At 70.1% G+C, this 112,499-nt stretch carries 107 protein-coding genes and 5 pseudogenes (1 of these 112 running past the window's edge); 52 read left to right on the top strand and 60 right to left on the bottom strand.

Annotated features, from left to right (window positions below):
• Positions 1-98: the 3' portion of a hypothetical protein gene (locus AB0D53_RS32900; protein WP_362452845.1), read on the top strand. 856 nt of this gene lie to the left of the window's left edge; 98 of the gene's 954 nt are visible here — the last part of the coding sequence; its start codon lies beyond the left edge, outside the window; its stop codon occupies positions 96-98.
• A 308-nt stretch (positions 99-406) separates the two neighbouring features.
• On the opposite strand, the gene AB0D53_RS32895 is transcribed toward AB0D53_RS32900, so the two are convergent.
• Positions 407-712, bottom strand: coding sequence for a hypothetical protein (locus tag AB0D53_RS32895; RefSeq protein WP_362452844.1), 306 nt, complete (start codon positions 710-712; stop codon positions 407-409).
• Positions 713-801: 89 nt separating this feature from the next.
• On the opposite strand from AB0D53_RS32895, the gene AB0D53_RS32890 reads away from it, so the two are divergent.
• Positions 802-1,368 (top strand): hypothetical protein, encoded by a 567-nt coding sequence (locus AB0D53_RS32890; RefSeq protein ID WP_362452843.1) that lies wholly within the window; start codon positions 802-804, stop codon positions 1,366-1,368.
• Between the two features lie 100 nt (positions 1,369-1,468).
• On the opposite strand, the gene AB0D53_RS32885 is transcribed toward AB0D53_RS32890, so the two are convergent.
• Together AB0D53_RS32885 and AB0D53_RS32880 are read right to left on the bottom strand one after the other, a co-directional pair.
• Positions 1,469-3,013: an FMN-binding glutamate synthase family protein gene (locus tag AB0D53_RS32885; RefSeq protein WP_362452841.1), complete on the bottom strand. Its 1,545-nt coding sequence runs from the start codon at positions 3,011-3,013 to the stop codon at positions 1,469-1,471.
• A 542-nt stretch (positions 3,014-3,555) separates the two neighbouring features.
• The gene (locus AB0D53_RS32880) at positions 3,556-4,089 is read right to left on the bottom strand and encodes a GNAT family N-acetyltransferase (RefSeq protein ID WP_362452840.1); all 534 of its coding nucleotides are present in this window, start codon (positions 4,087-4,089) and stop codon (positions 3,556-3,558) included.
• Between the two features lie 476 nt (positions 4,090-4,565).
• Between AB0D53_RS32880 and AB0D53_RS32875 the strand changes: the two genes are divergently transcribed.
• Positions 4,566-5,033, top strand: a complete 468-nt coding sequence (locus AB0D53_RS32875; protein ID WP_362452838.1) for a DUF5959 family protein — start codon at positions 4,566-4,568, stop codon at positions 5,031-5,033.
• A gap of 97 nt (positions 5,034-5,130) precedes the next feature.
• Here the strand turns inward: AB0D53_RS32875 and lpdA are convergent, their stop codons facing one another.
• Positions 5,131-6,543 (bottom strand): dihydrolipoyl dehydrogenase, encoded by a 1,413-nt coding sequence (gene lpdA / locus AB0D53_RS32870; protein WP_362452837.1) that lies wholly within the window; start codon positions 6,541-6,543, stop codon positions 5,131-5,133.
• Between the two features lie 384 nt (positions 6,544-6,927).
• Here lpdA and AB0D53_RS32865 point away from each other — a divergent pair, with 384 nt between their 5' ends.
• Together AB0D53_RS32865 and AB0D53_RS32860 are read left to right on the top strand one after the other, a co-directional pair.
• Positions 6,928-8,217 (top strand): lipase, encoded by a 1,290-nt coding sequence (locus AB0D53_RS32865; RefSeq protein ID WP_362452836.1) that lies wholly within the window; start codon positions 6,928-6,930, stop codon positions 8,215-8,217.
• Positions 8,218-8,227: 10 nt separating this feature from the next.
• Positions 8,228-9,253, top strand: coding sequence for an alpha/beta hydrolase (locus tag AB0D53_RS32860; RefSeq protein WP_362452835.1), 1,026 nt, complete (start codon positions 8,228-8,230; stop codon positions 9,251-9,253).
• A 612-nt stretch (positions 9,254-9,865) separates the two neighbouring features.
• On the opposite strand, the gene AB0D53_RS32855 is transcribed toward AB0D53_RS32860, so the two are convergent.
• A complete protein-coding gene (locus tag AB0D53_RS32855; RefSeq protein WP_362452833.1) occupies positions 9,866-10,363 on the bottom strand; it encodes a hypothetical protein in 498 nt (165 codons plus the stop codon).
• A 118-nt stretch (positions 10,364-10,481) separates the two neighbouring features.
• Here AB0D53_RS32855 and AB0D53_RS32850 point away from each other — a divergent pair, with 118 nt between their 5' ends.
• Both AB0D53_RS32850 and gap read left to right on the top strand, forming a co-directional pair.
• A complete protein-coding gene (locus AB0D53_RS32850; protein WP_362452832.1) occupies positions 10,482-11,438 on the top strand; it encodes a helix-turn-helix domain-containing protein in 957 nt (318 codons plus the stop codon).
• A 132-nt stretch (positions 11,439-11,570) separates the two neighbouring features.
• Positions 11,571-12,569 (top strand): type I glyceraldehyde-3-phosphate dehydrogenase, encoded by a 999-nt coding sequence (gene gap / locus AB0D53_RS32845; protein ID WP_362452831.1) that lies wholly within the window; start codon positions 11,571-11,573, stop codon positions 12,567-12,569.
• A gap of 225 nt (positions 12,570-12,794) precedes the next feature.
• Here the strand turns inward: gap and AB0D53_RS32840 are convergent, their stop codons facing one another.
• Together AB0D53_RS32840 and AB0D53_RS32835 are read right to left on the bottom strand one after the other, a co-directional pair.
• On the bottom strand, positions 12,795-13,310 hold the full coding sequence (locus AB0D53_RS32840; protein WP_362452829.1) for a hypothetical protein: 516 nt from the start codon (positions 13,308-13,310) through the stop codon (positions 12,795-12,797).
• Between the two features lie 49 nt (positions 13,311-13,359).
• Complete coding sequence (locus AB0D53_RS32835) at positions 13,360-13,770, bottom strand: RidA family protein (protein WP_362452827.1); 411 nt, start codon at positions 13,768-13,770, stop codon at positions 13,360-13,362.
• Between the two features lie 485 nt (positions 13,771-14,255).
• Here AB0D53_RS32835 and AB0D53_RS32830 point away from each other — a divergent pair, with 485 nt between their 5' ends.
• Positions 14,256-22,583, top strand: coding sequence for a type I polyketide synthase (locus AB0D53_RS32830; protein WP_362452826.1), 8,328 nt, complete (start codon positions 14,256-14,258; stop codon positions 22,581-22,583).
• A gap of 44 nt (positions 22,584-22,627) precedes the next feature.
• Here AB0D53_RS32830 and AB0D53_RS32825 read toward each other — a convergent pair whose 3' ends face one another.
• Together AB0D53_RS32825 and AB0D53_RS32820 are read right to left on the bottom strand one after the other, a co-directional pair.
• Positions 22,628-23,434, bottom strand: coding sequence for a hypothetical protein (locus AB0D53_RS32825; RefSeq protein ID WP_362452824.1), 807 nt, complete (start codon positions 23,432-23,434; stop codon positions 22,628-22,630).
• A gap of 16 nt (positions 23,435-23,450) precedes the next feature.
• Positions 23,451-23,906: a hypothetical protein gene (locus tag AB0D53_RS32820; RefSeq protein ID WP_362452823.1), complete on the bottom strand. Its 456-nt coding sequence runs from the start codon at positions 23,904-23,906 to the stop codon at positions 23,451-23,453.
• 259 nt (positions 23,907-24,165) lie between these two features.
• Here AB0D53_RS32820 and AB0D53_RS32815 point away from each other — a divergent pair.
• The 3 genes and pseudogenes from AB0D53_RS32815 to AB0D53_RS32805 form a co-directional block, all read left to right on the top strand.
• Positions 24,166-24,880, top strand: a pseudogene (locus AB0D53_RS32815) (VWA-like domain-containing protein); the annotation flags it as partial.
• A 241-nt stretch (positions 24,881-25,121) separates the two neighbouring features.
• The gene (locus AB0D53_RS32810; RefSeq protein ID WP_362452822.1) at positions 25,122-25,475 is read left to right on the top strand and encodes a beta/gamma crystallin domain-containing protein; all 354 of its coding nucleotides are present in this window, start codon (positions 25,122-25,124) and stop codon (positions 25,473-25,475) included.
• A 296-nt stretch (positions 25,476-25,771) separates the two neighbouring features.
• Positions 25,772-25,981 (top strand): hypothetical protein, encoded by a 210-nt coding sequence (locus AB0D53_RS32805; protein WP_362452821.1) that lies wholly within the window; start codon positions 25,772-25,774, stop codon positions 25,979-25,981.
• A 118-nt stretch (positions 25,982-26,099) separates the two neighbouring features.
• On the opposite strand, the gene AB0D53_RS32800 is transcribed toward AB0D53_RS32805, so the two are convergent.
• From AB0D53_RS32800 to AB0D53_RS32785, 4 genes are all read right to left on the bottom strand, one after another.
• Positions 26,100-27,212 (bottom strand): ABC transporter substrate-binding protein, encoded by a 1,113-nt coding sequence (locus AB0D53_RS32800; RefSeq protein ID WP_362452820.1) that lies wholly within the window; start codon positions 27,210-27,212, stop codon positions 26,100-26,102.
• A 192-nt stretch (positions 27,213-27,404) separates the two neighbouring features.
• Complete coding sequence (locus AB0D53_RS32795) at positions 27,405-27,755, bottom strand: hypothetical protein (protein ID WP_362452819.1); 351 nt, start codon at positions 27,753-27,755, stop codon at positions 27,405-27,407.
• A 97-nt stretch (positions 27,756-27,852) separates the two neighbouring features.
• Entirely contained in the window at positions 27,853-29,019 is a 1,167-nt protein-coding gene (locus AB0D53_RS32790; RefSeq protein ID WP_362452817.1) for a cytochrome P450, read from the bottom strand.
• A 135-nt stretch (positions 29,020-29,154) separates the two neighbouring features.
• On the bottom strand, positions 29,155-30,138 hold the full coding sequence (locus AB0D53_RS32785; RefSeq protein ID WP_362452816.1) for a LuxR family transcriptional regulator: 984 nt from the start codon (positions 30,136-30,138) through the stop codon (positions 29,155-29,157).
• 217 nt (positions 30,139-30,355) lie between these two features.
• On the opposite strand from AB0D53_RS32785, the gene AB0D53_RS32780 reads away from it, so the two are divergent.
• The 3 genes from AB0D53_RS32780 to AB0D53_RS32770 all read left to right on the top strand — a co-directional run bounded on the left by AB0D53_RS32780 (position 30,356) and on the right by AB0D53_RS32770 (position 33,828).
• Positions 30,356-31,768: an aminopeptidase P family protein gene (locus tag AB0D53_RS32780; protein WP_362452814.1), complete on the top strand. Its 1,413-nt coding sequence runs from the start codon at positions 30,356-30,358 to the stop codon at positions 31,766-31,768.
• 167 nt (positions 31,769-31,935) lie between these two features.
• Complete coding sequence (locus tag AB0D53_RS32775) at positions 31,936-32,895, top strand: SDR family oxidoreductase (RefSeq protein ID WP_362452812.1); 960 nt, start codon at positions 31,936-31,938, stop codon at positions 32,893-32,895.
• Positions 32,896-33,156: 261 nt separating this feature from the next.
• Positions 33,157-33,828, top strand: a complete 672-nt coding sequence (locus tag AB0D53_RS32770; protein ID WP_362452810.1) for a lysophospholipid acyltransferase family protein — start codon at positions 33,157-33,159, stop codon at positions 33,826-33,828.
• On the opposite strand, the gene AB0D53_RS32765 is transcribed toward AB0D53_RS32770, so the two are convergent.
• The gene (locus tag AB0D53_RS32765; RefSeq protein WP_362452809.1) at positions 33,809-34,168 is read right to left on the bottom strand and encodes a hypothetical protein; all 360 of its coding nucleotides are present in this window, start codon (positions 34,166-34,168) and stop codon (positions 33,809-33,811) included. The two genes, AB0D53_RS32770 and AB0D53_RS32765, sit on opposite strands and share 20 nt — an antisense overlap.
• A gap of 164 nt (positions 34,169-34,332) precedes the next feature.
• On the bottom strand, positions 34,333-34,824 hold the full coding sequence (locus AB0D53_RS32760) for an FBP domain-containing protein (protein WP_362452807.1): 492 nt from the start codon (positions 34,822-34,824) through the stop codon (positions 34,333-34,335).
• A 71-nt stretch (positions 34,825-34,895) separates the two neighbouring features.
• On the opposite strand from AB0D53_RS32760, the gene AB0D53_RS32755 reads away from it, so the two are divergent.
• The 4 genes from AB0D53_RS32755 to AB0D53_RS32740 all read left to right on the top strand — a co-directional run bounded on the left by AB0D53_RS32755 (position 34,896) and on the right by AB0D53_RS32740 (position 39,030).
• On the top strand, positions 34,896-35,549 hold the full coding sequence (locus tag AB0D53_RS32755; protein WP_362452806.1) for a WHG domain-containing protein: 654 nt from the start codon (positions 34,896-34,898) through the stop codon (positions 35,547-35,549).
• 16 nt (positions 35,550-35,565) lie between these two features.
• The gene (locus AB0D53_RS32750) at positions 35,566-36,744 is read left to right on the top strand and encodes a GDSL-type esterase/lipase family protein (RefSeq protein ID WP_362452805.1); all 1,179 of its coding nucleotides are present in this window, start codon (positions 35,566-35,568) and stop codon (positions 36,742-36,744) included.
• Positions 36,745-37,278: 534 nt separating this feature from the next.
• Complete coding sequence (locus AB0D53_RS32745) at positions 37,279-37,827, top strand: DUF1062 domain-containing protein (RefSeq protein ID WP_362452804.1); 549 nt, start codon at positions 37,279-37,281, stop codon at positions 37,825-37,827.
• Positions 37,828-38,112: 285 nt separating this feature from the next.
• On the top strand, positions 38,113-39,030 hold the full coding sequence (locus tag AB0D53_RS32740) for a hypothetical protein (protein ID WP_362452803.1): 918 nt from the start codon (positions 38,113-38,115) through the stop codon (positions 39,028-39,030).
• A gap of 61 nt (positions 39,031-39,091) precedes the next feature.
• On the opposite strand, the gene AB0D53_RS32735 is transcribed toward AB0D53_RS32740, so the two are convergent.
• Complete coding sequence (locus tag AB0D53_RS32735; RefSeq protein WP_362452802.1) at positions 39,092-39,439, bottom strand: helix-turn-helix domain-containing protein; 348 nt, start codon at positions 39,437-39,439, stop codon at positions 39,092-39,094.
• Positions 39,440-39,515: 76 nt separating this feature from the next.
• Between AB0D53_RS32735 and AB0D53_RS32730 the strand changes: the two genes are divergently transcribed.
• Entirely contained in the window at positions 39,516-40,406 is an 891-nt protein-coding gene (locus AB0D53_RS32730) for an NAD(P)-binding domain-containing protein (protein ID WP_362452801.1), read from the top strand.
• Positions 40,407-40,482: 76 nt separating this feature from the next.
• Here the strand turns inward: AB0D53_RS32730 and AB0D53_RS32725 are convergent, their stop codons facing one another.
• Positions 40,483-40,920, bottom strand: a complete 438-nt coding sequence (locus AB0D53_RS32725) for a pyridoxamine 5'-phosphate oxidase family protein (protein WP_362452799.1) — start codon at positions 40,918-40,920, stop codon at positions 40,483-40,485.
• A 147-nt stretch (positions 40,921-41,067) separates the two neighbouring features.
• Here AB0D53_RS32725 and AB0D53_RS32720 point away from each other — a divergent pair.
• Positions 41,068-41,678: pseudogene (locus AB0D53_RS32720) on the top strand (dihydrofolate reductase family protein); the annotation flags it as partial.
• 82 nt (positions 41,679-41,760) lie between these two features.
• On the opposite strand, the gene AB0D53_RS32715 reads toward AB0D53_RS32720, so the two are convergent.
• From AB0D53_RS32715 to AB0D53_RS32680, 8 genes and pseudogenes are all read right to left on the bottom strand, one after another.
• A complete protein-coding gene (locus AB0D53_RS32715) occupies positions 41,761-42,771 on the bottom strand; it encodes a MerR family transcriptional regulator (protein WP_362452797.1) in 1,011 nt (336 codons plus the stop codon).
• A gap of 3 nt (positions 42,772-42,774) precedes the next feature.
• Complete coding sequence (locus tag AB0D53_RS32710) at positions 42,775-43,446, bottom strand: HEAT repeat domain-containing protein (RefSeq protein WP_362452876.1); 672 nt, start codon at positions 43,444-43,446, stop codon at positions 42,775-42,777.
• An 80-nt stretch (positions 43,447-43,526) separates the two neighbouring features.
• On the bottom strand, positions 43,527-44,036 hold the full coding sequence (locus AB0D53_RS32705) for a DUF3592 domain-containing protein (RefSeq protein ID WP_362452796.1): 510 nt from the start codon (positions 44,034-44,036) through the stop codon (positions 43,527-43,529).
• A 186-nt stretch (positions 44,037-44,222) separates the two neighbouring features.
• Positions 44,223-44,675, bottom strand: coding sequence for a class I SAM-dependent methyltransferase (locus tag AB0D53_RS32700; protein ID WP_362452795.1), 453 nt, complete (start codon positions 44,673-44,675; stop codon positions 44,223-44,225).
• A gap of 201 nt (positions 44,676-44,876) precedes the next feature.
• Complete coding sequence (locus AB0D53_RS32695) at positions 44,877-45,488, bottom strand: L,D-transpeptidase family protein (RefSeq protein ID WP_362452794.1); 612 nt, start codon at positions 45,486-45,488, stop codon at positions 44,877-44,879.
• A 357-nt stretch (positions 45,489-45,845) separates the two neighbouring features.
• On the bottom strand, positions 45,846-46,007 hold the full coding sequence (locus tag AB0D53_RS32690; RefSeq protein WP_362452793.1) for a hypothetical protein: 162 nt from the start codon (positions 46,005-46,007) through the stop codon (positions 45,846-45,848).
• Positions 46,008-46,119: 112 nt separating this feature from the next.
• Positions 46,120-46,392, bottom strand: coding sequence for a hypothetical protein (locus AB0D53_RS32685; protein ID WP_362452791.1), 273 nt, complete (start codon positions 46,390-46,392; stop codon positions 46,120-46,122).
• 103 nt (positions 46,393-46,495) lie between these two features.
• Positions 46,496-46,612: pseudogene (locus AB0D53_RS32680) on the bottom strand (IS5/IS1182 family transposase); the annotation flags it as partial.
• Positions 46,613-46,666: 54 nt separating this feature from the next.
• Here AB0D53_RS32680 and AB0D53_RS32675 point away from each other — a divergent pair.
• Positions 46,667-47,332, top strand: a complete 666-nt coding sequence (locus tag AB0D53_RS32675) for a hypothetical protein (protein WP_362452790.1) — start codon at positions 46,667-46,669, stop codon at positions 47,330-47,332.
• A 67-nt stretch (positions 47,333-47,399) separates the two neighbouring features.
• Here AB0D53_RS32675 and AB0D53_RS32670 read toward each other — a convergent pair whose 3' ends face one another.
• Complete coding sequence (locus tag AB0D53_RS32670) at positions 47,400-49,376, bottom strand: hypothetical protein (protein ID WP_362452789.1); 1,977 nt, start codon at positions 49,374-49,376, stop codon at positions 47,400-47,402.
• 278 nt (positions 49,377-49,654) lie between these two features.
• Here AB0D53_RS32670 and AB0D53_RS32665 point away from each other — a divergent pair, with 278 nt between their 5' ends.
• The 3 genes from AB0D53_RS32665 (at position 49,655) to AB0D53_RS32655 (ending at position 51,120) form a co-directional block, all read left to right on the top strand.
• On the top strand, positions 49,655-49,942 hold the full coding sequence (locus tag AB0D53_RS32665; protein WP_362452788.1) for a hypothetical protein: 288 nt from the start codon (positions 49,655-49,657) through the stop codon (positions 49,940-49,942).
• 50 nt (positions 49,943-49,992) lie between these two features.
• Positions 49,993-50,448: a hypothetical protein gene (locus AB0D53_RS32660; protein ID WP_362452787.1), complete on the top strand. Its 456-nt coding sequence runs from the start codon at positions 49,993-49,995 to the stop codon at positions 50,446-50,448.
• A gap of 234 nt (positions 50,449-50,682) precedes the next feature.
• On the top strand, positions 50,683-51,120 hold the full coding sequence (locus AB0D53_RS32655; RefSeq protein ID WP_362452786.1) for a transposase family protein: 438 nt from the start codon (positions 50,683-50,685) through the stop codon (positions 51,118-51,120).
• A gap of 487 nt (positions 51,121-51,607) precedes the next feature.
• Here AB0D53_RS32655 and AB0D53_RS32650 read toward each other — a convergent pair whose 3' ends face one another.
• Complete coding sequence (locus AB0D53_RS32650) at positions 51,608-52,492, bottom strand: aldo/keto reductase (protein ID WP_362452785.1); 885 nt, start codon at positions 52,490-52,492, stop codon at positions 51,608-51,610.
• Positions 52,493-52,699: 207 nt separating this feature from the next.
• Between AB0D53_RS32650 and AB0D53_RS32645 the strand changes: the two genes are divergently transcribed.
• Positions 52,700-53,653: a LysR substrate-binding domain-containing protein gene (locus AB0D53_RS32645; RefSeq protein WP_362452783.1), complete on the top strand. Its 954-nt coding sequence runs from the start codon at positions 52,700-52,702 to the stop codon at positions 53,651-53,653.
• An 81-nt stretch (positions 53,654-53,734) separates the two neighbouring features.
• On the opposite strand, the gene sigJ is transcribed toward AB0D53_RS32645, so the two are convergent.
• A complete protein-coding gene (gene sigJ, locus AB0D53_RS32640) occupies positions 53,735-54,652 on the bottom strand; it encodes an RNA polymerase sigma factor SigJ (protein WP_362452782.1) in 918 nt (305 codons plus the stop codon).
• A 101-nt stretch (positions 54,653-54,753) separates the two neighbouring features.
• On the opposite strand from sigJ, the gene AB0D53_RS32635 reads away from it, so the two are divergent.
• Positions 54,754-55,128: a hypothetical protein gene (locus AB0D53_RS32635; protein WP_362452781.1), complete on the top strand. Its 375-nt coding sequence runs from the start codon at positions 54,754-54,756 to the stop codon at positions 55,126-55,128.
• A gap of 35 nt (positions 55,129-55,163) precedes the next feature.
• Here AB0D53_RS32635 and lgt read toward each other — a convergent pair whose 3' ends face one another.
• The 8 genes from lgt to AB0D53_RS32595 form a co-directional block, all read right to left on the bottom strand.
• Complete coding sequence (lgt, locus tag AB0D53_RS32630; protein ID WP_362452780.1) at positions 55,164-56,075, bottom strand: prolipoprotein diacylglyceryl transferase; 912 nt, start codon at positions 56,073-56,075, stop codon at positions 55,164-55,166.
• Positions 56,076-56,104: 29 nt separating this feature from the next.
• The gene (locus tag AB0D53_RS32625; protein ID WP_362452779.1) at positions 56,105-56,758 is read right to left on the bottom strand and encodes a hypothetical protein; all 654 of its coding nucleotides are present in this window, start codon (positions 56,756-56,758) and stop codon (positions 56,105-56,107) included.
• Positions 56,755-57,279, bottom strand: a complete 525-nt coding sequence (locus AB0D53_RS32620) for a TetR/AcrR family transcriptional regulator (RefSeq protein ID WP_362452875.1) — start codon at positions 57,277-57,279, stop codon at positions 56,755-56,757. The genes AB0D53_RS32625 and AB0D53_RS32620 overlap by 4 nt, the downstream gene beginning before the upstream one ends.
• 216 nt (positions 57,280-57,495) lie before the next feature.
• Complete coding sequence (locus AB0D53_RS32615) at positions 57,496-58,032, bottom strand: gluconokinase (protein WP_362452778.1); 537 nt, start codon at positions 58,030-58,032, stop codon at positions 57,496-57,498.
• Positions 58,029-59,450, bottom strand: a complete 1,422-nt coding sequence (locus AB0D53_RS32610) for a glucose-6-phosphate dehydrogenase (RefSeq protein ID WP_362452777.1) — start codon at positions 59,448-59,450, stop codon at positions 58,029-58,031. The genes AB0D53_RS32615 and AB0D53_RS32610 overlap by 4 nt, the downstream gene beginning before the upstream one ends.
• Positions 59,447-61,276 carry a glycoside hydrolase family 15 protein gene (locus AB0D53_RS32605; protein WP_362452776.1) on the bottom strand — a complete coding sequence of 610 codons (1,830 nt, stop codon included), beginning with the start codon at positions 61,274-61,276 and terminating at the stop codon, positions 59,447-59,449. The genes AB0D53_RS32610 and AB0D53_RS32605 overlap by 4 nt, the downstream gene beginning before the upstream one ends.
• 46 nt (positions 61,277-61,322) lie before the next feature.
• On the bottom strand, positions 61,323-62,372 hold the full coding sequence (locus AB0D53_RS32600; RefSeq protein WP_362452775.1) for an NAD(P)-dependent alcohol dehydrogenase: 1,050 nt from the start codon (positions 62,370-62,372) through the stop codon (positions 61,323-61,325).
• Between the two features lie 243 nt (positions 62,373-62,615).
• Entirely contained in the window at positions 62,616-63,074 is a 459-nt protein-coding gene (locus AB0D53_RS32595; RefSeq protein WP_362452774.1) for a universal stress protein, read from the bottom strand.
• Between the two features lie 176 nt (positions 63,075-63,250).
• Here AB0D53_RS32595 and AB0D53_RS32590 point away from each other — a divergent pair, with 176 nt between their 5' ends.
• The 7 genes from AB0D53_RS32590 (at position 63,251) to AB0D53_RS32560 (ending at position 69,437) form a co-directional block, all read left to right on the top strand.
• Positions 63,251-63,763 (top strand): hypothetical protein, encoded by a 513-nt coding sequence (locus AB0D53_RS32590; RefSeq protein WP_362452773.1) that lies wholly within the window; start codon positions 63,251-63,253, stop codon positions 63,761-63,763.
• Between the two features lie 373 nt (positions 63,764-64,136).
• Complete coding sequence (locus AB0D53_RS32585; protein WP_329816544.1) at positions 64,137-64,610, top strand: carboxymuconolactone decarboxylase family protein; 474 nt, start codon at positions 64,137-64,139, stop codon at positions 64,608-64,610.
• 325 nt (positions 64,611-64,935) lie between these two features.
• Positions 64,936-65,682, top strand: a complete 747-nt coding sequence (locus tag AB0D53_RS32580; RefSeq protein WP_362452772.1) for an SDR family oxidoreductase — start codon at positions 64,936-64,938, stop codon at positions 65,680-65,682.
• 313 nt (positions 65,683-65,995) lie between these two features.
• The gene (locus AB0D53_RS32575) at positions 65,996-66,430 is read left to right on the top strand and encodes a cupin domain-containing protein (protein WP_362452771.1); all 435 of its coding nucleotides are present in this window, start codon (positions 65,996-65,998) and stop codon (positions 66,428-66,430) included.
• Positions 66,431-66,724: 294 nt separating this feature from the next.
• On the top strand, positions 66,725-67,711 hold the full coding sequence (locus AB0D53_RS32570; protein ID WP_362452769.1) for an alpha/beta hydrolase: 987 nt from the start codon (positions 66,725-66,727) through the stop codon (positions 67,709-67,711).
• Positions 67,708-68,157 carry a hypothetical protein gene (locus tag AB0D53_RS32565; protein WP_362452768.1) on the top strand — a complete coding sequence of 150 codons (450 nt, stop codon included), beginning with the start codon at positions 67,708-67,710 and terminating at the stop codon, positions 68,155-68,157. The genes AB0D53_RS32570 and AB0D53_RS32565 overlap by 4 nt, the downstream gene beginning before the upstream one ends.
• A gap of 149 nt (positions 68,158-68,306) precedes the next feature.
• Positions 68,307-69,437 carry an NAD(P)/FAD-dependent oxidoreductase gene (locus AB0D53_RS32560; RefSeq protein ID WP_362452767.1) on the top strand — a complete coding sequence of 377 codons (1,131 nt, stop codon included), beginning with the start codon at positions 68,307-68,309 and terminating at the stop codon, positions 69,435-69,437.
• Positions 69,438-69,475: 38 nt separating this feature from the next.
• Here AB0D53_RS32560 and AB0D53_RS32555 read toward each other — a convergent pair whose 3' ends face one another.
• Positions 69,476-70,075, bottom strand: a complete 600-nt coding sequence (locus tag AB0D53_RS32555; protein ID WP_362452766.1) for a DinB family protein — start codon at positions 70,073-70,075, stop codon at positions 69,476-69,478.
• 575 nt (positions 70,076-70,650) lie between these two features.
• Between AB0D53_RS32555 and AB0D53_RS32550 the strand changes: the two genes are divergently transcribed.
• Positions 70,651-71,355 carry a 2-phosphosulfolactate phosphatase gene (locus tag AB0D53_RS32550; RefSeq protein ID WP_362452873.1) on the top strand — a complete coding sequence of 235 codons (705 nt, stop codon included), beginning with the start codon at positions 70,651-70,653 and terminating at the stop codon, positions 71,353-71,355.
• A 163-nt stretch (positions 71,356-71,518) separates the two neighbouring features.
• Positions 71,519-72,025, top strand: coding sequence for a GNAT family N-acetyltransferase (locus tag AB0D53_RS32545; RefSeq protein ID WP_362452765.1), 507 nt, complete (start codon positions 71,519-71,521; stop codon positions 72,023-72,025).
• A 69-nt stretch (positions 72,026-72,094) separates the two neighbouring features.
• On the opposite strand, the gene AB0D53_RS32540 is transcribed toward AB0D53_RS32545, so the two are convergent.
• From AB0D53_RS32540 to AB0D53_RS32505, 8 genes are all read right to left on the bottom strand, one after another.
• The gene (locus AB0D53_RS32540) at positions 72,095-72,874 is read right to left on the bottom strand and encodes an aminoglycoside adenylyltransferase domain-containing protein (RefSeq protein ID WP_362452764.1); all 780 of its coding nucleotides are present in this window, start codon (positions 72,872-72,874) and stop codon (positions 72,095-72,097) included.
• A gap of 185 nt (positions 72,875-73,059) precedes the next feature.
• A complete protein-coding gene (locus AB0D53_RS32535; RefSeq protein ID WP_362452763.1) occupies positions 73,060-73,851 on the bottom strand; it encodes an ABC transporter permease in 792 nt (263 codons plus the stop codon).
• Positions 73,848-74,849, bottom strand: coding sequence for an ATP-binding cassette domain-containing protein (locus AB0D53_RS32530; protein WP_362452761.1), 1,002 nt, complete (start codon positions 74,847-74,849; stop codon positions 73,848-73,850). Before AB0D53_RS32530 ends, AB0D53_RS32535 begins: the two co-directional genes overlap by 4 nt.
• A gap of 102 nt (positions 74,850-74,951) precedes the next feature.
• Complete coding sequence (locus AB0D53_RS32525; RefSeq protein WP_362452760.1) at positions 74,952-75,797, bottom strand: DUF4097 family beta strand repeat-containing protein; 846 nt, start codon at positions 75,795-75,797, stop codon at positions 74,952-74,954.
• An 82-nt stretch (positions 75,798-75,879) separates the two neighbouring features.
• Positions 75,880-76,350 carry a toxin-antitoxin system HicB family antitoxin gene (locus AB0D53_RS32520; protein WP_362452871.1) on the bottom strand — a complete coding sequence of 157 codons (471 nt, stop codon included), beginning with the start codon at positions 76,348-76,350 and terminating at the stop codon, positions 75,880-75,882.
• Complete coding sequence (locus tag AB0D53_RS32515) at positions 76,269-77,117, bottom strand: isochorismatase family protein (protein WP_362452758.1); 849 nt, start codon at positions 77,115-77,117, stop codon at positions 76,269-76,271. Before AB0D53_RS32515 ends, AB0D53_RS32520 begins: the two co-directional genes overlap by 82 nt.
• Before the next feature lie 75 nt (positions 77,118-77,192).
• Positions 77,193-78,143, bottom strand: coding sequence for a MerR family transcriptional regulator (locus tag AB0D53_RS32510; protein ID WP_362452756.1), 951 nt, complete (start codon positions 78,141-78,143; stop codon positions 77,193-77,195).
• 253 nt (positions 78,144-78,396) lie between these two features.
• Complete coding sequence (locus AB0D53_RS32505) at positions 78,397-79,017, bottom strand: SRPBCC family protein (protein ID WP_362452755.1); 621 nt, start codon at positions 79,015-79,017, stop codon at positions 78,397-78,399.
• Positions 79,018-79,250: 233 nt separating this feature from the next.
• Between AB0D53_RS32505 and AB0D53_RS32500 the strand changes: the two genes are divergently transcribed.
• Positions 79,251-79,904 carry a TetR/AcrR family transcriptional regulator gene (locus tag AB0D53_RS32500; protein WP_362452754.1) on the top strand — a complete coding sequence of 218 codons (654 nt, stop codon included), beginning with the start codon at positions 79,251-79,253 and terminating at the stop codon, positions 79,902-79,904.
• Positions 79,905-80,159: 255 nt separating this feature from the next.
• Here the strand turns inward: AB0D53_RS32500 and AB0D53_RS32495 are convergent, their stop codons facing one another.
• The gene (locus AB0D53_RS32495; protein WP_362452753.1) at positions 80,160-81,536 is read right to left on the bottom strand and encodes an ATP-binding protein; all 1,377 of its coding nucleotides are present in this window, start codon (positions 81,534-81,536) and stop codon (positions 80,160-80,162) included.
• Between the two features lie 3 nt (positions 81,537-81,539).
• A complete protein-coding gene (locus AB0D53_RS32490) occupies positions 81,540-82,217 on the bottom strand; it encodes a response regulator transcription factor (RefSeq protein ID WP_362452869.1) in 678 nt (225 codons plus the stop codon).
• Between the two features lie 154 nt (positions 82,218-82,371).
• Here AB0D53_RS32490 and AB0D53_RS32485 point away from each other — a divergent pair, with 154 nt between their 5' ends.
• A complete protein-coding gene (locus AB0D53_RS32485) occupies positions 82,372-82,572 on the top strand; it encodes a hypothetical protein (RefSeq protein ID WP_362452751.1) in 201 nt (66 codons plus the stop codon).
• A 149-nt stretch (positions 82,573-82,721) separates the two neighbouring features.
• Here AB0D53_RS32485 and AB0D53_RS32480 read toward each other — a convergent pair whose 3' ends face one another.
• The 3 genes from AB0D53_RS32480 to AB0D53_RS32470 all read right to left on the bottom strand — a co-directional run bounded on the left by AB0D53_RS32480 (position 82,722) and on the right by AB0D53_RS32470 (position 88,335).
• The gene (locus AB0D53_RS32480) at positions 82,722-83,453 is read right to left on the bottom strand and encodes a BPL-N domain-containing protein (RefSeq protein ID WP_362452749.1); all 732 of its coding nucleotides are present in this window, start codon (positions 83,451-83,453) and stop codon (positions 82,722-82,724) included.
• A gap of 11 nt (positions 83,454-83,464) precedes the next feature.
• The gene (locus AB0D53_RS32475) at positions 83,465-87,559 is read right to left on the bottom strand and encodes a Pls/PosA family non-ribosomal peptide synthetase (RefSeq protein ID WP_362452748.1); all 4,095 of its coding nucleotides are present in this window, start codon (positions 87,557-87,559) and stop codon (positions 83,465-83,467) included.
• 155 nt (positions 87,560-87,714) lie between these two features.
• A complete protein-coding gene (locus AB0D53_RS32470) occupies positions 87,715-88,335 on the bottom strand; it encodes a TetR/AcrR family transcriptional regulator (RefSeq protein WP_362452747.1) in 621 nt (206 codons plus the stop codon).
• Positions 88,336-88,457: 122 nt separating this feature from the next.
• Between AB0D53_RS32470 and AB0D53_RS32465 the strand changes: the two genes are divergently transcribed.
• Together AB0D53_RS32465 and AB0D53_RS32460 are read left to right on the top strand one after the other, a co-directional pair.
• Positions 88,458-89,135: a DUF998 domain-containing protein gene (locus AB0D53_RS32465; protein WP_362452746.1), complete on the top strand. Its 678-nt coding sequence runs from the start codon at positions 88,458-88,460 to the stop codon at positions 89,133-89,135.
• Between the two features lie 83 nt (positions 89,136-89,218).
• On the top strand, positions 89,219-89,431 hold the full coding sequence (locus AB0D53_RS32460) for a DUF4287 domain-containing protein (RefSeq protein ID WP_329816565.1): 213 nt from the start codon (positions 89,219-89,221) through the stop codon (positions 89,429-89,431).
• A gap of 749 nt (positions 89,432-90,180) precedes the next feature.
• On the opposite strand, the gene AB0D53_RS32455 is transcribed toward AB0D53_RS32460, so the two are convergent.
• Positions 90,181-90,666, bottom strand: a complete 486-nt coding sequence (locus AB0D53_RS32455; protein ID WP_362452745.1) for a MarR family transcriptional regulator — start codon at positions 90,664-90,666, stop codon at positions 90,181-90,183.
• 109 nt (positions 90,667-90,775) lie between these two features.
• Here AB0D53_RS32455 and AB0D53_RS32450 point away from each other — a divergent pair, with 109 nt between their 5' ends.
• Entirely contained in the window at positions 90,776-91,510 is a 735-nt protein-coding gene (locus tag AB0D53_RS32450; protein ID WP_362452744.1) for a dienelactone hydrolase family protein, read from the top strand.
• 120 nt (positions 91,511-91,630) lie between these two features.
• Here the strand turns inward: AB0D53_RS32450 and AB0D53_RS32445 are convergent, their stop codons facing one another.
• Complete coding sequence (locus tag AB0D53_RS32445; RefSeq protein WP_362452743.1) at positions 91,631-92,893, bottom strand: alpha/beta fold hydrolase; 1,263 nt, start codon at positions 92,891-92,893, stop codon at positions 91,631-91,633.
• A 36-nt stretch (positions 92,894-92,929) separates the two neighbouring features.
• Here AB0D53_RS32445 and AB0D53_RS32440 point away from each other — a divergent pair, with 36 nt between their 5' ends.
• On the top strand, positions 92,930-93,511 hold the full coding sequence (locus AB0D53_RS32440; protein ID WP_362452741.1) for a helix-turn-helix domain-containing protein: 582 nt from the start codon (positions 92,930-92,932) through the stop codon (positions 93,509-93,511).
• Positions 93,512-93,739: 228 nt separating this feature from the next.
• Positions 93,740-94,123 carry a hypothetical protein gene (locus AB0D53_RS32435; protein WP_362452740.1) on the top strand — a complete coding sequence of 128 codons (384 nt, stop codon included), beginning with the start codon at positions 93,740-93,742 and terminating at the stop codon, positions 94,121-94,123.
• Between the two features lie 128 nt (positions 94,124-94,251).
• On the opposite strand, the gene AB0D53_RS32430 is transcribed toward AB0D53_RS32435, so the two are convergent.
• Both AB0D53_RS32430 and AB0D53_RS32425 read right to left on the bottom strand, forming a co-directional pair.
• Positions 94,252-95,118, bottom strand: coding sequence for a peptidoglycan-binding protein (locus AB0D53_RS32430; protein WP_362452868.1), 867 nt, complete (start codon positions 95,116-95,118; stop codon positions 94,252-94,254).
• A 619-nt stretch (positions 95,119-95,737) separates the two neighbouring features.
• On the bottom strand, positions 95,738-96,766 hold the full coding sequence (locus AB0D53_RS32425) for an FAD-binding oxidoreductase (protein WP_362452738.1): 1,029 nt from the start codon (positions 96,764-96,766) through the stop codon (positions 95,738-95,740).
• Positions 96,767-96,853: 87 nt separating this feature from the next.
• Here AB0D53_RS32425 and AB0D53_RS32420 point away from each other — a divergent pair, with 87 nt between their 5' ends.
• Entirely contained in the window at positions 96,854-96,988 is a 135-nt protein-coding gene (locus tag AB0D53_RS32420) for a hypothetical protein (RefSeq protein ID WP_362452737.1), read from the top strand.
• 4 nt (positions 96,989-96,992) lie between these two features.
• On the opposite strand, the gene AB0D53_RS32415 is transcribed toward AB0D53_RS32420, so the two are convergent.
• The 3 genes and pseudogenes from AB0D53_RS32415 to AB0D53_RS32405 all read right to left on the bottom strand — a co-directional run.
• On the bottom strand, positions 96,993-97,754 hold the full coding sequence (locus AB0D53_RS32415; RefSeq protein ID WP_362452736.1) for a maleylpyruvate isomerase family mycothiol-dependent enzyme: 762 nt from the start codon (positions 97,752-97,754) through the stop codon (positions 96,993-96,995).
• Between the two features lie 12 nt (positions 97,755-97,766).
• Positions 97,767-98,216, bottom strand: coding sequence for a hypothetical protein (locus AB0D53_RS32410; protein WP_362452735.1), 450 nt, complete (start codon positions 98,214-98,216; stop codon positions 97,767-97,769).
• A 130-nt stretch (positions 98,217-98,346) separates the two neighbouring features.
• Positions 98,347-98,742: pseudogene (locus AB0D53_RS32405) on the bottom strand (ISAzo13 family transposase); the annotation flags it as partial.
• A 591-nt stretch (positions 98,743-99,333) separates the two neighbouring features.
• On the opposite strand from AB0D53_RS32405, the gene AB0D53_RS32400 reads away from it, so the two are divergent.
• Positions 99,334-100,737 (top strand): hypothetical protein, encoded by a 1,404-nt coding sequence (locus tag AB0D53_RS32400; protein WP_362452734.1) that lies wholly within the window; start codon positions 99,334-99,336, stop codon positions 100,735-100,737.
• Between the two features lie 820 nt (positions 100,738-101,557).
• The gene (locus tag AB0D53_RS32395) at positions 101,558-102,220 is read left to right on the top strand and encodes a DUF4232 domain-containing protein (RefSeq protein WP_362452733.1); all 663 of its coding nucleotides are present in this window, start codon (positions 101,558-101,560) and stop codon (positions 102,218-102,220) included.
• Between the two features lie 442 nt (positions 102,221-102,662).
• Here AB0D53_RS32395 and AB0D53_RS32390 read toward each other — a convergent pair whose 3' ends face one another.
• Entirely contained in the window at positions 102,663-103,229 is a 567-nt protein-coding gene (locus AB0D53_RS32390) for a histidine phosphatase family protein (protein WP_362452732.1), read from the bottom strand.
• A gap of 216 nt (positions 103,230-103,445) precedes the next feature.
• Between AB0D53_RS32390 and AB0D53_RS32385 the strand changes: the two genes are divergently transcribed.
• On the top strand, positions 103,446-103,580 hold the full coding sequence (locus AB0D53_RS32385; protein ID WP_362452730.1) for a hypothetical protein: 135 nt from the start codon (positions 103,446-103,448) through the stop codon (positions 103,578-103,580).
• 193 nt (positions 103,581-103,773) lie between these two features.
• Positions 103,774-104,283 (top strand): GNAT family protein, encoded by a 510-nt coding sequence (locus AB0D53_RS32380; RefSeq protein ID WP_362452729.1) that lies wholly within the window; start codon positions 103,774-103,776, stop codon positions 104,281-104,283.
• 423 nt (positions 104,284-104,706) lie between these two features.
• On the opposite strand, the gene AB0D53_RS32375 is transcribed toward AB0D53_RS32380, so the two are convergent.
• On the bottom strand, positions 104,707-104,958 hold the full coding sequence (locus AB0D53_RS32375; protein WP_362452728.1) for a hypothetical protein: 252 nt from the start codon (positions 104,956-104,958) through the stop codon (positions 104,707-104,709).
• 608 nt (positions 104,959-105,566) lie between these two features.
• Here AB0D53_RS32375 and AB0D53_RS32370 point away from each other — a divergent pair.
• From AB0D53_RS32370 to AB0D53_RS32355, 4 genes are all read left to right on the top strand, one after another.
• Positions 105,567-106,367 carry an SAVMC3_10250 family protein gene (locus AB0D53_RS32370; RefSeq protein WP_362452727.1) on the top strand — a complete coding sequence of 267 codons (801 nt, stop codon included), beginning with the start codon at positions 105,567-105,569 and terminating at the stop codon, positions 106,365-106,367.
• A 56-nt stretch (positions 106,368-106,423) separates the two neighbouring features.
• The gene (locus AB0D53_RS32365) at positions 106,424-108,562 is read left to right on the top strand and encodes an AIPR family protein (protein ID WP_362452726.1); all 2,139 of its coding nucleotides are present in this window, start codon (positions 106,424-106,426) and stop codon (positions 108,560-108,562) included.
• The gene (locus tag AB0D53_RS32360) at positions 108,525-109,904 is read left to right on the top strand and encodes a serine/threonine-protein kinase (protein WP_362452725.1); all 1,380 of its coding nucleotides are present in this window, start codon (positions 108,525-108,527) and stop codon (positions 109,902-109,904) included. Before AB0D53_RS32365 ends, AB0D53_RS32360 begins: the two co-directional genes overlap by 38 nt.
• Positions 109,905-110,490: 586 nt before the next feature.
• Positions 110,491-111,312 carry a DUF1963 domain-containing protein gene (locus tag AB0D53_RS32355; protein WP_362452723.1) on the top strand — a complete coding sequence of 274 codons (822 nt, stop codon included), beginning with the start codon at positions 110,491-110,493 and terminating at the stop codon, positions 111,310-111,312.
• Between the two features lie 214 nt (positions 111,313-111,526).
• Here the strand turns inward: AB0D53_RS32355 and AB0D53_RS32350 are convergent.
• Positions 111,527-111,892: pseudogene (locus AB0D53_RS32350) on the bottom strand (Tn3 family transposase); the annotation flags it as partial.
• A 162-nt stretch (positions 111,893-112,054) separates the two neighbouring features.
• On the opposite strand from AB0D53_RS32350, the gene AB0D53_RS32345 reads away from it, so the two are divergent.
• A complete protein-coding gene (locus tag AB0D53_RS32345) occupies positions 112,055-112,309 on the top strand; it encodes a DUF6332 family protein (RefSeq protein WP_362452722.1) in 255 nt (84 codons plus the stop codon).
• Positions 112,310-112,499 lie beyond the last annotated feature (190 nt).

Raw genomic sequence — 112,499 nt, 5'->3', positions numbered from 1 at the left:
GGCAGGCCCCGCAGTCCCTCTACACAGTGGCGGCGGTAGGGGTCCTCGTGGTCAGCGCCCGCGAGGTGGTGAAGCGGTTCCGCGAGGCGCGGAACTGAGCGCGCGGCAGTTGCTGGAGTTCTACGCACAGAGCAGCGAGCAGTCCGCCGTCGACAGCCCGTCGGGTGCGCCGACCGAAGTGGTCGGCGACTCTCCGCAGGCTGGAGCGCGTCCACTCGCGCCCGGGCGATGCCGAGCGGCTCCTTTCGCAGCTGTTCTCCTGTACCCACTGGTGAATCTGCATACGGCCGACGCCACCACGGCGGTCCACCGGTCTCGAAGACACGGGACGAGCTACCGACGGTGGCGACGGCCGCCCCGCGCAACTCCAGCGCCGCGGCCCCGGCCGCGAAACAGCCGCCCGGGCTCAGGCCGACGAGCCCGCTGCGTGTGACGACGAGGGCGTCGGTCCCCGGCCCACGAGTCGCTCGTAGTCCGGCACGAAGGCCGTGGTGGCCGCGAACACGCCCTGTCCGGGGCCGCCCATCGCGAGGACCGCCGGTCCCCTGGCCGGCAGCGCGGACGAGACATCGAGGAATTCCTCCTTGGCCGATTCCGGGCCGGGGACGACGACCGCGGTCCCCGGCGCGCCGGAACGGTGACACAGCCAGCCGGTGAATACCTCGCCACGCACCCGCCGGGCACCGGGCACCAGGCACCAGGCACCAGGCACGCGAACAGCGTGTGGCCGCTGGGAATCTGTGGCACAAGGGCGCTGGAAGCGTGGCGGAACGGTGACATCAAGGCTCCAGGGTTGAGCCCGTGGACACGACGAAACGGTTCCGGACCGTGCACCTGGGCTTCCTGTGGCGCTTCTCGGGCGTAGGCCCCGGATGCCTTCTGGCCCTGCTGTCAGCGGTCGCGCTCAGCGCGGGCGGCGCAGTGAATCGGCTGGGCGTCGGCCCCAGCCTGCTGATCGCCGCCGCGGTCGTCCCCGTCGTGGCCCTGCCCGCGCCCCTCAGCTTCTGGGTGCGCGCCGACAGCGAGGGCCTCATCCTCTCCAGGGCGCTGCTGCGCCGTCGTTACCGCTGGCACGACATCACGGGCCTGGACATGGACTTCGGCGAGGACCCCGATTCGGACGCAGCCCGCCTCACGCTGCGGCTGCGCCTGACCACGACCCCCACCACCGGCCGCGGACCACTCGTCGGCGTCCTCGGCCTCGCCTCCGGCCACCAGCTGCGGGGCACCGAACCACGTCGGCTCGCAGACCTGCTCACCCTCCTCGCCGCCCGTGGAGTGCCCCTCTCCGAACCGGAATTCGCCGACCGCGTCCTCGCCGCCCACGGCCTCCCCCCGCTCGCTCCCGGTCCGGACTCGATCGACTGACCCGCCCTGCGACTCTTCCGGGGACCGTGCGTAGTGGTGGAGTCGGGGCAGCCGGTCCGCACCGGCGGGCCGGCCCCACAAGTCCGGCACCGGCAACTCGTCAGTCGACGGGCTTCTGGGAAGAGGCCGGTTCGGCGGTGAGCAGCGCGGTGATCTCCTGGGCCAGTTCCGGGCCGAGTTCGCCCCAGCCTTCCTTGTAGCCGTAGACGCTCGCCAGGGTACGGGCGTCGTAGTCGCCGTTCATGATCTCGATGTCGGTGGTGGTGATGAGTGCCGGGTGGGCGACGCCGACCGCTCCCGAAACCTTCAGCAGCTCCTTGCGCAGGGTGCGCAGGTAGACAGCGGCGCGGGTGGCCTTCGAGGGGGCGTCGACGCCACGGACCAGCCACGGGTTCTGGGTGGCGATGCCGGTGGGGCACTTGTCGGTGTGGCATTTCTGTGCCTGGATGCAGCCGATGGACAGCATTGCCTCGCGGGCGACGTTGATCATGTCGACGCCCAGGGCGAAGGCGACGGCGGCGTTCTCGGGCAGGCCGAGCTTGCCGGAGCCGATGAAGGTGAGGTCGTCGGTCAGACCCCGCTCGGCGAACGTGCTGTAGACACGGGAGAAGCCCATCCGGAACGGCAGTGACACCGAGTCGGTGAAGATCAGAGGAGCCGCTCCGGTGCCGCCCTCGCCTCCGTCGATGGTCACGAAGTCGACCCCGCGATCACCACGAGCCATGAACATGGCGAGCTCCTGCCAGAAGCTCATCTCCCCCACAGCGCTCTTGATCCCGACCGGCAGACCGGTCTCGGTCGCGAGCAGCTCCACGAAGTCGAGCATCGAGTCGACGTCGTGGAACGCGGTGTGCCGAGAGGGGGAAGCACAGTCCTTGCCGGCCGGGATGCCGCGGATCCTGGCGATCTCGGGGGTCACCTTCGCGCCCGGCAGCATCCCGCCGAGCCCCGGCTTGGCGCCCTGGGAGAGCTTGATCTCTATCGCCTTGACCGGGGCACCCGCGACCACCTCCTTGAGCTTGTCGAGGTTGAAGGTGCCGTCCTCGTTGCGGCAGCCGAAGTACGAGGTCCCGATCTGGAGGACGAGGTCGCCGCCGTTGCGGTGGTACTGCGAGAGGCCGCCCTCGCCCGTGTTCTGCATCGCGCCGGCCAGCGCCGCGCCCTTGTTGAGCGCCGTGACGGCCGCGCCGGACAGCGATCCGAAGCTCATCGCCGAGATGTTCACGACGCTCGCCGGCCGGAACGCCTTGGCGCGCCCGCGCGGGCCGCCCAGCACCTTGGCCGAGGGCAGCGGGGCCTGCGGGTCGTGCAGATCGGGCAGCGTGCCCGCGAACGTCCGCTGCTTCACGTACGCGTGCCCTTGCACGTGCTCGACGTCCACGTCGGTCCCGAACCCGAAGTAGTTGTTCTCTTCCTTCGCCGACGCGTAGATCCAGGTGCGCTGGTCACGGCTGAACGGGCGCTCTTCCTCGTTGGACGTCACGACGTACTGGCGCAGTTCCGGCCCGATCGTCTCCAGCAGGTACCGGGCGTGCCCGATCACGGGGAAGTTCCTGAGCAGTGCGTGCTTCTTCTGGACGAGGTCGCGTGCAGCCACCAGTGCCAATGCTGTTGCGGCGGCCGTGCCGATGCTCCGAGCGCGCATGAACGTTCCTCTCCTCGGTTTTTCGATACCCGACTCCGTCGCCGTGCGGCGGACGTCGTGGGCGTTGGGCGGCGGACGCGGCCAGGCGGGCATCGGCGTCCGACGACGAAACGCCACATGATGGTAGAGGTCTCGCGGACAGGCTGACGGGGCAGGGTGCGTGAGGCCGGCCGCACCGCTGGCATCCCCGGGGAACGTCTTGTCGATCACGTCCGGAGCCGGCCCGGTGAGGGCTGCGGCTGTGGCGGCCCCGAGGCGGACGCGACCGCATCTGCCGTACCGCCTGGCCACGGCTCGATTCTGCTTCAGCCGGCTGATCACCCGTTCAACGGTGCTGCGGACCCCCATCGGACCGCTTTGCCCTGATATACCCACCTTCTGCCCCCATTGAGGCGGGGGCCGATGGTGGGCCGGTGCGGGCATCGGCGGCGTGCCGGTGGGCGCGTCCGATGGTGGAGTCGAGCGAGATCTCCCGGTCGTGGAGTCGTGTCCCGGTCGATCGCGCCCCGCCGCATCTGCTGTGTCCTGGACATGTGGAGCAATCACGTGATCGGTGGCTCGACCTCGTCAGGCAGGCTGAGGAGGTACCAGTCGGTTCGGTTGCCATCCGCCTCCAAAAGCTGCTTGGCGTGGGTGAATCCTGACCGTCGCGCGACCGCCGCCGACGGGGAGTTCTCCGGATCGACCCGGATCACTCCCTGAGTCGCCCCTTCGGCTGCGGCGTACTGGCAGATCAGGCGGACAGCACGAGTCACCAGCCCCTGGCCTCGCCAGGCCGGGTAGAGCGCATAGGAGATGTTGACCTGCCCGGGTGCCAAGCCCGCCACGTCGGATCTCAGGTCGATGTAACCCGCCAAGGTCGACCGGGTACGGATCCCGAACGCACGCAACGGTCCGCATGTGGCCCATTGCTCGATGCAGTGGCGGAAGTACGCCTCGGTGCCGGCCCGGGTTGCGGGTTCCCCGCTGAGCCACCGGACCAGGAGCTCATCGTCGCCCGCCAGGTGCGCATCGACGTCGTCCAGGCGCAGAGGGGACAGAGCTACGACCCCGTCCGAGAGCTTCACGTCATGCATGCAGCCACCATCGGCGCTGTGGCATCCAACCTTCAAGCAGGTATTCACGAAGTCGTGCACCGGCGGCAACCGAGGCGGGCGACAGAAGCAGGCAGGCTAGGCATCTCCTGGGCCGACCACGGCAAACGGGGCTGGACCGACCGGGTATGACAGCCGGTCACGGCATTACGCTCGGCCTGCCCCGACCAGGGCCGACCTCCACGAATCCCCTCCGCTCGCCCCGGCCCCGGAGTGTCTGGACGGCCTCGGAGCGCGGTCGGACAACATCACCGTCCCCCTGGACGCCGGCTACGGCTTCGATGAGGGCCTGCGGCAAACCGGAGCGTGCGGCACTTCTGGTTCCAGCACGTCCGTGCCGGCCTGGGGGGATCGGGTGGTTTGACCGGGCTCGCGGACGGAGCCGGACGGAACGCCGATCGGGGCGGTCCGCGACTCGTGCAGGATGATCGGATGTCTTACGGGTTCCGGGAGGGTGCGTGGATGAGGACGACGGGGTGGAGCTGATCCGCCTGATCGACCCGGACAGCAGTGTCCGACTGCGCGTGCTGGGACGGAACAGGCCCGGGGACACGCCGTACAACGACTACCTTGATGCCGAGCTCGTCATCGTCAGCGCCTTTGCCGACGGGCGTCTCGGGCTGTGCTTGTCACCCGAAGCCATGGATGACTGGGCAACGGCATTGGACGAACTGTGCGACGGGCGGGACATCCGCTGGACCGCCCGGGGCGACACCGAGATCCGGATCGAGATCGACAGGCACTTCTCGGTACCCCGTCCCATCGTCACCGTGGACGACAGTGGCGAATCAGGGGTTTCGGTGAGCGTCACACTGGATCCGGGCAACGGCTGGGACAACGAGCTTCGTGAGCAGCTCGACCGGGTCCGTCGGACGTGGCCCAACGAGGTGGTGGCAACGCCGAGGTCAAGGAGCTACTGGCAGTGAGTTCAGGCGGCGGCGGTCGGCGCCGCGCCCGCGCGCGAGTAGCGGCGGAGTTCACCGCTGCGGGCTGTCTCCGGAGATCTCCGCCCGTTCCGGCAGCTCACATGTTGATCATGTGGCCGGCCAGGCCATGGACGGCTTCCTTGACCGCCTCGCCCAGGGTCGGGTGGGCGTGCACGTTGCGGGCGACTTCGTGCACGGTGAGATCCCATTGTTGAGCCAGGGTCAGTTCCGGCAGCAGTTCGGTGACGTCCGGGCCGATCAGGTGACCGCCGATGAGCTCGCCGTACCTGGCATCGCTGATGAGTTTGACGAAGCCGGTGGTGTCGCCGAGGCCATGGGACTTGCCGTTCGCGGTGAACGGGAATTTGGCGACCTTGACGTCGTGGCCGAGGTCGCGGGCCTGGGCCTCGGTGTAGCCGAAGCTGGCGATCTGGGGCCGGCAGTAGGTGGCCCGGGGGATCATCGCGTAGTCGAGTTCCATGGTCTCGGCGTCAGCGATCGTCTCGGCGGCGATGACGCCCATGGCCTCGGCAGCGTGCGCGAGCATCAGTTTGGCGGTGACGTCGCCGATGGCGTAGAGGTGCGGGACGGAAGTGCGGCAGCGGTTGTCGATGTCGATCGCGCCGCGCCCGGTGAGCGCCACGCCCGTGTTCTCCAGGCCGTAGCCGGTGATGTTGGGGGCGAAGCCGATGGCCTGGAGGACCTTGTCGGTTTCTAGGATCTGTTGTGCACCGTCCTTGCCCGTGACGGTGACCCGGACCCGGGGGCCCGACTCGTCGATGGCGTCGACCCGGGTGGAGGTGAGGACTTCGATGCCCAGCTTGCGGTACTGGCGGGCCAGTTCGGCCGAGACCTCGGCGTCCTCAAGGGGTGCCATGCGATCGAGGAACTCGACGACTGTGACCTCCACGCCGTAGTTGTGCAGCACATAGGCGAACTCGATGCCGATGGCTCCGGCGCCCGCGATGATGATCGACTGCGGAAGGTCGTCCGCGAGGATCTGTTCCTCGTACGTCACCACGCGCGCACTGCGTTTGGTGCCGGGCAGCAGCTTGGGGGTGGCGCCGGTGGCGATGACGCAGTTCTCGAAGCCGATGGTCCGGGTATCGCCGTCGTAGCCGGCGACCTGGAGGGTATGCGGGTCGAGGAACGTGCCGCGGCCGTCCAGTTCGGTGATCTCGTTCTTCTTCATCAGGTAGTGGACGCCCTTCACCCGGCCGTCGGCGACCTTGCGGCTACGGCGGAATGCCTCGCCGTAGTCGAAGGAGACCTCGCCGTCGACCTTGATACCGAAAGCCGTCGCCTCCCGGGTGAAGATGTGGGCGAGTTCCGCATTGCGCAGCAGGGCTTTGGTGGGGATGCAGCCCACGTTCAGGCATACGCCGCCCCAGTACTTCTCCTCCACGACGGCGACGCTCCGGCCCAGCTGGGCGGCGCGAATGGCTGCGACGTAGCCGCCGGGACCGGCGCCGAGTACGACGACATCGAATCGATCGTCCTGCTCGGCCATGAATGGTTCCTCTTCCATCTCGTCCGCCGTTCCATGAGGCCCGTGGGGTCAGGTGATGCATTTGGTGATGAAGTCGGTAATGGTGTCATGCATCCGCATCAGTCCCGGGCCTTCGAGTGGGTGGTGTCCGGCGTTGTTCAGCCTGACGGTCTCGACCGGATCTTCGGGATCCGCCCGCCCCGGCAGATTTCGAGCATCGGCTGATCACGCCATGTGCGCTGTCACCCCGTTCATGAACCCTGGTGTCCATTTCCGGGATCGCCGCGTCCGGCGCCTGCCCCCATACGGACCGCTCCCCTTGTGTGGCCCCCGCACATCCCCTCCGCCGTCTTCCCTTCCCTAGCGTGTGCGTCGCATCGGCATCGTGGCCAAGGAGGCAGGAACATGCGGTACAGACGGAGTGCTGGGCGTCGGTGGCGGCTGCTGCCCGCCCTGCTCCTGGCAGTGGTGGCCGGGCTGCCGGCCACCGGCGCAAGCGCCGCGGCCACCGGGCAACCCGCGTATCTGACCCTTGAGGCGAGCTACGGATCCGGCACCGTCACCAACGGCTGGGAGCGTGTCGACCGCTATCTCGACACCACGAGCGGCTTCCGCACCGAGGGCTATCCCTCGGACGGCCGCGGCGACCAGGACGGCAAGCGGGTCACCTACTTCGGTGGCGTCTCCCGTCCGTCCTCGGACCGCTTCCTCCTCTACTCCGCCCCCGGCTGGGACACCGGATCCCGCACCACACCCGTCCTCCTCGTCCACGGCGCGAACGACACCGCGGACCGTGCCTGGGCCAACCCCGGCGAGTCGGGCGGCTACGGCTGCGGAGCCCTGTCCTGCCCGTCCACCGGGCTGATGCAGTCCCTGTCCGCGAGCGGCCACCGCGTCTTCGCCGTCGGCTTCGCGCACAAGCAGGGCGACAACCTGATGCAGGCGCAGATCGTCGGCGACGCCATCGCCGTCATCAAGGCGAAACTGGGCGTGAGCAAGGTCGACCTGGTCGGCTGGAGCAAGGGCGAGATGTCGACCCGCGCTTATGTGTCGTCCGTGAAGCCGAGCTGGGGACGGGCGTACGCCGGCGACGTACGGAAGCTGATCACGCTCGGCGGTCCGAACGGCGGCTACGACTACCCGTACGCCCACGGCTGGGCCCACGACTTCTCCGTCTGGCCCGAGTGCGGAGGAAAGATCAACGCCCCCTCCCCGCACTCCCACATGACCTGCTACGGCCAGTACACCGCACACCCCGAGTTCTCGATGACGCCCTCCGGCGGATACGACAACTATCCCGGCCAGCGCCAGATGCTGGCACGCTGGGACGGCACGTACGGAGTCGACGGCGCCGCACAGGACTGGTACACGACCTACTACGGCGGCCAGGGCTTCTACACCGCGGGCAGCGGCATCCAGGCCGCCATCGACGCCGGATCGCTGATCGCACCGCTGCACAGCGCCGGAGTACCCTCCTCCGTCACCACCTATCTGCTGGCCGGCGGCTCCCCCGACGTGGTCGGCATCTTCAACGAGAACCGCGGACCCAGCGACGGCGTCGTCTTCGTCTCCAGTGCGCTCGACACCACCGGCATCCCCACGGTCGGCGGCAAAGCCACCATCGCGACCGCCAACCACCTCGAACTGGGCTGGCACAGCGCGGCCACCTCCCAGGTCGCCACCTGGCTCTCCTGAAGGACCCGACATGGCCTCACTCCGCACCCGCCGCGTCTCCACCGGCCGGCTGACCGTCCAGATCCTCGACGTCCGGGACGAGGGCGAACCGGTCGTCTTCGTCCACGGCAACGTCTCCTCCTCAGCCTTCTGGCGCACCGCCCTGCTCGCCCTGCCGCAGCGCTACCGCCCCATCGCCGTGGACCTGCGCGGCTTCGGCGGCACGGACCCGCTGCCGATCGACGCAACGCGCGGACTGCTCGACCACACCGACGATCTCGCCGCGCTGCTCACCGCCCTCGAAGTCGACCGGGCACACCTGGTGGGCTGGTCCATGGGCGGAGGGGTGGTCATGCAGTACCTGCGGGACCACCCGGCCGCGGTGCGCTCACTGACCCTGGTCAGCCCCGTCTCCCCGTACGGCTTCGGCGGTACGCACGGGCCGGAGGGCACCCTCAACTCCCCCGACGGGGCCGGTTCGGGCGGCGGCACCGCCAACCCCGAGTTCGTCCAGCTGCTCGCCAAGGGCGACCGGGGCGAGGACTCGTCGCTCTCCCCCCGCTCCGTCCTGGCGACCTGCTACGTAAAGCCGCCGATGCGACCGGAGCACGAGGACGAGTACGTCGAGTCCATGCTCACCACGCGGACCGGCGACGACCACTACCCGGGCGACAGTGCGCCGTCCTCCGCCTGGCCGGGAATCGCACCAGGCACCCGCGGAGTGCTCAACTGCCTTGCACCGACGTACTTCCGCATCGGCGACCTGCACCTGATCGACCCCAAGCCACCGGTGTTGTGGATACGCGGCGAAGACGACGTCATCGTCTCCGACGCCTCGATGTTCGACCTGGCCCACCTGGGCACGATCGGCGCGGTGCCGGGCTGGGACGGGACCCCCGCCCAGCCGATGGTGGCACAGACCCGTCATGTCCTGGGCCAGTACGCGGCGGCCGGTGGCTCGGTACGCGAGGTCGCCGTGCCCGGAGCGGGGCATTCGGTACACCTGGAACGTCCCGAGGAGTTCGGCGCGGCCCTGTTGGAGAACCTGTCCGTATAACAGTCCGCACCACGTGTCCGGGCGCCGTCCGGAGCCGAGCCGGCCGTGGACGGAGCAGCGGGACACGGCCGCGCACGACGGAAGTACCGTCGCTCGCGATCACGGACCCTGGCCGGTCCGTCGGCACACTCGCGCAGCGGTCCGCGAGTCGGCGTGGGTGGATGACCAGTTCCTCGGGCTCGGGTGACCTCGAACTCGACGTCGAGGTCGAAGTCGAGGTCGAAGTCGAGCATGCACGGATGGGCCGCGAGGGTCCGCACCATATCGGCGCCGGCGACCAGGACGGAGGCGTCGGCGTCGAATGCCTCGGCCGTTCCGGCCGCGGGGGTGATCCGCTCGATCACCCCCGCGGCCGGGGCGTGGGCGGTCACCCACGCGTGGTGGCGGCGGAAAATCCCTCGCACCGGCAGAGCCGGAGGCGTTCGTCACCGACGCCCGCACCGTCTTCGGCACACTCGGCACACTCGGCGCACTCGGCGCACTCGGCACCTGAAAGCCGGTAACCCTGGAACGTCCGGCCCTGCCACCGCCCTCCCCCGCCCCCTCCGGGCTGTACCCGTGCGGGAGGCCGGTTCGCGCGGACACGGGTGGTCATCCCTGCGACAGGAACTTTCAGTCGTCGGCGATCTGCAGGGCCAGCGCGAAGTGTTCACCGTTGGTCCCTGCCAGCAGGCTGTCGAACAGCGGGGTGAGCCCGTTCACGGCGCCGCAGCCGATGTCGTGGTTGGTCCACCAACTGGCCTCCGGTCCCAGCAGGGACACCACCCGGCCCGCCGCCCGCCCGGCGGCCTCGGCGGGCAGGTGCCGGTGGCTCGGCCAGACCAGGTCGACAGCCGCGACCCGGGCCAGGAACGGGGCGGCATCATGCGCCTCCACCGGCTCCAGCGCCGCACAGATCTCCGGGACGGACGGCGGGGTGTATCCGGGCAGGAAGCGCCGCCAGGCCTCGTCCGCAGCGACCGCGGCCAGCAACGCACGGATCCGGGCCGCCAGCTCCGGCAAGTCGGGTTCCGGCACGGTGAACCGCCCGGCCGCCACGTACACCCGCATCGGCGTGGCCAGCTCTGCCATGCCCGCTTCCAGCTCCGCCGAGTCCCCCGAAGACGCCACAGCAGGATTCTGCCGTACGCCGCCCACTCCTCGACCAGCGCACCCGGGCCGGCGCCCTCCGACCGCCCGGTCCACGCGGTGGGCGTGTCGAAGGCACACCCCACGTAGCCTCTTCCCCGTGCCAGCCTCACGCCTGTATCGCGTCGCCGTCCTTGTCCTCGAAGGCGCGAAGCCGCTCGATGTCGGAATTCCCGCGCAGGTCTTCGCGACCCGCGCGAGCATGCCGTACGAGGTACGGGTGTGCGGGGCGGCACCCGGTCTCGTGACCGGCGGCGACGGTCTGTCGTACGGCGTCGCCCACGGCCTCGACGCGCTTGAGTGGGCGGACATCGTCTTCGTCCCGGGCTACCGGTTCCCGGACCGCGACGATCCCCCGCAGGCCGTCCTCGACGCGCTGATCGCCGCCCATGCCCGGGGCGCCCGGCTCGCCGCCATCTCTACGGGCGCCTTCGCGCTCGCCGCCACGGGACTGCTCGACGGCAGGCGCGCCACGACGCACTGGCACTACACGCGGGCGCTGATGGCACGGCATCCGCTCGTCCAGGTCGACGAGAACGTCCTGTTCGTCGACGAGGGCAACGTGCTGACGTCGGCGGGCGCCGCCTCGGGCATCGACCTGTGCCTGCACATCCTGCGCGGCGACCTCGGAGTGGCCGCGTCGAACCATGCGGCCCGGCGCCTCGTCGCGGCCCCCTACCGCAGCGGCGGTCAGGCGCAGTACGTGCCGCGCAGCGTGCCCGAGCCACTCGGCGAGCGGTTCGCCGCCACCCGCGAGTGGGCGCTCCACCGGCTCGGCGAGCCCCTCACCCTCGAAGCGCTCGCCCGGCACGCCGCTGTGTCGCCGCGCACGTTCTCCCGGCGTTTCGCCGAGGACACGGGATACACGCCGATGCAGTGGGTCATGCGGGCCCGCGTCGACCTGGCCCGCGAACTGCTCGAACGGTCGGAGCGGAGCATCGAGCAGATCGCCGCCGATGCCGGTCTCGGCACCGGTGCCAATCTGCGCCTGCACTTCCAGCAGATCCTCGGCACGACGCCGAGCGAGTACCGGCGCACCTTCACCCGGGGCGAGTAGCCCTCCGCCATGTTCACCCGGGGCGGGGAGTCCTCTGCCACGTGGCGAGATCCTTTTGAACCGTGGCGATCATGCCGCTTTCGCGGGTGGGCGCGCCACGCGAGATTGATGGGGAACGAAGGGACACCATTCATGACTCGCATCGCCATCAACGGATTCGGCCGCATCGGACGCAACGTGTTCCGGGCACTGCTCGAGCGCGACACCGACCTCGATGTCGTCGCCGTCAACGACCTCACGGAGCCCGCCACCCTCGCACGGCTGCTCTCCTACGACACGACGGCCGGTCGGCTCGGTCGCCCGGTGACCGTCGACGGGGACACCCTCGTCGTGGACGGCCGTCGCATCACGGTGCTCGCCGGGCGCGAACCGGCGCAGCTGCCGTGGGCCGAACTCGGCGTGGACATCGTGCTCGAGGCGACCGGCCGCTTCACGTCGGCCGAGGCCGCCCGCGGCCACCTCGACGCGGGTGCGAAGAAGGTGCTCGTCAGTGCTCCGTCGGACGGCGCCGACGTCACGCTCGCGTTCGGGGTCAACACGGACGCGTACGACCCGGACGTGCACACCATCGTCTCGAACGCTTCGTGCACGACCAACGCGCTGGCGCCGCTCGCCGCGGTGCTCGACGACCTCGCCGGCATCGAGCACGGTTTCATGACGACGGTGCACGCCTACACGCAGGAGCAGAACCTGCAGGACGGTCCGCACCGTGATGCCCGCCGGGCCCGTGCCGCCGCTGTCAACATAGTGCCGACCACGACGGGCGCCGCCAAGGCGATCGGCCTCGTGCTGCCGAACCTCGACGGCAAGCTGTCGGGGGACTCGATCCGTGTGCCGGTTCCGGTGGGCTCGATCGTCGAACTCAACACGACGGTCGCCCGCGACGTGACGCGCGACGAGGTCCTGGCCGCATACCGCGTCGCAGCGGAGGGGCCGCTCGCCGGCGTACTCGAGTACTCGGACGATCCGCTCGTGTCGTCGGACATCACCGGCAATCCGGCCTCGTCGATCTTCGACTCGGCCCTGACCCGCGTCGACGGGCGCCACGTCAAGGTGGTCGCCTGGTACGACAACGAGTGGGGCTTCTCGAACCGCGTGATCGATACGCTCACGCTCCTCGCCACCCGCTGACCTGACGTCAGGGCGGCACCCCACCCCACCTCCTGTGAGCGCTCCAGCCGGCGCTCAGGACGTGTTCGGGTGCCGCCGGCCCAGTAGCTGCCGCCCGCCGTGGTGTCGGACCTGGCGCCCCGGCTGTGACTGCTCCGCCCGTCGGCCGGGTCGCCCGGTCACAGCCGGGTGCCGCCGTGTCCGCTTCCCGGGCACGCCCGGGTTCGCGATGGTGCGGCGAGCGGTTCATTGCTCGTCGTCGAGGCCCTGGACGTCGACAGGCTGTGTCCCGTCGAAGGTCACGAGAATTCCGTAGGGATCCGCCAGTCGGAACCTGCTCTCGGCGAAGTGGACCGCCCAGGTCCGGTCCGCCCACACCGTTGCTCCGGGAACTGCCAGTGGCAACTCCGGAAGGTCCAGCCAGCTCAGCTCCTCGACGGTGAGTGCGAAGTGCGGTTCCCGGAGTCGGATGCGGCAGTACTCCAGGGCTTGCTCGACGAAGGCGTCGAAACGGCTCACGACGTCGTGAGCGAGTCGGAGGGTGGACTCTTCCGGCGGGGCGGCCGGCTCGATCACCAGACTTACCCCGGCCGGGTCCGTGCCGGCCGGCCTCGGGAAGCAGCCGGACCAGCAGGCCAGCGACGGAGGACTCTCCGTCCGCCTCAACGCAAGCCCGGCGACATGCAAGGTTGCGGGCAATCCCGCTTCATCGCCGGGCTCTTCAACACCCGAGCCGCTCGATGGCGCGCCGTTTTCGGACATTGGCGCAGCCTAGACCAGACCCGGCCACGAAGTTGACCGGCGGAGCGGCTCAGTGAGGCAGTGCGACGATGAGGTCCACCTCCACCAACTGCCCGGTGAAGCCGAGTTGTGCGACACCCAGGAGCGTGCTGGCGGATGCGAAGGCCGGTCCGAGGGCCGAGCTGTTGAACCGACGCCATACGATGGTCAGGACATCTGCGTCGTCGCTCCGTACGTAGATCACCGAACGCACCACGTGCTGCGGTTGGGCCTGCACCGCTCCCAGGACCGCGAGCGCGTTCACGACCACCTGATCGACCTGGCGTTCGACGGAGTCCGGGCCGACGAGCGACCCGTTCCGGTCGAGCGGGCACTGACCCGCCAGATACGCCGTCCGGCCGGACTCCACCACGGTGACGTGGTGGTAGCCGGGCGTCTTGTGCAACTGCTCGGGGCTGATGCGGGTGATCCTCGCTGTCATGCCCGCAAGTCTGGTCGGCACGACGTCGACGCGCATCGCGATTCGACTCTCCTAGGCCGTGTGGACGCGGTCGACGCGCTCGCGGAAACTCAAGCTGCTCGAACCGGCAACGGTGGCGGGCGACCGGGGCGTACGATCCCGGCGCCGACGACAAGGAACTGGGAGCCGACTACCGCCCCTGCCCCGTATGCGGCCGGAGCGGCGGCTTCAGCTTCATCGCGCCGGCGGACGTCCCTGGCGGAGCCTCGGTCGTGCGGTCGTGCGGGTCCGCCTCGACGACGGTGCCACGAAGGTCCTGGCCTGCAAGCCTTACGGGCGCCCTGATCCCGCCCGCTCCTGGTGAGAAGGGAGCGTGCCCGGGCCCACTCGTAACACTCGCCCGGCGTGACGCGTCGCACCCCGTCGGTGCCGACCCGTGGCCGGGAGGCAACCTGGTGCGACCCGCCGTCGTCCTCAACGGCGGGTCGTCTCTGGGAGGTCATACGGTGGGTAGGCACGCCGGCATCGTCACAGCACTGCCGGAACTGCTCGGGCACCACGCCCGGCACCGCGGGGACAAGGTCTGTTTCGAGGACCGGCTCAGGCGGGTGACCTACCAGGAGCTGGAGCGCAGGACCGGACGGCTGGCCGGTCACCTGGCCGGCCTCGGCGTGGCGCGCGGTGACCGGGTGGCCATCCTGCTCGGCAACCGGGTCGAGGCGGTCGAGAGCCTGCTCGCCATCACCCGGGCGAGCGGCGTGGGCGTGCCCCTTGACCCCGGGAACTCGGGGGAGGAGCTGACCCGCCTGCTCGACGACAGCGGGGCACGGGTACTCGTCACCGACGCGGCCTGCCTGACGCGGCGGCGAACACTGCCGCTGCGCCCCGGGCTGACCGTGGTGGTGGCCGAGGGCGGCGCCGAGGAGGAGGCCGGGGGCGCGGGCGAGACTCCGGGCGGGGTGCTGCGGTTCGAGGAGTTGGCGGGTACGGAGCCGCGGACGCCGGCCCGGGACGATCTCGCGCTGGACGAAGTGGCCTGGCTGCTCTACACCTCGGGCTCCTCCGGCGTGCCCAAGGGCGTCCTGTCCACCCAGCGCAACCGGCTCTCGCCGGTCGCGACGGGCCTGGCCGGTGTGCTGGGCCTGTCCGAACGGGACCGTGTGCTGTGGCCGTTGCCCCTCCATCACGCGATGAGCCAGATCGTGTGTTTCCTGGGGGTGACCGCGGTGGGGGCGAGCGCGGTGCTGCTGCCCCGGTTCTCGGTGGCGGGTGTGCTCGGCGAACTGCGCCGCGAGGACGCCTCGTTCACCTTGCTCGGTGGGGTGCCGACCACGTATTCGGCGCTGCTCGACGCGGTCCGGGGCGAGGAGAGCGGTGCGGGCGGCGGCGGTCTCGGCGGCCCCGCGCTGCGGGGTTGTGTCAGTGGTGGCGCGGCGGCCGGGCCCGGGTTCCACGAGTCCTTCGAGGCGATCTGCAAGGTGCCCTATCTGGAGCACTACGGGAGCACGGAGGCGGGCCCGGTCACCATGCCGGCTCCGGGCGAGGCGACGGCGTCCGGGGCGTGCGGCCGGGTGGTGCCCGGCGTCCGGGTCCGGGTCGGCGGAGGGCCCGACGGCCGCGACACGGGCGAGGGCGAGCTGTGGGTCAGCGGGCCCGGGGTGATGGCCGGATACCACGGCAAACCCGAGGCCACCGCGGAGGTCCTGCGCGACGGCTGGTTCCGCACGGGTGACCTGGCCAGGATCGATGCCTCCGGCGGACTGGCGATCACCGGCCGGGCGAGTGATCTGATCATCCGGGGCGGGGTGAACATCCATCCTTCGGAAGTGGAGGCTGTACTGCGGCGGTTGCCGGGGGTCGCGGACGCCGCCGTGGCCGGACGCCCGCACCCCGTCTTCGGCGAGGTACCGGCCGGCTACCTAGTCGCCGAGCCGGGCGGTGTGCTGGACAGGGGGCGCATTCTCGCCGCCTGCCGTGCGGAACTGTCCGGCTTCAAGGTGCCCGCCGAACTGTTCGAGGTGGACGGCTTTCCCCGTACCGCCTCCGGGAAGATCCTGCGGCGGGAGCTCGCCGGCCTGCCGGCCCGGGTGCTGCGCACGAAGGCCGCCGGGGGGCCTTCGGAGGATCTGCTGGCCCTGGTGCGGGGCGAGGTGGCGGCCGTGCTCGGCTGTACGTCCGAGGCGGTGGAGCCGAGCACGGCGCTGCGGGACCTGGGCATGGACTCCCTGACGGCGACGCTGCTGCGGGAACGCTTGTCGGCGGTGACCGGTCTGCCGCTCTCCGAGGCCGTCGCCTTCGACTTCCCCACGGCCGCGGCACTCGCCGCCCACCTCGGGGAACGGAACGCCGCCGCGCCGGCCGACGCCGGGCCCGTGGACCGGAGTGCGGTCCGGTCGAACGACGATCCCGTGGTGATCGTGGGGATGGCCTGTCGCTATCCCGGAGAGGTGACCTCTCCCGAGGAGCTGTGGCGGCTGGTGGCCGACGGGAGGGACGCCATCGGTCCCTTCCCCACCGACCGGGGCTGGGACGTCCAGGCGCTGTACGACCCGGACCCCGGGCGGTCCGGACGGACGTATATGCGGGAGGGAGGATTCCTCTCCGGTGCGGACCGTTTCGATCCCGCCTTCTTCGGCATCTCGCCCCGCGAGGCGCTGGCCATGGATCCGCAGCACCGACTGCTGCTCGAAGTGGCGTGGGAGGCCTGCGAGTACGCCGGTCTCGTCCCCGGCACTCTGCACGGCTCGGCGACCGGGGTGTACGTCGGGCTGATGTACAGCGACTACGCGCGCGGCCTGGCAAGGACGCCGGAGCATGTCGAGGGGTACCTCGGGCTCGGCAACGCCGGAAGCGTCGCCTCGGGCCGCATCGCGTACGCCTTCGGCCTCGAAGGCCCGGCCCTCACCGTGGACACAGCGTGTTCCTCGTCCTTGGTGGCCCTGCATCTGGCGGCCCAGGCGCTGCGCCGGGGCGAGTGTGCCTTCGCGTTGGCCGGTGGCGCCACGGTGATGTCGGGGCCCACGTCGTTCGTGGAGTTCAGCCGCCAGCGGGCGCTGGCGCCGGACGGGCGCTGCAAGGCGTTCGGTGCGTCCGCCGACGGCACGGGGTGGGCCGAGGGTGCCGGCATGCTGCTGCTGAGCCGGTTGTCCGAGGCGCGTCGCGCCGGGCTTCCGGTACTGGCCGTGGTGCGGGGCTCGGCGGTGAACCAGGACGGGGCGAGCAACGGGCTGACCGCACCGCACGGGCCGGCGCAGCAGCGGGTGATCCGGCAGGCGCTCACGGACGCGGGGCTGACTCCCGGGGACATCGACGCCGTGGAGGCGCACGGCACCGGTACCCGGCTCGGCGATGTCATCGAGGCGGAGGCCTTCTTCGCGACGTACGGGCGGCAGGAGCGCCGGCGTCCCCTCCGGTTGGGCTCGGTGAAGTCGAACATCGGGCACACGCAGGCCGCTGCCGGAGTGGCCGGTGTGATCAAGATGGTGCAGGCGATGCGGCACGGTGTGCTGCCGCGTACCTTGCACGCCGACGAGCCGACCCCCCGGGTCGACTGGTCGTCGGGGCGGATCGCGCTGCTGACCCGGCCGGAGGGGTGGCCCGCGACGGATCGCCCGCGCCGGGCGGGAGTGTCGTCGTTCGGGATCAGTGGCACCAACGCCCATGTGGTGCTCGAAGAGGCTCCGGGTGGCGGAGCGGCCGTATCTGCAAGCTCCCCCACGGTGCAGGGCGCCGTCGGGCCCGGGGTGGAGCCGGAGTGCGCGGCGCGTCGCGGACGTACCCCGGTGGCTTTTCCGGTGTCGGCGAGGAGCGTGCCGGGGCTGCGGGCCCAGGCGCAACGGCTGTACGACCATGTCGCCGCTGCTCCTGACACGCCCCTGGTGGACATCGGGTACTCGCTCGCCATCACGCGTGCGGCCCTGGAGCACCGGGCCGTGGTGGTGGCCCGGGACCGTGCCGAACTGCTCGGCTCCCTGCGGGCCGTGGCGCAGGGCGGCGGCCGGTCCGGAGTGCACACGGGCACCTCCCGCCACCACGGCTCGTCGGCCTTTCTCTTCACCGGTCAGGGCAGTCAGCGTGCCGGCATGGGCCGTGAGTTGTACGAGTCCCGGGACCTGCATCCGGCCTTCGCCGATGCGCTGGACGAATGCTGTGCCCTGCTCGACCCGCTGCTGACGGTGCCGCTGCGGGACGTCATGTTCGCCGGGCCCGGTACGGAGACGGGCGCGTTGCTGGACACGACCCGGTTCGCGCAGCCGGCGCTCTTCGCCCTGGAGACGGCGTTGTTCCGGCAGTTCGAGGCGTGGGGGGTACGTCCCGCCCTGGTGGCCGGGCACTCGGTGGGCGAGGTGGCGGCGGCGCATGTCGCCGGGGTGCTGTCCCTCGCGGACGCGTGTGCGTTGGTGGCGGCCCGGGGCCGGCTGATGGACGCGCTGCCTTCGGGCGGCGCCATGGCGGCCGTGGCCGCCGGTGCGGACGAGGTGGCTGCCCGCCTCTCCGGGACCGGGGGTGCGGTGGAGATCGCCGCGGTCAACGGGCCCGCCTCGGTGGTTGTCTCCGGCGACGAGCCGGCGGTGCGGGAGGTGGTCGCGTACTTCCGGGAGCGGGGCCGTTCGGTGACGCCGCTGCGGGTCGGCCATGCCTTCCATTCCGCTCGGATGGAGCCCGCGCTGGCCGAGTTCGCGGACGTGGTCCGGCAGCTTCCCTTCGCCGCGCCGCGGCTGCCCCTGATCACCGCGGTGGCGGGCCGGGCGGCCACCGCCGAGGAGGTGTGCACGCCGGAGTTCTGGGTGGACCATGTCCGCCGCCCGGTCCGCTTCGCCGACTCGGTGGCGTACCTGGGTGAGCAGGGCGCGGCGCAGTACGTAGAACTGGGGCCGGACGGGGTGCTCACCGGTCTGGTACGCGATTGCCTCGCCGTGTCCGGGCCGGAGTCGCACGGCCCGGACACGGGTGAAGCGGGTGGTGGCGAGCGGGGCCCGGTTCCGCTGGTTCTGCCGACACTGCGCGGGAAGCGGCCGGAGGCGGACGCCCTGCTCGACACGCTGGCCGCGTTGCACGCCCGTGGCGTCCCCGTCGACTGGCGGGCTGTTTTCACCGGATGCGGCGGGCGGCGCGTCGCCCTGCCCACGTACGCCTTCCAGCGCCGCCGGTACTGGCTGGAGGCAGACCCGGAGCAGCCGCCCGTGTCACCGACGGCCGGGTCCGCCCATCCCTTCCTGCGGTCGGGCACCCGCACGGCCGACGACGACGGGCTGCTGCTGAGCGGGTTGCTTTCGGTGCGGGAACAGCCCTGGCTCGCCGACCATGTGGTAGCTGGGGAGATCCTGCTGCCGGCCACCGCTTTCGTCGAAATGGCACTCCACGCGGGCGAGTTGGCGGGTGCGGCCGTCCTGGACGAGCTCGTGCTGACCGCGCCGCTGCCGCTGCCCTCCGCCGGTTCCGTAGCCGTGCAGGTGAGGGTGGCGGGGGCGGACGAGGCGGGGCGGCGCACTGTGCTCTTCCACTCCCGGCCGCACTCTCCCGGGGGTGACGGGCCCTGGCTCCGGAACGCCACCGGCACTCTTTCGCCGGCGCAGCCGCCCGCGGACCGGGAAGCGACCGCGGGCGAGGCCGGCGGCGCGCCCGGGCCGGGCGCGCCCTGGCCACCGGAGGCGGCGATGCCCCTGCATGCCGACGGCCCGGGTTCCGGACCGTATGAGCGACTGGCCACCGACGGGCTGCGTTACGGCCCCGCCTTCCGGGGCATGCGCGCCGTCTGGAGGCACGGGGAGGAGCTGTACGCGGACGTCACGCTGCCCGAAGCGGCCCGGACCCCGCGCCGGGAGGCGGACGGCCCGGAGTTCGTCCTGCATCCCGCACTGCTCGACGCGGCACTGCACGCCCTCGCCCTGGACGGCCTTGTCGCGAACGATTCCGGGGCAGCCGGTCCGGCGGACGGCGGCCTGTCCCTGCCGTTCGCCTTCAGCGGGGTGCGTGTGCACACCGCTGGTGTGCGGCGCCTACGGGTACGGGTGGCTCCCGGGCCGGACGGTCAGGCCGGGGTGGAGCTGGCCGACGAGACGGGCTCACCGGTCGCGACGGTCCGTTCGCTGGCGCTCCGGCCTCTTCCGCGGACCGGATCGACGGTGTCGGACGCCTTCACCGGTGCTCTCCACCGGACGGACTGGGTGGTGTCGGCCGGGCCGTCGGCACCCGAGGTGATGCCGCACTGGGGAGTTCTGGGCGAGGCGGGCACACGACTGGTGGATGCTCTGGCGCCGCCGGGTTCCGGTGTGCCGGTGTACCCCGGTCCGGCGGCGTGCGACGCATCGTCGGCCGTCGTCGTGGCACCGTGCCCGCCGCCGGACACGACCGAGGGCGAGCAGGATGACCAGGCTGCCGGTCTGCTGCGGGCAGCGGACCGGGCGCTGAGGCTCGTACAGGAGTGGCTCGCCGAACCTCGGCTGTCCCGCACGCGGCTCGTCCTCGTGACGTCCGGTGCCGTCTCTCCGGCCGATGACGGACTTCCCGGGGATGGTGCCGATCGCGGGAGTGACGGCCGGTCCGCCGGGACGGCGTCCGTACCGTCGCACACGCCGGTGTGGGGACTGGTCCGCTCGGCCCTGCGGGAGAATCCGGGCCGCTTCGCCCTGATCGACGTGGACGAGCACCCCGACTCCTGGAGTGCCCTGCCCGCGCTGCTGGCCGCCCCGGTGCCGGAGGCCGCCGTACGCCGGGGGACGGTGTACGTGCCGAAGCTGGTGCCACTGGCCGAGTCGGCGCCGAAGCCACAGCAGAAGCGGACGCTCGACCCGGAGGGGACCGTTCTGGTCACCGGCGGCACCGGCTCCCTGGGGATGCTGGTGGCGCGGCACCTGGTCACCGCGCACGGCGTCCGGCACCTGCTGCTCGTCGGCCGGCGTGGGCCGGACGCTCCGGGGGCGCGGGAACTCGTCGCGGAGCTGCGCGAGACGGGCGCCCGGGCGACCGTTCACGCCTGTGACGTCGCCGACCGGACCGCGCTCGCGGCCCTGCTCGACACGGTCCCGGCGGCCCACCCGCTGACCGGCGTCGTGCACGCCGCGGGGGTGCTGGACGACGGGGTCGTCGCCGCGCTCACCACCGACCGGATGAGGCGGGTGATGCGCCCCAAGGTGGACGCCGCCCTCGCCCTGCACGATCTGACCCGCGGTCACGACCTCGCCGTGTTCGCGCTGTTCTCCTCGGTGGCGGGTACGTTCGGTTCCGCGGGCCAGGCCAATTACGCCGCGGCGAACTGTGTGCTGGATGCACTGGCGCGGCACCGCAGGCGGCTCGGACTGGCCGGCACGTCGATCGTCTGGGGACCCTGGCAGCAGAGCGACGGAATGATGGCGCACCTCGGCGACGCGGATCTGCGGCGGATGGCCCGTTCCGGCTTCGGCCCGCTCGGGCCGGAAGAGGGCCTGGCTCTCTTCGACGCGGCCGTGGCCGGTGACGAACCCGTGGTGGTGGCGGCCCGCTTGACCCCGGCCGCTCTCGACGCGGGTGAGACGGTGGCGAACCGGCCCCGTACTCCTGCTGCCGGCGGCGCCGATGGCGACGACACGGGCAACAGGGGCGGAGACCGGCTCGGCCGGCCCCTGGCCGCTGCTTCCCCCGCCGAGGTGCGCGGGATGCTCCTCGCCGAGGTCCGGACCCTGGCGGCCCGCGTCCTGGGGCATCGGGAAGGAGCGGACGAGATCGACGAGGACGCCCTGCTGGCGGACCTGGGGCTGGATTCCCTGGCCGCGGTCGATCTGCGCAACGAGCTCGCGGCATGGACGGGGTTCGCGCTGCCGTCCACGCTGCTGTTCGACTTCCCGACTCCGCGTGCGCTCGCCGCCGAGCTGACGCGGCGACATGCCGTCGAGGTGCCTTCCGCGGGTGCCGGGTCCGACAGCCGGGCGCGGTCCGGGGCCGCCGGCTCTCCCGGCTCCCCCGACCGGCCGACGGACGACGGTCCGGGGGCGGACGGTTCGCCGGACGCCCGGGGGCAGGTCGCCGAGGCACCGGATGCCGGGGAAGCCCCGGACTCCCTGGGCGCGCTCTTCCGTACCGCATGCGCCAGGGGCCGGAGCTGGGACGGCATGGTGCTCCTCACCGTCGCGGCGCGTCTCCGCCCGGTCTTCGACCGGACCGGGGCGCCCGGCGCGACGCACGAACCCGTCGTGCTCGCGGCGGGCGGTACGGGGCCCCGACTGGTCTGCTTCCCCGCGCTCAGCGCACTGTCCGGACCGCAGGAGTACGCACGCCTCGGTGCCGGGCTGAGAGGGCTGCGACCGGTATCGGCGGTGCGGCACCCGGGGTTCGAACCCCAGGAGGCCCTGCCCGCCACGCTGGACGCGCTCGTCACCGCCGAGGCCGCTGCCGTCCGGACTGCCGCGGCCGAAGGCCCTCTGGTGCTGCTGGGGCGGTCGGCCGGCGGCTGGGTGGCCCATGCCGTGGCCGAACGGCTGGAGTCCGAGGGTGCCGCCCCGGTGGCCGTCGTCCTGGTGGACACCTATCCCCCCGGTCACGGTGACCAGGAGCAGGCGCTCTCCGCGATGACGTCGGACATGCTGCGCCGGGCGGCGAAGTTCGCCTCCGCCAGTCCCGCCCGGCTCACCGCCATGGCCGGGTACTTCGAGCTCTTCCGTGACTGGGAACCCGCACCGCTCGCCTGTCCCACCCTCTATGTACGGGCCCGGGACCCGCTGCCCGACGCCGCCCCCGCCCCGGACTGGAACCGGCCGCACGCCGGGGTCACCGTCCCGGGGGACCACTTCACCATGCTGGAGGAACACGCCCGTACCACCGCACTCGCCGTCCACCAGTGGCTCGGCAGCCGGTTCTGAGGACGCCCCCGGGAGAGGTGCGGGTGCGAGGGTCCGCGGCCCGCTCACCCGTTCTGTGGGAGGTCACCGTCGTTCCGCGAGACGGTCAGAAGCACCGGCTCCGTCACGCCGGCGTCGCGTACGGCGGTGGCGGTGACCTCGGCTGCCCAGACGGCGGTGTCGAGCGACCAGGCCGGCACGGCACAACGGATCGACACCGCGTTCCGCATTCCCTCGGTCTGCACCTCGCCTACGAGCGAAGGAGCCAACCCTCCTGCGGGCGCGGAGGGCTCGCCGGGACGAATGGTCAGGCGGCCGAAGGAGCGTTCGAGAACCAGCACGTTCACGTCTTGCGCCCGGTTCGACAGACCGGCGGATTCCCGGGCCGCGACGGTGATGGCGCAGCCGGCCTCCGGTCCCGGCCCCGCAGCGGCCACCCAGTCCGCGGCCTGCGACAAGTGGACAATGCTGTCGCCCCTGGACAGTTGCAGGGGCACGACCGTGTGCAGGCCGGTGAGCGTGTACGTGCCCATGTGGTGCAGTACGTCACTGAGAACGGTGGCCACGGGCAGCAGGGGCAGTCGTTGGCCGTGCTGCCGTTCCTCCACTGCGACCTGAAGCCAGGCCAGTTGGCGGACACGGTTGTCCTCGGTCCAGTCCTCACCGGCGTCGTTGTGTCCCCATCGGCAGCCGTCCAGCGGACCGCGGCCCAGGTGTGTGCTGCTCCAGCCGTAGGCTTCCGCCCTGGCCACGGCGAGGCTGAAGACGTCCTCGTCCTCCAGGTCGTTCTGGGCAAGGAGGCGGTCGATCCACGGGTGCCGGTGGAAGACTCCGTGCAGGCCCATGATGAGGGTCGGATCGCTGACGTCCATGCCACTGCGCTCCTTCCTACGCTCCGCACGCCAGGGTGACGGTCCTGGTGACCGCCTTCTCGGGGGAATCCGCGATTCCGATCAGGTCGACATCGATGACGCTGCGCCACTGGGTCTTGTCCCGGTTCTCGCATGTCTTGCGGGCATTGGCGCGGCGGGAGCTCGCGCCCTTACCACCCGCCTTCACCTTCTTGGACCCCTCGGCAACGGTTCTCCAGGTGTTTCCATGCTTGGTCTGAAGCCAGACGGTGACCTTCGCCTTCACATTCTTGTGCTTGCCGAGCGGGTCCATCCACCATCCATGTGCCGATGCCGTCGCGGGCGGTGTGCTGGACACATGGACGTGGTCTCCGTCGGTGACGAACCCGCCGACGTCCGAAGCCGTCGTCCCTGAGGCCGCGTGGGCCGACGGTGCGGCGAGGCCGACAGACATCGCCGCCACGAGGACCGCGGACAGAAGGGGTGTACGCACAGGACTCCCTGGAGTCGGAGAGGTGACGGACAGCTGGAACCCTGCTGATCATTTACGGCTGTACGGGAGGCAACCCCTCCTACTCGGGCAGATCACCCGATCGATATGAGGAGCCCGGCCGGCTGACGCCCTGGCGGACCGCTGACCAGACTGGGCAATGCTCCGCGACCGCTACCAGGGGCTGTGCCGGAGCCGGGAAATGGCAGCGGCCACGGGGCGGCCGACCCCACGGCGGCAGGATGGCCGATTATGTGACCCCGGCCGGCTCGTCGAGATAGGCGTCAGCGCCATGCCCGAAGGACTGCTGTACGAACCGGCGTTGAAGGGACTGTCGGCGGAGGAGGTGTACGACCGGCACGTCACCGACACCCGTCGTGTCCGTCGGCCGGCCACTCCGCGCGGCAAGGGCACCGGCGACATCCTCGGCGAACCGCTCGACGGCCGCGCCCCGGGCTGGGTCGACCTCGACGGGCTCGTGCCCGGACGGAGCCCGTGCGCAGCTGTGCGAGGCCCGCCCGCCGCCAGGCGTCCGCTCCCGGCATTCCTCGTGCCGGGCGGTACTTCCCCCCGAGCAGGTCGCCCGCTGCACCTTCGGCGTCGTCCTGGACACCTCCGGCTCCATGAGCACGCACCTGCTCGGCAAGGCGCTCGGCGCCCTCGCCTCGTACGCCGAGGCCCGCGACGTCCCGGCCGCGCGGGTGGTCTTCTGCGACGCCGCCGCGCACGACGCGGGCTACCTGCCGCCGGCGGAGATCGCCGACCGGGTCCGGGTGCACGGTCGCGGCGGCACGGCCATCCAGCCGGGCGTCGACCTCCTCCGGCGCGCGGACGACTTCCCGCCGCCGGCACCCGTACTCATCATCACGGACGGCTATTGCGACGTGCTCCGCGTCCGTACCGAACGCGCGCACCTCGCCCCCGAGCACGAGCCACTCCCCTTCACCCCTCGGGGTCCGGTGTTCCGGCTGCGTTGACCGTACGTCACGGCATTGCCTCCAGTTGCCACCCATCTGATGCGTTTTCCTTGGATGTGACCGCTATGGGGTCCTTGCCGTTTGTAACGTGAGGACCGCTTCGTTCGAGCTGCCCGATGGGGTCCCAGGGCTTCTTGACGGGTCGTATCCGGTTAACGGCTCGACGAAGCAGCGTTCCGTCATGACGCAACATCGCCGAGAGGGCCGGCCCACGCGCGGGCCTTCGCGTGAAAGGGAATCCGTGATTTCGAAGAGCAAGAGGGTCATGCGTTCCATGGCCGTGGCGTTCGCCACGGCCGCCGCGCTGACCATCAGCATGCCGAGCGGTAACGCCTTCGCCATCGACCACGTCCAATGTGTCGGCGGGGAGGACTTCCTGAAGATCTGGTCGCACTTCGACGGCCGTGACAGCGTCGACTGCTACGCGAACGCCGGGAAGACCGACTTCGGCGGGTGGTGGGTCGACCGGATCTCCACCGGCAACAACGACCTCATCTACTACGACGCCAACGGTGACTCGGTGAAGATCGAGCGCTGGCACGACATCACCTTCCCGAACCACCCGCCGAAGGTCGTCGCCATCCAGATCCTGTGACGAGTTGACATCCGGTTGCGGGGAATGACTGTCCCGGCCGCGCTCTTGCGGGCGTGGCCGGGACACGGGGGCCGGCCGGCATCCACCGCCTCACCACCCCCCGGGACAGGCAGATCGTCTGTAGCCACCGCGCTGCGGCCCGCCCCGTGACACCTGCTCGGCCGCCCGGCATCATGGACGCCGTGGACACGCCGATCGACGACTGGATCACCATCGCGGCCTACGAGAATCTGCCGGGCCGCCTCCGCCCGATGGCGGCTGCCCGCGCTTGACTGCGCGACCGCGGCATCGACTGGATGCCCTTCGGACCGGACGAGATCCAATGGGGTCTGGCCTGTGGCATCGGCCCCGACGGACACTGGCACGGCTGGTTCGACGTCCGCATCCGCGCCGGAGCGTTGCGGCGGCTCGGGCTCCATCCCGACCAGCCGACCGCCGGAGCCACCGGCACATCTCCACCTGGCTGGTGGCATGCCGCCGCAGAACGCAACGCCCGTGATCGGTAGGCCTGGTCCGAGATGCGGTAGCGGCCCTCACCGTGCAGCCGGGAGCCCGTACGGGGACGCGGACAGGTGGACAGCGTGCAGTCCGGAGAGCTCCGGGCAGTCGGACGTGCGTGCCCTCTCAGCCGGTATGGAGGATACGGAAGCGATCGAGGTCCGCCGGGTCCCGGTCGACGACCTGGATGGGCGGCCAGACCCATTGGCGTACGCCGATGCCCGGCGCACGCGAGAACCGGATCGGTCCGCGGGTGCCCTCGATCGCCACGCGCGGCCACGAATCGGCGATCACCGCACGGTCCGTGCCGTGGGAACGCAGTATCGCGGCGAGGACGGCGACGGTGTCCCAGCCCTCGAACGCGACGAAGGAGGGTGCCTCGCCCAGCAGTTCGCGAAGTTCCCTGCCGACGCGTTCGCCGAGCGGACCGAGGCGTTCGGGCAGGTAGCGCAGGAACGGGATCCCCGCGCCGTCCTCGCCCAGCGCCGCGGCCCATTCGGCGAATTCCGGCTGTCCGGCCGGAGCGCCGATGAGGATCTTTGCGAGTCGCCCGTCTCCCCGGACGGCCCTGACGATGGGCACCGCCGGCTCCGGATGGCCGACCAGCAGGAGGAGCGCCGTCACGTCGTGCTCGACGAGCGCGTCGCACAGGGCCTCGGGGCTGAGCGCGTCGGTGTCCAGTTCGACGACGGTGCCGCCGTGGGAAGCGAGGTGATCGCGCAGGACGCGGGTCCCGGACGCCCAGTAGACACTCGGCTGGGTCGCCACGGCGACGCGGCGCCGGCCCACGCCGAGGAGGAAGTCCGCGTAGATCCGCCAGCCACGGGACTGGGCCGGGGCCAGGCGCGCGACCCACTCCGTCGGCTCCTCGGTGAGCGCGTCGAGCACAGCGGACGAGCAGAGGAACGGCACACCGAGGGCGTCGGCCCGGGCGGCAGCGGCGCGGGCGACGACACTGTGGTACTCGCCCGCCACTGCGGCCACGCCCAGGCCGGCCAGTTCGTCCACAGCCGCCGCGGCGCGCTCCGGATCGGCCGCGGTGTCCCGGACCACCAGCTCCAGCGGCCTGCCGCCGATCCCCCCGTTGTCGTTGACCTCGCTGACTGCCAGGTCGAGTCCTGCGAGCAGGTGTCGGCCCGCTCCGGCCCAGCCGGGCCTCGTCAGCGGGACAAGAGCGCCCAGGCGGACGGGCGACCCGGCCGCGTGCTCCGCTCCGGACGGCGACGAGAGCGTGTTCATCGGGTGGCGTCTCCCCTGGCATGGTGCGGTCGTGTTCCGCCCGGATCGCGCTCCGGCCGGGGCCGGCGGTTCGCGTCGCGCGCGTCTCGCCGCGGCGGGCACGCCCGGGTGATCATGCCGGTCATTGGACCCACCACCATCGCCCCCTGGCAACCGATTATCCGCTCGCCGGGCTGCCGGGCAGCACGAGGTTCACAGCCACCGCCCGGCTGCCTCGACGCTGTCACCGCCGCTGGTGTTGAAAGCGATCGCGGCTCCTGGAGCGTGCTTGCGGACGAGGTTCACGACCTGTTCGAAGAACGTCACGAGCGGCTCGGGCTTGCGTATCCCGCCCCCGATGACCACGACGTCCCAGTCCCGTTCGGACAACGCCGCGACCACCGTGGACTCGGCTGATTCGTCCGGCGCGATCAGAGTCACGGAGGCATCGACGGCATGTTCGCCGAAACGGGCAAGCTCCTTGTCCAGGACCGCGCGCATGGCATCCCCGTCCATGCCGGGCACCGCGTGCGGGTCGAAACCGAGAACGAGAGCGGAAGGCATGTTCTGCATGACGACCGTACGGGTTCCCGCCGCACGAAGCCGTCCGAGTGACGGCGCCGTCCGGGATCGACGCGGCCCGCCGGGACGGTCGAGGCGACTACCAGGTCACCGGCAGGTGCCGGGGGCTCCGGGTGAGAGCGCTCCTGCGCCATTCGACAGCCTTGACCGGCACGGTCAGCCGCAGACCGGGGAGCCGGGCGGCCAGCCGGTGCAGGGCGAGGCGGAGTTCCGTACGGGCCAGAGAGACACCCAGGCAGTAGTGCTGTCCTCCGCCGAAAGCGAGGGTGGGATGTTCCAACGGGGCGAACAGGTCGGCGAAGGGGTCACCGGGGAAGGTCGCGGTGTCACGGTTGGCCGCGCCGCGGTCGAGGGTGACGAGGTCGCCGGCCCGGATGGCCACCCCTCCGATCTCCAGGTCTTCGGTGGCGCGCAGCGGGTTGAAGTGCTTCGCGGGGTCGTTGAGCGGGATCAGGTGGGTCAGCCGGTCGGCCAGTGCTCCGGCGGCCGCTTCGTCGCCGCCCAGACGGGCCCAGTCCTGCGGGCGTTCGTCCAGGAGGTAGAGGAGGGCGTTGCCCAGCATGGTCATGGTCGTGTCGTAGCCGGCCGCCACGAGCGTGCTGACGAAGTTGATGAGTCGGGATTCGGGGATGCCGCCTTCGCGGTCGGCGGTCCGTACGAGGGTGCTGATCAGGTCCGGGCCCGGGGTGCTTCGGCGTTCGGCCATGAGGCGGGTGGCGAGTTCGGTGAACTCCCGTGCGGCGTCGGCGGTTTCGTCCTCGGGAACGGAAGGGTCGGGGAAGGCGAGCTCGGTCCATCGCAGCAGCCGGGTGTCGTCGACCTCGTGGACTCCGAGCAGCTTGTTCATGACTGCGATGGGCAGGGGTCGGGTGTAGTGGTCGACGAGGTCTGCGGGCGGGCCGTGTTCGGCGAGGTCGGCGACGAGCCGGTCGGTGACTTCGGCGACCATGGGCGTCAATCGGCCGACCCCCCGAGGGGTGAGGACCCCTTTGGCGGTGTGGCGCAGTCGCAGGTGCCCGTCGCCGTCCTGCTTGGTCATGGCGTCGGGGCTTTCGATGAGGGGCGAGGTGGCCGTCGCCGGCAGCAGGGCTCGGGTGAACCGGTCGTCGGCCAGCACCTGGCGGACGTCGTCGTAGCGGGTGAAGTGCCAGGCCGGGCTGCCGCCGGGCAGCGTTGTGCGCCGGGGCGGGCCGGGGTCGGCGAACGTCAGCCGGTGCAGGGGAAGGGACTTCTCGTCGGCTGTCATGGTCCTCCTGACCCCGGGGTACGCGGACGCGTCATCATCCTGACACCGATCGAACACACAGTACGCAGGTGACTACTTTCAGTGTGTCGCCGGTGCGCCACACTGCGTCCGCGCGGTGCGGCTCCGGTCCGCTTCTCACAACCATCCGGAGCGCTGTGCCTGCAAGGCCATCTGGAAGCGGTTCGCGGCGCCCAGCCGGGCCATCAGGATCTGCAGGCGGCGGAAGAGCGTGCGGCGGCTGATTCCCAGTTCGCGGGCGATGACTTCGTCGCTGGCGCCGCCCGCGAGGAGCCACAGCAGTCGGCGGTCGGCGGGTGGCAGACCGCCGGGGTGCGTGGTGCGGCCGTGGAACGGCAGGGCGTTCTGCCAGGACTGCTCGAACAGCGCCACGAGGGCGGAGAGCAGTCCGCACGGCTGCACGACCAGCATGGCGTTGTGTACGTCGGCCTCTTGGATCGACAACGACACGAGCGCGTACGCCTCGTCGATGATCACGAGTTTGACCGGGACCGATGGCAGTACCCTGGCCTGTTCACCGGCCTTGACGCACGGTTCGATGACGTCCTTCAGGTGGCCCGGGTGCTCCAGCGACTCCCGCGAGTACACAACACGCTGCCTCACACCGCGGGCGAGCGTGGCCAGCGCGTCGTCCGTGGCTCCGGGCAGGGGGAAGTACGGCGGTGACTCGAACTGCCGGATCTGCTCCCGGGCGCTCGCCCAGGCGTGACGCATCCTGGGGCCGATGGCCTCGCCCGTGACGACCTCGACGAGATGGTCGTTGTACGCGGCGAGCCGCTGCCGCCGGAACGACTCGAACGCGCCCCCGACGGTGATGCGGGACTCCTCGATCTCGGCCGCCCGGTGCCGCGCGAGGATCTCCAGGCCCGCGGTGGGCGGAACCGGGGCCACCACGTCCCGGCCTTCCTCGGCCGCACTGGCGAGGCCGGCGTCGACCAGCGCACCGTACGCCTCGGCCAGTTCCGCACCGCTCAGACCGGACGCGGCCTCGATCTCGCTCAGCGGAGCGGGCGCCAGTTCGAGCAGCGCCAGATAGACCCGGCTCGCCGTGTGATCGATTCCCAGAAGCCGGAGAGCCTCGCCGAGTTTCCCGTTCGCCATATGTCTCATTGTCGGTGACTCCGGTCCGGGCCGTGGCGGATCCGTGCCAGTGGCATTTCTGGGCACCGGGCGCGGGCGATGCGGGATACCGTCCGGGGGCCGCCGACGAACGGCGGCAGCGAGGGGCTCCGAGCCGCCGCACCGGGATCAAGGCCGTCCGGACGGCTCGCGCCGCCCCTCGCCGCTGAGGAAACCCACCCGGAAGAAGGTGTACGCCGTGGCGAAAGGCCGCAAGAACGGTCTCTACTCAGGGATCTCCGAGGAACTGTCCGCTCTGATGCGGACGGGGTGGGCGGACACCGAGCGGCACGACCTGCGGCCCGACGAGCAGGCCCCCTACGCGGACCGTCGCCGCGCCGCGCTCTCCGCGCGTTTTCCCGGCGAGCGCCTCGTCGTTCCCTCGGGGAATCTCAAGGTCCGTTCCAACGACGACACCTACCCGTTCCGGCCGTACTCGGGCTACGTGCACATGACCGGGGACCAGGCCCGGGACGGCGCTCTCGTTCTCGAACCCCGTGCGGACGGCGGCCATGACGCCTACTGCTACCAGCTGCCGCGGGACGGCCGGGACAACGACGAGTTCTGGACCGGTTCCACGGCGGAGCTGTGGATGGGCCGGCGCCGCTCCCTCGCCGAGTCGGAGCTCGTGCTCGGTCTGCCCTGCCGGGACGTCCGTACGGCGGCCGACGACCTGGCCGCCGCCTCCGGTGTGCCGACCCGGATCGTCCGCGGTGTCGACCCGTCCCTGGAGGCCGCCGTCACCACCGAGGAGGAGCGTGACGCCGAACTCGAAGAGGCGCTCAGCGATCTCCGCCTCGTCAAGGACGACTGGGAGATCGCCGAGCTTCGCAAGGCCGTGGACTCCACGGTGCGCGGGTTCACCGATGTGATCGGTGACCTCTCCACGGCGATCGCTTCGTCCGAGCGGTGGATCGAGGGCACGTTCTTCCGCCGCGCACGCCTGGAGGGCAATGCCGTCGGCTACGGCTCGATCTGTGCCGCGGGCGAGCACGCCACGATCATGCACTGGACGGACAACGACGGTCCGGTGCGCCCCGGGGAACTGCTCCTGCTCGACGCGGGCGTGGAGACGCACACCCTCTACACCGCCGATGTCACGCGCACGCTTCCCATCAGCGGCACCTTCACACCTCTGCAGCGCAAGGTCTACGACGCGGTGTACGAGGCGCAGGAGGCCGGTATGGCAGCGGTCAAACCGGGCGCCGCGTACCGGGACTTCCACGAGGCGTCCCAGCGTCACCTGGCGGCGCGGCTGGTCGAGTGGGGCTTCATCGAGGGCCCGGCCGACCGTGCGTACGAGCTCGGTCTCCAGCGCCGCTTCACCATGGCGGGCACCGGCCACATGCTCGGACTGGACGTCCACGACTGCGCGCGGGCCAGGAACGAGGAGTACGTCGACGGCGTGCTGGAACCGGGCATGGTCCTCACCGTGGAGCCCGGGCTGTACTTCCAGCCGGACGACCTCACCGTGCCCGAGGAGTGGCGCGGCATCGGTGTCCGCATCGAGGACGACCTGGTCGTCACCGACGACGGTCACGAGAACCTGTCGGCGGGCCTGCCGAGGGCGGCGGACGAGATCGAGGCGTGGATGGACAGGCTCGCGGGCTGACGGAGTCACAACAGGAACCGGACGTACCGACCACGGGCACGGTCGACGCGGACTCGTCACCATCGCTTCGGCGTCGGCCCCGTGGGACTCCCCCGTCCGCAGGACACATGGAAACCTCTCCGGAAAAGGCGACATGATCTGTCGCCTTTAACGTGCACGGTGGCGCCATGGACAAGAACAGGAACACCCAGCAAAGCGGCGGGGGCACCCCGCTCGCCGGCCGGATCGCGCTCGTCGCCGGGGCCACCCGCGGCGCGGGACGTGCTCTCGCCGTCGAGCTCGGCCGCGCCGGCGCCACCGTGTACGTCACCGGGCGCACCACTCGCGAGCACGCCAGTGAGGTCGGCCGGACCACGGAGACCATCGAGGAGACCGCGGAACTGGTCACCGCGGCCGGCGGCACCGGCATCGCCGTCCCCACCGATCACCTGGACGAGGACCGGGTACGCGCCCTCGTCGAGCGGATCGACCGCGAGCAGGGGCGGCTCGACATCCTGGTCAACGATCTCTGGGGCGGTGAGCACCTGCTCATCGGCTCCGTCTTCGGCAAGAAGAGCTGGGAGACGCCGCTCGCCGACGGCCTGCGCATCCTGGAACTCGGGGTGCGCTCGCACGTGATCACCGCGGCGCTCGCCCTCCCGCTCCTGGTCCGCTCCGAGGCGCCCCTGCACGTGGAGGTCACCGACGGCACAGCGGTCTCCAACCGCCGTTACCGCGAGAACCTCTACTACGACCTCGCGAAGAACGCCCCGATCCGGATCGCCTTCGGGCTGGGCGAGGAACTGGCGGAGTACGGGGGGACGGCGGTCGCTGTCACGCCGGGCTTCCTTCGTTCGGAACAGATGCTCGCCCACTTCGGCGTGAGCGAGGAGAACTGGCGCGACGCCGTCGCCCAGGAACCGGGCTTCGCGATCGCCGAATCGCCGCACTACCTCGCCCGCGCGGTCGCCGCGCTCGCCGCCGACCCGGACCGGGCCGCCCGCTGGAACGGGAAGTCCGCTTCCAGCGCAGAGCTCGCCAGGGCCTACGGCGTACGGGACATCGACGGCAGCCGGCCGGACGCCTGGGCGTACTTCGAGGACGTCACGTACGGCGGCAAGGACGGTTCCCCGGACGACTACCGCTGAGCGAGCCTCCGGCCCCGCGCCGCACAGGACGGCAGCGGCCCGCGCAGGCCCGCAGAGGCGGGCGTGCGCGGGCCCATCGGGACCAGCCGCATGTGTGTCTTCACGAAAGGCGCTTGCGCCGCACCTGTCGGCGGTCCCGCTGTACCCGGCGCAATGGCTGATACGGCGGGACCGGGAAAGATGAGTACGGCGGCTCAGGCCCGGGCGGCAGCCGGCCACCGACGATGAGGTTCGACCCCGTCGAGATCTGGAGGCCGCTCCGTGCTCAGCCGCATGGCCGACATCCTGGTGCCGGCTTTCGGCCGCCTGTCGGTGACCACCGACCCCGGCTGCGAAATCGCACCGGGCAGCATCATCTGTGCGAACCACACGTCCCTCGCCGACCCCGCCGTCGTGATCGCCGCGCTGCGCCGCCTCGGTGCCGAACCGGTCGTCATGGCGGCCGCAGGCCTGTGGCGCGTCCCCGTACTCGGCCGCTTCCTCGCCCGTGAAGGGCACATTCCCGTACACCGCGGCGACCGGCGGGCTGCGGCCGCGCTCGACCTCGCCGCCCGCGCCCTCGATCAGGGCAGGTGCCTGCTCATCTACGCCGAAGGCGGTCTGCCCCGCCGCAAGGACGCCGCGGAGGCGGCCCCCGGCAGCTTCCGCAGCGGCCTGGCCAGGCTCGTCGGGCGCACCGGCGCGCCCGTCGTACCGGTAGGCCAGGCCGGCGCGCGGCGGATCACCTCCGGTGGCGTGGTGAAACAGCTCGCCGGCCTGGCGACAGCGCCCGCGCGCCGGCCGGATCTGCACGTCCACGTGGCCGCGCCGCTGGCCCTGGCCGGTGACATCACGGCACGTACCGCGCGGGCCCGTACCGCGGTGACCACGGCATGGCGCACAGCGGCCGCGCACCTCGGCGAGCCCGCCGCGCTCACCGCACGGTTCGCATAGCCGTCGACTCGACGGGGGCCGCCGGCGTACATCGGCCTGTACAGGACTTCTCAGCGCCCCGTCCCGTTCCCCGCCCACACCGTGGGGTGCGGCCCGACCACAGGGCGGCCTGTTCGAGTTGTCCGGCGAGGCGGAGGAGTCGGTCGTCGCGCCCGTATCCGGCGGCGGACTGCATACCGATCGGGAGCCCCGTACCGGTGTCGGCGGTCACAGGCACGGACTCGGCGGGCGTGCCCGCGACGTCGAACAGCATGGTGAAGGGCGAGCGGTCGTGGATGTGGTCGATCCAGTCGAGGCCGTCCAGCGTCTCCGTGCTCTCGGCGCAGGTGCCCAGGGGCACGGGAAGCTCCGGCGGGACCGGACGTTCCCCACGGACACCTCTCGTCTTGCTCAGGCTTCCCGGGTCTCCCGCACCGGCCGGCACCGCCCCGCAAGCAGCCCGTCGGCCTTGCCGAACGGTGCCCCTGGCCGCACCGCGCTTTGCAAGTACCACCGGCCGTTGGCTCATGCGGTGACCCGGGCGATGAACGCCGTGAGGTTCACGACGGTCCGCTGGATCCTCTCCTCCAGGGTGAGTGACTCCGGCAGCCGCGCACCGACGCCCGCGTCCTTCTTGCCCCGTACGTACAGCGGGCAGGCGAGGTCGCCGCACATGTACGCGCCCACGGAGTTGCCCTGCTGTCCGGCCCTGCCCGCTTTCGCGGCGACCATGAGCGAGACGCCGCCGGTGTGAACGGTCATGCACATCGAGCACATGCTGCGCCGCGTCTGCCAGGAGGCGGCGCCGGTGCAGCGCAGGGCGAGTGCTGTCGGGCGGCCGTCCAACTCGGCGACGAGGTAGGCCCGGTCGGGGGCCTGGGGGTCCCTCCAGCCGAGGAAGTCCAGGTCACCCCAGGGCCGTTCGGCCAGGTCGTGGGGGATGGACAGACGCTTGGCCTCTCCCTTGGTGCAGTTCACGAAGGCGGTGCGGATCTCCCCCGCTGTCAGAGGTTTCATGAACGACACGCTAGTTTGCCTAAAACCTTTAGGCAAATGCATAATGGGTATCGCTGAACAGGAGGCAGGTTATGGTCAGAGTGGGACTGACACCGGAGCGTCTGACTCTGGCGGGGGCGGAACTGGCCGACGAGGTCGGCTTCGATCAGGTGACCGTCTCGGCGCTCGCCCGGCGGTTCGACGTCAAGGTCGCGAGTCTGTACTCGCATCTGAAGAACTCCCACGAACTGAAGACCCGGATCGCGCTGTTCGCGCTGGAGGAACTCGCCGACCGGGTCGCCGATGCCGTGGCCGGGCGTGCCGGCAAGGACGCCCTGGCAGCCTTCGCGGACGCCTATCGCGACTATGCGCGGGAGCACCCGGGTCGCTACGCCGCTGCCCGCCTCAGGCTCGATCCCGAGACGGCGGCCGCCAGCGCCGGGGTGCGGCACGCACAGATGACGCGGGCGATCCTGCGCGGCTACGACCTGACGGAGCCGGACCAGACGCACGCGGTGCGGATGCTGGGCAGCGTCTTCCACGGCTACGTCAGCCTGGAACTGGCCGGAGGCTTCGAGCACAGCGCCCCCGACTCCCAGGAGTCCTGGGCCTGGGTCGTGGACTCCCTCGACGTTCTGCTGCGGAACCGGGCCACAACCCCCCGACCGGCCGCCCGCACCGCCGGAGGCGCCGGCTCGTGCCAGGCACCGGCGCATCCGAACACCGGCACATTCCGGAAATCTTGATCACCAGGCTGAGGAAATGAACACCGAGCGCGACACGATCACCACACCTGTCACCACGGACATCCTGCGCGGCCACCTCGACGTGGAAGCCACCGCGCACGGTCTGCTGCCCCATCGTCTGCCCGCCCGGGCGCGCAGGCAGATCCCGGACGACCAACTGGCCGTGGCCGAGGCCCAGCCCTCCGGCGTGCGGCTGGCCTTCCGTACCCGGGCCACCACGATCGAACTGGACACGCTGCCCACCAAGCGCGTCTACCGGGGATTCCCGGCCCCGGCGGACGGCGTGTACGACCTGCTGGTCGATGGCCGTCTCGCCGCCCAGGCCACAGTGGCCGGCGGCAACGTACGCACGATCACCGACATGGTCGCCCAGACCTCCGAGTTGTCACCGGGGCCTGCCGGCACCGCCCGGTTCACCGATCTACCGACGGGCGACAAGGACATCGAGATCTGGCTCCCGCACACGGAGATCACCGAACTGATCGCCCTGCGCACCGACGCCCCCGTCGAGAAGGCTCCGGACAGCGGGCGCAGGGTGTGGCTGCACCACGGCAGTTCCATCAGCCACGGCTCGAACGCGACTCATCCGACCGCCATCTGGCCGGCCCTGGCAGCCGCCCGGGGCCGGGTGGACCTCGTCAACCTGGGGTTCGGCGGCAGCGCGCTGCTCGACCCGTTCACCGCCCGTGCGATGAGGGACGCGCCCGCGGACCTGATCAGCGTCAAGGTCGGCATCAACATCGTCAACGGCGACGTCATGCGCCTTCGCGCCTTCTCCCCCGCGGTCCACGGCTTCCTCGACACCATCCGCGAGGGACATCCGACCACGCCCCTGCTCGTCGTGTCCCCCGTCCTGTGCCCGGTCCAGGAGGACACCCCCGGTCCTCTCGCGCCCGACTTCGACGGCGGCGTCCTGCGGTTCAAGGCGACGGGCGATCCGGCCGAACGCGCCGCCGGGCGCCTGACGCTCACCATCATCCGCGACGAACTCGCCCGGATCGTCGGGCAGCGGTCGGCCGACGACCCGAACCTGTACTACCTCGACGGCCGTGACCTCTACGGCGAGAAGGACTACGCAGAATTCCCACTGCCCGACGAGGTCCATCCTGATCCGGCGGGACACCGCCGCATCGGTGAGAACTTCGGGCGGCTCGCGTTCGGCGAAGGCGGCCCTTTCGCGACCAGAACCGAATGACCAGAACCGAGTGACCAGGACCGGCCGACCAGGACCGGCTGCCCGGGACGGGCGATCTGCCCGGGCAGATCGCCCGGCGTTGCGGCTTCGCCGGACCCGGCCCCTTTTCGGCAGCGGTCCTGCGCCACGTCGGTGTCCGGCCGTCGGTCCACCGCACGGTCTGATCGCCAAGTGGGCCATCCGACGCATGCCCTCGCGCCGCGCCTTCGCCCTGCGTTCGAGGGATGACCTTCGCCTGTCTCCCTGATGGCACACTCCCGGGCGACCCCATGATGGACGGGCTCGCCGGGCCGAAGGATCTGCCGGCCACGACCGTCTGCGCATCCTCGCTTCGTGGACCGCGCAATCCACGCTCAAAAACCAGTGGAACAGCGCCGCTGTGCGCCATTACCTTGCTGCCGACCAAGTTGTCCAGGCAAGGACGTTCCGTTGTACACCGTGTGAGACCCCCCGAGTGCTGATCTGTCGCGCGTCGCGCCTGTGCGCCGCGCTCCTTTCTGCTGCGGACTTTCTCACTGAAACCGGTGTACTTCTGTGCTCGAAAACTGGGTGGTCGTTCCCACCTGCCTGCCGCTCGTTCTCCGTCGCTGCCATTCGTGCGCGTCCGAACGCTTCCGCACCAGCGGCAAATTCCGCGTCAACGCGAACCACAAGCTCATCGACGCCTGGCTCCTCGCGCTCTGTACCACTTGCGGGGAAACCACAAAGCTCACGGTCCTGGAGCGGGTGAACGTGCGCTCCGTACGACCTGAGTTGCTGGACCGGCTGCATGACAACGACCCAGGCCTGGCAGCCGAGTTGCTCCAGGATCCGGTCGTGCGGCGACGTAATCGCATCGCCCTCGACTGGGACAACGCCTGGCGCCTCGACACCGGCGGATCGGATCACCTCGACCGCGAGGTGATCGACGTCTCGGTCCGCTTCGAGGCACGCATCCCCGTCCGCCCGGTGCGGCTGATCGCTGAAGGCTGTGGTCTTTCGCGGGCCGAGGTCGAGAGACTGCTCACGGAAGGGAAAATCGTCTCGACAGTCCGGCTGAACGGCAAGCTCTCCGGCGACTTCGCCTTCATGCTCAAGCGCTGATCCCTCCTCAGGACCCGGGGCCTGTCCGGCAAGACCCGTCGGACAGGCCCCGGTACGGCTCGCGGAGCCGCAGGCGTTCTGGCATCGGTCGCCTGGCTCATCGGGGACATCCTGCTCCTCGGCAAGCCCGTGGCATCGCCCGACGAACATCCCCCATCACCCTGTGGAACACCCGTCCCAACACCGTGGAGCACAAGCCGATGCCATCGCCGTCGCCGTCGCCTGGCAGCCGATCCGGACCGTGGGAAGTCGGGCGACGGATTCCGAGGGCTCGTCAGATTGCGGGTGGACTCCGAGCCCGGACTGCGGGCCCTGGTGGACTGCTTCGCCCGCGGCAGCATCGTCCCGTACAAGGCGTCCGACTATGCCCGCCTGCTGCACGAGTCCTTCCGGCCGCGGCTGCGCTCCCTGCGCCGCGACCCGGCCGTGTCCCCGAGGGTCCGGCGGGGCGCGATGGCGGCGCTGGTGGAGGGTGGCGGTGGCGACGCGCTCGACGACCGTGACCGGGCGGCGGTCGAGCGGCTGATACAGGTGAAGACCCCGGACGAGGTCCCGACGCTTCCGTCGCCGGTCCTCAGCGGCTGGTGGATGGCCGTGCCCGGGGCATCGTACGAGGGTGTCTTCAAGGCTCTGGGCCTGCACGACCGGCGGCCCGTCACGGTCTCCGCCGGTGTTGAGGCGGCAGAGAGCCAGGCAATCCGGGTGGCTGGGCCGGACGGCGCCGACCGCTCCGTGGGGCGGGCCTTCGTCACCCCGGAGCTGGACGGCTGGCGCCTGGTCTTCGGCCCCTTCGACCAGCTCGTCGACGAGCCCTGGGACGGCATGATCGAGACGGTCAAGCGGGTCAGCGTCCACTGCGGCCAGGGCCAGTACTTCTTCCTGGACGACGCGGGCGGCTCCGATGTGTGGATCGTCGCCGAGAACGGCCGGGTGATCCGTCAGTACGCCGCCGAGAGCAGCCCCGAATGGGAGGGCGACCCGCTGCCGTGGGAGACCCTGGCGGTGGACGACCCGGACTTCGACCCCGAGTACGACGAGGCCGCGCCCAACGCGGGGACCGCGGGCGCCCGGTCCGCCTGCGAGTACCTCTCGGTCGACCCCGACGAGGTCGGCCCGGACACCGAGGTGCGCGGCCACGGGTGGCTGGCTGTCACCGCACCGGGCGTCGGCCACGGCGCGTTCCCCGGGACACTCCGTATCTGAGGCACCGCCGCAGTCTCCGGCCCCACCTGCCGGCGTCCCTCCGACCGCTCGACGCGAGCGGTCAGAGTACGTCGTGGTGTGCGCCGCGCCCATCGAGGAGATGCTCCCTGCCCCAGGCGCCCAGCGGGCCCAGTGCCTCATTCAGTGCGACGCCACGCGGGGTGAGGGCGTAGGTGACGCGGCGCACCGCCCCCTCCATCGCCTCCTCCCGGAAGACGATGCCATCGGCCTCCAACTCCCGCAGATGAGAGGCCAGGACCTTCTCGGTCACGCCCGGGACGCCCCGCCTCAGCTCACCGAACCGGCAGGAACCCTCCTTCAGCGCCCACAGGATGAGCACCTTCCACTTACCACCGACCACGTCGATGGCCGCGTCGATGCCGCACACGTACGCGTCTCGCCTGGTCATCCGCTTACTTTAAGGCAACCACCCACAAAAGAGTGCGTACTTGATCACGGCCAGGACGTGAACGAGCCTGATCGGCATGGACAACCACAACACATCCAGGACCCCCGTCACGCTCCTCGGCCTCGGCGACATGGGCACCGCGCTGGCCCGCGCCTGGCTGGCCTCGGGACACCCTCTGACCATCTGGAACCGCACCCCGGAGAAGGCCGGACCACTGGTGGCAGATGGCGCCCGGGCGGTGGCCTCCCCCGCCGAGGCGGTGGTTTCGGCAACCGGTCCCGTCGTCCTCTGCCTGCTGGACGACGCCTCCGTGGGCGAGGCCTTGGACGGCATCGACCTGAACGGCAAGGACGTCATCAACCTGACCACGAACACCCCCGCCCAGGCCCGGCAGCGCGCACGTTGGGCCGAGGAGCGCGGAGCTCGTTTCCTGGACGGCGGGATCATGGCCGTGCCCCCGATGATCGGCCGGCCGGAGACCGGCGGCTACATCTTCTACAGCGGCGACCACACCGTGTTCGAACGCCACCGCCAGGCACTGGAGGCTCCCGCCGGCGCGAAGTTCGTCGGTGAGGACCCCGGCCACGCGGCACTGCACGACATCGCCCTGCTCAGCGCGATGACCGGCATGTTCGCAGGCATCACCCACGCCTTCGCCTTGATGGGGCCGGAGAAGGACCTTGACCGGGCCCGATTCGCCACCCTGCTCGCGGAATGGCTCGGCGCCATGTCCGGAGCCGCCCACGGTATGGCCGCCCAGCTGGAGAGCGGCGACTACACCGAGGGGGTCACCTCCAACCTCGCCATGATGACGGCGGCCAACGACACACTTGTGGCCACGGCGCGGGACCAGTCCGTCGATCCTCGGCTTCTCACCCCCTACATGGAGCTGATGGGCCGGAGAGTGGCCCAGGGCCACGGCGACGAGGGCCTGGCGGGCACCGTCGGCCTGCTCGGCAGCGAATGACGGTTCACTGTGCGTGCGCGGTTCCGAAGCCGGTGAGCAGAACCCCGCCGCGAGGCTGTCGACGCGATCCGCCGAGTCAGGGAGTGACCGTGTAGCTCAGATCGTGGGCTGTCAGCGACGAGGGAGCCAGCCGCAGCCACACCGTGCCGCGCTGATCAGGATCATCATGCAGGTAGCGTACGAAGCGCGAGTCCCAGCGGGATTCGTCCGCGCCCAGATAGCGGACCAACTTGCGGCGCCCACGCGGGACGTCGAAGGGAACGAGTTCGGCACGGCCGCGGGCAATGACCTGGCGGACAAGTCCGGTGGCGACGTCGCACACGTCCACCACGAGCGCGATCCGCGCATCCGCGCCCACTCGGTGGAACAGCTTGGTCCACGGCCCGGTCAGAACCCAGAAGGCGCCTTCCTCCCACAGGAACCACACCGGCCGCACGCTCGGTCCGTCGGTGGCGATGCGTGCGGTGAGCGGCTGCCCGAGGAAGTCGTCGATGTCAAAGGGAGGAGGCGTCATGCCCCCATACTCGTGCTCCCGGCCGCCGCCGAATAGCCTGCGGCGGCCGGGGCCGCGCGGCTCGTCACCAGATCCGGCGTCGTCGTCCCAACCGCCTCCCCGCTTGCTCGATGAGTTCGGGCGACGGATCGGGTCTTCTGCCCCGGTATGACTCGCACCGTCGCCGACATCTCGGTTTCCGTCGACGGCTTCGTCAGCGGCCCCTGCCCCGGCCAACAGTCGGGGCACCGGTGGCGAGGCCCTGCATACCTGGGCATTCTTCGACGACCTCGACGACCGCCGGGTGCTGCGCGAGGCGGCAGCCCGCCCGGGCGCCGTCGTCCCCGGCTGCCGGCTCCTCGACATGGCCGACGGGCCGAACGGCTGGAACAACGAAACCGGCTGCGGCGGTGCCGGGCGAGGTCTGCGGGCCGGCGTTCGTCGTCGTGACGAGCACGTCACCGCAGCCGGTGCGGCTCACCGGCCTGTACCGGACGTTCGTCACCACCGGACTGCCCGACTCCGTCGCCACCGCGCGCAGTCGCGCCGAGGCGGCATCGTCGCACAGCGGCAACGGCCTCGGCGTCGGCGTCATGGGCGGCGGCGCCACCATCGGCTCGGCACTCGAAGCCGGGCTGGTCGACACGCTGACGCTGCGTCCGGCGGCCGTCGTGCCGGGCTCCGAGACTCCCCTGTTCGCCGGCGGAACGCCACGCACGCTGGTGCGACGGAACACGATCTCGACATCGAACGCGGCGTATCCGACCTACGACGTCCTCTGGCCACGCCGTACGGTGTGGGTCCGGCTGCGTGGTGGGCTGTCGTGGCCGGACACACCGTGCCGGGGAAGCCGGATGCCCCCTATCGCGTGTTGCGCAGCTTGAGAATGTACGTGGCGGTGAGCGCGACGACACGGTCCTCGTCATGTGCCAGATCCGCGAGGGCACGTGACGCCAGGATCCCCGGAATGTCCGCGAGCGCCTGCGTCAGCCGTCGCCGTGCGGGCGGTGCCATGGTGTCGCGGGCCAGGCGGTCGACGAGCCCGGTGGTGATCCGGTCCTCCGACGCGGGATCACTCGCCAGCGTGCTCAGTACATCGGCCGCGTCGACGTCATTGCTCTCCTCGACGATCATGTCGATGAGCGTCGGGACCGCCTCGGCCGCTCCACGTGCCCCGAGCGCCAGAGCCGCGTACCGGCGGACCACGATGTCGGTGCCGGGGTTCGTGAGAGCGTCGTGCAGCAGGGCGGTCGCCTCAGCGTTCGGAATCTCGGCGAGGCACTGGACGGCACGCTTCCGCACCTCCGCCACGGGCGAGCCGAGGCCCTTCGCCAGCAGTGTCGGCCCGTCCTCGCCCGATTGCGCAAGAGCCCAGCGAAGCGCTCCGGCGACGTTCGGGTCCCCCTCGCTCAGCACGGCCTCGACCAGTGCTTCCACCGGGACGGGCACTGCCTCGACCGCGGACAGGGCCGCTCGCTGTCGCGCCGCCGCGTTCTTCGACCCCAACGCCTGGAGAAGCGTGACGACCTGGAGGACGTCCTCCCAGCCGGCGGGTTCCGCGGCATCGATCCGACGGAGTCGCGTGAGCAGCTCCGTCTCCGCTGCGATGCGGTCTCGCGTCTGGCGGATGAGGTCGTCGACGAGCTCCGCGGGCGCGAAGCCGGGGTCGTCGAGCGCGCGCCCCACATCGCGCAGCGACAGCCCCAGGGACCTCAGGCTCTCGATGTGGAAGATTCGCCGGATGTCCTCGCCGGAGTACTCCCGGTAGCCGGAGCCGGTACGGCCCGTCGGCCGCACCAGGCCGAGCGATTCGTAGTGCCTGAGCATGCGGGCACTGACCCCGGACCGCCGCGCGACGTCACCGATCAGCACTGCCTACCGCCCCTCCTCGCCGGCCGCGCCGAGGGCCACGACGCGCTTCGCCTCCTCGATCGCGAACCCGAACCCGGCATCCGGGTCGCGCCACAGCCTTTCCGTGGCGATCGCGTGCGCCCGCACGCGAGGGTCAGGATCGGTCGTCGCGGCGCCCAGTGCCGGCAGCATCACCTCCCCGAGCGCGATCAGCGCCCGGCTGAGGCTCAGCTGCGTCTCGTGTTCGCCGCGTCCGAGCTGCGTCGCCAACACTATGGCCAACGCGTACTCCTCACCTTCGGGCACCATCACGACCGCCGCCCGCCAGGCGCTGCGGGCCACCTCGTCGTCGGCGTCGGACAGCAGCGCCGATGTGATCGCCGGCCACGCCTGCCGATCCCCGATCTTGGACAGCGTGTGCAGCGCCTGGCTCCGTGCCTGGGCACGTTCCGAGCGGACTTCGCCGAGAAGCACCGGGACCGTCATCGATGCCGTGTGGCGGGTGAGTGCCCACGTCAGCATTTCGCGTACGTAGAACTCGGACTCGACAGCGCATCGCTCGACGAGCTTGCCGATGAATCCCGGGTCCGGGTTCGTGCCGACCGCGAGCGCTGCCTGCAGCCGGACCGACGAGCTGTTGTTCTCCAGTCCCTGGAGGGCCCGCATCGTTTTCGTGTCCTCTTTCGACATGGTCATCAGGACCACCTCCTCGGCCACAGTGAAGTGCTTGTCACTGTGTCAAGGTCAAGCGCCCGAACTCCTGGTGGGAGCCGGCCTCAGGGAGCCGGCCTCAACGCCCGCCGGAGGTCACGGACGCCTTCCCGGCCGAGCCTGACCAGCAGCAACGGCATGAGGACCATGAGTGCGAGCCCGATCAGGACCAGCAAGCCGTACCCCACCCTGTTGCTCGTCACGGAGTGGGTGCTCGCCGTCCCCGGACGTCCCGGCTCGTAGTGGACGCGGATCGTGTCGCCGATGTCCGCGTCACCGCCCTCCCAGAACCGGTACGAGCTCCCGGAGGGCGTGGTGAAACGGACTTCGATCCTCTTGAAGCGGCTTCCCTGGGGGCCTGCCACCGTGTCCTTCGCCTCGACGACTCCGTCGACCGACCGTCCGTGCGCGGCGGCCGCGGAGGCGTCGTTCAGCCCGTCGATTCCCCCACGGACGAACCCGTACCCGAGGACGACGAGAAACGCCACAAAGGCCGTCACGGCCACCCCGCCCACGACCTTCCCGGTGACGCGTGTCCACGCGCCGAACCGGTGCAGCCACCGCCGTCCGCTCACCGGCCGTCACCCCTCCCGTCCACGTCCCCCGGCCCGCCGGGAGTCACTTCCCTGCGCGCATCAGCAGATGCCCCGGCGGAACCGTTCCCCTTCGCACGGCTCACGCAGCATCCGGCCGACCTCGGTGAAGCCGGCCGCACCGGCCGGCCCCCGCGCACTCGTCGACAGGCCACCGGCAGGCCGTCGTCACCTTGTGGTCGAACGCCGTGGTCGGCCACCTTCCGACTCGAAGAAGGCAAGCAGAAGCGTTCCCTCGGGAGCAAGTACCCGGCGGAACTCGGTGGAATACCGGGGCACGCCCTGCGGTGGGGTGTGAATGACCGAATACCAGGACATGATGCCCTGCAGCCTGCCGTCGGCCAGGTCCGGCGCGTCCGTGGAACCGATCTCGAACCGCAGGTCCGGGTATGTCTTGCCGGCGAGATCGATCATCACCGGCGACAGGTCGACGCCGAAGGCGTCCAGCTCCAGTTCCAACAGGTGCGCAGTGAGGTACCCAGGTCCGCATCCGAGCTCCGCGACGAGCCCGGGGGCCGGCTGTCCGCACGGTCTCGGCGAACGCGGCAGACACCGCGCGATCCAGCGGAAGCGCGTCGAGTGAGTCGCGGGCGAGTTCGGCGTAGAGAACAGCTGCGGCATCGCAGGCATCGGCTGTCACACGGTGATACGAGGGAAGTTCAGGCACAGGCGAGGGCGGGGACACCAGGGCCTCCCTGCCACGGATTCCCTTTTGCCTTCCGTTCCTTGTGGGGACTGTACGGTCCCGGCAAGCAACACGTGGTGCCCGGGAGGACGCCTTGACGGGTCTCCCGGGCACCACGAACGGAGCAGTGGCGCGGATCAGTCCACGACGTAGAGCTTCTTCGGCCAGCCGACGTGGTCCAGGCGCTTGAACAGGTCCTTGATGTTGGTCGGGTTGAGCTTGATGCAGCCGTTGGAGTAGTAGTCGTTGGGGCCACTGTCGGTCCACCGCTCGGACTCGACGGTGCCCTGCTTGCCGTTCGGCTTCATCTCGCTGTGGATGAACAACTCGGTGCGCTTGGTGCCGTTGTGGCACGTGCGGTCGGAGATCTTGATGACGAAACCGTTGATGATGCCGTCGAAGTTCTTGCGGTGCCACTGGACGGCGTACGGCTTGCTCGCCCCGGCGTTGGGCAGCCAGCCCTTGCCGACGGCGCAGGTGTTCTTGACCTGGCCCGAGCCCGCCTTGTACGTCTTGATCACCTTGTCCCGGCCGGGCGTGCGCTTGACCAGTTCGAGGCGGGAGTTGGTGACCGAGCCCTTGTTGAAGCGCAGGTAGTAGGCGTCGGTCGTCCGGGCGGAAGCCTGGACGGTCGCCCGGGTCTCGGTGCGCGCCTGCGCCGTGGCCGCCGTGGTGGCGCTCGGGCCACCGACGAGGACGGCGGCGAGCGCGAGGGGGATGATGCGTGCTGACCGTGCGTTCGTGCGCATGGGAACACTCCTGTGTGACGTGTGGCTGTACGTGACTGATTCGCCGGCAACACCGACCCTGCTGGCCGGGGGCACCGTCCGGCAAGGAACCTCCGGTGTCCCGGACAGTCCGGAGATGTCCCGGCCGGTCAGCGCCGCTTCCCGGACAGAGGTCCGGGCCTCGGCAGAGCCTTCACCGCCTGTCGGACGGAGGAGAGGGGACGCCGCCATGGACACCACGGAGGGTGTCGGGCCCGAACGCGCGTACCGCGTCGCGCAGTTCACCGGCAGGGTGGGAAGGGAGCGGCATGGTGAAGCGGAAACGGCTGCAGCCCATTCCAGAAACGTGCCGTACGGAATCGGGGGCGCGACGGTCCGTCAGCCGTCGCGGTCCGTCCGGGCCCTGGCCCTGGCCCGGTCGCGGCCGCGGCCGCAGTCGCAGTCGCAGTCGCAGTCGCAGTCGCAGTCGCAGTCGCAGTCGCAGTCGCAGTCGCAGTCGCAGTCGCAGTCGCAGTCGCGGAACCATGCACCCGTCCGCACCAGCACCGCGGCTCCCGCCCTGTACGAGGGCAGCCACAGGGGCGTCGTGGCCGCCAGGCAGTCGGCAACCCATTGCGCCGCGTTGCATTGTGCTGTGGACCGGGTGGGGCCGTCAGGCCTTGAGCTCTCGGAGCGCCGGGATGCCTGCCATCAGGCGGATGGCGTCCCAGAGACGAAGGGCGTCCGCACGGGCGGGAACGGTGTCGAGGACGGGGCCGAAGAACGACCGCTCATCGCCGTCGGGTGCGGTGACGGTCAGGACGGGGGTGCCGATCCCGGCGTCGATGCGGTCGACACCGGCGTGGTGGGAGGCGCGCAGCGCAGCGTCGTACTCGGTGGTGGTGCCGGCCTCGGCGAGCCCGGTGGGCAGGCCGCTGCGGTGCAATGAGCCTCCGCCAACTTGAAGTCGCAGGTCAAAGGGCTGGTGTGGCCGATCCTCAGGGCGCTCATGCTGGTCGTGGGCGGGAGCCCACGGCGAAGATCATCCGTCAGCGGTTGACTTCGAGGTTCGTCAGAACAAGCAGGGCTCGCAGGAGCTGGGTGGCGCGGGCGGGGTCGGTGCGGAGCTTGGTGAGGATCCGCCAGTTCTTGAGGTGGGCGAAGCCGGCACTCTGCTCCCCGCCCCGCCCCTGTCAGACCGGCCCGATAGTGTGACCGCCATGAGCGACGGCATCGCGTGGATAGGCGCACAGCAGACCACCCCCACCCCGCCCGGTACCCGTGGCATGTACGCCGGGATCTCCCTCACCCTCGCCCGAGGTGTCGATCAGGACGAGTTCCTCATCAACCTCGGCGCTGACCTCGACGAGCTGAGCGAGCGCGTTCCCCTGTCCGAGCTGCGCACCCGGCCCCTCCCCGACGCACCGCCCACCGCACAGTTCAGCTACGCCATGTACGGCACGTGCGGGGATTGGACGTACGTGCTGGAGAACGACCACATGGCCACCTGGGCAGGCGGCTACCAAGGCAAGGTCAAGTCCATGACCCCCTGCCCGGATGAAGAGATCCTGTGCCTGACCGTCAACCGGTACAGCCCGCCCGCCGCGCTCATTCACGCCCCCGGTGACGGGCGCGCCTACCGGGCCGAGTTCGGCACCGCCACCGGCCGGGGCGGCTTCCTCGACCTGGCGCTGACCGCCGAGGGCGCCGTGTTCCCCTCGATCCCCGATGCCAGTGAGGCCGAGGTGGTGGCCTACCACGAGGAGCACGGGCCGCGCCTGCCGGAGCTGGTGTTCACCGCCGTCGGCAAGTACACCGACGTCGTCATTGACCAGGCCGCCGTGATGGCCGGCGACCTCCCCGCCGTCCACCTCCTGATGTCCTGACCCCGCGCACACAGAAGCGGCCCCCACCCAGAACCCGGGTGGGGGCCGCTCGCTGTTGTGCCGGGTGTTACTGCGCAGCGAGCTGGCAGATCACCGGCTGACCGCCGCCGACACCGTACGTGCAGGTGCCGCCGTCATCCATGCGCGTATCCAGCCAGTACGCATCCTTGTCCTTGATGCGCATCTGCTTCATGAAGTTCGCGAAGTGGCCGCCCATGGATTCCTGGTTGTGCATGCCCGAGATCGCCGCCCGGCCACACACCTCGTTGAACGTGGGGTCAGCCCCGTTCTGCGAGAACAGGTGGATCATGCTGCCGTGCTTCTTCGCGTACATCGAAATGCACGCATCCCCGCTGGGGGTGGTCTTCCCCGGCGGGATCGCCGGGTTGATGCCGCCCTCGGTGGACGACATGCCGCCGCTGTTGTACGACGAGGCAAACGCGAACTCGTCACAGTTCAGGGTGTCGCCCGCGTCGACCAGGGCAGAGGCGTCACCGTTGTTCGCGGCCCACCCGGTGGGGCAGATCCGCCCACGGGAACGGTTGTTCTGCGCCTCGTCGCCCATGTAGTACAGGGGCTTTTGATCCGTCATCGAACCCGGGTGCTTCGGCGTGGCCTTCTGGATCAGCCACGCGTGCGCGGCGGCCTGCGGGAACGCCTTCGCGTTGAACGTGTACGTCGGAGCGACATTCACAAACACGCAGCCCGGAACGGACCCGGCCGGAGCGTCCGCGGCAGGGGTGTCGCAGCGGATACGGTCGAGATCCTCGGTGCCGCCGTCGTAGTCAAGCGACCACTGGTAGCCGGTCTTGAACGGGCGGATCTTCCCATCGGCGGGGAGAATGTTCGCGTCGATCTGAATGTCCGGCTTGAAGCGGTAGTCCGTACCGGCCAGCGACGTATCCCACGTGTACGGCGTCGTCAGCGTCGCCGAGTGCATCTCACCCGGCACCCACCACGGCTTACCCTTCCACGCCGTCACCGGCTGCTCCTGCGGAGTACAGAAATTCTCACACAGGTGGTTCCAGCCCACAAAGTTGATCTCACGGAACGCGGGCGGGATCTGCTGCGCGGGCTCGATCGTCAGGTGCTCGGTGAACGTGTTCTGTCCGTCAAGCTCGATCATCCGCAGGAACATGAACTTCGCCACAGCCTGCGGCACACCGTCCATGCTGATGATCACCGGCACCGACCGCACATCGCACTCAATGAACCGCGTCGCGAGGATCGATTCAAAGTCGGTGTTGCACCACTCCACCCCGGCCGTCGCCGCAGCCACACCCGCCTTCGCGGACGCGTGGGGCGCCTTGCCCTTGGGCGCGGGGGTCGACTTCCCGAAGCACACCTGACGGCCGGTCTCATCCGGCTCACTGCACTGCTCCACCGCATCCTTCGCCGCGGCCGTGGCCCGCGCCGACAGCGGCGTACCCGGCTGGCCGAGAGGCTTCGTCTGGTAGTAGTGCGGCTGCTGCGCGTCGAAGTGGTTCGGGTTCGGGCTCGCATAGTTCGGTGTCGGCAGGGTGAGATCCACGGGCAGCTCCACACGGAACTTTGCCCACGGAGACCACACCGTCTCGTACAGCGAGCCGTCGTAGGCGTTGGTGCGGAACACGTAGTTCGTGTTCAGCGCCAGCTTGCCCGCCGGAACATCAACCTTCGCCGTGCCCCCCGACGCCACATACGGGGAGACGATGACCCCATACGTGGAGTCGTTCAGCTTGACCTTGGTGACCGGGTTCCCGGCAGCATCCGCCGTCCACACCTCGAACGTGAGGTTGACCTGATCCCCGTCGGGGTCGGTCACCGTGTTCGTGAGCTGCACCTTTTGCGAGGCCACCCGCTGGAACCCGCCAGGCGCCGCGTTCCGCGACAGCGGCGCAGCCTTGGGAGTCTTGCCCGAGGCAGGACGCGCGCCCGCCGTGGCGGCCCGCGTCGACTTCTCCGGCCCGTGCACCTTGGGCGGTGCCGCATTGGGGTCGGGCTTCGCCGCCGCGGCCGGGGCCTCGGCGGCCTCGGCCACCCCGCCGGCACTGAACAGCAGCATCGCCGCCGTGCCTATAGCCACCCGGGAAAGAACGTTTTTCCTTCTGGATTTGGACGTGCCAAACAAGACATGTCCCTTCTGGCCCCACCCCCGCACCCCGGAGGCAGGACATTGCTGGTGTGTCGCGCCGCCCCCTTTCCTACGTAGGTAGACGACCCATCAGCAACACGCCCAACCTGGGCGGTTCGTCTTTATCCGCCGCTAACGGACGTGATCCACGCCACGGTTGTACGTGCACGCGTAAGAACCCTGCGGGGGAGTTGTGGAAAGCTGCGACCATGTACCTCTTCGTCACCGACCCCGACCACCCCGCGTGCGGCATCTGCCCCTCACGCCGCCTGCGCCGTGAGGGCCTGGATGCCGCCGCCGGCACCCACCTCATCTGGGCAGACATTGCCGAGGACCTCGGCTACTCCGAAGAGCTGGAGCCACTGGTCCACTGCGCACACAACCTGGACGGCTGGGAGGAGAGCTGGGGAGTCTTCTTCGAGGAACTCAGCAGGGAAGCAGTCGAAGTAGCAAAGCAGTTCTTGAACAAGCGCTCGGCAGCAAAAGCAGGGAGCTGAGCGTCCGGTTCTTCCCCGCTGAGGATCGTCGGCCCTCTACGATCCGGTGCATGCTGGATCCCGAACTGCTGGAACGGATCACCGCGCGGCGTGCGGAACTGGACGAACTCGAAGACCAGCTGGCCAAACAGCTGGCGGAAGTGCGGGCCGAACGGGACGAACTCGGTGTCGCCGAACGGGTCCTTGAACGGATGACCGAGCAACTCGCCGAGGAACGTTCCTCAGCCCGTCCGGTGCCCGGGCAAGTGGGTGGCCGGGCGGTAGTGCTGATCCCGCACCGCGAACCGGGCGCGGAGGAGGATTCGCTCCCGCCGGACTACCAGCGCATCATCGCCGCCGTGCGGCAGGCCGCCGGACCGGTCATGGCCCGTGAGGTCGGCGAGGTGGTGGGGGTGGACGTCAGCGTGAAGTCCAAGCTGGAACCGCTACGCGGCAAGCTGGCCAGACTCGTCGACCGCGGCTGGCTGCGGAAGCTGCCAGACGGCCGGTTCACCACCCGCCTGTGACCAGCAGCACCGCCACTCGGAGCGGCTCAGCACGCGCGTAACCAGGGTGCCCCCGGCCGCCGTTGGAATTGTGTGGCGAATACCAAAGAGCGCGCCGAGGACACCTGCCAGCTTGTCTAACAGTGCCTTCTGCCGCTGTCCACGCGCACCGTCAACCACCTGGCCGACCTGCTACGGCGTCATCTGAAGACGATACGGTCACGCTGGCGGATCCTGCCGCCCGGGAAGATCGCGGTGATCGTCCTGGCCGTCCTGCGTCACGACCAGCGCTTGGCCGACATGGCCAGCGGCAACGACGTGTCCGAGTCCACGGTCCGCCGCTGGCGCGACGAGTTGATCGGACTGCTCGCCGCCCAGGCCCCGCGCCTGGACCGCGTCCTGAAGAAGGTCGTCAAGCAGGGCGCGAAGGTGGTCCTGATCGACGGCACTCTCATCCGCACCCAGCGCCGTACAGGCAAGGCCGACCGACGGAACTGCTCCGGCAAGCACCGAACTCATGGCCTGCACTTCCTCGCCCTGACCGACGAGAACGGTCGCCTGATCTGGATATCCGCCGCGCGGCCTGGCCGCACCCACGACAACACCGCCGCCCGCCACGACCGCATACACGGGCGGGGATCCACAGGTAGCCGTGCGGGTCGCCGTCGGGGTCGTCGTCGCGGTGTTCGTTGAGCACCGACAGGCTCATCACGTGCCGACGCACCCGAAGCGGCGTCTCTTCGGCGATCCGCGCGACCCATCGCACGGTGTGGCGAGTGAGCGGGCAGGCGGGGTCGAGCCAGACGTCGATGCCCCAGCCCGTCACCGCGGTCTCGGTCGCAGTCGTGGTCGTGGTCGGCCGGTCGGTCATGGCTGCGTACTCGTCCCGTCGGTCATGACTGCGGCGATCAACCCCCGTCACGTACGTCGTCGACGCCGCCCGTGCCCTGTTCGCCGGACACTTCCTCAATGCCTCCGTGCTCCACGGCCTCATCGCCGCCACGGCACTCGCGACCACCGGGCTGATCCTGTCCACCCGTGCCATGAAGCGTTGCGGCCGGCCGATGGGGCCCGCCTGACCGGCCGGGTTGCCCAGGAGACGGTGAACACCGTGGAGCGGTCGGCGGGCCTGGCCCGGCCCATGGCCCGCCTCGGCGCGGAAGGGCGTCCTTGAGCCGCTTCAGGCCGGCAGAGCGTTCTCCAGCCGTGTCAGCTCGGCCGGGCTCAGCTTGAGCTCCGTGGCGCGGGCCGAGTCGGTGATGGAGGCCGGGCGGCTGGCCCCCGATACCGGGATCACTGCCGGGGAGCGGGCCAACAGCCACGCCAGGGCGACCTGTTGCGGACTGACGCCGTGGTCGGCCGCGATGCGGTGAAAGGCGGTACCGGCGGAGGTCGGACCGGCGGGGCCGTCGAGGGAACTGCGGGTGATGCCGCCCAGCGGGCTCCAGGGCAGGAAGGCCAGGCCCAGCCGGGTGCTCAGCCGCAGCTCGGGCTCGCTGTCGCGCATGGCGGGCGAGTACCGGTTCTGTACGGAGACGAGTCCGTCGCCGAGGATCTGATGCGCCTGACGGATCTGTGCTGTGGTCACGTTGGAGATTCCGGCGGCGCGGATCGTGCCGGCGTCGAGCAGTTCGCGCAGTGCGCCGACGGACTCCGCCCAGGGCACGGCCGGGTCCGGCTTGTGCAGCTGGTACAGGCCGATCGCTTCGACGCCCAGACGTTCGGCGGAGGCCTCGGCGGCCCGCTTGAGGTGTGTCGGGGTGGCGGTGACGGTCCAACTGCCGTCGCCGGGGCGGCCGCGGCCGCCCTTGGTGGCCACCAGGACGCCGGAGGTGTCGCCGCCGTACCGGGCCAGGGCGCGGGCAATCAGCAGTTCGTTGTGGCCCACTTCGCCGGCGTGCCAGTGGTAGCTGTCGGCTGTGTCGATGAACGTGACGCCGGCGTCGAGGGCGGCGTGGACGGTGGCGACGGCCCGCGCCTCGTCCGGGCGGTTCTCGATGGACAGCGGCATGGCACCCAGGCCGATAGCACCGACGGCGGTGTCTGCGATGGTGCGGTACTGCACGGCAGGTTGATTCCTCGGGCAGTGGGTGACGGTCTTCGGCCAGTGAGTGACGTTCATCAGGGGGTAAGCGACGTTCTTCAGACGGTGGGTGACGGCTCGGCGGTGAGGGCTTCGGGGGCAGCAGCGGCTGTTTGCATGCCCTGATCCTGGACACCTACTGTCATCAATAGAAGTGCCGACATGCTGGAAGCGCATTAAGGAAAACTGTTGATCGATGTGCAGCGGCTCCGCATCCTGCGGGCAGTGGCGAAACACGGCAGCTTCAACCGGGCGGCCACCGCCCTGCACCTCACCCCCTCGGCCGTCTCCCAGCACGTGGCCGCCCTTGAACGCAGTCTCGGTGCCCAGGTCGTCGCCCGCAGCACCCGAGGTGTCACCCTCACCCCGGCCGGCCGGATCATGGTCGGCGCCGCCGAATCCGTCGCCGCCGAGCTCGAACACGCGAGACAGCAGGTCGACCGGCTCAGCACCGGGCGTACCCGGCTCACCGTCGCCACCTTCACCAGCGGCGGCAGGCTCCTGCTGCCCCGCGCCCTGACCCGGCTCATGGCAGCCCACCCCGGCACCGTGCTCCACGTCAGGGAGGGCGAACCCGAGCACACCCTGCCGCTCGTCCGCCGGGGCGCCGTGGACCTCGCGCTCGCCTACCATTTCGACGGCCCGCTCCCCGCCGGGCCGGGCCCCGGCTCCGGCTCCGGCTCCGGCCTGGAGTGGACCCCGCTCCTGGAGGACCCCCTGCACGTCGTCCTGGAGCAGGGGCATCGGCTCGCCGACCGCGACGCGCTCGACCTCGCCGAACTGGCGGCCGAACCCTGGGTGCTCGGCTGTCTGAAGACCGAGGCGTACCTGCGCCGCTACGCCGAGCGCGCCGGCTTCGACCCGGAAGTGCGCGGCACCACCAGCGACTACTTCTTCGCCCGCTCACTCGTCGCCGCCGGCATGGGAATCTCGCTGGTCCCTTCCATCGCGCTGGATCCGGAGATCGCCGGCCTGCGTACCGTCCCGATCAGGCCGCCGGGACCGGTCCGGCACATCGGTGTCGCCGCGATCGGCCGCAGGGACCGTCCCCACGTCACAACACTCGTCCAGGCCCTTCGCGAGCAGGCGGAACAGCGGCACGAGGGGCGCCGAAGTCCCCACCGCCGTCGGTCCGATCCGTGACAAGGCCCTTCCGGCCGCCCCGTACTCCCGCACCCGCCCGGTCCGCGGTCCGGTCGTACCCCGCACCGGCGAATCCGGTCGTCATCCGGCAAGGCCCCACGGCCGCAGCTTCTCCGGGTTGCGGACCACCCAGATCCGGGTGATACGCCCTTCGGAGACGTCGAACGAGGCCACGGTCATGACGACGCCGGCCCGCTGGGCCACCAGGCCCGGTACACCGTTGACCGACCGCTCCAGCAGTTCGAGCCCGGGGGCCTTGTCGGCGATGGCGACCATGTACTGGGCGATGCGCCCGCCGCCCTCGACCGGGCGCAGGACGGTGCCGACCATGCCGCCGCCGTCGGCGGTCATCACGGCGGCCGGGTCGAGGAGCCCGACGAGGGCGGCGATGTCCTTGGTCTCCCAGGCTTCCTTGACGCGCCGCACCACATCGGTCCGGCCGCTCGTCGGCACCGGGGCCCGCGCGGCACCCACCCGCCGCCGGGCGGAGGACGCCAGTTGCTTGGAGGCGGCGGGCGTCCGGCCGAGAACCTCGGCGACCTCGGCGAACGGGTACCGGAAGACGTCGTGCAGGACGAACGCCACCCGCTCCGCGGGCGTCATCGACTCCAGGACGACGAGGAAGGCCATGGCCACCGACTCGTCCAGGACGATCTGGTCCGCGGGGTCCGCGGGGCCGGCGGGGTAGGCGCCGCCCGCGTGGTCCCACTCGGTGCGGTCGGGCAGCGGCTCGGGCAGCCACGCGCCGACGTAGCGTTCACGGCGTGCCCGCGCCGAACCGAGCAGGTCCAGGCAGATGCGGCCCGTCACGGTCGTCAGCCAGGCGCCCGGGGACAGTATCTCCTCCTGCCGGCTCCGTGACAGCCCGTACCAGCGTGCGTAGGCATCCTGTACGGCGTCCTCGGCCTCGGCCACCGAACCGAGCAACCGGTAGGCGACATTGATCAGTTGGCGGCGCTCGCCGGCTATCCCGTCCGTGCTGGTCCCGACAGTCCCCATGCTTCCGGCCGCCCCCTCGCCTTACCTTTTGCAGGCCCGCTTCGTCGGACCGGTGAGACTTTATCGATCCACTGCCCGAGGGCGGAAAAGGGGACTGTGACATGACCACTCAGATGACGGCGACGGCGGGTGCACGGCGCGGCGCCTCGTTCCTTCAGGTCGCGATCGCCCTGCAGACCCTGACCATCTTCCTCCAGGCGGTCTCCGCCGGTCTGCTGCTGACCGCGTCCTACGGAGAGACTCTGCACAGTGTCGGCGCCCGTGTGATGTACGCGGCGTCGATGCTGTACGTGCTCGCGGCGGTGCTGGCGTGGAAGCCGGGCGGCGGCTCTCCCCGGCCTGTCTGGCAAGCGACGGGATTCCTCGTACTCGCCTCGGTCCAGGTCGTGCTCGGCATCGCGCACGTCCCGTCGGTCCATCTCCCCCTGGGTGTCCTGATGTTCGGTCTGAGCGTGCTCGCACTGGCCCGGCGCTGAGGTCCGGTACGGGGCAAGGCACCGGGCCTGCGGGATCAGCCGGAACGCTTCTCGCACATCGTCCGGTCGCCGGCCCGGGGGTGTGGCGTCGGCTGCTGCCCGGCCGTCTCGTCACCGCCGCCGTCCTTCGGGCGCGACATGTCGTCGGTGCCCGGGTGGCGCCGGGCCGATACGACGAGGCAGACGACGGCGCCGAGGAAGACCACGACAGAGGTCCAGTTGTTCAGGCGCAGGCCGAGGAACGTGTGGGACTCGTCGATGCGCAGGTACTCGGTCCAGAACCGGCCGGCCGTGTAGGCGGCCACGTACAGCGCGAAGGTCCTGCCGTGACCGAGCGCGAACCGGCGGGCCGCCCAGAGGACCAGTACGGCGACGCCGATGTCCCAGAGGGACTCGTAGAGGAAGGTGGGGTGGTACGTCGCGATGTCGAGCATGCCGGACGTACGGTGCGCGCGGTCGATCTCCAGGCCCCAGGGGAGCGTGGTGGGGCGGCCGTAGAGTTCCTGGTTGAACCAGTTGCCCAAGCGGCCGATCGCCTGGGCCAGGGCTATCCCGGGGGCGACCGCGTCCGCGTAGGCCGGGAAGGAGATGCCGCGACGACGGCAGCCGATCCACGCGCCGACCCCGCCCAGGGCGATGGCGCCCCAGATGCCGAGCCCGCCCTGCCACACGTACAGGGCTCGGATCGGCTCGCCGTGTTCGCCGAAGTACGCGTCAGGGCTGGTGATCACGTGGTAGAGCCGTCCACCGACGAGGCCGAACGGCACTGCCCAGATGGTGACGTCCGCGATGACGCCCTGGTCCCCGCCCCGCGCGACCCAGCGACGGTTGCCGAGCCGGATGGCCACGAACACGCCCAGGATGATGCAGAGGGCGTACACCCTCAAGGGAACCGGGCCGAGGTGAAGGACGCCGGTCGAAGGGCTGGGAAGGTAGGCGAGATCCATGGTCACTCCGTAGAAGCGGAACTCCGGGCTCAGGGACAGCGTCTGAGAGCTGCGCCGAGTGCGGCGATCCAGATCAGCAGCAGGGGCAGCGAAATGAACGCCGCCGGGGCAAGGGCGGTGGACAGGAGCAGGTAGCCGATGCCGGACACGGTGATCGTGGCGGCGAGGGCCCAGCCGGTGACGAGCTCCCGACGCCGCAGCAGTGCGCCGTGCCGGGAGGCCGCGCAGGCAGCCGCGGCGAGCACGGCCAGCGCCAGCATCTTGGCGCCGTCCACACGCTGGACCACTTCGAACAGCGTGCCGGTCCTGCCCGGTGACGCCGGATCAGCTCCAGGTATCGCGATCAGTTCCAGGACGAGCTGCAGGAATGCGAGCGCCCCCGCGACCACCCCGGCCCGACCGGCCGGGCGAGCCGCGGCGTTGCCGGTGCGACGGGCCCGGTCGAGCAGCCCGGACCCGACGACCACCAGGCCGGCCGCCGCGACGCCGTGAACGAGCAGCGCCTGGACGACAGCCTGGACCGGCCGGTCGGCGTACGCGGTGGCGATCCGGGCAGGTGTGTCACCGACTTCGGGTGCGGCTCCCCATCCGGCGGCGAGCCCGAGCAGCCATGCCGCGGCATGTGCGTACCCGGCGGCGCGGGCGGTGGTACCGGTGGCCGGCTCCCCGCCGATCGTGGTCATGCGGACTCTCCCCCGGGGTCGTTGCGGATCGCCTGGGCGAACGCCTCGCAACCGGTGCGCCATGCGGCGTCCACATCCGCGTCGGTGGGGAAGCGGCCGTCGAGTTCGAGTACGACCATGCCGTGCGCGAAGGCCCAGAACGAGCGCGCGATGTCGATGTCGCCGTGCACCGCACGGGCCAGCGGCATCGCCGCGCGGTCTTCGAGTCCCGCGGGAAGCGCGGCGCGGGCGAGCGGCCGGGTGTGGGTGATGCGGTAGAGATGCGGGCCGGCGAGAGCGTGCCGCCGGTAGGCGCGGGCGAGCACGAGCAGGGGCGGTTCGGCGCCGATCCCGGCTTCGGCGGCCTCCAGGTCCTCTGCCAACCGGGTCATCCCCTGCGCCTGGAGCCCGGCCTCGACGGCGGCCTTGTCAGGAAAGTGCTTGTACAGGGAGGGCGCCCGGATGCCGACGCGCTCGGCGATGCGCCGCATCGACAACGCGTCCGGCCCTTCGGCGTCGAGCAGTTCCCGGGCGGCCGCCATGATCTGCTGCGCGCGGTCGGCCACGGCGGGCCGTCCCGAGGCGCTGCCTGCTGGAACGGTGTTCACTGCGGCCCCCTCACCTTGTCACCGGCTGACACGGCTAACAGCGTTAGCCGTGTGGCGTCACATTATGGCTAACAGCGTTAGCCGTCAAGGGTGAAAGGCGCCGGACCCGCAAGGCTGCCGGATACACCGGTCGTCGGCCCGTGGCAGCGCTCAAGTCCCCTCCTGACACGCCAGCAGCTCCATGGCCGCCTCGGCGGTCAGCTCGGCAGTCGGCCGCGCGTCCAGCCCGGCTCCCCGCTCGTCCGGTTCGAGCGGTTCGAGCGCGGCGAGCTGCGAGTCGAGCAGTGCCTTCGGCATGAAATGGCCGGTGCGGTGGCCGATCCGCTCCGACAGCAGCTCGCGGTCGGCCGTCAGATGCAGGAAGAAGACGCCCGGACAGGCCGCTCGCAGGGTGTCCCGGTAGCGCCGCTTCAGTGCGGAGCAGGCCGTCACGCAGCCGGTACCCGCCGCCTCGCGTTCACGCAGGCTGCGTCCGATCGACTCCAGCCAGGGCTGACGGTCCGTGTCGTCGAGCGGGACACCGGCCAGCATCTTGGCGATGTTGGCCGGCGGGTGGAGGTCGTCCGCCTCCGTGAAAGGGATGTCCAGCCGCATTGCGAGAAGTCGGGCCACCGTGGACTTGCCGGTGCCGGAGACCCCCATGACGACGATGCACGGGGAGCTGTGCCCGGTGCCGGAGGCCGTCATGTGGCCGCTTGCTCGTCCAGCACTTCTTCTCGCCGCTTGCGGCCGTTCCCGGACCACCGGCGCGGGGGCGGGCCCTGCGAGCCGGCCGGGTACTCCTCCAGCGGAACGAGGTCCTTCTCCCAGGCGGAGAGCACGGGCTCGACGACCCGCCACGCCTCCTCGGCCTCGTCGCCGCGAATCGACAGGGCGGGGTCCCCCGTCAGGACATCCAGCAGGAGCCGGCCGTAGGCGGGCAGTCCCTGGGGTTCCATCTCCGCGGTCAGCGAGAGCGGAACGAGCTCATGGGCATGGGTGCCGAGGGCTGTCAGATCCAGGGTCAGCCCTTCCGGTTCGAGCGCGAAACGGAGGACGTTGGGCAGGGCCTCTCCGCTGTGGCCGAAAGGCAGATGCGGCACGGGGCGGAAGCGCACCGCGACCTCCTTGCGGTCCTCCTCGAGCGCCTTGCCGCTGCGGAGCCGGAAGGTCGTTCCGGTCCAGCGCCAGCTGTCCAGTTCCAGTTCCACCTCGGCGAAGGTCTCGGTACGGCGCCGCGGGTCCACGCCTTCCTCGTCGGCGTAGGCGGGAATCTCGCGGTCACCGATCCTGCCGGGCAGATAGCGCGCGCGGCGCGTACGGTGCACGACGTCGTGCTCGGTCAGGAACCGCACGGACCGCAGTACGTCGACCTTCCGGTCCCGCAGGTCCCGCTCGCCGAGGGTGATCGGCGGTTCCATGGCCACCAGGCAGAGCAGCTGCAGAAGGTGGTTCTGGAGCATGTCCTTGAGCGCCCCGACGTGGTCGTAGTAGCCGGCCCGTCCTTCCAGCGCGAGGGTCTCGTCCCAGACGATCTCCACCTCGGCGATGTGGGTGCTGTTCCAGATGGGCTCCAGTACGCGGTTGGCCAGGCGGCTGCCGAGTACGTTCTGCACGGTCGTCATGGCCAGGAAGTGATCGACCCGGAACACGGCCTGCTCCGGCACGAGTTCGGCGAGCAGCCGGTTCAGCTCCTGCGCACCGGCCAGGTCCTCGCCGAACGGCTTCTCCAGCACGATCCGGCTCCCCTTCGGCAACCCTGCCTCGTGCAGCGCGGTGACCACGCGGGGGAAGATCGCCGGGGGAAGTGCGAGGTAGACGGCGACGGGTCCGTCGCCCGCGATGGCCGCGGCGACGTCGGCCGGGTCGGTGGCATCGGCACGCAGATAGCGGGCCGAGGCCGCGATCGCCTCCCTGGCCCCGGACGGACTGGACCCGCCGTGGCGGTCGAGCTGGTCGGCGATCCACTGCCGGTACCGCTCGGTGTCCCAGTCCTCCCGGCTCGCGCCGGTCAGCTGCAGCTGGTCACCGAGGTGCCCCGCCGCCTGCAGGGCGGCCAGCGCAGGCAGCAGAAAGCGCGCGGTGAGGTCTCCTGTCGCGCCGAAGACGGCGAGCCGGTTGATCATCCTTGTACGCCTGCCTTCGCTCGGGCGAGGTTCACCCCGCTGGCGATGATCCCGATGTGGCTGAACGCCTGGGGGAAATTGCCCATGAACTCTCCTGTGGACGGATTGATCTGTTCCGACATCAGCCCCAGCGGGCCGGCCCGCGCACACAACGAGGCATACAGTGCGTCGGCCTCCTCGATCCGGCCCTGACCGACGAGGTTGTCGACGAGCCAGAAACTGCACAGGACGAAGGCGCCCTCGTCGCCGGGCAGGCCGTCGGAGGTCTCCTCGTGCGAGTAGCGGTAGAGCAGCCCGTCGCCTGCTGACAGGCGCTCGGCGATGGCTCTGGTGGTCGCCACCATCCGCGGGTGATCGACCGGCACCACCTGGCGCAGCGGGAGCGCGAGCAGGCTCGCGTCCAGGGTGCCACCGCCGTCCAGGTGCGCGCTGAGGGTCTGCGCGTCCTCGTCCCAGGACTGTTCCAGGACGAGCCGGCGCAGTTGGTCGGCCGAGGCGCGCCAGCGGGCGACTCCTTGGGGCAGGCCCAGCCGCTCGCCGATCCGCGCGGCCCGGTCCAGGGCCACTTGGCACAGCCCGGCAGAGTAGGTGAATACCCGGGCCTCGCTGCGTACTTCCCAGATGCCCTGGTCCGGCCGGCGCCAGGCCTGTTCCGCGGTGTCGGCCAGTTCGGCCAGGCCGGCCCACAGCGCGGGCTGGATCTCACCGCCGGAGAGCAGCCACTGGTCGGCGCAGTCCAGGATCTCGCCGTAGACGTCGTGCTGGCGCTGGTCGGTCGCGCCGTTGCCCCAGCGCACCGGGGCGGAGCGCCGGTACCCCTCCAGCTCGCCGTCCTCGACCTCGTCCGGCACCGGGCTGCCCTGGAGGTCGTACATGATCCGGGGTCGCCGGCTGTACTCGAAGGCGTCGAGGACCCAGCCAAGGAAGGCATCGGCCTCGCCGCGGAAGCCGATGCGGCGCAGGGCGAACACGGCGAAGGCGGCGTCGCGGATCCAGGTGTAGCGGTAGTCCCAGTTGCGGATCCCGCCGATCGGTGCGGGCAGGGAGGAGGTGGGGGCTGCGACCAGCGAGCCGTTGGCCCAGTCGTCGCACAGTTTCAGTGTGATCGCGGCCCGCCTGACCAGGGCTTCCTCGGGGCCCGCGTACTCGAAGTTCTTCATCCAGCGGCGCCACGCGTCGGCGGTTCCCCGCAGCATGGTGTCGGTGTCGAAGCGGTGGTGACGGTGGAAGCGGCCCCAGGACAGCACGAGATCCAGGCGGTCGCCCTGCCGCAGGTCATAGGTGTTGTGCAGGCCGGTCAGGGGGCGGTTGGACCGCAGATGGAGGCGCAGGCCCGGCTGTCGGGACGGTCGCACCTCCAGTCCGCTGAACAGTGCCCGCGTCCGCGCGCCGCCTCGGGGCTCCAGCTCCGCTCGCAGACGGACGTTCCCGTGCACCACCACCGCCGAGCGGACGAGTTCGGACCGGTCTGCCGGTGCGTCATCGGTGAGGTCGGCGCCGGAGCGCAGGGCCAGCGCGTCGGTGACGCGTACCAGGCCGGTGGGGCTGCGCAGTTCGGTGGTCAGTACGCCGGTGTCCGGTTCATAGTGCTGTCGCGCCTCCACCAGGCCTTCCGGCGCGAGGGTGAAGTGGCCGCCGCGGGCGTGGTCGAGCAGGCCGCAGAACAGGGGTTCGGCGTCGAACCGGGGCAGGCACATCCACCCGATGGAACCGTCCAGGCCGACAAGCGCGGCGGTCGTGCCGTCTCCGATGAGGCCCAGGTCCTCCAGTGGCGGATAGCCGTCCCGCTTGCTGATCGGCCGGAAGGGTTGACCGGACTCGTGCATGTCGCCTTGCTTCCCCAGTGTCGAGGACAACGGTGGTCGGCCGGAACTAGAAGGTGATCAACACCTTCACGACGTCTTCGAGCTTCTTGTCCGAGACCTCGAAGGCTCGTTCCATCTCGTCGAAGGGGAACTCGTGGGTCGTCAGGTGCGACGGATCGATGCGCTGTGTCTCCAGCACGCGCAGAAGTCGCTCCATGCGCAGACGCCCTCCGGGGCAGAGTCCCGTCGCGATGGTCTTGTCGGCCATGCCGACGCCCCACTCGACGCGCGGGATGCGCACGAATTCGCCCTCGCCGAAGTACCCGGTGTTGGAGATCGTGCCTCCGGGCTTGGTGATCCTGACCGCGGTCTGGAAGGTCACGTCCGCGCCGAGGGCCTCGATCGCGGTGTCGACCCCCTGTCCCCGGGTCAGTTCGAGGACGCGCTCGACCACGTCCTCCTTCGAGAAGTCGATGATCTCGTCCGCGCCGTACGTCCGTGCGAGCTTCTGCCGGCTGGGGACCGATTCGACTCCGATGACGAGGCCGGCGCCCCGGAGTCTGGCCCCCGCTGTCGCCATCAGGCCGACCGGTCCCTGTGCGAGGACGGCCACGGTCCCGCCCATCGGAATGTTTCCGTGCTCCGCTCCCATGAATCCGGTGGAGAGCATGTCGGCGCAGTAGACCGCCGCCGCGTCGGAGATTCTGTCGGGGATTTTCGCAAGGTTGGCGTCGGCGTCGTTCACGTGAAAGTACTCGGCGAATACACCGTCCTTGGAATTCGCGAACTTGAACCCTCCGAGCGGTCCGCCGGACTGCGAGGGGAATCCGTTCTGGGAGGCCAGGTCGCCCCAGTCCGGGGTGATGGCGCCGACCAGGACACGGTCGCCGGGCCGGAAGTCCTTCACCTCGCTCCCCACGGCGTCCACGACGCCCACCGCTTCATGTCCCAGTGTCAGGTTCTCCCGCGGGCCGATGCCGCCCTGGACGGTGTGGGAGTCGGAGGTGCAGATGAGGGCCTTTGTCGTCCGTACGACGGCGTCACCCGGACCCGGCTGCGGAATGGGCTTGTCCATGAAACCCACGCGCCCGATTTCCTTCATGACAAAGGTCTTCATCTGTTCCGTCCATCCTCTCGGCGGTCTCGCCCTCACGTTCCCAGGCACCATGCCGGATCGCGATCCAGCCACTCCGGCAGTGGTGCTTTCCAGTGAGGAAAAGATGTGGCTCCGCCAAAAACCGGAAACAGGGTCGGACCGACGCGGACGGACCGACGCGGACGGACTGACGTGGAGGGACCAAATCGGACGGACCGACGCGGAGGGGATGTCACCCGGCCGTGCCGGCCGCTCGTCCCGGGTTCACTGGTCACCGTCACGGATCACGACGACCGGACAGGCAGCGTGCTGGGTGCAGTGCTGGGCCACCGACCCCAGCAGCAGTCCCGAGAAGCCCCCGAGGCCCCGGCTCCCGACCACCAGCATGGACGCGCCGCGGGACGCCTCCAGCAGCACACCGGCGGCGGTTCCGTAACGGGCCTCCGTACGCACCTCCACCGGCGGCTGCGATCCCACGGTCTCCTCGATGGCCTCCGCGAGTTCCCTGCGTGCCCGGCCCTCCAGAGCCGCCTCGTCGCTGCTCGACGGCGGCAGCCAGCCGAGCGCGCCGTGGAACTGCGGAAAGTCCCAGGCGGTCACCGCCTCCACCACACCACCGGTCAGCTCCGCCTGACGCACGGCCCAGCGCAGGGCCTGCTTCGACGACTCCGATCCGTCCACCCCGACCACGATGCGGCCGCTCGTCTTGTGCTGGTCAGCCATGGTTCCTCCGCTGCTCGATGGCGGAGGACGACCAAACGGGCCCGCGGTCCGCCACCACCGGGCCCCAACCTCCAGCCTCAGCCCAGCCGCCGCGTCCGCGCAGTCCGGGAGGTCCAGACGGGGGCCGGGCCACCGGTCACGGGGCTCGCGCGATGCCCCGTGACACAATGCCGCGCATGAACGATGCGGCCACGACAGCCATGGCCCGGCAGGTGCGCCGGCGATGGCGTGACCGGGAAGCGCCGGACGGGGACTGCATCGTCTTCGCCGACGGCTCTCTCACCGTGATGGATCTGCTGCGTTTGCAGCCGCCCGACCGGCTCGACGATCCGCGGGCCGAGAGCTGGCACTGGACCGAGGTCCTGCGCGCCACCGAATGGAGTACGGACAGCTGGGTGGAGGTCGACTCCGCGCTCGCCACGCACACCCACGGGGGAAGCCGTGCCTGGGCGGGGGAATCGGCCCATCACGGATCCATCGGCTGGGTCGCGCTGACCCGGGACGATGACGAACACACCCTGGAGTGGCTCGCCATCTCCAGCTGGTCCAATCCGTTCCACGCAGTCACGCTGGACGACACCGCGGTGACCGCGGTCAGCACCTCCGGCCGGATCTGGGCCTTCCCTCGGAGCGCGCCCCAGAAGGTGAGCATCACCGAGGACCCGGCCTACCCGGGCCGTCGCCGCTGAGTGCACCGTCTCCCCCGCGTTCTCCCCGCATTGGCCGTCCTCGTGATGTGCCGATGTGCCGTCAAGCAGCCACGGACCCGCCGGGCGACCTGGTGCCGGCCTCGTACCGGTCCGGAACACAACGGCGCCAACGCCTCCGTGGTCCGGCTGACGCAGTGTGTTCAGACACGGTCGCTCCCGGCCGGTACGGCACGTGGTTACGCGGCAGCACGTGCCTTCCCGTGGACTCGGGGGCAGGACGCGGCACGAACGCGCCATGACGGAAGCACACATACCAGCCCAATATGATGCAGGTCACACCGCCTGTCCGTCATGGTTCACCGGACGGCCCGGCCGACGGTGTGAATCCGCACGACGGCGAGGAGAGCACACCATGGACGCGCGTCTCAACTATTTCGGCAGTGCCCTTGGGGTCAAGGTCATGAAGCACATCAACTCGGCCAACAAGGTGGTCGTGGACTCGACGCTGCCGCGCGCGACACAGGAACTGGTGAAGATCCGCGCAAGCCAGATCAACGGCTGCGGCTTCTGCACCGACATGCACACCAAGGACGCCACCCACGCGGGCGAGACGGCTCAGCGCCTCAACCTGGTGGCGGCCTGGCGGGAGGCCACGGTCTTCACCGACGCCGAACGTGCCGCGCTGGAGCTGACCGAGCAGGGCAGCCGGATCGCCGACGCCGCCGGCGGGGTCACGGACGAGGCCTGGGCCAACGCCGCCAAGCACTTCGACGAGGACCAACTGGCCGCACTGGTCGGCCTCATCGCCGTCATCAACGCCTACAACCGCGTCAACGTCATCACTCAGCAGCCCGCCGGGAGCTACCGGCCCGGCCAGTTCGGCTGAGTCGCCGGACGCGACGGTGGACGTGCCACCCGCCGACGATCATCAGCGGCACAGCGGGCGGAGCGGGCCCGTGGCCGTGGAACCGACGGTCCTGCCGCTCCTCCGGTGGTGGGTGCGCGACGGCTCGAAGATCCTGGTCGTCGGACGTACGCATGCAGGCACCTCGTGGCGTTCGCACCGCGTTTCCGGCCAGAGGCGGAGCTGCTGTGGGCGGAGGCCAACGGGGCTGCCGGCCGTACTCGTCCCCCCGGAAGCGCCGTAGCCCTGAGGGCGTCGGCCCTCAGGCCGTACGCATCCCAAGAGTCTCCCCGAGAGGATTCACATCATGAAGGTCGTAGTCATCGGCGGCACCGGGCTCATCGGCTCGAAGCTGGTCGCCGAGCTCGACGAGCACGGCCACCAGGCGGTTCCGGCCGCGCCCAGCACCGGCGTCAACACGCTGACCGGTGAGGGCCTCGCCGAAGTCCTCCAGGGTGCCCAGGTGGTGGTGGACGTGTCCAACTCCCCCTCGTTCGCGGACGATGCCGTCATCGAGTTCTTCCGCACCTCGACCACCAATCTCCTCAGGGCGGAGGCCGAAGCCGGCGTGACCCACCACGTCGCCCTGTCGGTGGTCGGCACCGAGCGCCTCCAGAAGAGCGGGTACTTCCGTGCGAAGCAGGCACAGGAGCAGCTGATCAAGGCATCCGGGATTCCGTACTCCATCGTCCGGGCCACGCAGTTCTTCGAGTTCATGAAGGGCATCGCGGCCGAGGCGACCGACGGCGACACCGTGCGCCTGGCCCCGGTCGAGATCCGGCCCATCCACTCCGACGCCGTGGCCGTCGCGGTGGGCCGCACGGCTGTCGGCACCCCCGTCAACGGGATGGTGGAGGTGGCGGGCCCGGACACCTTCCGGCTGGACGAGCTCATCCGCAGGGACCTCTTCGCGAGAAGCGATCCGCGCACCGTCGTGACGGATCCGCACGCCCCGTACTTCGGCGCCGAGCTGGAGGAGACCACGCTCGTACCCGGCCCCGACGCGCAGACGACCGGCAGCAGCTTCGGTGACTGGCTCGCCCGGCAGGCATGAGCTCCCCGGGGTGGCCCACGCGGACCCTCGGACCGCGGCCCGTCAGTAGGACGTACTGCGCAACCTCATCGACCGCGCCCTGCGCCTCACCGATTTCGCCGACGTGACGTCGCCGATCGGACAACACGCGACGAGCGGCGGCATTTGCTCGCCGCTCGCGTCGCCCTTCAGGTAGCGGACAGCGGCGTCGGGCGAAGGTGTCCGCACGGCCATGGGGGTGTCCTGCCCGAACAGGATCGCCGCGCTCCTCAGCTCACGCACCCGGCACGCGACCGCGCTGGGCAATCATCCACGCTCTCCCGAAAGGACCGTCATGCGCAACCTGTCACGCCCGGGAGCGGCCGGTGTCGTGCTCCTCGCCCTCCTTTCCCTTTCCGGAACGGCCCGGGCGACTCCGGGCGGCCCCGGCGTCACGGGGAGGACGATCGCCCGGACCACCGTCGGCGATCGGGACCACGTCCTGCGCGAGATCACCATTCCGCCCGGTCAGGGGACGGGGTGGCATTACCACGATGGCGCACTGTACGGCCGCGTCAGGCAGGGAACCCTGAGTCACTTCCTTGCCACCTGCGTCTCGGACGGCGTGTACCCCGAGGGAAGCTCGCTCCAGGAACCGCCGGGCATCGGCCACGTGCACATCGGTCGCAACCGTGGCAGCACGGACGTCGTTCTCGAGGTCCTCTACGTTCTGCCGCACGGTGCCCCCTTCTCCCAGGACGCCCCCGATCCCGGCTGCGGCGCCGAGTAGCGGCAGCAGGCCGCCGAGGCATCGAGCAGAGCCCGGAAACCCACCTGCCGCGCAGATGGTGACGGGGATTGACGGTCTCCCTCCCGAGCAGCCGGTGAGCATGACGACGGGCGGGTCGCGCCGTCGATGAGCGACGGGCGTCACGACAGGCGGTACGGCGAGGTGGGCCGGGTACGTCCGGCCGGGGTCACTCACCTCCTTGCCAGACCTACACCGTAGAAACTATCGTGCGCCACGTAAACCTACGGCGTAGGTTACAGATCGCGGGTTCGCGATCCTGTCCAAGGAGGAGCTATGAGCAAGGCCACTGCTACGGAACGGCCGCCGGAGCCGGACTGGTTGACGATGACGGCCCAGGATCTCGTTGCCTACCGCGACGCGGAAAACCGCTTCCGGGCGTCCGATGCGGCACGGGCGATCACCGGGGACCCGGATCCCGGAGCCGCGATCCGGTGGCAGGAGGTGGCGCTGCCCGGTCGCGAGGTCCCGGTCCGGGTGTACCGGCCACTCCGCGGGTGTGACGACGAAATCGACGGCCTTGCCGGGATGCCCCTCGTACTCCATGTGCATGGAGGGGGGTTCGTGGGTACGGCGGTGCAGTGCGACTGGGTCAACAGTCACCTCGCCGCCCGGCTGCCCGCCGTCGTCGTCTCGGTCGAGCACCGTCTCCTCGCCCCGGACACTCCCCTGCCGGCGGCCGTCGACGACGTCTGGGGCGTCCTGCGGAATGTGCTGGAGCACCCCGCGCAGTGGGGCATCGACCCGGCACGGACAGCCCTTTTCGGAGAAAGCTGTGGTGCGTTGATCAGCGCCCTGGTGGCGATCCGGGCCAGGGAGGCCGGCCTGCGGCTCCAGGCGCAGGTGCTGGTCAATCCCGCCGTCGATGTGACCGGGGCGATGCTCGACCACGCCTCGATGACCGAGCACGCCCACACCGCGGCTCTCGCCCTGCCCCAACTGCGCCTGTTCCAGCGGCTCGCCGTCCCACCGGGCACCGATCCCCGCGCGCTCTCGCCGCTGTACGCCGACGACCTCGACGGGCTCGCCCCGGCGCGCGTGGTCGTGCCGACGCACGACCCGGTGGCGGATCACGGCCGCCGCTACGCCGAACGGCTGCAAGCGGCCGGGACACCCACGCGGCTGAGCGAGTACGCCGGAGCCGGGCACGCGTTCCTCAGCATGCCGGGAGTCGCCCAGCAGGCCGAGGCCGCACGAGCGGAGATCCTCGAGTTCCTCCGGGTCTCCCTCACCGTGCGCACCGGGGGAAAGGCACTCCGATGACGAAGACACGCCATGAACGACGGGTCCTCGGAGCGATGTACACGGGCCTCGGGCTCACCGTCATCGCGACGATCGCCCTGTATGTCGACCGCGCCACCACCCATCTGCTGGCCGACCACATCCGGAGCGGCTATCCCGCGTACACCGACGCGCACGTCCAGTCGGCCGTCACGACATATCTGGCCCTGCTGTCCGCCGTCGGGGCGCTCGGCGTCCTCGCCTGGCTCTGGACGGCCTGGGCCGTCAGGGCGGGCAGGCGGTGGGCCCGCCCTGCCGCGACCGTGATGCTCGTGGCGGGCGCGGTCGTCGGGCTGACCGGACTGCTCACCAAGGACACTTCCGGTGAAACCGGGCTGCCGTCGGCACTGGGCTGGGCCGGGATGGCCCCCTGTCTGGCGGGCCTCCTGGCAGTCGCGCTGCTGTGGAGACGACCGCGAGTGGCATGACGCCGAGATATTCGGGTCACGGGGTCGCGGTATCGGACGGCTGTAGGGGCTGTCGGTGCGATATCGGCGGCCCGTCGGCGGGGATCGGCACCGTTGGCGTGGACAGCCCACCGGAACTCACCGGGCGGCCCGATCCCGAAGGAGCCACCATGCACATCTCTGCCACGATCATCGGCGCAGGACTCGGCGGACTCACGCTCGCCCGCGTCCTGCACGTCCACGGAATTCCGGCCACGGTCTACGAGGCGGAGCCCTCCCCGGCTGCGCGCTCGCAGGGCGGGATGCTCGACATCCACGACCACAACGGACAACTCGCCCTTGAAGCAGCAGACTTGATGGACGAGTTCCGTGGCCTCGTCCTGGAGGGCCGCCAGGCAATGCGAGTCCTCGCCCCGGACGGGACCGTCCTGCTCGACAAAGCCGACGACGGCACGGGGGGACGCCCCGAGGTGCAACGTGGCGAGCTGCGACAGATCCTGCTCGACTCGCTCCCGGCCGGCACCGTCCAGTGGGGACACAAGGTCAGGTGCACCCGTACCCTCGGCGAGGGCCACCACGAGGTGACATTCACCGACGGCAGCACCGTCGCCGCCGGCCTGCTGGTCGGCGCGGACGGCGCGTGGTCACGGGTGCGGCCACTGCTCTCCACCACCCCACCCGAGTACGTCGGCAAGTCGGTGGTCGAGACGTACCTGTTCGACGCCGACACCCGGCACCCGGCCGCCGCGCAGGCAGTCGGCGGCGGGTCGATGATCGTACACACGCCGGACAGGGAGATCTTCGCCCACCGGGAGAGGGGCGACACTCTGCACGCCTACGTGGGGCTGCCCGAGCCGCAGAACTGGTTCGCCGCCATCGATTTCACCGATGCCGCCGCGGCCACCGCGCGCATCGGGCAGGAATTCGACGGCTGGGCACCGGAACTCACTGCCCTGATCACCGACGCCGACACGGCGCCGCTTCTGCGCACCCTCTACGCGCTGCCGACCGGGCACCGGTGGGACCGGGTGCCCGGCGTGACCCTGCTCGGCGACGCCGCCCACCTCATGGCGCCGAACGGTGAAGGCGCCAACCTGGCCATGCTCGACGGCGCCGAGCTCGGCAAGGCCCTCGCCCATCACGCCGACGACATCGAGGCCGCGCTCACCGAGTACGAGCAGGCCATGTTCCCTCGCAGCGCCGAGACGCCCACGTTTGAGGGTGACGAGCTCATCGAGCTCCTCTCCGCCCACGAGGCGGCTCAGAACCGGATCGCCGTACCCGCCGAGAAGGGCCATTGAGCCGCCGGCGTCGGCGGCAGGGCGGGATCGGAGCAGGATCAGCCGTTGCCGGCTTCGCGCGCAGCGCTCTCCAGCCGGCGCCGGTGCTTCTCCCACCACGCCCGATCCTCCGCCGGCACGCTGTCGTTGCTCTCCTGGCACCCGACGGATCCGTCGATGAGTTCCCGCACGATGTCGGCGTGGCCGGCATGCCGCTGCGTATCGGAGATCACGCGCACCAGAATGTGGTTCAGTGTCACTTCCCGCCGTTCCTCCGGCCACCAGGGGACATGTCCGATCGCGTCGAGCTCCAGCGTCGCGATCGTGCTGTTGGAGTGCTCCCACGCCTGGTGGTACAGCCCAACGATGTATTCGCGCGATTCGTCCGCGGTGGCCCACATGTCCGCGTTGGGTTCCGCGTCCTCCGTATACCACCAGGGCGGCGGGTCCGCAGCGAAGAACGGCCTCCCGAACGTGTCGCCGAAGTACCCCAGCTCCACGCTCGCTATGTGCTTGACCAGCCCCAGCAGGTTCGTGCCCGTGGGAGTCAGCGGGCGGCGGATGTCGTACTCCGAGAGTCCGTCGAGCTTCCACATCAGGGCGTCGCGGCCCTCCTGCAGGTATCGGAGGAGGTCTGCTTTCGGGTTTGGTTCGATCATGCCGGGCAGTCTTCCACCCCGCACTGACAATCGGGCTCGACGGGACGGGACATCGGGGTTCCGCGAATCCGTCCGGACCGGTCGCGGGGCTGGGACAGCCGGCCACCTCGCCGGTGCACGAAGAGGCGTGTGTCTGGAAGGTACTGCCCCTGCTGCTGCCGGAGTTACCGGACCAGCCACGGCCTCGACCTCGCCCGGCAGAGCACGCAAGGCAGCGTTCACAGCCTCGCCGTCACCGTGATCGGCCTGCATCAGCGCCTTGCGGAACCGCAACTCGTCATCCATGCCTCCAGCATGGAATCCTCAGTGGTGCGGCAGGGATGACGGTGTGCGACTGTTGCGTGCCGATGGCGAGAACGAGCAGCGCCTCGTGCTGCAGGGCGTCGAGGACGACGAGTTCCGTCTCGACCCGGTGGCCGTGGACGTGGCACCTTCGCGCACCGTCGGGAGCAGGCGTGTTGTTGCGGACCATCTTTCCGGCGCGACCGGCCGAGGGTGTTGCATTCCGAGAGCTTCAGCGTGACGTGGATCACTCTCCGGCTGATTCGAGATGAGAGTGCGTGATCACGACCGGAATGGACACTCGATTCGTTGGCATCACCGAGGTGGCCGAGGCCCCGTCCGTGGCGGTCGTGGTCGACGTCATGCGCGCTTTCACCGTGGCTGCCTGGGCCTTTGCCCAGGGGGCGGAAAAGATCATTCTTGCCGGGTCGCTGGATGACGCCCTGGCGCTCAAGGCTCGGCACCCGGATCGAGTGGCGCTCAAGGACGGGCCACCGGCGCCCGGGTTCGACATGGTCAACTCGCCGGGCCTCCTGCGGTCCGTCGACCTCGGTGGACGGACCGTCGTGCAGAAGACCACGGCAGGGACGGTCGGCGCCCTTGCGGTCAAGGAGGCGTCGTTGGTGCTGTGCGCCGGCTTCGTGGTGGCGGAAGCAACGGCTCGGCTCCTGCGGACACGCGAGAACGACGACGTCACGTTCGTGGTCACCGGCGAAGACGGGCAGGCCGACGAGGATCTGGCGTGCGCTCAGTACATCGCCGGGAGGGCCACCGGAGCCGGGACGGATGCCGCTGGGTTCCTTCGCCGCGCCGCCGAGTCGCGTGCCGCCGCGGAGCTGGCGCAGGGGGTGCGCCAAGGTGTCCACCCTGATGACGTCGCGCTCTGTCTTGAGCTCGACCGGTTTCCCTTTGCCATGGTGGCGGCCCAGGAGGACTCGCTCATGGTCCTTCGCCCGTGCGCCGCGCCTCCACCGGCCGAAGTCGCCTCGGCCCGATGAGCAAGTGCCGGCGTCCGGTCGGGCCTCGCCTCCGCCAGGGAGGCTTTGTTCATGCCCTGGACCGGTCACGGGCAGATGTCCTGGACCGTTCACGGACTGGTCCAGCAAGCCCCGTGATGCCCGCCGCACCACCGACCCGCACCGCTGCACATGGAGGAGATTCATGACCGATGTATCCGTGCGTCTCGCCGATCCGGCCGACCGGCCGGTACTGGAGCGCCTCTGGCTGCTGTTCCGACATGACATGTCGGAGTTCAGCGGTGCGCTGCCCGACCCCGACGGCACCTTCCGGAGCGATCGGCTCCACGCCGCCCTCACCCGGGCCGACTGGGCGCCCTACCTCCTGACCGGGGACGGGTCCCCCGTTGGCCTCGCCCTCGTCCGCGGCCTGGCCGACCCGACGCGCGTGCTGAGCAGCTTCTTCGTGGTGCGTGGAGTACGCAGGACAGGGATCGGGCTGCGTGCCGTTCGGGAGGTCGTGGCGAAGCACCCGGGGCCGTGGGAGGTCGCCTTCCAGCAGGGCAACGCGAGCGCGGTCGCCTTCTGGCGTCGTGTTGCCACCGAGGTCGTCGGCGAGGCGTGGACCGAGGAACGCAGACCGGTACCGGGGCGCCCGGACCTGCCGCCCGATACCTGGATCTCGTTCACTGCCCCGGAGGCCCGGGGCTGAACGTCGAGTGTTGTCCCGCCGGTCGTGATCGACGGGTCTCAAAAGGGTCCCAGCAGGTCGGCGACGCGTTCAGATCCGGCCCTCCGGAGCGCTCCGGAGGGCCGGATCCGTTCGGTCCTCTTCCTGGAGCGCCGCCGCCACGAACGCGATGGCGGCGGGTGCCGTCGGCCCCGGCAGCCCATCGCGTTGATGGGCGATGGCCGCGGTGACCACCGCGTCGTTCCCGTAGCGGTCCTGGTACCACCGGCCGCCGTCGAGCTTGGAGCACAGTCGCCCGTCGGCGGCGAATCGCAGCGCGCGGCAGGCGTTGAGGACCGCGTACGTCGCGCTCGCGTGGTCCAGTGCCCAGCGCAGCTCGCTCACCATCGCGGCACGGACGCGGTCGCGCGGCACCGGGGCGAAGACCTCGTACGCCGGTGGCCCCCAGACGGCGAGCGCGTGGTCCCGGCACACGGCGCAGTGCAGGATCAGGTCGGCGTCACCGGCATGGCCCGCCCCGGGGATGACGGCGGCCCCGGTCGCGGTGGTACGGACATGGACCTCGAACGGGCAGGAACCGATGTCGGCCGCAGCGGCCGCGGTGATGACGCTCATCTCCAACCCCGTGCCGGGACATCGCGACGTGGTCTCCACCACCGCATCGCCCAGGGCCAACTGGTCGCGCTCGGTGCCCTGCTCGGCGACGACAGCCAGCACATCCACGTCGCTGCGATCAGCGTCGAAGCCCCCCAGCACGGCCGAACCATGCAGATAGACGCCGATCAGGTCGGGACGCATTTCGCTGAGGACTCCCGAGACCTCGGCTACGTACGCAACGACATGGGGAGGCACATGAACTCCGGTATCCACAGAGCCGATCATATGGGGGCTCACCGAGGCATCACTCGCAGGTGCACCACTGCACGGCGGAGGCGTTGCAGGCGGCGTCCGACGCTCTCTGGACACAGAAGACCGTGAACGCAGGAGACCGTGGACGCGGACGGGGCGGCGTACCCCGACGCGGTGTCGGGGTACGCCGCCCTCGGGCGTCCCGGTTACTTCGGGTCGCGGTTGAAGGTCGCCTTCGACCAGTAGTAGCCGAGCGCGGAGAGAGCCAGACACCAACCGATCGCGATCCACCCGTTGTTGCCGATCTCGCTGCCGAGCAGCAGGCCGCGCAGGGTCTCGATGGCAGGTGTGAAGGGCTGGTACTCGGCGATCGGCTGGAACCAGCCCGGCATCGCGTCGACCGGTACGAAGGTGCTGGAGATGAGCGGGAGGAAGATCAGCGGCATCGCGTTGTTGCTGGCCGCCTCGGCGTTCGGGCTGACCATGCCCATTCCCACGGCGATCCAGGTGAGCGCCAGGGCGAACAGCATGAGCAGTCCGAATGCCGCGAGCCACTCCAGGGCGGTGGCGTCCGTGGAGCGGAAGCCGATGGCCACGCCGACGGCGCCCACCAGGACCACGCTGGCGATGGACTGCAGCACGCTGCCGATGACGTGTCCGGTGATCACGGAGGTGCGGTGGATCGCCATCGTACGGAAGCGGGCGATGATGCCCTCGGTCATGTCGTTGGAGACGGACACCGCGGTGCCGATCGTGGTGCTGCCGATGGTCATCAGCAGGAGGCCCGGCACGAGGTAGGCGATGTACTCGGACCGGTCCGCGCCGCCGCCACCGATGCCCGCGCTCATCACGTCGCCGAAGATGTAGACGAAGAGCAGCAGCAACATGATCGGCGTGAGCAGCAGGTTCAGCGTGAGGGACGGATAGCGCCGCGCGTGCAGGAGGTTGCGGCGCAGCATCGTCGACGAGTCGCGTACGGCGAGGGAGAGGGAGCTCATCGGACATCCTCCTTGGTCTTCTGGCTCGGCACGCCGGAGCCGGTCAGGGCGAAGAACACGTCATCGAGGTCGGGGGTGTGCACGGTCAGCTCGTCCGCCTCGATGCCGGCCGAGTCCAGCCAGTCGAGGATCGAGCGCAGCTCGCGCTGGCTGCCGTCGCTGGGGATCTGCAGCGACAGCGATTCTTCGTCGTGGGTGGCCTCGCTCAGCGCGTGGGCGGCGGACCGGTATGCGGACGGGTCGGTGAAGCGGAGCCGCACGTGACCGCCGGGGATCAGCCGTTTCAGCTCTTCCGCGGTGCCTTCGGCGGCGATCTTTCCGTCGTTGAGGACGGCGATACGGTCGGCGAGTTCGTCGGCCTCGTTCAGGTACTGGGTGGTGAGGAAGACGGTGACGCCGCCGGTGACGAGTTCGCGGATGATCTGCCACATGTTGTGACGGGAGCGGGGATCGAGGCCGGTGGTGGGCTCGTCGAGGAAGATGATCCGCGGGCTGCCGACCAGGGTCATGGCGATGTCGAGGCGGCGCTTCATGCCGCCCGAGTAGGTGGAGGCGGGCTTCTTCGCGGCCTCGGTGAGGTCGAAGCGTTCCAGCAGCTCGGCGGCGACCCGCCGCCCCTCGCTCTTGGACAGGTGGTGCAGGTCCGCCATGAGGAGCATGTTCTCCTCGCCGGTGATCAGACCGTCGACGGCGGAGAACTGCCCGGTGACACCGATCGCGGCGCGCACGCCGTCCGGTGCCGTGGCGACGTCGTGGCCCGCGACCTCGGCCTGGCCGCCGTCGGCGGTGATGAGTGTGGAGAGGATCTGCACGGTGGTGGTCTTGCCGGCGCCGTTGGGCCCGAGCAGCGCGAACACGGACCCGGCCGGAATACGCAGATCGATGCCGTCGAGCACGGTCTTGTCACCGTACGACTTGCGCAGGCCGACGGCGGAGACGGCGTCGGGCGACTGCCGCCCGTCCCGCAGCTTAGGCGTGGACATGACAGAAGAAGGCATGGAGCCCTCCCTTTCGAAGGCTGAAGCGACTGGGGCTGCTGAAGCGACTGGGCTGAAGAGTGAGTGGGGGCGAGCCGGCGCACGGGCCGGGTGGGCCGGTGCTCAGGGGCGGGCGCGGCGTACGTCGATGTTGCCGTGACGGGTCCGGGCGCGGACCTCGACGGTCTCCTCGCTCTTTTCCGGGGCCTCGGAGGAGGCGAGTGTGTTGCGCACCTGCCCGTGGCCGGAGTTGACGTCGAGCCAGGCGGCGGTGCCCTCGCGGATGCCGACCTCGATGGCACCGTAGGAGGTCTCCAACTGGACCCGGCCACGGGCGACTTCGGCGACGCGCAAGGTGCCGTGCGCAGTGGTGGCGACCACCGAGCCCCCGGCGCGGGCGATGTCGATGTCACCGTTGGCGCCGCTCACCCGCAGGTCTCCGGTCACGGTGCCGACGGTCGTGGTGCCGTGCGAGTTCTTCAGTACGGCGGGCCCGTCGACGGTACCGACACGCACACTGCCGGAGCTGGTGGCGATCTCGGCCATGCCTTCGACCCGGTCGACCGTGATCGAGCCGTGGGAGGCGGTCAGCTGGAGCGGCCCGGTCGCGTCGAGGCGGACGTCACCGGAGGAGGTCTTCACGCCGACCTCGCCGAGCCGGCCCTCGCCAAGCACCTGGGCCCAGGCACCCTTCACGTCGACGTGCGAGCCCGTGGGCAGTTCGACCGTCACATCGACGGTGCCGGTGCGTCCGAAGAGGTTGCGCTGCTTGGGCGTCCTGACGGTCAGGACGCCGCTCACGAACGTGACCTCGGTCTGCTCGGCCGACCGCACGTCCTGGTCCCGCTTCGGGTCGCGGGGCAGCACCTCGACAACCGTGTCGTGGCGGTCGCCCGCGCCGAACCGGATGGAGCCGGCGTCCACGTGAGCGGTGACCGAGATCGGTTCGGGAGTGTCGAAAGAAGGCATGGCTGTACCGTCCTCATGAGTCCTTGGGGCGTCCCCGCTGGTGGGACGTGGTGTGGATGAAGTGCGGCGGGCGCGGGCGCGGCTAGCGCACCCAGCCCGTGAAGCCTTGTCCCATGGTGCGGGTCCGCTCCGTCGTACGCGGCGCGCCGCCGCCGTCGACCGCCGCCGAAACGGCCCGGACCAGCCACGCGTTGACCGACAGGCCCTCGCGGCTCGCGGCCTCCTCGGCGCGCGCCTTGAGGTGGGCCGGCAGACGCAGATTGACGCGAGCGGTGCCCCCCTCGTCGCCCTCCACCGGAGCCTGCGCCTTGAGCGGTTCTACGGGTGCGGCCGGCTCCGCGGGACCGCCGCCGGCCGGCGGCAGCGTCACCACGAAGTCGGGGTCGAGACCGCGCAGCCGTACATCGACCGAGCCGGGAGCGAGCTCACGGGTGATCTCGTCCATCGCGGCGGAGAGCACGTTGAGCATGGTCAGACGGGTCGCCGACTCCAGCGGAGCGGTGAGCCGCTCGGCCAGCTCACGAGCACTTTCCCCGCCGGCTTCGGCGGCCACCGCGAGTTCGCGGCGGAGGGTGTCGACATACGGGGTGAGGTCCATGGCGTCATCATGGCACCAATATGGCACCGCACGCAAGCCTGCATGGCACCGCACGTCGTGCAGACGCGACACAAACCACCCTGACCTGCGAAAATAAAGAAGCAGTCGAATCTTTCCACCGTGGCGCCCTCTGCGCTCACCCACCTTGCGAGCCACCGAATGGCATCACATGGCACCAAGTGGCACCATCGGGTGCCACTTGACACCACTTGGCGCCACGCAGTGGCGCCAAGCGAGTTGTCCAGGTGTGCGAGGTCTTCCGCGGCGCGCCGGCCGGGCCGGTTCCGAGGCCGCCCGCAACATGGCGCGCAGCCGGGCATGCCGATGATGTGTGCGCGGGCCGGGAAGGTCTTGTCGATCAGGGTCCGATGGATCCCGGGGTCACGGTCGGTGACGCCGCCGGAGAGGACGCAGACGCCGCAGTTGCGGTCGGCGACATCCATGAGGATCGACAGGACGACGCCGCCGGCGCTGATCCCGACGAGGGCCGGGGTGCCGATGCCGCGGTCGGCCGGCTGCTCGTGCAGCTCCGCGGTCGAGGCCGCGCCGTGGCGGATCTCGCGGACGACGATGCCGCCGTCCTGCGGGGCGACCTGATCGTGTATCCGCGTGGCGTCGTGAGCCGTTCCGCCGGCTTCGGCCAGGACCTGGTCGGCCCGTCCGCCCCCCGCGCAGAAGACGGATGCGTCATGCCACGTGTGATGAGGCGGGGCGGTCGGCACGGGGTGTAGGGCGGCGGGCCGGGTGGCGCGTTCCGCCTCGGGGCCGGCGCCGCGACGTGCCCGTCGGGGCGGTCTTCACTGCGATGACCGTGCGCCGCGGTCACTTCGCAGGGCCTGGACGAGCCAGGGGTACACCGGAATCAGGTTCGGCACCACCTGCCAGTCGTTGACGATCCAGACCAGCCGCCAGTACCGGTCCACCCCGGGATCATGCGCCTCTTCGAAGCACTGGGCCATCCAGTGCCGGAACTCCGGGTCAGGGGTGCGCCCGAGAGCCTCGGCGAAGCGGTGCACAAGGTCGTCGATGACGGGTGCACCTCTGTCACCGAGCGGGTCGATGCCCGACTCCACGGCCTCGGCAACCTTCTGACGGGTGAACTCCATCAGCTCCTCACCGGCCTCGCTCTCGATGTCGAGCGTGCTCCCGGCGGCCCGGCACACGGCCGCCCGGCGCATCCGGTCCCGGAAGTCCTCGTCCCCGACCAGCTCGGCAAGCTCCACCCACGCGGCGACCTGCTCGCTGGACGGTTCGTCGGGGAGCTCGGGAGCGGCAGCACGAACCATGGCCGCCGCGGCCGGGTCGGCATCCACCGATCCGAAGGTGCCCTCCATGAAGTCGTCGATCAGACGTCGGCGTTCCTCGCCGGACAACTGAGTGAGCCTGTGCATGAGCTTGATCTCCTCGGGATCGGACCCGCGTCCGGCCACGACTCGCAGAACGCTCCGGCGCAGTTGCAGCATCCGGATCCGGACATCCATGGCGTCGGCGTGAGCCGCGGCGACTTCCGCCAACGAGAGCTCGCGGTCGAGTACCCGTCGAATCGTGGCCAGGTCCATGCCCAGCTCGCGCAGTGTGCGGAGGAGTTCCAGACGAAGCAGTGCGTCGAGGTCGTAGAGCCGGTAGCCGGCGGGACTTCGAGTGGTCGGCGCCACCACCCCCGAATCGGAGTAGAACCGGATGGTCCTCACGGACAATCCGGTCCGCCGGGAAAGCTCCCCGATCGAGTAGAGGGTCGTAACGTCCATGTCCCCAGCTCTGCTGTCTCCAGTCACTGGAGACTCAAGGCTATTCCTCCGGCCGGGCCTCGGCCGAGGCACCCTCCGAGCCGCTGAGCACACATCACGCGGTTTCCGCTGACCGTCAGGACGGCGCGGGCCCGGTCATTTCGGACTCCGCCGGATGAAGTCGCCGCGGAGGCAGCGGACTTCCTCCTGCCGAAGTGGAACCCGGCAGGCCTCCCGGGCCATGGACCCGGGAGGCCTGAGCTCGTTCACCCGTTCAGTTCCGACGGCCGTCGCTGCGGGCCTCGGCGGCGGTCTTCAGTTCGTGCAGCCATGCATCGAGGCCCTGGCGGAGGATCTCCGTCGCGGTGGGGACATCCGCGTCGACCTGGGCGCCGGAGTGGGTTTCCTCAGTGCTCACACGGACGCCACCCTCGACCGCGGTGAAGTTCCATACATGGACGCCGTCGATGCGCAGCCCTTCACCGATCGCGGGGCCGGTCCAGCGGATGCAGGAGTTGGTCCCGAGCTGCTCGACGGTCGAGGTGATCTCCAGCTCGGTCGCCGGAGTGGCGGGGTTGGGGGGTATCGGGGTCGTCCACCGGAACGCCGAGCCCCGCCGGAAGGGTCCGTGATCGAGGCGTTCCGCGGTCTTGACGGAAGCCTGCCAGGACGGCCAACGCGCCACGTCCGTCTGCAGTTTCCAGACCGTGCGCAACGGTGCGTGGATCAAGGTCTCGGTCCTGTGGCGGACACGCGCGTCGGGATCGACACCTTCCCCGCGGCAGGTGAGGGATGTGCCGGTGTGGCGGGAAGCGGCTCCCGCGGGTGCGGCAGCGGTGCCGAGGACGGCGAGGGCGAGCGGGACGGTGAACAGGACGGCGCGGATGCCGGGCATGGCGTTCCCCTTGTCGGTTGCCGGGCGGGAGCTGACTGCCGAGTGCGCTCTGACTCTCGGGCGGATGTCTGTCGTCGGACAGGGCGGCCGCCCTGCGCACCCCGAACGAGCTAGAGGCACGTGCGTTCGTTAGAAGTTATAACTGGCAATGCGACGGAGGGTCAAGACATCGCGTGATAGCTTCTAACGAACCCTTGAAGCTGTAGCGGAGAGAACAGGGAAGGCGGCGGGCCGTGGGAGAGCCGGATCCGAGGACCCCGCGGGAGCGGTACCGCACCCAGGTCCGCGCGGAGATCAAGGAACACGCCTGGAAGCAGATCGCCGCGGCAGGAGTGCCCGCACTCTCCCTCAACGCGGTCGCCAAACAGATGGGCGTGAGCGGCCCCGCGCTCTACCGCTACTTCGCCGGCCGCGACGAGCTGATCACCGAGCTCATCCGGGACGCCTACCAGAGTCTCGCCGACACCTTCCGCACGGCCTTCGCCGCCGGCTCCGACGTGACCGGGCTGGCGCACGCCCTGCGCGAGTGGGCCCTGACCGACCCCCAGCGCTACTTCCTCATCTACGGCACCCCCGTGCCCGGATACCACGCCCCCGAGGACACCACCAGGATCTCCTCCCAGATCATGACCACCCTGCTCGACGCCTGTGCGGCCCTCACCCCGGACGGCCCCGCGACACCGTTCGGCGCCCACCTGGAAGAACACCGGGACTGGGCCGAAGGCCACCCCGCCCCGCCCGCGGCCCTTCACCGGGCCCTGACCTTCTGGACCCGGCTGCACGGCGTCCTGTCCCTGGAACTGGCCGGTCACTTCACGGGAATGGGACTCGACCCCGCCCTGCTCTTCGCAGCCGAACTCGATGACCTGCTTGCACATCGGGCTTGACGTCACCAGCCCGCACCGGTTCGCCCCGCCGGGTTCTTCCCCACGAGCCCGGCTCAGAGATGGAACCTTGTCATGCCGAGTTTCGAGGTCACACCGATAGGCACGGTGCGGAACAGCCGATAGGCACGGTGCGGAACCACGGACGGACGTACAGCACACGGACGACCGGGGTGGCGTCCATAGCACGATCACCATCGACGAACGCTTCAACTCCCGCCGCAGGGAGTCGCCGTCGGTTGATCCGCCGGACAGACCCTACGGGTCTTCCAGCGGCAGCAGGACGACCATCCGGGTCCCGGGACGGTTGTCCTCGATGTGTGTACTGCCATGGTGGGCCGTCACGATGTCGCGGACGATGGCGAGGCCGAGTCCGCTGCCGCCGGTGTCCCGTGTCCGGGCGTCGTCCAGGCGGGTGAACCGGCCGAAGACGCGCTCGCGGTCGGCCTCCGGAATGCCGGGGCCGTCGTCGGCGACGACCAGGTGTGCGGTGTTGTGCAGCGTACGGAGACTGATGTCGATGCGGGTCTCGGCATGGTGCAGCGCGTTGTCGAGGAGGTTGCGTACGACGCGGGCGAGGGCGTCCTCGTCGCCGGTCAGGCGGGCCGCGCCGACGGCGTGCTGGTCGATGACGAGGCGGGTGCGACTGCGGGCCTCGCGCACCTCGGCGAAGACGATCTCGTCCAGGTCCACGGGGCGGGTCCGCAGCCGGGGCCGGGCGTCGAGCCGGGCGAGTTGGACGAGGTCGTCGACGAGGTGGTTGAGCCGTTCGGTTTCCCGGAGGAGGTCGGGGGCAAGGGTCTGCCAGCGGGCGGATTCCGGGTGGCGGTGGGCGACTTCGAGGCGGGTGTGCAGGGTACTGAGGGGGCTGCGCAGTTCGTGGGCGGCGTCCGCGACGAACCTGCGCTGTCGCCGGGTCGCGGCGTCCAGGCGGCCGAGCAGGTCGTTGAAGGTCGTGGCCAGCCGGCCGAGCGCGTCGTTGGCGGGTGGTACGTCGAGGCGGCGGCTCAGGTCGGTTCCGGTGATCTCGGCCGTCTGGGCGCGCATGGCGTCCACGGGCCGCAGCGCGCGTCCGGTGAGCAGCCACACGATGCCGGTGAGCAGGGCGACGACTGCGGGTACACCGGTGGCCAGGCCCGCGGTGAGTTGTGACAGACCGTGGTCGACGCTCTCGGTGGGCAGGGCCACGTACACCGTCAAGGAGTTGTGGGGTGTGCCCGCGGGAATGCCGACGGCGCGCCAGGTTCCGTAATCGTGCTCGGGAATGTCGTGGACGGTGTGGGCGCGCGGGGTCCCGGACCGGTCGGCCGGGAAGGTGAACACCCGTGGCAGGCCACGCAGGTTGGCAGAGCTGGCGAGTACGTGTCCCTCGGCGTCGACGACCTGTACGGCGGCTTCCGCGTGGGAGGTGGCCGGTACTTCCGCGGTGATCCGGTTGTTGTCCTCGTCCGCGGCCACGACTTGGGCACGTTGCAGTGCGGTCTGGTCGAGTTCCTTGATCAGGCTGGCGTGCAGCCAGACGACGAGCAGCAGGGCGGCCCCGGCCAGTCCGGCCGCGATGACCAGGGCCGCGGCGGCGGTCAGCCTCAGTCGCAGCGAGCGGCGGGCCCACCAGGAGCGGACGGCGGCGGCCATGGATCATCTCGCAGTGCTGTGGAGTCGGTAGCCGGCACCGCGGACGGTTTCGATGGTCCGTCGGCCGAACGGGGCGTCGATCTTACGTCTGAGGTAGCCGACGTACACCTCGACGATGTTGGTGTCGCCGTCGAAGTGTTCGTCCCAGACATGGGTGAGGATGTCCGTCTTGCTGATCACCTCGTCGGCATGCCTGAGCAGGTACTCCAGGAGGGCGAACTCCCTTGCTGTCAGATTGATGTCGTGTTCCCCGCGCCGGCAGCGGTGGCGGGCGGGGTCCACGGTGAGGTCGTCGGCGGTCAGTACGGCGGGCCGGGCGGGCGCGCCGCGGCGCAGCAGGGCTCTCAGGTGGGCGACGAGGACCACGTAGGAGAACGGTTTGCTGAGGTAGTCGTCGGCGCCGAGGTCGAGGGCGTCCGCCTCGTCGTACTCGCCGTCCTTCGCCGTGAGCATCAGCACCGGTGTCCAGATCCTGGCCGCCCTGAGCCGTTTCAGTACTTCGTACCCGGACAGTCCGGGCAGCATGATGTCCAGCACGATGACGTCGTAGGGCTCGTGCAGGGCCCGCCACAGTCCGTCGGCTCCGTCGTGCGCGATGTCGGCGACGAAGCCCTCCGCGGCCAGTCCGTCGGCGATCGCATCCGCGAGCGCGGGCTCGTCCTCGGTGATCAGCATCCGCATGGCGACCTCTCCGTCCACCATAGCTCCGGGCCGGAATCGCTGTTTCCTGAGGGGACGCTGAGGCCCGAGCCGGCTCTCAGTCTCTTCTCAGTGCCCCGGTCACAGGCTGGAGGTGTCAATCGGAGAAGGCCCGAATCGGACGAGGAGAGGAACGATGAGCGACCTCGGAGAAGGACGCAGGAGCAGGGACGAGGACGAGCGGCAGGACGAGCGGCAGGACGACCGGCGGTCCGACGGACGGCACGGGACCGGACGGCGTGAACCCGGTCGGCGTGAGACCGGCCGTGAGGACGAGATCGAGGAACGGGCTCGCCTGGCCCGTACATCGCGCGTCGCCGATCACCCACTCCGCTGAACGTCGGCCGAGCGGCGGCGTGACCAACTGGAACGACTGAAGATATCGAGAAGCGTATGTGGCCGGTCCGTGCCCCGGACCGGCCACATACGCTTCTCGCCGCTCCGCGTCATGTCGTCGCTCCTGCACCGCATCCTCCGTCTTCGTCGTCACTCCTGCATTACGGCTTCCACCAGTTCCTGGGCCAGGTCCCGGGTGTCCTGAACGGGCAGGCCGTGGTCGGTGTACCAGTCCGCGGTCGCCTCGGGGTGTGGTCCGGTGACCGCCACGCGGCCACCGCCGTACCGCGTCACGAGGGCGGCGGCGGCTCCGTTGTCGTACGTGGCGAGGATCCTCGCGTCGGCCCCCTCGTCGAGGACGAAGAGGGGGCCGTCCTGGAAGAACACGGTGCGCGGGCGGCCCCGCCATGTCACCTGGATCACCGTGTCGCGCCCGTCGTGGACCGTGGCGCCCGGGGAGGAGATGTACTGATCGGCGTCGCCGGGCAGCAGGCCGAAGCCAGGGGTGGCTCCGGCGAGGTAGCCGCCGAGGCAGAAGCCCAGATAGCGCCCGCCGTGGTGGACGAAGTCGCGTACCGCCCGGCGCTGCCACCGCAGTCTCCGGTACGCGGACGAGAGCGTGCCGCCGCCGGGCTGGGCGTACAGCGCGGCGCGGGACAGGGTCCTGGCCGCCAGCGGAAGCACCTCGTCGGGTCCGGTGAACCGGACGTCCAGATTCCATGGGGTCGAACCAAGGAGTTCCGCGACCGCCTCGGGGCAGCCGGGCTGTGAGGCCGGCCCCCGGTAGACGAGGGCCAGGCGGCGGTGGCCGGTGGCCGCGCAGGTGGGTGTCGTGGAGGCATCCCCCCGCGGTTTCCTGACGCCCTCCCTCGCTGGTTCCATGACGGCCTCCCTCAGCGCACGGACGGGGCGGGACAGCGCGCGGGACGGTCCGGGCCGCCGGACGCGTCGACGGCGGGTGCCGCGGTGGCACCTTCGGCCGGGAGCCCCTGCCAGTTCGTTCCCGCTGTCAGCCGCTCCCCCTTCATGACCAACGACAGCGCCCCGAGCCGGACGTCGGCGCCCACCACCGTGTCGTAGAGCACGACCGTGCGTGGTCCGATGCTCGCCCCGGGGCCGACGGTCACCTTCGACATCTTCATCACCCGGTCCTCGAACAGGTGGCTCTGCAAGGAGACGTGCATGCCGATCTCGGCGTCATCGCCCACCTCCACCAGGTCGAATTCGGTGAGGTACGTGGTGCCGATCCAGGTCCGCCGTCCGATCCGGGCACCGAACCGGCGCAGCAGCGGCGGCAGGAACGGTGTCCCGATCAGAAGAGATGCACCGAGCGGGACCGCGACCGCCTCGAACAGGCCGGTGACGAACTCCGTACGGCGTACGAACAGGCTCCACAGGGGCTCGACACGTGGCCGGTACCTTCCGACGACCGCCCACTTGACCAGGACGCAGTACGTGATGACGGCCAGCGCGGCACCCATCGCGAGCAGCGGGGACACCAGCAGCGTCACGAGCGCCCCGCTCCGGCGGGCGATGCCGGACAGGGCCAGCAGGTAGAGGCAGCCGCTGACGGCCAGGAGCGAGGCGGGCATGGTGATCCGGAGGAACTCGATGGCCAGGCGGCCGAGCACGGCCTTGCGGGAAGGCGAGAACGTCAGCTCCTCGGGGTACGTACCGCTGTCCTGGCGTACGGGGAGCCGCAGTGCGGGCGAGCCCAGCCAGGTACTTCCGGCAGGGACACGGTCCGTGGGCGGGACCGTGCCCACACCGATCAGGCAGCCCGGGCCGAGCCGTGTTCCGGCGGGAACGAGCGCCGCGTTGCCGACGAAGGAGCGTTCACCGACCTCGGTCGGCCCGAAGGTCACACGGTCGGCCGCGAAGGCGGCGGTACCGATGCCCGCCAGGTCTGCGACGAAGCTGCCGTCGCCGAGGGTGAGCAGGTCGGGGTCGACGTGCGACACGGTGGAGACCTCGGCGTTCCGGCCGATGCGGGCGCCGAGCAGCCGCAGCCACGGGACCGTGTAGAGCGTGGCGTAGAGCGAGTTGGTGAACAGCAGGCTGTATTCGAGCAGCTTGTCCGTGATCCACTTGCGCACGCCGAGCGCGGAACGCGCCGGGTGGGTTCCCGGGGGCGTCCTGCGCAGAACCGCTCGCTTGCCGACGGCGACGATCAGACACACCGTGGCCACGAAGAGCGGGCCGGACAGCACGGCGGCAGTCAGCCCGGCGACCGTGCCGCCGCGCAGCCAGGCCCACCAGAGCAGGGCGATGCTCGGCAGGGTCATGGCGATCACGGCGGTCTCCAGCAGAACCAGGCCGAGCAGGACGGCGGCCAGCCGGCGCGGCCGCCAGTGGTCCGTCGTGCCCCGGGTCCGCAGCATCGCCTCGACGGCCGGCGAGAGTGCTGCGACAGGGCGTGCCGGCGACCCGGCACGGCGCTCCCCGGCGGGTACCGCCTCGTCCGGGCCCGCCACGGACTGCTCGCCGAGCGCGGAGCCGGGCCCCAGGCACGCGCCGGGTTCACAGACCGCGTTGGCGCCCACGAAGGCCCCCGCGCCGATGGTGATCGGGGCGACCGTGACCCACCCGTCGGTGACCTGCCAGGGACGCAGCACGGCGCCGTACCCGATCGCGGCGTCGCGGTCGATGCGCAGCAGGGCGGGCAGGCCGATCAGGCTGGTGGCGATGGTGACGTCGGGCCCGACGCGGGCGCCCATGAGCCGCAGATAGGGGCCCATCACGGGAGACCCGCTGAGGACCCGGAGGGGGCCGATGCCGAACAGGAGCACGTCCAGCGCCCACAGCCGCAGATAGGTCGTCCCCCACAGCGGGTACCGGCCGGGCCCGATGCCCGCCGCCAGTGGTCGGGCGAGAGCGACCGGGGCGAGCCAGCGTACGACGAGGCAGCCGGCCAGCTCGGTGACGGTGAGCCACACCACTCCCCAGCCCGACACCTGGCCGTGGCGTGCCGCGTAGGAGAGCGCCACCGGCCCGGTGAGCAGCAGGAGCAGCCCGTACAGCGCTGCCGTCTGGGCGATCCCGGCGCGTGCGATCCGCCCGCGGCCGTGCCGGAGCGGGGCGGGGCGGGGCCGCGGCGCGGGGCCGGGCCGGCCGGCCGACGAGCCCAGGCGTGCCGCGAGCGCCCGTACGGTGGAGTTCTCGTACAGGTCCCGCAGAGTGGCGCCGGCTGTGCCCTCCTGGTCGCGCAGCAACGACACGGCACGGGCGGCGAGCAGGGAGTGACCGCCGAGGTCCGTGAAGAAGTCGGCCTCCGCCGACAGCTCCCCGGGGGCGATGCCGAGCGCCTGCGCCCACGCGTCGCGCACTCCCGTCTCCAGGTCCCCGCGGGCCGGAACCACCCGGCCGGCGGCGAACCGGCGGCCGGCCGGTGGGGGCAGCCGCGCGCGGTCGGCCTTGCCACTGGGCATGACCGGCAGCCGGCGAAGGAAGTCCAGGGTCGACGGCACCATGTAGGCGGGCAGCGACCGGCGCAGCCGCTCGTGCAGCCGGGCGGTGAGATCGTCGTCTCCCCCGGGGTCTTCGCCGTCCTCGGAGCGCACGACGTAGGCGGCGAGAGAGCTGTCGCCGTCGCGCGCGGTCACGAGGGCGGTGCCCGCCTGGGCGACGCCGGGGTCCTCCATCAACACGCTGTCGATCTCCTCCAGCGACACGCGGTATCCGCGGATCTTCACCTCCGCGTCCGCCCGGCCGTGGTACTCGATCTCCCCGCCGTCGGTCATCCTGCCGAGGTCGCCGGTGCGGTAGAGGCGGCCGTCGCCGGGCGCCAGGGGGTGTTCGACGAAGCGGTCGGCGGTCAGGTCCGGCCTTCCCAGGTAGCCGCGGGCGAGGCCGGGGCCGCCCAGGCAGATCTCACCCACGGTGCCCTGTGGCACGGGGTGCAGCCGCTCGTCGAGGAGGAGAGCCGTGTACGTCGGCAGGGGCCGGCCGATGGTGACCGGGCGGCCCGGGAGGAGTTCCTGCCAGGTGGCCGTCACGGTGGCTTCGGTCGGTCCGTAGGTGTTGAGCATGCGCCGTCCCGGCCTGCTCCAGCGTTCGACGAGCGCGGCGGGACAGGCCTCACCGCCCACGACGACGCTGCGGATCCGCGGGAGGTCGCGCGGGATCGTCGCCAGCAGCGTCGGTACGCAGTAGAGGACGGTCACCGCGTGTTCCTGAAGGAAATCGGCGAGCTCGGCACCGAGCCGTCCCGGGCCGGACGGTCCTGCGACGAGCGTCGCGCCGGCCGCCCAGGTCGGCCAGATCTCCTCGATGGAGAAGTCGAACGAGATCGCCATGCCCTGGTACACCCGGTCCTGCGGCCGGACGCCGTAGACCGGGGAGACGACGCGCAGGAAGTTGCAGATGCTCGACCGGGCGATCTCCACACCCTTGGGCCTGCCGCTGGAGCCGGACGTATACATGACGTACGCCAATGGGGCGTCCCCGTCCCGGTCCCCTGCGTCCCGGTCCGCGTCCCGGCCCTCCATGGGCAGGCGCGAGGGCGGCAGCCGGTCGAACTCCCCGGCGCACGTATCGACCTCGACCACCGGGCACGCCTTGCGCGGCCCGGCCCAGACGGCGCCGGAGGCGAGAGCGGACGTGGTCAGCACCACGTCGGCACCCACGTCACGCAGAATGAAATCGGCCCGGTCGGGCGGTGCCGCCGGGTCGATCGGGACGAACGCGGCATCCGCCTTGCAGACACCCAGCAGGCACACGTACGTCTCCACGGAGTGCGGCAGCAGCAGGGCCGCGAGCCTGCCCGGTCCGATTCCGATCCGGTGAAGGTGGCGGGCGACTCGATTGGCCCGGGTGTCGAGTTCGGCGTAGGTGAGCCGGTGTTCGCCGCATTCGAGCGCGATGGCCGACGGTGTGCGGTCGCAGGCGGTCTCGAAGAAATGGTTCAGCCTGTCCGCGCTGCCCGTTCGCCTCGGCTCGGTGCGGTCACCGATCGACACGTCGGGCCGCTCGACGGTGCGGGAGACCATGAACTCCCCCTCATCCGGTGCGAAAGGTGCTCGGTCACCTCAAGACTGGGCGAGGCCTGCTGAGAAGAAGCTGAGCTCGATGCCCGGCTCGGCCTTCTGTGCTGTTCCAGGGGACTTGGTGCCTCCACGCGGTCGGCAAGCCCGGGAGCCGGCGGTCAGCGGTAGGCGGCGAGAAAAGCGCGGACGCCGGCGGTGACGTAGTGGTCGAGTTCGGCCTGGGTGTGCCGGGGGCCACCGTGGAACATCGCCTTGTTCACCGGGATCCACATCAGCAGACCGGAGAAGTGGTTGGCGGCCAGCAGCGGTTCGTCGATCCGCAGCAGTCCGTCCTCGGCAAGACGCTGGAAGGTGGCCGCCAGGGTGGCCAGGACCCGCTCGAAGCCCTGCTCGTACCAGGCCGCGCCGAGCTCGGGGAAGGCGTCCGCGTTGGCGATGATCAGGCGCCGGAGCTGCAGCACCTGCGGCTGCGTGAGGGTGGTGAGGAACTCCCGGGCGAGACGGGTCAGATTCTCGTCCAGCGCGTCGGCGTCGGACGGGATGTCGGCCACCAGGTCGATCACGCCGTCCACACGGTCGGTGGTGGCCAGGACGATCTCGGCGAACAGCTTCTCCTTGTCGGAGAAGTGCTTGTAGACGGTCTGCTTGGACACCGCGGCCAGCTTCGCGATGTCGTCCATGCTCGTGCCGGAGTAGCCCTTGTCCATGAACGCCCTGGTGGCGGCCTCCATGATCGCCTGGCGCTTCCGCGCCGACCTGCCCTGCTCGTTCGCTTCCATGCCGTCCCCTTGCACCGACAGTACTGGACAGTCCAGTTCTTACATGAGTACTGTACCGTCCAGTTCCTGGCAGTACCACACCGTCTAGTTCTGCACGGTGCCTGCGACCGAGGAGGACTCCCATGACCCAGACGATCAGCGCCCCGCTCACGGCCGGGCCCCCGGCCTCCACGGGGCGGACGACGCGAGCCCTGCTGGCCGCCGGCGTCGCGGTGGGCCCGCTGTTCCTGGGCGCGGGGCTGATACAGGGCCTGACCCGCGAGGGCTTCGACTTCACCCGCAACGCCATCAGCCAGCTCAGCCTCGGTGACCTGGGCTGGATCCAGGTCACTGGCTTCCTGCTCACCGGCGTGTTGGCCGTCGTCGGCGCGATCGGGATGCGCCAGGCCCTGCGCGATGCCCCCGGCGGGGTCTGGGCCCCGCGGCTGGTCGCGGTGTTCGGCGCCTCGTTCCTTCTCGCCGGGGTGTTCACCGCCGACCCCGGCGCCGGGTTTCCGGCAGGTGCACCGGAGGGACCGGCCACCTCGATGAGTGCGCACGGCGTTGTCCACATGCTCAGCGCGGGGGTGGGCTTTCTCGCCCTGAGCGCGGCGTTCATCGTGCTCGCCCGGCTCTTCGCCGCCCGGCGCCTGCGCGGCTGGGCCATCGCCTGCCGCCTCGTACCGGTGGGAGTCCTCGCCGGCTTCGCGGGCTCCTCCGCCGGCGCCCTGGCCTTCACGGCCGGGGCGGGACTCGGCCTCCTCTGGCTCACCGCGGTGTCGGCCCGACTCCTCACCGCCGCGCCGACGGCACGGCGATGAACACGCCTCTGCGGCTTGCCGCTCGGGCGGGAAGACAGCGACAATCCAAGATCCCCAAGCATGGATGGATGGAGCACAGCATCATGGCTGAACCGGTCAAAGGCCCTGCCGCCTACTTTCCTTCGATCGAGAAGAAGTACGGCCGCCCGATCAGCGAATGGAAGGACCTCATCCGGTCCTCTCCGCTGACCAAGCACATGGAACTCGTCTCCTGGCTCAAGACCGAGCACGGCCTCGGCCACGGCCATGCCAACGCCCTCGTCGCACACACCCTCGCCGAGGACAAAGGCAAGTAGCCCACTCACCGCCGTATCGACTCGACGGGCCGGGGGCCGCGACCCCACCGGGTCGTCCCCGTCACCGCGGTCCCGGCACTCTCAGCAGTCGCACTTGGACACGCATCGATGCCGCGCCTGTTCGAAAAATGGACGCGAACCACACGCCGAATCACCCCGGAACAGGTCACGCGCACCCCGAACCCCTCCCCAGCACCCCCGAACCCCTGCCAGACTGACCCCGGCCTCACTGCACCCCGTCGGCGGGGCCACCACGGGGAGGTCTCCGATGACGTGCGGAAACTGTGGCGCAGCGGCCACCCAGGGCCCCGACGGGTCCTGGACCTGCAGCAACCAGTGCGGCTGGTCGTCCACCGCGCCCGGCCCCGTCATGACCCCGGAGATCACCACCACCAGATGCCGCGGCTGCGACGCCGAGATCCACGGCCTCAACGGCCGGTACGCATGTGGGCTCTGCGGATGGTCCAACCACTGGGACGAAGGCCATCAACCACTCCCCGCCGCAGGCAAACCACCCAGGGGCACGAACAGCCTGCAGTAGAGCGACCACTGGGTTCAGCTCATAACAGGTCCGGGCCGGTGCGCGCCTGCCAGGCCCGTCTCGCAGGCGACATGCCCGGGGGTGGTGGTTCGCGGCTGGAGGACCATACCCCTGCCCCTGTGCCGGCCGCCTCGTCCGGGCATCGGACCAGGGCCTGGCTTTCGGCATCGGACCTGGGTATGACGCGGAGCGCCGGTCGGTGGACGTGTCAGGAGGTACGGGTGTGGTGGTCCAGCAGGCGGGCGAGCAGCGGCACGAACTGGTCGCGTTCGGACGGGCTCAGCGGCGCGAGCAGTTCGTCGTCGAGCTCGTCCAGGACCTTGTCGAGGAAGTGCAGGTGACGGCGGCCCCGGGCGGAGATCGTGATGATGTTGCGGCGCCGGTCGCCGGGGTCCGGTGCCCGCTCGACGAGTTGACGCCCGGCCAGTTCGTTGAGCACGCCGACCATGTCGCTGCGGTAGATGCCTGAGCGCCTGCTCAACTCCGCCTGGCTGCCCGGCCCGTACTCCTCCAGCGAGGCGAGCACGGCGTAGTGCCACTTGCGGCTGTCGGTCCGGGCCAGCCCCTCGGTGATCAGCCGGTCCGACCGCAGGGTCAGCTGCGACAGCAGCCGGCTCGCCCGTCGACGCAGCCGGTCGGGCGTCCTGAGCGCGCTGTCGTCGGCGGGTATGTCCGCGGCCTCGGCCCTGGTCATGGCACCCATTCTACCGATTGCGTTAGTGCGACCAACGATGTACGTTCCTTCACGCCGAAAACGTTAGTGAAACTAACATAGCTTGAGCTAACTCCAAGGACGGAAGATCTTGCCCACCGAGACAGTGCAGATTCCCACCGCGGACGGCCGGGCCGACGCTTTCGCCGCCTTTCCCGACGGTGGCGGGCAGCACCCCGGGGTGCTGCTGTACGCGGACGCCTTCGGCATCCGGCCCGTACTGCGGGAGCTGGCCCGCGAACTGGCCGGGCACGGCTACTACGTGCTCGTCCCCAACTTCTTCTACCGGCACGGCCCGACACCGGTGGTCGAGCTTCCCGAGCACATCGGAGAAGAGGCCCGGCCCGCGCTCATCGGCCGGCTGATGCCCTTGATCAAGGAGCACACCGCCGAACGCACCCTGCGCGACGCCGACGCCTACCTCGACTTCCTGACCGCCCGGCCCGAGGTCGGCGCAGGACCGGTCGCGGTCACCGGATACTGCATCGGCGGCCTCCTGGCGATGCGCACCGCCGCGGCGCACCCCGGCCAGGTGGCCGCCGTTGCCGCCTTCCACGCCCCCGTGGGCGCCGACGGGCCCGGCCTCTTCTCCGCACTCACCGCCCGGGTCCACCTCGGCCACGCCGAATCCGATCTGACGCCCGAGACCCTCGGCGAGCTCAACCAGGCCCTGGACGCCGCGGGTGTCGACTACACCTCCGAGATCTACCCCGGCACCGTCCACGGCTTCACCATGTCCGACACCGACGCCTTCAGCCCCTCCGGGATGCAGCGCCACTGGGACCGCCTGCTCCCTCTCCTGGACCGCACCCTGTCCAGCGACTGACGCCCGGCCGGCCGCTCAGGCCACGGCATCGAGCGAGTCGCGGCGCCACCTCGGCGCGTCCGGTGCTGTCGCGGAAGCACGAGCAGGCCCACCTCTTGGCGGTGACATACGGAGCACTCTTCAACGTCGCCCGAGCCAGGCCGAGATCTCGTCCACCACCGCCGGCTCGACGTGCCCCGGCCGCGCGTACTCGGCCGGGGTGGAGGCGCCGCTGCCGGAAAAGAAGAGGTGGTTGGCGTCCTGATGGATCCGGATGACCACCTCGGGCCGGTGCGCGAGGGCGTCCTGCCAGCGTGTCAGGTCGTCGGCGACGGTCACCTGGTAGTCCCGGCCGCCCTGAAGGATCAGCATCGGGCAGGCCAGTCCGGCTGCCGTGGTCACGGGGTCGTAGGCGCGCAGGTCGAGCCAGTAGGCGGCGGAGAATCCCAGTGGCAGCAGCTCCGGGGGCGTGTCGGGCGCGAGTTCGCCGCCTGCCACCAGCGCGGACTGCCGGACGAACGCCGCCACCATCCGGTCCGCGCCGGGGCCGGGGTTGAGCGCCGCGAGATGGCGGGCCACCCGGACGGCTGCCTCGTGCATCGGTTGCGTGTCGGCTGCGAGCAGCACCAGGCCCGCGATCGCCGGCTCCGCGGCGGCGATCCGGGGCGCCGCCTTGCCGCCCATGCTGTGGCCGAGCAGATGGATCCGGTCGGGGTCGACTTCGGGCTGCTGTCGCAGGAGATGAACAGCGGCGAGCGCGGGCGGCAGGTACTCGTCGGCCATGGTGAAGTCCGTCGGCAGGCGATCCGAGTGCACGAAGGTCGCCTTGTCGAAACGCAGCACGGCCACCTGGCGGGAGGCGAGACCCCAGGCGAGGTCCTTGAGCGGCTTGTTCGGGCCGCTGCTCTCGTCCCGGTCGAACGCGCCGCCACCGCTGAGCAGGACCACGGCGGGCCACGGTCCGGGGCCGACAGGCAGGCTGAGCGTGCCGGGCACGGCGAGCGGCCCGGTGCCGAGCATGACGTCCCGCTCCGTGAACCGGCCCGTATCCGCATAGTGCGGTGGCTGCCACTCGGCGCCGCTGTGGGGGTCGAGCCGCAGTCCGTGCAACAAACCGTCACCGCCGACCGACGTGATCACGGTGAAGCCGCCGCTCGCGCAGGTCACCTGGATGTGTACACGTACCGGGTCGGCCTCACCGGCCTCTCCTACCGGCTCGTCGACCGCCCTGACCCCGCCGTGGCCGACCGTCTCGGCAGCCCACGCGAGCCGCAACGCCTCGGCGGAGACCGCGGCACGCAGTGGTGGTGCGAACAGTTCCACGATCTCGTCGAAACGCTCCGCCTGCAGCAGTGCTGCCAAGCCCCGTGCTGTCTCCAGTGCCCCACCCTCAACCATTCTCATGACTGCGAACGGTAGCAGTCATGAGAAAGTTTGGGCATGGACTACCTGAACCTGCTCGCACACCCCATCCGGCTGCGGATCGTCCACGCGATGGGTGGCGGAAGGCTGCTGACCACCGCTCAGCTCTGCTCGCGCATCCGCGAAGCCTCCAAGGCCACCGTCTACCGGCACATCGATCTGCTGGTGGAGGGCGGGGTCCTGGAGGTCGCCGAGGAGCGCAGAGTGCGCGGCGCGGTACAACGGCACTACCGGCTGCGACAGGACCGGGCCGTGATCGGCTCCGAGGCAGTTCGCACGCTCACCCCGGCGGACCATCGGCAGGCGTTCGCCACCGCGATGACCGCCCTGCTCGCCGAGTTCAACGCCTATCTCGATCGCGAGGGGGCCGACCCGGTGGCCGACCAGGTCGGATACCGGCAGCATTCGATCTGGCTCAGCCCTGCGGAACTGGACGAGCTGATCGGTGAGCTCCGCGCGGCCATCACACCGAGGCTGGCCAACAGGCCGAGCCCCGAGCGGGGGCAGTACCTGCTGAGTCCGATCCACTTTCCGGTGGAAGTCCCGCAGCGGGAATCCGAGCGGTCGGCGGCTGGGGCCGATCACGAGACCGAGGAGTGATCGGCCGGACAGCCTCCTGACCGGACCGCGTCCGTCACCATCCACCGTTTCGCCCAGGCTCATCCTCGGTGTGAACGCGAGCGGAGGTACCGGCGGCAGGCACGCCACGGTTGCGCGGGGCAGTCCGGGAGGATCGCAGGAAAGAGGCGTGAAGTTCGAGGAGCTCGGAGAAGCTCTCCCCCGGGGACGGGTTGGCTCGGGCCGCGGTCCGGCGGGCAGACTGTACTCATGCGACTCCCCGCCGAAGCCGTTGCCACCACCGCGCTGATCGAGGTCGTAAGGATCTCCGCACTCCCGACCGGGCGGGGAGTCCCGTACCCGGGCAGGACGGTCGCCCACTGGACCGGGAGTGAAGCCGCCGACGTTCTGGCCTTGATCGAAAGCCTGCCCGGCGGCGAACAGCACCGCTGCGGATTCTCACCGGGCTGGAGCGTCCGGGCCTACGAGGACTCCCTCGACCTGGCGCTGTTCGAGGCGGCGTTCTGCTTCACGTGCCACGAGGTCCGCATGCACGGACCCGCCGTGCCACCCGAACCGGACACGCAGTTCTTCGACGCCGACGCACCGTCGGCCCAGGCCCTCCTGACCCTCTTCCGCGCGGTGGGCCCGTAGCCGGCGGACCGGACGAGCGGGTGCGCGGAGCCTCGCGGGCCTTCTGACGAGCGACTGCCGGTACGTACGTGTCCACGCGTCCGCCCGGGCCGTACAGGACTGCCGGGCCGTACGGGACTGCCGGGCCGTCACCCGACGAGCGCCTCCCAGGTCTTCGGGCCGGCCTGGCCGTCGGCGGCGAGGCGGTTGACGCTCTGGTAGGCATGGACGGCGGCGTTGGTCACCGAGCCGAAGTCGCCGTCGACGGCGAGTCCCGCGCTGTGCTTGTTCAGCGCCACCTGAAGGCCGCGGACATGCGCTCCGGAGCTGCCCCTCCGGAGCGAGTAGACCAGGCTCGGCCAGGTTTTCGGGCCGACCTGGCCGTCCGCCACCAGACCTCGGGCGGACTGGAACCTCTTGACCGCGTTGACCGACACCGAGCCGTACGTACCGTCGGCGACCAGCGCGGTGCCGTGCCGGGTGATCAGATACTGGACGGCCTTCACGGTCGCGCCGACGGCACCGGGACCGATCGCCGGCCAGCCTCCGCCCAGGTCCACGCCCCGGGCTGCGAGGTAGGAGACCGGGTTGACCGTGGAGCCCAGCCCTCCGCTGTGGGTCTCGAAGTGGAGGTGGGGGCCGGTCACATGACCCGTGGCGCCCATGTCTGCGATGCGCTGCCCCGCGGCGACCTTGGCATTGAGCGGGACCCGGAACGCACTGAGGTGCCCGTAGTAGGTGTACCGCCCGCTGCCGTGCGAGATGACCAGGCCGTTCCCGGTACGCCCCGACAGGACACCGGTGCCGCGGCGTATCACGGTGCCGGCGGCCGCGGCGTAGACGGCCGTGCCCGTCGAGTTGGTGACGTCCTGGCCCGCGTGCGGGTAGGCGCCGCGCGGGGCCCCGTAGTGACCACCTGCGGGAAAGTGTCCCCGGGCGGGGTTGCACCACCGGCCGTCCTTGAGCGTCGCCGCCGACGCCGACGAGGTCAGGGCCGGTACACCCGTCAACGCCACCCCGAGCCCGGCGCCGACGCCGAGCAGCAGCCTTCTGCGCGAAGGGCCCGCCGCCCGGATGTCCTCCCGTCCTTCCTCCATCACACTGTCGGCCGGACCGCACTGCTCACACATGTCCTGTCCTCCTTGGGTTTCCGTTCGCTCTACGCGCGTCATTTGTCGAGAGCATGCCAGACAGGCCAGTGGTGCTCCAGGGCCTGGCGGAATACCCCAGCGGCGAACGCGTCGCCGGCCAGGCGATCCTCTGCTCGGGCGGGTCGGAGTCCGGGCTCGGCGGGCCGCCCGGGCGCTCACTCGACGTGCGCGGCCATTCGGCCCTTTCGGTCGAATGCCGGCGACCGCGCCGGAGCGCGTGCGGCACGGCGATCCCGGTTCGGCGGTGCAGCGCGGGCAGGGGTGGCGCTCGACATCACCGGCGCCGCTCGGGGAAGCCTCTTGAGGGACCGTCATGCGCCCCTCGATGCGGTCACAGACGATTCTCAGAAGTACCCCGAACCCTCCTTTGAGTGAGAACAAGTCCTGCGAACCGGATCGGCACTTCGCGACCCCCGTGCCACTCTTTTTGATCTTGCTCGGGCAAAGGGACCGTATGTGAAAGTCGCCCACCGCATCGGGATGGTCAGAAGCGCTCCAGGCGGCAACCCGACAGAGCCGACTCAATGGTTCCGTCGACCAACTCCCGTGCGACCAGGCGGCCCACCGCCGCGGCGAGCGTGACCGCCGAGTGCATCACTGCCAAGTAGAGGCCGGGGACCTCGGCGACCGGGCCGACGATCGGCTCACCGTCGGCCGGCATTGGGCGCACTCCGAGTCGGGCGCCGAGCAGCTCGACGCTCCCGGCGCCATGGAAAGTGGACCGGACGGCGGCAAGGGTCCGTTCGGGCGAGTCCGCGGCGGCGATCAGCCGGCCCGCGGAGACCTGCCGAAGATCGAAGTCCTCGGTGTTGACCACGGTGCGGACCAGGCCGGCCGGGGCGCGGAACCGGAACAGCGGGCACGGCGACGGTTCGACCGGGACGCGCACGCCGAGCTGCTCGCCCAGCGCGGCCGTGGCAACTCCGGCCGCCAGCACCACCGTCGCACCGGAGAGGGGGCCTGCTGCTGTCTCAACCCCGGCAATCCGGCCCGTTGCATCCCGGCGGACCGCGGTGACCGGCGTGTCCAGACATACCCGAGCTCCATGGGTACGAGCGCCCGCGACCAGCCGCTCGGTCACGCCCACCGAGTCAACAGCGCCGTCCCCCGGCGCCCAGACCGCCCACTCCGGAGGCTGCCGAAGGGTGGGCTCGATCGATGCCACGGTGGCCGCGTCCACGATCACCTGCCCGGGCCCGGCGTCCGGCGCACTGTCCTCCCTGTTCCAACTCAGCGAGCCGGACCAGGTCACCGGGAGTCCCGGCAACTCGGCCCCGAGTCGGTGGTACTCCGCCGTTGCGGTGGCCCGCAGCCCGGCGGCCGGACCTCTACGCACGCCAGACGCTCCGACCCAGGCGAACGAGTCCGCCGTCACGCCGGCGCCTGGCAGCCCGGCGTCGACCAACGTCACGGTGGCGCCCGCCCGGGCGGCGTGATAGGCCACCGACGCGCCGACAATGCCGGCGCCGACGACGACCAAGTCCCTACTCGCCAGTGAGCTCAACACATTCACGACCTTAGCGTCAGCAGCGTCCGCCCATGAACGAGATTCAGAGCACCTTGCAGAAAGCCCGGTCGTAGCCATATCCCCTTCCTGGCTGTGCCGGCAGTGCTGTGGGAGGCGCTCGGGCCCGAGCTGCACGAGGCCGTACCGGCCGTCCGCCGCGCGGTTGCGGAGCTGTTCGCGATGTTCACCGACGCGGACGTCATCGAGGTCGTCCGCCGGCGGTATTGACTGGCTACTCCTCGGGCTCCCAGGCGATCAGCTGCTCGAACACCTGCTGGTCGCCCTCGATCTTCAGGTCGCTCAGTGTGAGGCGGCCCCAGACGAAGAGGAGCAGCTGCTCGGCCGTGCCCGTGGCCGAAGCGGAGGCGGGCGCCGCGTCGTCCGTGAGGGGTGCGGGCCAGGCGCCGGTGCCGTCCAGCGCGAGGAGCCAGGAGCGGCCCTCGGTGGCGTGGTAGTGGATGGTGGCGGCCTCGTGTGGCCAGACAGCCGGGGTGGAGTTGCAGGTGTCGAGGAACTCGGCCACGCCGTCGATCGCGACGTCCGCCGGCATCGGCTGCACGGCGCCTGCGGCGAGCTGGGCGTCGTAGGTGTGCACCAGCAGCTCGTGCACCCGGCGCCGGGCAACGCCCCAGGCATTCGCCGGCGACACGCCGGCGCCCCACCACGCCCAGCACCCGCGCTCCGGGCCGGCATCGCGCAGCGCACTCAGCAGCAGCTCGTTCGACTCGGCGTACCAGGCCAGCAGCACCTCCAGCTCGCGCGGCACCTCCGCGACATCCTTGGCCGGCGGAGCCTCGGCCGGGCCCGCGGCGACGATCGCGGCCCACCAGCGCTGGCCCGTACCCAGGTGCTGCACCAGATCGAACAACGTCCACTCGGGGCAGGATGGCACCGGCGCGTCAAGGCTGGGCGCGGCGGCAACCGCGCTCCGGAACGCGGCCGACCGCTCGTCGATCAGTTGCAGCAGGGCGTGATACTCAAGACTTTCCGTCACATCGCTTACCTATCACCCCAGCTCAGCCGACTGCACCCTGTTTTCCAGGCCGTCAGCTGCGGGAGCCAGGGCTCGCAGAGAATCAACATGCTGATTTGATCTGCCTCGGGGCCGGCTGCCGTAGGCGTCGAGGTGGGCGGCCACGTCCGTCGGGGTGCGGAATCTGGCGGTTGAGGGCGCGATCACGTGCTCGTCCAATAGGAGCCACGCCTCTTGGACGGCGCGCGTGAGCATCCTTCCGGTGACGCCGAAAATCCGGGCGAGCAGGGCATGGGTGCTGATCTTGCGCAGACAGAGGACGGTGGCCGGGATCCGGACCGCACCGAAAAGCCTGTCCTTGGCGCCCGCACCTCGCACGCGGAGTCGCTCAGCGCCCCGGCGTTCGTTGCGAAGCCGCTCATGTTGGTGCGCCGGCTCCACCATCGACGAGACGACCAGAGCGTCCAGTTGTGGGATGGCCATGTCCGTCCGCTCCGGATCACGGAGCAGAGGAGCGTCGAGTCCGCCCGGGCACCCAAGCTACCCGGCGACGATCGCGGCGACGACTTCCAAGCCGGCCTCCTGGCCGGAGACCGGCTGGGGCCCCAGAGTGGAGCGTGTAGTTCCAGTCGCCGTGGAAGCGGTGCCGACCCATCGGTAACGCGTCGATCTCGGTGTCGGTGACCTTCACGCCGGTATCGTAGGTACCCGGGTCGAGTTCGCCGTGGACGCTCGGTCCCGTGCGGGTGGTGGTCGCCGCGATGCTGTTCACGATGACTTCGTGGCTGGTCAGTGGTCTGCCGCGTCAGTTCATGCTGAAGTGGGAGAACAACCGGTGCTCGATCTTGTTCCACTTCGATGCCCCCGGCGGCAGATGACAGACCGTGATGTCCAGACCTGTCTCGGCGGCTGGAGCGGCGAGTTCCGTTTTCCGGGCGCGGGTGCGGTAGTCGTTGGAGCCGCCCGCGTCGGCAGTGATCAACAGACGGGTGGCGCACGGGTAGTCGTGGCGACGGCAAACGCGGCGGATGCGCGGGAGGTACCCCTGCCGCTCGCCCTGTATGCGGGTTCGCAGCTGGCGGCTCATGCTCGACGACGCCGAGCGGATCACCTTCTACATGGACGCACGCGATCACACGGCGCCGCGCCCCTGAGCCTGTTCACGGGACCTCTCAGTTGTCGTCGCCCGGTCCGCACCGGCGACTGAGACCTGCGGGCACCCTGATAACCCCGTCACTGCCACTCACGCATGCCGCCCGGGATGCTGAAGTGTCCCGGACAACGGGAGCTGGGCTGCCCCGACCTGGCGTCAACCGTTCGGCGGAGCCCGAGAGCAGCTCGAACACCGGACCCGAATGACACGTCGGCAGGCCCGAACCGCCTTTCCTCACTTTATGCACATATGCAACCACAATGAATAATTGATGGTGGAGTGGCCTGCCCCACTGGCGGAAGGCCGCCTCACCCCGAGCCAACACGTCGGGAGATATCAGTGACCAGTCATCACACTCCACAACACCCCCTCACCGGAGTGGAGGCGGAGCGAAGCCGAGCCCAAGCCGGCATCGGTACTCGTGAGCAATGGCGGCGGGCAGGAGTCGTGGCGGGACTGTGCGCGGCACTGGCCGGCACCGCACTGACGCCCGCGACCGCCGCACCGGCCGCCGCCGGGCCGGCCACCACCCCGGCAACGGTCAGAGGAACCGACCCGTCGTCCACCTTCGGCTTCACCGGGGCCCCGCAGTCCTTCACCGTCCCCGCGAACGCGGTCGTCACCATCACCGCGGACGGTGCCGGCGGCGCCGACAACACCGGCACCCCCTGCGGCTTCACCGGGTCCGGGGGGACGGGAGCACGGGTCGTCACCACGCTGCCGGTGACCACCGCCCCGACGACCTACACCGTCAACGTCGGCGGAACCGGCAGCGCGGGTTGCAACGGGAGTGGCACCGGTGGCTACAACGGTGGTGCCCCGGGCGGCACTTCGAGCAACCCCACGGGTCAGTTCCGCAGGGGTCCCGGAGGAGGCGGGGCGTCCAGTGTCAGCACCGGCACCGTCCTCCTCGTCGTTGCCGGCGGCGGTGGTGCCGGCGGCGGCGCCCCGTTCGCCGGCACGATCGCGGGAGGCAACGGGGGCAACGGCGGCACACCGGACGCCACCGCCGGCACTGCCGGAGCGTTCGACAGCGGTGGTTCGCCGGGGTCCGGCGGGCAAGGCGGCAGCACCACCACCATGGCCGTCGGCATCGGCGGTACGCCGGCCACCCCCACTGGAGGCTGTACGCCCGCCGCAGGCAACCCGGGAGGCAGCTTCACCGGCACCACGGTCGGCACCGGCGGCACCGGCGGCAACAACACCGGCGGCAACTGCGTGGCCGCCGGGGCCGGTGGAGGCGGTGGCGGCGGGTACTACGCCGGCGGCGGAGGCGGCGCCGCCACACCCGGCTCCAGCGGCCTCGGCCGTGCGGGTGGTGGCGGGGGCGGCGGAGGAAGCAGTCTCGCCACCGCGACGGGCACCGGGACGAGCTACACGGCCTCGGCGATCGGGACGGCGAACAAGAGCGGTCAGGTGATCATCTCCTACACGGTGGTCACCCCCTCCTTGACCATCGCCAAGACCCACAACGGGAAGTTCGTCCAGGGCGAGCAGGGGATCTACACCGTCACGGTCGGCAACAGCGGGCCGGGCGCCACCGACGGCAGCACGGTCACCGTGCACGACAGCCTGCCGCCAGGATTCACCGCCCGCAGCATCAGCGGCGCCGGATGGAACTGCACCCGGAGCACCCTCACGTGCACTCGCAGCGATGTGCTGGTGGCAGGAAGCAGCTACCCGGCCATCACCCTCAACGTCAAGATCTCCTGTGACTGCGACTCGCACCACAAGGCCACCAACACCGCCACCGTCACCGGAGGCGGCGACACCGCAACCCACACCGCCACCGACCCCACCGTCATCAAGCGCAACGAGCACTGTCACCACGGCGGGCACGACCGCAGCTAGCCAACCTCCACCCCGGCGGCTGTCGAGGACGCCGGCCGGTGCCAGGAACGTCCCGCTCCCATCGCGGGCCTGACCCGACCGCCCGGAGCCGTGCCGGCCCCCGAGCGCGGCCTTCCGAACCCGGCCGACCGGGACTCCCCGGCCAAGTGACGATTGGACGGGGAGTCCCCCGGTGCCCTTCATGGCGTACCGCGGCAGCACGACCCTCTGCCACAGATCACACCGTCGAAGACCGACAAGGAACATCTCCTTCCGGTCAGCCCCGGGCTCGCCGTCCGTTGGGCCTCGCGGGACATCGGCCGACCGGCCCGGTGGGAGGACCGACGGGTGATGCGCTGGACAGCTGGACAGCAGGACAGCAGAGGGCTCCGGGCCGCTGAGCGTGGTCAGGGCCTCTTCGGCCAGCCGGTGCGGGGCCTTTCGCATGGGCTGTCTGCTCAGAAGCACGAACCAACGCCCTCGCCGGGGACTTCGAGGACGGCCAGGAACACAAGGATGTCGCCGCGATGCGCGCCGAGCTGGAACGTGTGCAGCACGAAGTGGGCGAGCGGCACGGGCGGGAGCCGAGGGAGTCGGCGCATCTGGGGGCGCGACTGACCGAGTGTGGCGCGCGTTTCAAGGATCTGTAGTGGGTGCCGGCCGCCTTGGTGCCCGCCCTGGTACGGGTCGATCTGACAGGGCCGGCCGTGCTCGCGCAGGGTGGGCCGTGAGGCCGATGTGCCTGTGACAGAACGAAGACGTCGCAGGGGACCGCCTGTGACTCGGTGCGAGATACAAATACTTCCGAACACACGCACCGCGCCATTCCTGGGGGAACACCGTGAAGTACACCCGCATCACCGCTCTCGCCGCCATCAGCGTCGCCGCCACCCTCTCGCTCACCGCCTGCAGCGGGGACGGCTCCGGGACGGGCTCGTCCTCCAAGGGCTCCTCGTCCTCCTCGTCCTCGAACGACGGCACGAAGGCGGAGAACGGCTCCGCCACCGGCGGCTCGGAGGCCGGCAACGCGAAGACGGACTCCGGTGAGGACACCAAGGCAGAGGCAGCCGCGAACGCCGCGACGAAGACCAGCGGCAAGATCACCTTCTGCAAGACGCGGGACCTCGCCATCGACGCCACGGACGCCGCACCCGACGAGGAGTCCGGCAGGATCGACATCACCATGATCAACCGGGGCTCGACCACCTGCTCGGCAACCGGCTTCGCGGGCGTCGACATCAAGGACGCCGACAACACCTCGAACCCCATCGAACGCGGCCACGCCCAGCCGCGTATCACCACCCTGAAGCCCGGCGACGCCGCCGTCTTCAACCTGTCCTACGACATCGACAACACCGGCAACAGCCTCTCGTCCCCGACCAACATCCTGGTGACGCCCCCCAACGAGACCCACACCATCAGCCTCAACTGGCCCGAGGGCGCAGGGGACATCAAGGGCGCCTACACCGACGTCGAGGTCTACCCCACCCACACGACCGAGTAGGCACGGTGCGCACAGCCGCCCCCGGCGGCCAACCACCCCGTCTTGCCGTGGCCTTGATCACCCAGCGGGTGGCCGGCCCGACATCTCGCCCCTGTCCGGCGACCGGCGAGGAGCCCGTGACCATCGGGTCAGAACATCCCGAATGCCCTGCCCCCGGTTACTGCAAGGAAGCCGACACCCAGGACCCCGAAGATCCCTCGCATGACGTCCGGGGAGAACCTTGGATCGACCCCGCCACCAGGTGAGCGCTGGACCATCAGGTCATACACGCGCAGCCCAACATTCCGATAGTCGAGCGCGATAGCCGTCGCGCCGGCACCCACGACGCCTCCCCAGACCAAGCTCAGCCAGTCACCCACGGATCACTTCTCCCCAAGCGGATTGCTCGGATGGAGTGTCTCAGACGCTGGCCTCAACCATCCAGGCTCAAGGGCTCAAGGGCTCAGGAGGCGAAGACTGGTGCACTTGTCTCCGTACTGCGTGGAGCACCGAGAGAAGTACTCCGACAACGGGCCGAGGTATATGAACAAGCTCGCATGCTCGGCAGCGACACCACGGGGCCAAGGGACTGGACGGTCAGCTCATCTGTGCCGAACCGCATCCGGTGCCAGCCGCCCCGGTCCACAACGGGGGGCGGGGACGTATGGCCGTAGAGGGCCAGCGCCTGGGCCACAATCACAGGAACAACGTCACCGTGCGAGCAAGCCACCACGTGGCCACCGGGGTGGGTTTTGCCCATCGCGATCAGCACCGCAAGGGCTGCCCCGGCCATCCAGGCTCCGCCCAGCTCCCGCTGGAACGGAGAGAAGAACCCTTCGGTCCATTCCCGCGGCTGGTAGGTGCCGTCGGGGGTAGCCAGGCCCGGCGCGGTCGCAATGCTCAGGCCAAAGGACCGGGCCAGCGGCTCGACCGTCTGCACACACCGTTTCGCCGGGCTGGAATAGATCGCATCGATGCTGCACCTTCCTCCCGGAGCCAGACGGGACTTGGGGGGCCTGATCACGCGCATCGATGAATAATTCGAGCGCCGTACCTTGACGGAGCCCAACAACACCGAGTTGGCGATGTTCGGCTGGCGGTGGATCAGAATGCGGGAACGCTGACGGCTCGTGCCACCCGGCGGTGAGACACCGTACGCCGTGTCTTCCGAGGATCGATATTGACGCTCCCTCAGGTGTGTTCCAGCCGCTGCTGCGGGCGGTTGTGGACGGTGATGGTGCTGGTCATGGAGACCGATGCACCGTTCTGGGACTCGCTGGTGTTCGAGGGGATCGACGATATGGATGTCGAGGCGGTTGCAGCCGCGTTCGGCACGGTCGAGGATCGCTTGAGGGTTCCTTCGTTTGACGACAGGCGGTAGGCGGGTAACCGTGCTGCGTCGAAAACCAGTTGACCGCCTCGCGACGGGCCACCGAGGCTTGTGCGTCACCGCCACCAGCCCGGGAGAACGAGTGTCGACGGTTACCCCTGCCATGTTCACGGCCCCGCTCGGTCACGACGCGGCGCTGATACCGCGTACGGTCGCGATCGCGGAGGCTCACCAGGCTCTGCTGATGGCCAACTACGAGCGCCTTGCTCAGTGGGACCCGGACTTTGATGCGGAGAACCCGACAACGCTCGACGAGACGCGCTCACGTCTGGAGCGCCAAGGCCACGCATGGCTTGAGGGAACGCAGTTGCCCCTCGATATCGCGGTGCCGGCGGGCCGAGACTGGCAACTGGTCGGGGCGGTCACCTTGAACTGCGACATGGCCATGAAGGCTGGCGAGATCGGCTATTGGATCGACACTGCGTTCGAAGGCCGAGGGCTGGTCACCAGAGCCGCCACGGCGGTCCTGGACCAGGCGTTCGGCCACATCGGCCTGGACCGTGTCGAACTGCGGACCGGCACCGACAATACGCGCAGTCGCAGCGTGGCCCGCCGCCTGGGATTCACCGAGGAGGGCTTGCTGCGCGAAGCAGTGATCTTCCCCAACGGAGCACGCGACGACGACGTCGTCTACGGACTCCTCGCACGGGAGTGGCTCAAGTCCCCTGAACAAGACGGTCCGTCGCAGTCATAGGAGGTGACATTGATGCTGATACTCAGGTTCCGGTGGCCGTGGCTCGGGCACTGACTGACGCCCTGCTGGGCTGTCTTCGCGTTGTTCTGTCCAGCCGCCGGAACCCGTTCTCATGGCTCCGGCCGGGCGGAACATGACCTGATAGGAGCTTGGTCAGAGGCCCCTTCAATGTCCTGTCTGCGCCACCCGGCCGGCGCCTACCTTCGGCTGGGAAGGCGGTATCAGCATGACATCAGAGGTTGCGGCGGACACCGTGGACCAGGATGTGTTCGGCGGGGTCGACTCCCACACCGACACCGTCCACGTCGCTGTCATCAGCGACAACGGAGGCCACCTAGCCGACGCGGAATCCGCCGAGACGACACCCGCACCCACGCCTACCGCGACTGGCTCCACGCGGCCTGACCGTCAGACGCGAACACTTCACTCATAGACAGTGGCGGCCTGAAGCGCTCTGGCCAGGAAGGTCCAGTCCCCGCCCTCTGGGAGATCCTTCCCAACGTTCTGGTACCAGCCCGGCGAGTCACTCATCCATGCCGCAAGAGCCTCAAGGAAGCGGTCGAGGCTCTGGTTCTCCCATTCGTGTCCCCTGCGAAGGTAGTCCTGACGCAGTTCTCGAACGAAGGAGACCAGTTCGTCGCGGCTGCAGACTTCGTCCTCGGGAGTCAGTGACATGCAGCGAAACTACCTTGCGCCTCGTGCATCAGAACACTTGACGAGCAATAGGAACATCAACGCCCTTGTAACTAAGTCATGTTGGGCTCCCCATCCGGCCATTCCGAGCCGGGCCCGCATGCCGGTCGGCGGGCAGAGCCCTCGCCGGAGCTGGAAGGGACGGGGAGGAAGAGGGGGAGAGACCGCCGTGGCGGAGGCGAGTTGCCTGTGGGACTGCACGCAGGATTCCGTCCGGGTCGTCGGAGCCCTGTGACCGATCAGCGACCGCCTGAGCGTCGACATCGCCGAATCCCTCTTCACGTGGCCCTGGAGCTCTCGGTCCCCGTCAGATCCGCGAAGCCGATCCGGATCGGGTACGCCCCATGGCCAGGCATGAGGCGGGTTCGCCGGTTTGACGTCCGTGAACCACAAGGCCCTTCCGAACGTGTGTCGAGAGCACTGTCAGTTTCTGTGTCTCCCCCGCAAATTACTGCCCGGCTTTCGGATGTCCCCGTAGCGGCGCCCATCGGCCGAAGCCGGATCTCGGCGGCGACACCGGGTTCGGATCAGCCGGCGCAAGCTCAGGGAGCCGTGTCCGGCTTGCGGAGCGGAGCCGTTGTCGGTGGGTGATGGCAGGATGGCTCCAGCAGAAGAAGTGCCGACGAACAGAGCAGCCGGGGGCGCCAGTGCGTGAGGTCGTCTACTTGTCCGCAGGAAAGCTGAACGAGTTCCTGCCGGAGCCGCGTCGCGCTCTCCCAGCCGTCAAGCTTCACGCCGGCGTATCCCTCGCCGGGATCAACGTGGAGAATCCCGCGCCGGACAGCGCTCTGGACCTGCGGCGCCACCTCAAACAGGTGGAGAAGAAGGTGGCTCGCCACACGCTCCCGTACACGGAACCCGAGCTCACTCCAGGCCGCTGGGTCAGGTTCAGTGCCTCGCTGACCTGGGTCACGCTCCGGGGCAGATACCAGGACCTGGTGCTGTTCGTGGACCCGGCCCCGGACTCCGCGCAACCCCACGCATCCGGTACCACCCGCCGGCTACTGCTGCACGGCTCCGCCCGGCACCTGCGCGGTCGTCCGCCCGTCCAGGTCGACGGCCCTGCGCTATCCGGCCTCGAAGACGGTGGTTGCAGTGCCGGCAGGACCTTCGTCACCAACGCGGGCCGTGTTGTCGGCGCACTGGCTCACGTCCATGATCCGCTCGAAACGGAGAGCGGGGCGGACGAGGGAAGTCCGGCCGAGCCGACCGGCCTCCGGCATCGCGCCGGAATCCGTGATCTGCTGGCGGCCCTCGACGCCGAGAGCACCGAGGTCAGCACCTCTGCCATGATGACGGGTTACGCCCGGGTCAGCGCGCTGCTGCCCGAGACCACCACCGAGGCCGGCTGCCTGGTGGCAAGCCCGCTGATCGTGGAATACGTCAACTAGTCCGCTGGCCGTGCGGTGCGCCGCACGCGACCCGACCGCCCCGGAAGGAGGCCGCCATGGAAGACCGGACCGATGCGCTTCAAGGCGTGCCGCTGGAGGTCCGGCAGGTCCGCACTGCCCTGACCAGGGAGTTCGTCGGCCTCCTGGACCTGGGCGACCTCCCGGCTCTCTCCCCTGCACAGCGGGAGAGGCTCTTCCTCTCCAGAGCCCTGGCCGCAAAAGCGGCACAGCTCGTCTCGGACTGCACGGCAGCGGAGGCGGCAGAAGCGGTCATCGACGGGGCTGATGACCACGGTATCGACGCCGTGCTGGTCTCACCCGCGACCGCCGAGATCTGGCTGGTCCAGGCAAAGTGGAGCGACCAGGGGACCGCCCGGCTGGACAGTACGGCCATCCAGAAACTGCTCCACGGCCTCCAGCGGCTTGCCGGTCTCCAGTACGACCGGTTCAACGCGAGGTTCCAACGGCTGACCGGCCGAGTCAACGCAGCGCTCAACGCGCCGGCCCTCCGGATTCACCTGGTCCTCGCCGCCCTGGGCGATGACGGCCTCTCCCCCGGGGAGCGAGGACTGTTGGACAGGGCCGCATCAGAGTTCAACGAGTTCGGGGAGCTGCTGGACTTCCAGGTCCTGGCTGTGGCCGACTTCCACTCCGCCGTACGACGGGACGCGATGCCAGAACCGGTGTCGGTCACCGCCACGTTGTCCGACGGCTGGCACATGAACTCCACTCCCTATCAGACGTATCTCGGCACGGTGACCGCTGACGAGCTGGCCATGTGGTACGAGCAACACGGCAAACGGCTATTCGATCAGAACGTGCGTCACCCGCTGGGCCTGACCAACGTCAACGTGGCCTTGATCGACAGCCTGCTGACCAATCCCCACGAGTTCTGGTACTTCAACAACGGCATCACGGTGCTGTGCGACTCGGTCCGGACCGACTACTTCGCCCGGCGCGCTCAAGGTCAGCCGGTGCGCCTGGAGCTGGCCAATCCTCGGGTCGTCAACGGTGCGCAGACCGTGGCCGCCGTTCATCATGCATATGGGCGGGAGCCACAGTCGGTCGCCGAAGCACTTGTCGCGGTCCGGCTCATCTGCCTCGATGGGGCTCCTAGCGATCTGGCGCAGCGCATCACCCAAGCCACCAACACGCAGAACCACGTGGAGGCACGGGACTTCGCTGCGCTCGATCCTCAGCAGGAACTCATCCGCCAGGACTTCGCCCTGTCGCTGGACAAGTCGTACGCCCTCAAGCGCGGCGAGCCGGAGCCGACACCGGCCGCGGGGTGCAACGTGGCAGAGGCAGCGCTGGCCCTTACCTGCGCCTACCCCGATGCAGACCTGGTCGCCCGCTTTCGGCAGGACAGCGATGTCCTGTGGCGCCAGGGCTCCGGTGGTGTATACACCAGGCTCTTCGGCAGCCGTCCCAGTGCCCTGCAGATCTGGCGTTCCGTCAGGCTGCTGCGTCGGGTCCGCGACGAGCTGGCAGCTCTGGCCGACGGGCTGGAAGGCCGTGGCCGGGTAGTTGCCGACCAGGCCGACCTGCTGATCGCCCACATCGCCTTCCAGCTGATCGGTAACGATGGAATCGACGAACCGGGCGACGAGTGGGAGGCCCGGCTGGAGGCCACCGTGAAGCTGACCGGTGTCGTCCTGTCCACGCTGACCGATCGACTGAACGCCCGTTATGGCCAGCACGCCTTCCTCATCCGGACGTTCCGCGACGGACAGAGCTGCCGACACTTGGTGTCGGACGTGCTGGGGTCCCTGGAGCACGGGACTGAACGACAGGCCACCGCTCCTCGACGGCCGAGCCGCGAACGACGACCCAACACCGTACCTCTGCTGGTCGAGCACCGACTCATCAGTGACGGAACCCAGCTGGTCTACCGTCCGAACGGCGCTACGGAGAAAGAGGCCCTTCGCCATTGGCTGAGCGAGGCCCCGGAGCGGTACCTCGCCACCTGGGTCAACGACAGCCGCAGGCCCCTGGTCTGGGCGGTGGATGGCCGGCACTACTCGCCGAGCGGGCTGGTGCTGCGGATCTGGGAAGAGGCCCAATGGGCGGAGCGGCCGGTTGCGGTAAACGGCACGAGAAGCTGGTACCTGCCGGGCGAAGGCTCGTTGGCCGAGCTCGCCAGCGAGCTATTGGCGGATGCGAGGACGGCAGGCGACGGTCCAGGTGGGGAGTGAGGCACGCGTCCTCGACGATCGCTACGAACTGCGCCAGCGGCTCGGTGGCGGCGCCATGGGGGAAGTCCGACTGGGATACGACCGCCGTTCACGGCGTGCCGTCGCCGTCAAGCTGATCCGCCGGGAGCTGTTGGATCCCCGTCAGCGCGATGAACTGATCCAGCGCTTCACTCGCGAGGCCGACCTGCTCGCGCGCTTGAAGCACCCCGGCATCCCGGCGTTCCTCGACGCACGCCTGGACCTCGACGCGGGCGAGCCCTACCTGGTGATGGAACACGTCCTCGGCCAGGACCTCGCGGAGATCATCAGGGAAAGGCGCCGCCTGTCCGATCAGGAGGTCGTTTCCATTGCCATTCAGGTCTGCGACGTCCTCGAATACACCCACGCGATTCCCGTCATCCACCGGGACCTCAAGCCGGCCAACATCATGCTTACCGGCCGCCAGCACGTCATGGTGCTGGACTTCGGCGTGGCCAGGATGTTCAGAGTGGACCAGACCCAGCTGACCCAGGGCAACAGGGTGCTGGGTACCGTCGCGTACATGCCGCCCGAACAGTGCGAGGGGCGCGATGTCAATCCGCGTAGCGACCTCTACTCCCTGGCCTGCATGCTCTACGAACTCCTCACGGGAATCCCGCCATTCACCGGTGACAGCGCCGCCAGGGTCATGCACCAACACCAGTACCGCACACCGGAACCAGTCAGGCTGCTGTGCCCCGACGTCCCCCCGGCGTTGGAGGATGTCATCATGGCCGGGCTGGCGAAACGGGCGAGCCGCCGCCCGGCTACCGCCCGGGAGTTTCGCGAGCGTCTCGGCTCGCTGCATCGAAAGTCGGGTGAGCCCGGTGCCGCACCGTTGCCCGTTTCTGCCCGGGTTCCTGTGCCGACTGCCCCGGACCGCCCAGCAGCCGAGCCACTCCCCGTCCACGTGCGGATCACACAGGCGCAGGCGCTCTTCGACGAGGGACTGATCGTTCAGGCCATGCCCAGGTTTGCCGGCCTGACGCAAGATCTGGCGCGCCTCGGCCCGGAGCACGCCGATGACGCCGCACGATGCCGATTCGGGCTTGTGCGCTGCCAGACGCGTCTTGGATATCAAGAAGAGGCGCTGAAGGATCTACTGGCCCTCGCGGATGCACTGCGGCTGTGCCGACCACCCGACGACCTTCTGCTGCTCGATGTCCGATTCCACCTCGGTCAGCTGCTTCTCGACCTGGATGATCAGCACGGCATCAGCGAGCTCGCTGAGGTCTACCGGGCTCTGACGGCTGCCGGTCGAGCGGAGGACGCGGCGATGACCGCGGAGGTTCGTCGAGCGTTGACCCGGGCCACGCAGGGCTGACGCCCCGGTGACTGGCTGAGCTGTTGGGATCGGCCGTCTCCTCGCCGATTGTGGGCCGGCGTCGCCGCCTCGCGCGGAGTCGTTCTGGAGAAAGCGCATAACGTGTGTTCAGAGTCCGGCCGCGGAACGGCCGATCCGCGGGATCGTTCCTGACGAAGTTTCGGAGGCATCCGGCGTACTGATCAGTCGGGCTCGTCCGACCCGACGTCCTTTCGCATCACCGTACGCAACTCGGCGAGCGTGTCTTCGTACTCGCGTCGCGCGCCGGAGTACCTCTCGCCTCCGGCAAGGGTGCCCGGCTCTGCAAGGTCACGTATACGTCGATGCCTTGGAACGTCTTCTCCGATGCGACAACTGCCCTGGCCGAGGCGGTGATGGCTGCTTGGTGGCGAAGCTGGTAGCAGGGCGCCAAGCTGATCACCATTGCATGGTTCGCACGGCAGGAGAGCCGGGCCGGGGTGGCGATGAGGCACCCTCCTGTGAATGTTGGCAAATGACGGCCATTCGCGAGGGGCGAGTAGAGGCCTCCGCAAAGTGCGCGAGACCGGCAAGTTCCGGCGGGGCTGTTGTTTCGTAACCTGTCGACGTGACCCGCCATACACCGCCGCGCCCAGTGGACGTTGAGCAGCTGTTTCCCGAGGTGGCGCCCCTTCGGAGAGAAACCGTGCGGCTTCACCCACGTGTGGGTGAGCCGACGTGCGAAGACAGCTCGGTAGGAGGCCCGCTGCTGTGGCCGGTCGAGGATGCCTGGCCGCTATGCCCCGAGCACGAGACGTCGCCGATGGTGCCGGTCGTGCAGATCTACCGCACCAGCGTTCCTGACATCGTCCCGTTTCCCGAAGGGTGCGATCTACTCCAAGTTCTGTGGTGCCCACGGAAGCACAGCGGCCACCGCTGGGTCGTTCCGCATGTCCAATGGCGAGAGGCGGGTTCGGTCGGGAAGGTACTGGAGACTCCGCCGAGCCCGGCGGAGCTGTGGGAGAACTACGTCCCGCGCCCGTGTGCGGTGCATCCCGAGCTGGTGACGGAGTACCCCTATTGGGATCTTCATGACGACATGTGGGACGCGTTGGAATTCCGATTCCTGGACCTGGATCAGGAGACAGGCTGGGACTATCAGAGCCACCTCTCCACCGCCCCCGGGACGAAACTGGTCGGATACCCCGGCTGGTGCCAGGACCCCGACTGGCCGGAATGTACTGAATGCGGGAATCGAATGGAACACCTGCTGACAGTGGAGAGCACGGAAGCCGACGCCGTGTCACGGCGCGCCTGGACCCCGATCGAAGAGGAGCACACGCCCTCCGAGGGTCCGGGCCTGGTACTGGGCGATCTGGGCGGTGTGTACCTGTTCGAGTGCCACACTTGCCCTGGTCGTCCGTTCACGCACCGCTACGACTGCCCATAGTGACGGCCCCGACCAATACCCTGACTCGGCGACAACCGACACCGCCTCGACGAGAGCCGTGAGCGGCATCGTCGACCTGCCTCTGCTCCCGCTGCCGGATCGCGTCGCAGAGCTCCGCAGCATGCAGTCACACCACGTCAGGCCGTGGACTGGCCGTTGACGCGGTACTCCTCGGAGGGCAGCGAGTCCCATTGAGTATGCGCACCGTCGCGCGTCACCACGAACAACGGACGCGATCGGAAGACCTTCCCGACCAGTTGCCCGCGCATCGACCCCGGAATAATCCGGACCTGCGTAGCCCTCGGGCGTGTAGCGAAGGTACACGCCCATTGCCTCGGCATACGTGATCGCGTCGCTCAGCGCTCGGGACCGCCGCAGGTGCACCGCGCAGGTGCACCGACTTGCGCTCCACGTGCCAGTAGATCACCACGCCGGTGCCCCGGTAGCGCTGGTGCCACTTGGTCACGAAGTTGCTGGACCAGTCGCCGAGCATGCGGCTGTCGGAGACGCACGCAGTGCCCGCACCCCACCATCCCTCGCTCCTGGCGGCGAAGGTGTGGTCGACCAGCTTGATCAGCGCGGACCCAGCGCGAACAGCACCAGCAGCAGCCGACGGCGCAGGACGTCGCGTGGGATCGCCTCCTAAAGAGTCATCTCAATCGGTCAGTGCGCTTCGGTGGGTGAGAGCCGGGTGCTGTTCGGTCCAGGCGCGACGGCTTGACCGTGATGTGAGACTTGCAGCATGAATATGGGGCGTGAGTCGCGGTGGGAAAAGGACGCAATGACGGTGGAGATCGTTTTTGCTCTGGTGACTGCCGTCGTGCTGGCTGCGGCGGTCTTTGCCGTCGCTCTGACTCTCGCACTGGCTTTTGGCGCCTCCGGCCCAGCAAGGAAGGGCGCGTTGGCGGGGGGTGCACTGCTCGGAGCGGCGGTCGGCGTGTGGCGTCTGGTACGAGTGCTGCGTCGGTTCGACGCGCAGCGTCGTAGAGGTCACTGAGTCCGGGCTTCCTCCTCGGGGTCGGTGGCTTGCCGGCGTGGGGATCGTTCAGCGGCTGGTGCCGGATGAGTTGTGGGAGCTGTTTCAGCGCGTGGTGTCGGCGTACAAGTGGACGTGCGCCACCTCGTACGGATGAGAGTGCACCAAAGCTGATGCGGGGAGGGGTTGGAGCCGCGAGCCTGCTGTCGTC

It is taken from the genome of Streptomyces sp. NPDC048295 (assembly GCF_040652135.1).
Lineage (GTDB): Bacteria > Actinomycetota > Actinomycetes > Streptomycetales > Streptomycetaceae > Streptomyces.
This window is presented reverse-complemented; position numbering and strand designations above follow the sequence as displayed.

What these genes read in the sequence shown, in the direction of transcription:
- AB0D53_RS32490 (WP_362452869.1), bottom strand. Translation starts at nt 82,217, where the DNA reads ATGCGGATGCTGATCACCGAGGACGAGCCCGCGCTCGCGGATGCGATC.
- AB0D53_RS32585 (WP_329816544.1), top strand. Translation starts at nt 64,137, where the DNA reads ATGGACGCGCGTCTCAACTATTTCGGCAGTGCCCTTGGGGTCAAGGTC.
- AB0D53_RS32460 (WP_329816565.1), top strand. Translation starts at nt 89,219, where the DNA reads ATGGCTGAACCGGTCAAAGGCCCTGCCGCCTACTTTCCTTCGATCGAG.
- AB0D53_RS32505 (WP_362452755.1), bottom strand. Translation starts at nt 79,017, where the DNA reads ATGCCCGGCATCCGCGCCGTCCTGTTCACCGTCCCGCTCGCCCTCGCC.
- AB0D53_RS32710 (WP_362452876.1), bottom strand. Translation starts at nt 43,446, where the DNA reads ATGACCATGTCGAAAGAGGACACGAAAACGATGCGGGCCCTCCAGGGA.
- AB0D53_RS32605 (WP_362452776.1), bottom strand. Translation starts at nt 61,276, where the DNA reads ATGCACGAGTCCGGTCAACCCTTCCGGCCGATCAGCAAGCGGGACGGC.
- AB0D53_RS32785 (WP_362452816.1), bottom strand. Translation starts at nt 30,138, where the DNA reads ATGGCGAACGGGAAACTCGGCGAGGCTCTCCGGCTTCTGGGAATCGAT.
- AB0D53_RS32445 (WP_362452743.1), bottom strand. Translation starts at nt 92,893, where the DNA reads ATGAGAATGGTTGAGGGTGGGGCACTGGAGACAGCACGGGGCTTGGCA.
- AB0D53_RS32860 (WP_362452835.1), top strand. Translation starts at nt 8,228, where the DNA reads ATGGCCTCACTCCGCACCCGCCGCGTCTCCACCGGCCGGCTGACCGTC.
- AB0D53_RS32535 (WP_362452763.1), bottom strand. Translation starts at nt 73,851, where the DNA reads ATGAGCTCCCTCTCCCTCGCCGTACGCGACTCGTCGACGATGCTGCGC.
- AB0D53_RS32625 (WP_362452779.1), bottom strand. Translation starts at nt 56,758, where the DNA reads ATGACCACGATCGGCGGGGAGCCGGCCACCGGTACCACCGCCCGCGCC.
- AB0D53_RS32865 (WP_362452836.1), top strand. Translation starts at nt 6,928, where the DNA reads ATGCGGTACAGACGGAGTGCTGGGCGTCGGTGGCGGCTGCTGCCCGCC.
- AB0D53_RS32375 (WP_362452728.1), bottom strand. Translation starts at nt 104,958, where the DNA reads ATGTCACTGACTCCCGAGGACGAAGTCTGCAGCCGCGACGAACTGGTC.
- AB0D53_RS32365 (WP_362452726.1), top strand. Translation starts at nt 106,424, where the DNA reads ATGGAAGACCGGACCGATGCGCTTCAAGGCGTGCCGCTGGAGGTCCGG.
- AB0D53_RS32545 (WP_362452765.1), top strand. Translation starts at nt 71,519, where the DNA reads ATGACCGATGTATCCGTGCGTCTCGCCGATCCGGCCGACCGGCCGGTA.
- AB0D53_RS32475 (WP_362452748.1), bottom strand. Translation starts at nt 87,559, where the DNA reads ATGGTCTCCCGCACCGTCGAGCGGCCCGACGTGTCGATCGGTGACCGC.
- AB0D53_RS32595 (WP_362452774.1), bottom strand. Translation starts at nt 63,074, where the DNA reads ATGGCTGACCAGCACAAGACGAGCGGCCGCATCGTGGTCGGGGTGGAC.
- AB0D53_RS32620 (WP_362452875.1), bottom strand. Translation starts at nt 57,279, where the DNA reads ATGGCGGCCGCCCGGGAACTGCTCGACGCCGAAGGGCCGGACGCGTTG.
- AB0D53_RS32795 (WP_362452819.1), bottom strand. Translation starts at nt 27,755, where the DNA reads ATGCCTTCCGCTCTCGTTCTCGGTTTCGACCCGCACGCGGTGCCCGGC.
- AB0D53_RS32435 (WP_362452740.1), top strand. Translation starts at nt 93,740, where the DNA reads ATGCGACTCCCCGCCGAAGCCGTTGCCACCACCGCGCTGATCGAGGTC.
- AB0D53_RS32510 (WP_362452756.1), bottom strand. Translation starts at nt 78,143, where the DNA reads ATGGACGTTACGACCCTCTACTCGATCGGGGAGCTTTCCCGGCGGACC.
- AB0D53_RS32725 (WP_362452799.1), bottom strand. Translation starts at nt 40,920, where the DNA reads ATGACGCCTCCTCCCTTTGACATCGACGACTTCCTCGGGCAGCCGCTC.
- AB0D53_RS32345 (WP_362452722.1), top strand. Translation starts at nt 112,055, where the DNA reads ATGAATATGGGGCGTGAGTCGCGGTGGGAAAAGGACGCAATGACGGTG.
- AB0D53_RS32610 (WP_362452777.1), bottom strand. Translation starts at nt 59,450, where the DNA reads ATGATCAACCGGCTCGCCGTCTTCGGCGCGACAGGAGACCTCACCGCG.
- AB0D53_RS32590 (WP_362452773.1), top strand. Translation starts at nt 63,251, where the DNA reads ATGAACGATGCGGCCACGACAGCCATGGCCCGGCAGGTGCGCCGGCGA.
- AB0D53_RS32495 (WP_362452753.1), bottom strand. Translation starts at nt 81,536, where the DNA reads ATGGCCGCCGCCGTCCGCTCCTGGTGGGCCCGCCGCTCGCTGCGACTG.
- AB0D53_RS32730 (WP_362452801.1), top strand. Translation starts at nt 39,516, where the DNA reads ATGGACAACCACAACACATCCAGGACCCCCGTCACGCTCCTCGGCCTC.
- AB0D53_RS32380 (WP_362452729.1), top strand. Translation starts at nt 103,774, where the DNA reads ATGGCCAACTACGAGCGCCTTGCTCAGTGGGACCCGGACTTTGATGCG.
- sigJ (WP_362452782.1), bottom strand. Translation starts at nt 54,652, where the DNA reads ATGGGGACTGTCGGGACCAGCACGGACGGGATAGCCGGCGAGCGCCGC.
- AB0D53_RS32385 (WP_362452730.1), top strand. Translation starts at nt 103,446, where the DNA reads ATGGAGACCGATGCACCGTTCTGGGACTCGCTGGTGTTCGAGGGGATC.
- AB0D53_RS32440 (WP_362452741.1), top strand. Translation starts at nt 92,930, where the DNA reads ATGGACTACCTGAACCTGCTCGCACACCCCATCCGGCTGCGGATCGTC.
- AB0D53_RS32480 (WP_362452749.1), bottom strand. Translation starts at nt 83,453, where the DNA reads ATGGAACCAGCGAGGGAGGGCGTCAGGAAACCGCGGGGGGATGCCTCC.
- lpdA (WP_362452837.1), bottom strand. Translation starts at nt 6,543, where the DNA reads ATGGCCGAGCAGGACGATCGATTCGATGTCGTCGTACTCGGCGCCGGT.
- AB0D53_RS32835 (WP_362452827.1), bottom strand. Translation starts at nt 13,770, where the DNA reads ATGACAGCGAGGATCACCCGCATCAGCCCCGAGCAGTTGCACAAGACG.
- AB0D53_RS32360 (WP_362452725.1), top strand. Translation starts at nt 108,525, where the DNA reads ATGCGAGGACGGCAGGCGACGGTCCAGGTGGGGAGTGAGGCACGCGTC.
- AB0D53_RS32670 (WP_362452789.1), bottom strand. Translation starts at nt 49,376, where the DNA reads ATGCTGCTGTTCAGTGCCGGCGGGGTGGCCGAGGCCGCCGAGGCCCCG.
- AB0D53_RS32735 (WP_362452802.1), bottom strand. Translation starts at nt 39,439, where the DNA reads ATGACCAGGCGAGACGCGTACGTGTGCGGCATCGACGCGGCCATCGAC.
- AB0D53_RS32560 (WP_362452767.1), top strand. Translation starts at nt 68,307, where the DNA reads ATGCACATCTCTGCCACGATCATCGGCGCAGGACTCGGCGGACTCACG.
- AB0D53_RS32410 (WP_362452735.1), bottom strand. Translation starts at nt 98,216, where the DNA reads ATGGCCATCCCACAACTGGACGCTCTGGTCGTCTCGTCGATGGTGGAG.
- AB0D53_RS32790 (WP_362452817.1), bottom strand. Translation starts at nt 29,019, where the DNA reads ATGACAGCCGACGAGAAGTCCCTTCCCCTGCACCGGCTGACGTTCGCC.
- AB0D53_RS32760 (WP_362452807.1), bottom strand. Translation starts at nt 34,824, where the DNA reads ATGAAACCTCTGACAGCGGGGGAGATCCGCACCGCCTTCGTGAACTGC.
- AB0D53_RS32880 (WP_362452840.1), bottom strand. Translation starts at nt 4,089, where the DNA reads ATGCATGACGTGAAGCTCTCGGACGGGGTCGTAGCTCTGTCCCCTCTG.
- AB0D53_RS32675 (WP_362452790.1), top strand. Translation starts at nt 46,667, where the DNA reads ATGAGCGACGGCATCGCGTGGATAGGCGCACAGCAGACCACCCCCACC.
- AB0D53_RS32555 (WP_362452766.1), bottom strand. Translation starts at nt 70,075, where the DNA reads ATGATCGAACCAAACCCGAAAGCAGACCTCCTCCGATACCTGCAGGAG.
- AB0D53_RS32530 (WP_362452761.1), bottom strand. Translation starts at nt 74,849, where the DNA reads ATGCCTTCTTCTGTCATGTCCACGCCTAAGCTGCGGGACGGGCGGCAG.
- AB0D53_RS32575 (WP_362452771.1), top strand. Translation starts at nt 65,996, where the DNA reads ATGCGCAACCTGTCACGCCCGGGAGCGGCCGGTGTCGTGCTCCTCGCC.
- AB0D53_RS32465 (WP_362452746.1), top strand. Translation starts at nt 88,458, where the DNA reads ATGACCCAGACGATCAGCGCCCCGCTCACGGCCGGGCCCCCGGCCTCC.
- AB0D53_RS32615 (WP_362452778.1), bottom strand. Translation starts at nt 58,032, where the DNA reads ATGACGGCCTCCGGCACCGGGCACAGCTCCCCGTGCATCGTCGTCATG.
- AB0D53_RS32695 (WP_362452794.1), bottom strand. Translation starts at nt 45,488, where the DNA reads ATGCGCACGAACGCACGGTCAGCACGCATCATCCCCCTCGCGCTCGCC.
- AB0D53_RS32635 (WP_362452781.1), top strand. Translation starts at nt 54,754, where the DNA reads ATGACCACTCAGATGACGGCGACGGCGGGTGCACGGCGCGGCGCCTCG.
- AB0D53_RS32660 (WP_362452787.1), top strand. Translation starts at nt 49,993, where the DNA reads ATGCTGGATCCCGAACTGCTGGAACGGATCACCGCGCGGCGTGCGGAA.
- AB0D53_RS32485 (WP_362452751.1), top strand. Translation starts at nt 82,372, where the DNA reads ATGAGCGACCTCGGAGAAGGACGCAGGAGCAGGGACGAGGACGAGCGG.
- gap (WP_362452831.1), top strand. Translation starts at nt 11,571, where the DNA reads ATGACTCGCATCGCCATCAACGGATTCGGCCGCATCGGACGCAACGTG.
- lgt (WP_362452780.1), bottom strand. Translation starts at nt 56,075, where the DNA reads ATGGATCTCGCCTACCTTCCCAGCCCTTCGACCGGCGTCCTTCACCTC.
- AB0D53_RS32665 (WP_362452788.1), top strand. Translation starts at nt 49,655, where the DNA reads ATGTACCTCTTCGTCACCGACCCCGACCACCCCGCGTGCGGCATCTGC.
- AB0D53_RS32840 (WP_362452829.1), bottom strand. Translation starts at nt 13,310, where the DNA reads ATGTCCGAAAACGGCGCGCCATCGAGCGGCTCGGGTGTTGAAGAGCCC.
- AB0D53_RS32565 (WP_362452768.1), top strand. Translation starts at nt 67,708, where the DNA reads ATGACGAAGACACGCCATGAACGACGGGTCCTCGGAGCGATGTACACG.
- AB0D53_RS32570 (WP_362452769.1), top strand. Translation starts at nt 66,725, where the DNA reads ATGAGCAAGGCCACTGCTACGGAACGGCCGCCGGAGCCGGACTGGTTG.
- AB0D53_RS32755 (WP_362452806.1), top strand. Translation starts at nt 34,896, where the DNA reads ATGGTCAGAGTGGGACTGACACCGGAGCGTCTGACTCTGGCGGGGGCG.
- AB0D53_RS32470 (WP_362452747.1), bottom strand. Translation starts at nt 88,335, where the DNA reads ATGGAAGCGAACGAGCAGGGCAGGTCGGCGCGGAAGCGCCAGGCGATC.
- AB0D53_RS32370 (WP_362452727.1), top strand. Translation starts at nt 105,567, where the DNA reads ATGGCAGGATGGCTCCAGCAGAAGAAGTGCCGACGAACAGAGCAGCCG.
- AB0D53_RS32775 (WP_362452812.1), top strand. Translation starts at nt 31,936, where the DNA reads ATGGACAAGAACAGGAACACCCAGCAAAGCGGCGGGGGCACCCCGCTC.
- AB0D53_RS32580 (WP_362452772.1), top strand. Translation starts at nt 64,936, where the DNA reads ATGAAGGTCGTAGTCATCGGCGGCACCGGGCTCATCGGCTCGAAGCTG.
- AB0D53_RS32390 (WP_362452732.1), bottom strand. Translation starts at nt 103,229, where the DNA reads ATGCGCGTGATCAGGCCCCCCAAGTCCCGTCTGGCTCCGGGAGGAAGG.
- AB0D53_RS32800 (WP_362452820.1), bottom strand. Translation starts at nt 27,212, where the DNA reads ATGAACACGCTCTCGTCGCCGTCCGGAGCGGAGCACGCGGCCGGGTCG.
- AB0D53_RS32805 (WP_362452821.1), top strand. Translation starts at nt 25,772, where the DNA reads ATGCCCTTCGGACCGGACGAGATCCAATGGGGTCTGGCCTGTGGCATC.
- AB0D53_RS32750 (WP_362452805.1), top strand. Translation starts at nt 35,566, where the DNA reads ATGAACACCGAGCGCGACACGATCACCACACCTGTCACCACGGACATC.
- AB0D53_RS32550 (WP_362452873.1), top strand. Translation starts at nt 70,651, where the DNA reads ATGGACACTCGATTCGTTGGCATCACCGAGGTGGCCGAGGCCCCGTCC.
- AB0D53_RS32885 (WP_362452841.1), bottom strand. Translation starts at nt 3,013, where the DNA reads ATGCGCGCTCGGAGCATCGGCACGGCCGCCGCAACAGCATTGGCACTG.
- AB0D53_RS32600 (WP_362452775.1), bottom strand. Translation starts at nt 62,372, where the DNA reads ATGAAGACCTTTGTCATGAAGGAAATCGGGCGCGTGGGTTTCATGGAC.
- AB0D53_RS32825 (WP_362452824.1), bottom strand. Translation starts at nt 23,434, where the DNA reads ATGGACGTCAGCGATCCGACCCTCATCATGGGCCTGCACGGAGTCTTC.
- AB0D53_RS32455 (WP_362452745.1), bottom strand. Translation starts at nt 90,666, where the DNA reads ATGACCAGGGCCGAGGCCGCGGACATACCCGCCGACGACAGCGCGCTC.
- AB0D53_RS32700 (WP_362452795.1), bottom strand. Translation starts at nt 44,675, where the DNA reads ATGCCGCAGCTGTTCTCTACGCCGAACTCGCCCGCGACTCACTCGACG.
- AB0D53_RS32525 (WP_362452760.1), bottom strand. Translation starts at nt 75,797, where the DNA reads ATGCCTTCTTTCGACACTCCCGAACCGATCTCGGTCACCGCTCACGTG.